Source organism: Mesorhizobium sp. B2-5-4 (assembly GCF_006441095.1).
Lineage (GTDB): Bacteria > Pseudomonadota > Alphaproteobacteria > Rhizobiales > Rhizobiaceae > Mesorhizobium > Mesorhizobium salmacidum.
This window is the reverse complement of sequence record NZ_VFUR01000002.1, coordinates 1-110,545: the sequence shown is the minus strand read 5'-3', so window position 1 is coordinate 110,545 and position 110,545 is coordinate 1. Positions and strand designations below refer to the sequence as shown.

The following is a 110,545-nucleotide window of genomic DNA, read 5'->3' as shown; positions in this document are numbered from 1 at the left end:
ATCTCATCAACAACACCTCGTCCATCGGCCAGCAACTGACCGAACGCTTGGCGCAGCTGCGGCGGCCGGTCGAGAGGATCATGGATATTGCGCACCAGATCGAAGGGCTGACCGAGACATCGCAGGAACCGGGCGTGCAAAAGGTCGCGGTTGCGCAGTCAGGCTTCCTCTCATCGGCGGCGAGCAACATTCTGTCGGCCGGGACAAGCCTGACCATCATCTTCGTGTTGTCGCTGTTCCTGCTCGCCTCGGGCACGATGTTCTACGAAAAGATCATCCAGTCCTTCGCCAGCCTCACCGAGAAGAAGCGGGCGCTGCGCGTCGTCTACGATGTCGAGCGGGAAATCTCGCACTACCTGCTCACCGTCACCATCATCAACACCGGCCTCGGCACGGTCATCGGCCTAGGCCTGTGGGCGCTCGGCATGCCCAATCCGCTGGTCTGGGGCGCGGCGGCCGCCCTGCTCAATTTCCTGCCCTATGTCGGGGCCATGATCACGTTTGTCCTAGTCACGGTCATCGCGCTGATCAGCTTCGACACGATCGCCTATGCGTTATTGGCGCCTGCCTTCCTGGTATTGTGTGACATCATCGAAGGCCAGTTCGTGACGCCGATGGTGGTCGGGCGGCGGCTCGAGATCAACGCCGTGGCGATCTTCATCGCCATCGCATTCTGGTCATGGCTGTGGGGCTTCGTCGGCGCGCTGATGGCGGTGCCACTGCTGGTCGTCGTCAAGGTGTTCTGCGACCATTTCGAGAGCCTTAGCCATGTCGGCAATTTTCTCGCCGCCCAACATACGGCGGTCATCGAGGAGGAAGCCGAGGAGCAGGACGGCACGGCCGCCGGCTAACCGGCGTACGGTTTGCGGCGGCGGGTTCGAATGCCTATATCCGCCCGATCAGTGCCTGGTGCCCTTCCGATGAACGACGCTCCCTTCGATCTCGACGCCTATTTCGCCCGGATCGGCCATGCCGGGTCCAGGGATGTTTCGCTCGACACGCTGAAGACGCTCCATTTCCTGCATCCGCAGGCGATCCCCTTCGAGAACATGGATCCGTTTCTGGGGCGGCCGGTCCGATTGGACGCCGCATCGCTGCAGGACAAGATCGTCCTTGCCGGGCGTGGCGGCTATTGCTTCGAGCACAATCTCCTCTTCATGCATGCGCTGAAGGCGCTTGGCTTCGAGGTCGGCGGCCTTGCCGCGCGTGTGCTCTGGGGTCAGAGCGAGGACGCGATCACTGCGCGCAGCCACATGCTTTTGCGCGTCGAGCTCGATGGCCGGACCTATATAGCCGATATCGGCTTCGGCGGCCTGACCCTGACCGCCCCGCTGCTGTTCGAGCCTGGCCTCGAACAGACGACCCCGCACGAAACGTTCCGCATCGCCGAAACCGGCGATCACTTCCGCCTGCAGGCCGCCATCGGCGGCGACTGGCGCTCGCTGTATCGCTTCGACCTGCAGCCGCAATATGAGGTCGACTATTCCATCGCCAATTATTTCCTGTCGACCAATCCGGCATCGCATTTCCTGACCTCGGTTTTGGCGGCGCGCGCCGCGCCCGACCGGCGCTATGGCCTGCGCGGCGATCGCCTGGCCATCCATCACATCGATGGCCGCACCGAGCAGAAGCATATCGCCACTGCCGCCGAGCTTGCCGACACGCTGGAAGGCCAGCTCGGCGTCACCATCCCCGACCGCACGGCCTTCGAGGCCCGGGTGCGCGAGAAGAAGATCGTGGAGACCAGCATATGACCGAACTTTCCGTTCTCGACCTGTCGCCGATCGTCGAAGGCAGCGATGCCTCGCGCTCGCTTGCCAATTCGCTCGATCTCGCTCGCCACGCCGAGCGGCTCGGCTACAAGCGCTACTGGCTGGCCGAGCACCACAACATGCCAGGCATCGCCAGTGCGGCAACGGCTGTCGTCATCGCCCACGTCGCCGGCGGCACCAAGTCCATTCGTGTCGGCGCCGGCGGCATCATGCTGCCCAATCATGCGCCGCTGGTGATCGCCGAGCAGTTCGGCACGCTGGCCGCCTTGTTTCCCGGCCGGATCGATCTTGGCCTCGGCCGGGCGCCCGGCACCGACATGAACACGGCGCGGGCGCTACGCCGCAACCTCGAGGCCGGGGTCGACAATTTCCCGCAGGATGTCGTCGAGCTGATGGGCTATTTCCTGCCCGCCGAGGAGGGCCAGCGCCTGCGCGCCGTGCCCGGCGAAGGCCGGACGGTGCCGATCTGGATTCTTGGGTCGAGCCTCTACGGCGCGCAGCTCGCCGCCATGCTCGGCCTGCCCTACGCCTTCGCCTCGCATTTCGCGCCGGCGGAACTGGATCACGCGCTGGACATCTACCGTTCGCGCTTCCAGCCGTCCGAGCAACTCGACAAGCCACATGTCATGCTCGGCCTCAACGTCTTTGCAGCACGCACCGACGCCGAGGCACGGCTGCTGTTCACCTCGCTGCAGCAGGCCTTCGTGAATCTGCGCACCGGCAGGCCCGGACGATTGCCGCCGCCCGTCGAGAATTATGATCGCGATCTCGACCCGATGGCCAAAACCATGCTCGGCCAGGCGCTGTCCTGCGCCGTCGTCGGCTCGCCGGAAACGGTCCGCCAGGGCATCGATGCCTTCGTGCGCCGTACCAGTGCCGACGAGCTGATGGTCACCGCGCAGATCTTCGATCATGCCGCCCGTGTGCGGTCGTTCGAGATTTTAGCCGAGGCTCACAAATCTCTGTCACAGGCCGCCTGAAGCGAATAAGCGGCCAGCCGCTTTTGCCGACGTCGATGCTCTGCTAAATGCGGGTATCCTTCGCAACAGCGAGCCTTGCCTTGCCCCATGATCTCGATAGACGCGAGCAGTTTGCCATTGATCTGGCGCGGCGTGCCGGCGAACTCGGCCTGAAATATTTCCGCGATCTCGACAGCCTGACCATCGAAAGCAAGGGCCACCAGGACCTGGTCTCGCAGGCCGATCGCGAGGTCGAGCTGTTCATCCGCGCGGCAATCGCGGCCGACTATCCGCAGGACGGCATCGTCGGCGAGGAGCACGCCTCGGTCGCCGGCTCGACAGGCCATGTCTGGGTGATCGACCCGATCGACGGCACCGCCAATTTCGTCCGTGGCATTCCGGCCTGGTGCGTGGTGATCGCCTGCGCCCGTGATGGAGAGACGATCGTCGGCGTCATCCACGAACCGTCGACCGGCGAGACCTTCCACGGGAGGCTGGGCGGCGGCGCTTTCGTCAACGGCAGGCCGGTCAAGACAAGTGCGGCGGCCAGCCTGGAAGAGGGCTCGGTGGGCACCGGCTTCTCAAACCGGGCCGAGGCCGAAAACATCGCCGTGCTGATCAAAAAGATCCTGGCCGAGGGCGGCGTCTTCTTCCGCAACGCGTCCGGCGCGCTGATGCTTGCCTATGTCGCCTCGGGGCGGCTGCTCGGCTATGTGGAAGAACACATGAACCCGTGGGACTGCGTGGCCGGCATGCTGCTGATCGAGGAAGCCGGCGGCACAATCCTGAAGGCGGATCCGAAGACGGTGCTGCAGAGCGGCACACAGGTCATCACGGGCGGCAAGGGCGTCTTTTCGAAACTGCAAGAACTGTGTTCTGGTGTTTTCACGTCCTGATCAATTTCAGGAAGCACAACGTTATCCGAAAACCGCTTCACACTTTCGGCATTTAGGCACTCACGCTGTGCACCACCGCGCCCAGCGGCCGGCATGAATTGCGGATCATCAGCCGGCCCTTGAGGACGAGCTTGCGCGGTGGCGCATCCCGGTTGCCGGCGAGACGGTCTAGCAGCAGATTGGCCGCCTGTTCGCCGATCGCCTGCACCGGCTGCGCCACCGTGGTCAGTTGAGGCTGGAACACGTCGGACCAGGGAAAATCGTCGAAGCAGGCTACCGAAATATCCTCCGGACAGGACAGCCCGATGTCGCGGATCGCCTTCATGGTTCCGATCACCATCGGGTTGTTGGCCGAGAAGATCGCGCTTGGCCGGTCATGCAGCGACAGCAGCTGCATGGTTGCGTTGTAGCCGTCGATCTCGTGGAAATTGCCGGAGCGAACCAGCTCTTCGGCCACCGGCAAGCCGGCGGCCTGGAGCGCCTCGCGATATCCGGTCATGCGGTCATGCATGGGTGAAATGTCCGAGGTGCCGGTAATGTAACCGATGCGGCGGTGGCCGAGATTGATCAAATAGCTCATGGCGTCGAACACCGCGCGCTGGTTGTCGAGAACCACGGCGTCGGTGTCGACGCCCTCGCACAGACGATCCATCAGCACGACCGGCACATTGGCGTCGGCGACGATCCGCTTGAGGATCGCGCCATCCCCGACGCGCGCCACGATCAGCCCGTCGACCATACGGTCGAGCAGCAGCCTGATCTGGTCGTCCTGGGTGTTCAAATCCTCGTCGGTGCAGCACAGCATGACGGCGTAGCCGGCGCGGTCGAAGGCCTGCTGGATCACCGAAACGACATCGGTGAAGAAGGGGTTGGTGATGTGCGGAACGGTCAGGCCGATGGTGCGCGTCGTGCCCATCTTCAGGCTGCGGGCGATGGCGTTCCGCTTGTAGCCGATATCGCGGATCGCCTGCTCGATGCGGGCGCTGAGCTCGGGGCTGACAGTCGCCGTGCCGTTGATCAGCGCCGATACGGTGGCGATCGAGACACGCGCCGCTTCAGCCACGTGAAGCATGGTGGGTGCGGTGGATTTGCGCTGTTTTTTTCGCCCTGACGCTGTCATTTTCGAAACGTTTCACCACCCCTTGCCGCCAATACCTACGGAATCTTGCCGTTTTAGGCAAGAATCGAAATGCATCAAAGTTGCACTACCCCCATATCGGCTTGACATGATCGAAACGTTTAGATTAGCGTTCAAGTAGCTGACGAGGACGGAAGGGAGGCCGCTATTGTCATGGAACAGAACAATTCCCTTTCCTCGACGCGCAGTGCGGCGTCGGATCGCTCGGACATCGTTCTGAGTGCCGAGCATATTTCCAAGAGTTTTGGCGGCATCGCCGCCCTGGTCGACGTCGGCTTCGAATTGCGGCGCGGCGAAGTCCATGCCTTGATGGGCGAGAACGGCGCCGGCAAGTCGACGCTGATGAAGATCCTGTCCGGCGTCTACACCGGCTACGAAGGCACGGTCAGTATCGACGGCCGGCCGGTCAGCTTCGCCGGCGTGCGCGATGCCGAGGACGCGGGCATCGCCATCATCCACCAGGAACTCAATCTGGTGCCGGAGCTGAGCGTCGCCGACAACATCTTTCTCGGCCGCGAGAAGCTGATTGCAGGACTGATCGTCGACCGCAAGGCGAGCAGCCGCGCGGCAAGCGCCCTGCTGCAGCGGCTCGGCATCGAACTCGATCCGGACGCACGCGTCGGCGCCTTGCGCGTCGGCGAACAGCAACTGGTCGAGATCGCCAAGGCGCTGTCGATGTCGGCGCGCATCCTGATCATGGACGAGCCGACCTCGGCGCTGTCGCCGGCCGAATGTCAGCGGCTGTTCCGCATCATCGGCCAGCTTGCCGATAGCGGCGTCGCCATCGTCTACATCTCGCACCGCATCGACGAGGTCATGCATCTGGCCGGCCGCGTCACCGTTTTCCGCGACGGACGCCATGTGCTGACGCGGCCGATGGCCGAGCTTGACGAGAATGCCATCATTTCGGCGATGGTCGGACGGGACCTGCTCGCATCCTCTCAAGGTGAGCGGGATCCCGGCGGCAGAACCGTGCTTTCGGTCAGCGACCTGTCGCTGTCGAAGCCCGACCGCCAGGGCTGGCGGCAGGTGATTAGCGGCGTCAGCTTCGATCTCGCCGCCGGAGAGATTCTGGGCATTGGCGGCCTGCTGGGCTCCGGCCGCACCGAGATCATGGAAGCGATCTTCGGCGCGAGCGATGGCCGTGCCGGCGGCGAGATCAGGCTCGACGGCCAGCCGGTGGATATCCGCTCACCACGCGATGCGCGGCGGCTGGGCATCGCGCTGGTCACCGAGGACCGCAAGACGCAAGGCCTGCACCTGCAGGCCTCGATATCGGACAATGTGGCGCTGCCGCTGGTCGGCGCGCTGGCCCGCTTCGGCATCCGCTCGCTGGCGGGCGAACAGGGGCTGGCGCGGCAGGCGGTCAAGGCGCTCGGCATCCGCTGCCGGGATATCGACCAGCCCGCCGGCACGCTGTCGGGTGGCAACCAGCAGAAGGTCGTCATCGGCAAATGGCTGGCGACGAGGCCGAGGGTGCTGTTGCTCGACGAGCCGACGCGCGGCATCGATGTCGGCGCCAAGCGCGAGATCTACGACCTCATCTTCCGGCTGGCGCGCGATGGCCTCGCCATCGCCGTCATCAGCTCCGAGCTGCCGGAATTGCTGCATCTTTCCGACCGCATCCTGGTGATGGCCGATGGCCGCCAGACAGGCATCCTTTCCCGCGACGCGGCGAGCGAGGAGGCCATCATGCGCCTCGCGGCGCCGCGCCGGACCCTATCGAGACCCGCCGCATGACCGCACTGAAACTCCTGTCCCGCACCAAGCTCTATTGGGGCCTGATCGCCATCTTCCTGATTGGCGTGCTCGGCTCGCCGGTGAGTTCCAAGGGCAACAACATCTTCCTCTCCTACGGCAATCTGCTCGACGTGCTGCGCCAGGTGTCGACCACCGGGCTGATCGCGACCGGCATGACGGCGGTTATCATCACCGGCGGCATTGACCTTTCCGTCGGCTCGCTGATGGCCATCTGCTCTGTGGTGTGCGCCATGCTGCTGACGGTTCCCGGCGTGACGCCGGGCGTCGTGCTGGGCGTGCCTACCGTTGCCCTGGTTGCGCTGTGCCTCGGCATCGTCGTCACGCGCTTCATCCTCCTCAATTTGCAGAAATCCCGCGCCGGCTCGGATGCCGCCGCGCGCGACGTCAGGCTGGACACCATTCGCGGCCTGGTCACGCCGGCGATCGTCGGCGTCGTCCTGTGCTGCCTTTCGCTCTGGTACCTGCTGCCGCAGATCGAGCCCAAATTCGGTGTTCTCGGTGTGCTGCTGGTGGCGCCCTGCGTCGGCCTGCTGTTCGGCGCCATCAATGGCTTCATCATCGTCGGCGGACGGCTGCAACCCTTCATCGTCACGCTGGCGATGATGGTGACGGCGCTCGGCATCGCCCGACTCACCGCCGGCCAGAACAATGCCGTGCTGCCGGTCTATACCGGTTCCAACGCCACCGCCGACTTCGAGCTGCTGCGCTCGCTGGTGTTCGGCGTCATCCCCATGCCCGGCCTGTTCTTCCTCGGCGCCATCGTCATCTATGGCGCGGTGCTGCGCTTCACGCCGTTCGGCCGCTATGTCTATGCCATCGGCGGCAATGAGGAGGCGGCCCGGCTTTCCGGCATCGCCGCCGGGCGCGTCAAGATCGCCACCTACGCCATATCAGGCCTGCTCGCCGGTATTGCCGCCGTGCTCTACGTGGCGCAATACCGGCAAGGCAAGCCGGACGCCGGCGCCGGGCTGGAGCTCGACGCCATCGCCGCCGTGGTCATTGGCGGCACCAGCCTGATGGGCGGGCGCGGCAGCCTGATAGGGACCTTCTGCGGGGTGCTGATCTTCGGGCTGCTCTCCAACATATTGCAACTCCACAACATCAATTCGAACCTTCAGCTGGTGCTGAAGGGGATGATCATCATCGGCACCGTGCTCGTGCAGGAGCGCAATGCCGGTGATCTGCTGGCCTATCTGCGCCTGCCTGGAGCGGCGCACAAGGAAACGGCCGCCGCAAAACGGCCGTCGCAAGAGACACCGTCTCTCAATCTCGGAGGAAACAAGAAATGAAACGACGTGACATGCTGAAGCTTGCCGCACTCGGCGCGGCATTGCTGACCACCACGGCACTGCTCTCCACCGGCCATGCCTTCGCCCAGGATAAGAAGTGGAAGATCGGCTTCTCGCAGGTGACCACCATCGAGCCCTGGCGCGCCCAGTTCAACAAGGACATCATTGCCGAGGCCGCCAAGCATCCGGAGGTCGAGCTGATCATCACCGATGGCGAGGACAAGACCGAGAAGCAGGTCGCCGACGTCGAAAACCTGATCCGCCAGGAGGTCGACGCGCTGCTGGTATCGCCGAAGGAATCGGCTGGCCTGACCGGCGTCGTGCAGCAGGCGATCGACGCCAAGATCCCGGTCTTCGTGCTCGATCGCAATGTCGACACCAAGGATTACACGCAGTTCGTCGGCGGTGATAACAAGCTGATCGGCCGTGCGGCCGGTGAATATGCCGTCGAACTGCTCGGCGGCAAGGGCAAGGCGGCAGGCAATGTGGTCGAGATCTGGGGCGGCATGGGCACCCAGCCGGCGCATGACCGTCATGACGGCTTCCATGAATTCACCGACAAGGAGCCGGGCATCAAATATCTGCTCGACCAGCAGTCGGGCGACTGGAAGCAGGACCAGGCCTACAATTTGATGGCCAACGCGCTGAAGACCAACGAGAAGATCGATCTCGTCTACGGCCATAACGACCCAATGGCCTACGGCGCCTATCTCGCCGCCAAGGATGTCGGCCGCGAGAAGGACATCAAGTTCATCGGCATCGACGGCCTGCCCAACGAAGGCGTGCAAATGGTGAACAAGGGTGAGCTGACGGCGACGTTCACCTATGTCACTCCAGGTGCGGAAGGCTTGCGCCAGGCGATCAAGTTCCTCAACGGCGAGAAGGTCGAGAAGACCATCACCTTGCCGACCGAGAAGATCACCAAGGAAAACGCCGCCCAGGTGCTGAAGGACAACGGCCTCTGAGGCGATGCTCTTCTGCCGGGCGCTGATGGCGCCCGGCAGAATCAATCTACGCCAGCTTCGCCAGCAGCTTCATGAAAGTGGCGGCCTCCTTGACCGTGAGCGGCGCCAGCGTTTCCTGCGTGATCTCCCTTGCAAGCGGGATCAGGCGCTCGATCGCGTCGCGGCCCTCGGTCGTCAGGTTGACCAGCAGCCGCCTTTTGTCGACTTCATGCCTGGAAAGCTCGACAAAGCCACGCGCCTTCAGCCGGTCGATGACGCCCTTCACCGTCGCCGCATCCATGGCAATCAGCGTGCCGAGCTGGTTCTGCGAGGTCTCGCCGACATCGCGCAGCTTGGCCAGGGCCGTGAATTGCGGCGGCGTCAGATCGGCGATACGGGCGGCGAAGATCGAGACATGGCGCTGGTGCGCCTTGCGCAGGATGAAGCCGACCTGTTCCTGCAGCAGGTAGTCGTGGTCGTCGGCCTCTTCGGCCTCGACCAACTTGAGCAGGTTGTCCCCGCCGCTCACCGCAACCCGTCCCAGGCTTTTATGTCGTCCGCCGCGAGGCCACCCATGCGGTTATGGACGCGAGGGCCGCAGGTCATGACGAGGCAGAACAGGATCTCGTCAGGACGCGGGCCGTCGCTGATGCCGACTTCCATGGCGTCGAAATGGCTCCGCACATAGGCGGCGTTGATATGGCCGAGCGGCACGTCGAGCTTTGAGCCGAAGGCGCCGACCTTTTTGGCCGAGGGCACGATCGCCTTGGCATCGCCCAGCCGCTCGCGCATCGCATAACCGCCCGGCACGTGCCACAGCGCACCATGTTCCAGTTCGCCAGCCGTGCCGACGATGGCGCCCTTGCCGTAGCCATCGATCTGCTTCACGTCGCCGCCGAGTGCGGCGATCAGCCGGTCGGCGAGCAGCAGGCCGAGCGGCTTCAGATCGTCCATGGCGCTTTGCAGATCTTCGGCATAGCGCCCCGCGAACGGATTCCTGACCACGGCCATGGCGGCGGCACGCCGGCGCGGCACTTCCGCGACCGGGCCGCCTTCGTGAAAGATCTCTTCGCTCAGCACCGCGATCTTGCGGATCGGAAATTCAGGCATGGGCAACTTCCTCCGGTTCATGCTTGTTGGACGCGGCCAGTGCAACGGAGCCGCTGATACGGGCTTCCCCGCCAAGAAACAGCGCCGATGCGGCAATCAGGCCGCGGCGGCGAAAATCTTCGGCGACGGCAAGGCCATTGTCCAGCGCCCGCGCCACCTCATCAGGTGCAAGCGTGCCGACGCCTTGTGTCACCAGCCGCGCGCCAAGATCGCTGTCGGGCGACAGCTCGTGTGCGGGAATGCGCCTGATGGCGGCATTGCCGGGCAGGTCCACCGCGTTGGCGATGAGCGTCGCCGCCGCATCGGCCTCGGCGCCAGTCCGCGCGAGCACGGTGACGGCGTCGGCAATGCCAAGCGAGAAGGAGCGGCCACGCCAGCCGCTGGTTGCGACGCCACGCACGCCATCTTGCGCGCGGATCGTGATCCGGTCGGCCATGCCGTTGCCGGTGCCGGCGACCGCCAATCCCATCGACCGGCCGTTGTCGATGTGGAGGGCGCTGTCGCCGCCATTGTTGACATAGGCGCGGTCGAGCTTGCGGCCGGCAAGCAGCGCGGCGATCATTTCGTCGGCTACCGATCCGGCAACGGCGGCCATCGGGGTGATGAAGCATTCCGCCAGGGGCATGACGGCTGCTTCCATGCGGCGCGCGGTTGGACCGGCGAAGGCGCGCGGCGCCAGGAAGAATGCAGGAAGGCGCAGTTCGGGAAGCTCCTCGACCAACTCGATCAGGATCGTCTGGAAGCGCGCGACGGCTTGGGCGTAGGCCGCGCGACACTCATCGGCATCACCGAAAGCCTCGACGATCAGGTCGATCGGCCCATGGTTGAGATGCAGCCGCTTGCCGTCCTGCAGCCAATGCGCTTGCGGACCTTGCATCAGCCGGCCCCGTCCGAGCCCGTGCGGCGCAACTGCGCCAGTGGCGGCCATGGATTTTGGGTTGCAGCACCCGTGCCGCGCCGGGGATTGAGATACTCGCCGCCCTTGGCGACGATGTCCGCGACGCTGCGGATTTCGGCCTCGTAGCCGCCGAGCCTGACGTAATCGTCGCGACGCAGGGTGAATTCGATCGGCGCCACCAGTGCCGGCGTCGGCACATAGCCGAAGGCGCCTTCCGGAACCCTGGTGACATCGACCATCAGCGTGATGCCGCCGCCCGGCCAGACATAGACCGGCGCGCCGCCCACGGTGACATAGGTTTTCAGGCCTTGCACGGAGCGCGTGAGATTGACCGGGTTTTCGGTGACGCCGGCACGCAGCGAGCCACCGGCACCGCCGATGAACAGCACGGTGCACAAGGCCGGCTCGCAATTGTCCTCGATCAGGTTGACCGATTTCCGCAGCCGATCGGGAAACGGCTTCTGCATCGGTTTCAGCTCGTCGTCGAGCTCGTAATAGGCGAACTGCTCGCCGGTGGTCGAAACCATCAGCAGCGACAGGCCCGGGCGCGCGCCCTTCTTGGCATTCCACTCGCCGAGGATCGACAGCGGATCGGAAATACTGGTGCCGCCCCAGCCCAATCCTGGCTCCGAGACCTTGAAATAGCGGCCTGGTGTCGAGCGGCGGCCGATGATCTTGATGCCGGTATCCTGCCAGCCCAGCACCTTTCCCGCCTGGTGTTCGGAGACGACGCCGGTGATGTGGTCGTCGACCACCACCACCTCGTCGACCAGCCCGCGCCATTGCGTGGCGAACATGCCGATGGTTGCCGAGCCGCAGCCGACGCGCATGCGATGTTCCTGCTTGCCGTCGATGACGGGCGGTTTGCCGGCTTCGACAACGACCGTGGCGCCGCCGGCTATGCTGAGCTCCACCGGTTTGCGGTTGCACAGATTGAGCAGCGCGTCGCAGGTAGCGCGGCCTTCCGCCTTGGAGCCGCCGGTCAGATGATGCACGCCGCCCAGCGACAGCATCTGCGAGCCGTATTCTCCCGTCGTGACATGGCCGATCGCCTCACCCTCGGCCCGCACAATAGCCGTTTCGGGTCCGATATGGCGGTCGGTGTCGATCTTCACCTTGACGCCGCAATAGGAGAAGATGCCTTCGGTGACCACGGTGACGAGATCGACGCCCTCGACTTCCTGGCTGACGATGAAGGGAGCGGGCTTGTAGTCGGGATAGGTGGTGCCGGCGCCGATTGCCGTGACGAAGCGGCGGCCGGTGTTGACCAGCTCGCCGTCCCACTGCTCGCCCTCGGCGACAAAGGGCACCATGGCGGCGCCGGTCTCGGCCGCATGGTCCAGGATGGTCAGCGGGTCCATGCGCACGATCCGGCCCGCGACATTGCCATAGCGATCGCAGGCGCCGGTGCGGCCGTCAGCGATGTAGCACATGACGGGACAGGCATCGCAGCGGATCTTTTCCGCCACCAGCTTCTCGCCGGGATCATGGGTTTCGAAGCGTTCGGCAAGCTCGCTCATGTGCGTGCCTCCTTCTCGCGGATGGCCGCCAGGATGCGGCTTGGCGTTGCCGGCACCTTGGTGACCAGCACGCCGGTGGCGTGACGGATGGCGTTGAGGATCGCCGGCGCCGTCGGGATCAGCACGTGCTCGCCCAGGCCCTTGGCGCCGAATGGCCCTTCAGGATCGGGGACCTCGATAAGGATGGTCTCGATCGGCGGCACGTCGCCAATGGTCGGGATGAGATAGTCGTGCAGGTTCTCGGTGCGGCCGGGTATGTATTCTTCCATCAATGCCATGCCTATGCCTTGCGCGATGCCGCCTTCGATCTGGCCCTCGACCAGCAGCGGATTGATCGCCTTGCCGACGTCATGCGCGGCGATGATCCTGATCAGCTTGACCGTGCCGAGCTTGAGGTCGACCTCGAGTTCGGCGATCTGCGCGCCATAGCCATAGACCGCGTAGGGCTTGCCCTGGCCCTTGGCATCGAGGGGCAGCGTCGGCGGGTCATAGGTCTCCTCGGCACGGAAGACGAAGCCGTCGGCATCCATCTCGAGCGAGGCAAGATCGATACGGCGTGTCGCCTCGCCTTCGCGGATGACGATCGCCGGGCCATCCAGTTGAAGGGAAGCCTTGTCCGAGACATTAGCAAAGCGCAGGATTGTTTCGCGCAGGGCGCGGCCCGCCTTCTCGGCCGCCTTGCCGGTGACGAAAGTCTGTCGCGAGGCCGAAGTCTTGCCGGCGTCGGGGCTGATCGCCGTATCGGCGCTCTTCAACTGGAATTTTTCCAGAGGCAGGCCGAGCGCGTCGGCGCAAATCTGCGTGATGACGGTGTTGGAGCCCTGGCCGATATCGACCGCGCCCTGGTGCAGGATGACCGCGCCGTCAGCCACGATGCCGACCCGGATGGTCGACGGATTGGGCAGCGATGTGTTGCCGCAGCCATACCAGCACGAAGCGATGCCGACGCCACGCTTTCTGTCGATACTGGCACTGTTGAAAGCATCCGCATCGGCCGTCGCCCGCGCCCAATGCGGCCGCAGGGCTTGAAGGCATTCGGCGATGCCGACGCCAGACTCCAGAAGCTGCCCGGTAACCGTTTCGGAGCCGTTCCGAAGACAGTTCTTCAGGCGAAAGTCGAGCCGGTCCATGCCGAGCTTGCCGGCGAGTTCGTCATACAGCGTCTCTTGCATGATCGTCGCCTGCGGCACGCCGAAGCCACGGAAGGCCCCGGCAATCGGGCCATGGGTGTGGATTGCGCGGCCCTCGGCGCGGTAGTTCGGCGTCGCATAGGGGCCGGAGGCGTGCACCGGCACGCGGTTGGCGACCGTTGGCCCCCAGCTGGCATAGGCACCGGTGTTGAAATCGCCTTCGAAGACCATGCCGGTGACGTAACCGTCGGCGTCGGCGCCGATGGTGGCCTTCATCCGCGCCGGATGGCGCTTGGTGGTCGACATCATGGATTCGTTGCGGGTGTACGCGAGCGCCGCCGCCCGCCCGGTCTTCAGCGCCACAAGGCCGATGAGAGGTTGCAGGGAAACGTCGAGCTTGGAGCCAAAGCCGCCGCCGGTCGCGGTCGGCACGATGCGCACCTTGTCTACGGCAAGGCCAAGCACCTTCGCCGTCTCGTCGCGGTCCATATAAGGCGCCTGTGTGCAGGCGACGACGACCAGCGTGTCGCCGTCGAGATAGGCATAGCCGGCTTCCGGTTCGATATAGGCGTGCTCGACATAGGAGGTGTCGATCGTGCCGCTCGCGGTGAAGGCCGCACTGGCAAGTGCTAACTCGGGATCGCCGCGTTCGACGAAGCCCTTGGTCAACAAATTGGCCGGGCGGCTTTCGTGGATCAGCGCCGCACCTGTGGCCTGCGCGTCGCAAGGGTGGAGAACATGTGGGAGCTCGGTCCAGCGGACCGGGAAATCCGACAGATCGAGATCCAGCATCGCCTCGCGCTCGCCGGCGACCAGGGCGACCGCCTCGCCGCGAAGCCGGGCAACGCCCTCGGCCAGCGCCGGCTGGTCGGCGAACGGGCCGATAACGCCAAAGCAGTTCTTGCCCGGGATATCGGCGGCCGTGAAGACGCCCGCAATACCGGGATGGCGGCTTGCCCAGCCATCGATGTCGCCGAAGGCGAAGCCGGCATGATAATGCGGCGAGCGGATCACCAGCACGGCAAGCGCATCGGCCGGGAAAGAATCGCCACCGAATTTCTCGGCCCCGGTCACTTTTGGTACACCGTCGAGCCTGACCGGTGACGCGCCGATGGCGTGACCGGACCGAGGCAGACGGAAATCCAGGCTCGCGGCCTGGTGGGAAGCCTCCATCACCGCCGCGATGATCTTCCGGTAGCCTGTGCAGCGGCAGAGGATCCCGCCCAGCGCATCCTGCACCTCGGTCTCGGTCGGCCTGGGTTTCGTGTCCAGCAGCGCGGTTGCCGCGACCAGCAGTGCCGGCGTGCAGATGCCGCATTGCGCGGCGCCATGCGCCAGGAACGAGGCTTGCAGCGCCGACAGCCGGCCATTGGCGAGGCCCTCGACCGTCGTCACCGCGGTGCCGGCAGCCGAGGCCGCCGGCGTCAGGCAGGCGCAGACGGGGTCGCCGTCGACCAGCACCGTGCAGGCGCCGCAGTCGCCGGCGTCGCAGCCGACCTTTGTTCCCGTCAGCCGCAATTCATCGCGCAGCACCGAGGACAGCCGGCGCAGCGGCGGCACGTTGACCGAGACGGCGGCGCCGTTGACCGTGAAGGCGATATCAGCGCGATCCATGCTCATGCGGCCACCTTGTCGCCTGCCGGCTTTCCAGCGGCCTCGAGCACGGCGCGGGCAACGATCTCGCGCACCGCGTCCAGCCTGTATTCGGCGCTGCCGCGCACATCGGCGATCGGCGACAGCTCAGCCATCGGCGCCGAACGAACCGCGGCAACAAGCCCGGCATCCAGGGGAAGCCCGCGCAACGCCGCCTCGATACCGGCAAGCCGCCTGGCAACGGCGGAACAGGAGCCGACGGCGACGGCCGCATCCGCGACAGTGGCATTCTCGACAACCAGACGCACCGCCACCATGGCGATGGAGATGACGAGATAGCGCCGGGCGCCAAGCTTGACGAAGGCCGATGTGCCGGTGGGTTTCGGCACGCGGATGGCCGTCACCATCTCGCCAGGCTGCAAGGCCGTACGGCGGTTGCCCAGGATGAACTCCGCCAAGGGCAGATGGCGTGTCGCCGCCGCCGAGCGCAGCTCGACCTCGGCGTCGAGCACGAGCAATCCCGGCACGCCGTCGGCGGCCGGCGAAGCGTTGCAGAGATTGCCAGCGACCGAGGCAACGTTCTGGATCTGCGCCGAGCCGACCTCGCGCGCGGCCTGTTTCAGCGCATCGAAGGCCGGGGGCAAGGGATGGCGGATGATGTCGGTCCAGGTCGCGCGCGCGCCGATGATCCAGTGACTGCCGGTCTCGGCGATGCCGCGCAGCGCTGCCAGGCCGTTGATGTCGAGCACATTGTCGCGAAACGGCTTGCTGCCTTGCACCGGATAGAAATCCGTGCCGCCCGCAAGGATACGCCAGGCGCCCTCGCCAAGCAGGGCGAGCGCCTCGTCGACCGTGGTGGGTTTCGCGTAACGGATCACGCTTTGCCTTCCAACAAGATTGGCCTTCCCAATAAGATGGGCCTTTCCCGAAACCGGCCCTCCCAAGGAGCTTACCCCCGGGAATATCTTGCCGGTTTCAATCCGACAAATTCATTCGTATGCAAATGATATCAAGACGGCGGAAATTGTCAAAGCCAGAGTTTACGCCGATGCCAATGTGGCTGGCATCGCCACGCATTTGTTATGCCGCTGGAGGTTGACGCGGCCCGCCATCTGGTCAAGTTTCTCCCTCCGGTCGCGCCAGCGGCTTTTTCTTTCGCCGAGCCCCTCGTTCGGAGCCCGAGCCCTAGCCTGACAGGAAGGAAGCCCCATGGCCGACGAAGCGCTCGTTGTCATCGACCTGCAGAACGATTTTTGCCCGGGCGGCGCGCTGGCGGTGGCCGGCGGCGACGAGATCGTGCCGCTGGTCAATGACATGATCCGGCGAACCGACAACGTCGTGCTGACGCAGGACTGGCACCCCGCCGGCCATTCCAGCTTTGCCTCCAGCCATCCCGGCGCGCAGCCCTTTTCGATGATTGAGATGCCCTATGGCCCACAGACTTTGTGGCCGGACCATTGCATTCAGGGCAGTCTCGGCTCGGATTTCCATTCCGGCCTTGCGTGGACAAAGGCCGAGCTCGTCATCCGCAAGGGTTTTCGGTCCGCCATCGACAGCTACTCCGCCTTCTTCGAGAACGATCACGCGACGCCCACCGGGCTCGCCGGCTATCTCCGGGAGCGCGGTATCGACACGCTGACCCTGGTCGGCCTGGCGACCGATTTCTGTGTCGCCTTCTCGGCGCTGGATGCGGTCAAACAGGGTTTTAGAACCACGGTCAGGCTCGATGCCTGCCGTGGCATCGATCTCAACGGATCGCTCGAGACAATGCTGGCGAGAATGCGCGATGCCGGCGTGACGCTCGAAGATCACACGTCCGGCTGACCGCACCGTGGGGGGCAGAAGGGGATCTTTGCCGATGGCGATCGGGACGGCCGGTGCGATCGTCGTCGCGATGCTGTTTCCGGTATCGGCATTCGCGGCTGAAGAACACGGCCTGCCTGGCGCCACGATGTCGCTCTGGTGGGCGCTGCCTTTTGCCGGGCTGCTCCTGTCGATCGCCACCGGGCCCCTGCTGTTCCACCATGTCTGGGAACACCACTACGGCAAGATCACCGCCTTGTGGGCGGCGCTGGTGATCGTGCCGCTCGCGGTCGCCTTCGGTGCCCCGGCGGCAACCGAGGCGGTGCTGCACGCGCTGCTCACCGAATACATGTCGTTCATTGTCCTGCTGTTTGCGCTCTACACGATTTCGGGCGGCATCCTGCTTGCCGGCAATATTCACGGCACACCGCTGGTCAATGCCGGACTGCTGATCGTCGGGGCGCTGCTTGCCTCGGTGATCGGCACGACCGGCGCCTCGATGATCCTGATCCGGCCGATCCTGCGCGCCAACGACAACAGGCGTTTCAATGCCCATGTCGTCATCTTCTTCATTTTCCTGGTGTCCAACATTGGCGGCTCGCTGACGCCGCTCGGCGACCCGCCGCTGTTCGTCGGCTTCCTGCGCGGCGTCGATTTCTTCTGGACGACCACCAACCTCTACCGGGAGACGCTGTTCGTCGGCGTCGTCGTGCTGGCGGCGTTCCTGGCGATCGACCTCATCCTGCACCGGCGCGAGGCCGGCGCGCCGAAGATCAAGGATCCGACCCCGGATACGAAGGTGCGCCTGCGCGGCCTGGCCAACCTTCCGCTGTTGGCCGGTGTGATCGGCGCCATCCTGCTGTCGGCAGCCTGGAAACCGGGCGTGAGCTTTTTGATGTTCGGCGTCAGTCTCGAGCTGCAGAACCTGATACGCGACGCGATCATCCTCGTGCTGGCCCTGCTATCGCTTCCCCTCTCGTATAAGAGCCACCGCGAAGCGAACGGCTTCAACTGGGGTCCGATCGCGGAAGTGGCCAAATTGTTCGCCGGCATCTTCACCTGCATCGTTCCGGTCGTCGCCATTTTGAGGGCCGGCCATGACGGCGCGCTGGCGCCGCTTGTCGCGCTCGTCACCTCGGCACAAGGCGCGCCAAACGACCTTGCCTATTTCTGGCTGACCGGGGCGCTGTCGTCCTTCCTCGACAATGCGCCGACTTATCTGGTGTTCTTCGAGTTGGCGGGCGGCGACCCTCAGCACCTGATGACCGAGTTCGCCTCGACGCTTGCCGCGATCTCAGCGGGTGCCGTGTTCATGGGGGCCAACACCTATATCGGCAACGCACCCAATTTCATGGTCTATGCCATTGCCAGGCATCGCGGCGTCAAGATGCCGGGCTTCTTCGGGTATATGCTGTGGTCCGGGCTGGTGCTGATCCCGACCTTTTTGATCGCGGGGTTTCTGTTCTTTGGCTAGATCCATTCGACGCAATTCCCAAGCGAAAGCGCTACACGCTTTTCCCGGAAAAACCGCTGCACTTTTCCTGGAATTGCTCCCGTCAGCCGACACCGACATAGCGCCTGACCGCCGACGGGTCGGCGCGCAAGGTCTCGACATCGACCGTCTCGCGGTTGCGGCCGTTCTCGATAAAGCAAACGCGATCGGCGACCGACAGCACGGCATCGACCCGCTGCTCGACCAGGACGGTGGAGACACCCATCTCGCGCAGCTTTGACACCGTCTCGCGGATCTTGGCGATCATCGACGGCATCAACCCTTCGGTCGGCTCGTCGAGCAAAAGCACCTGCGGCTCGAGGCAGAGCGCACGCGCCATGGCCAGCATCTGCTGCTCGCCACCGGACAAGGTGCCGGAGCGCTGCCGCAGCCGTTGACGCAGCAGCGGGAAGAGGTCGAGAACGTTCTCGCGCGTCGCATTGCCCTTGCCGCGCGCCATCAGCCCGATCGCGATGTTCTCGGCCACAGTCATCTCGGCGAACAGCCGCCTTCCCTGCGGCACATAGGCGACGCCTGCCTTCGGCACGTCATGCGCCGGCAGGCCGGTCAATTCTTGCCCGGCGAGCCTGATCGAGCCGGCACTCGCTGGAACCAGGCCCATGATCGCCTTCAGCGTCGTCGTCTTGCCGGCGCCGTTGCGGCCGAACAGGCAAAGCACCTCGCCCTTGTTCAGCACGAGATCGAGCCCGTAGAGCACCTGGACCTCGCCATAGAAGCAGTCCAGCCCGGAGATCACCAGTGCATCGGTCTTGCTCGTCTCCCTCATGGGGCCGTCCCCAGATAGGCGTCCTGCACCGCGGCGTTGTCGCGGATCGCTTCCGGGGTGCCCTCGGCCAGGATCCTGCCGGCGTTGAAGACGGTGATGCGGTCGGCGAGTTGCATGACGACCGGCATGTTGTGCTCGATCAGCAGCACGGTGGCGTTCTTGGCGATGTCGCGCACGAGTTCGATGAAATTATCGATCTCGCTGTCGGCCAGGCCTTGCGTCGGCTCGTCGAGGATCAGCAGGCGCGGCTTCAGCGCCAGGCCCATCGCCACTTCAAGCAATCGTTGATGCCCGTAAGACAATTGCCCGGCCGGCATATGGGCGCGGCCGGCCAGCCCGGTGCGTTCGAGCGCCGACATGACGCCGGCCCGTACCGCACCCTTCGAGCGGCCGTCGCTCAGCGTGCGCTGCACCGGCAGCGCGACATTGTCATAGGCGCTGAGGTTGGCGAAGACGCTGGTGATCTGGAATGTGTAGGCGATGCCCTGGCGGACCCTGACATAGGCCGGCAGGCCGGTGATGTCGGCGCCGTCGAAGAGGATCGCCCCCGAAGAGGGCTGGATGCGGCCGCTGACAAGGCTGACGAAGGTGGTCTTGCCCGCGCCGTTGGGGCCGATGACGGCGCGGATTTCTCCGGGCATCAAGGTGAAGTCGACGCTGTCGACGGCGCGCAGGCCGCCGAAATTGCGCGACAGACCCTTGGTGGTCAAAAGCGGCGTCATGGCAACCACCCGAGCCAGCGCTGGCGGATGCTGCCGAGAATGCCCTTCGGGAAGAACAGCACAAGCAGGATCAACGCGATGCCGACGATGAGCAGATAGGCCGATGTGTAGCCGCTGGTGACGTCGATGACATAGTACATGAACAGCGTGCCGATCAGCGGTCCAAGCGTTGTGGCAGCACCCCCGAGCAGCACCCACAGCAGCGGCAGGATCGAATACTGCACCGAGGCGAAGCTCGAGCCGACATAGCCGAACAGCAGCGCGTAGGCGGCGCCGGACGCCGCGCAGATCGTGCCGGAGACGACGACGGCTGCGAGCTTGTTGGAGAAGGTGTCGTAGCCCAGCATCTTCGTGCGCTCTTCGTTTTCACGGATGGCGACCAGCACGCGGCCAAAGCGGGAGCGGACGATGGCGAGCATCATCAGAAGCACGAGCGAGAACAGCGCCAGCGCGCTCATGTAGCGCACGGTCGGATCGGTGAGGTCGAGCGAGGTTCCGCCGAAAGTGAGGACACGCGCCGGCTGCGGCACGACCATGCCCTGGTCGCCCCCGGTCCAGGCCGCGAAATAGAGGATGGCGAGATAAAACACCTGGGCGAACATCATGGTGACGATCATGAAGGCGACGCCCGTGGTGCGCAGCGCCAAGAGGCCGATGATCAGGGAGAGAACGGCCCCACAGCCGAGACCCGCGGCGAATGCCGCCGGCACGCTCCAGCCGAGCTGGATGACCGCAAGGCCGGCGCCATAAAGCCCGGCGCCAAAGAACATGGCATGGCCGAGGCTGAGCAGGCCGACATAGCCGAACAGCATGTTGTAGCCCATCGCGAAGACCGCCAGCACCATGATGCGGGCGAGCAGGCCGTGATAATACTCCGGCAGCAGGAAGCTCAGCACGAAGAGCAGGGCAATCACACCGAGGTGCAGCGCGTACGCCTTTGCCGGCGAAGCTTCGCTCATCGCGATGCCGTCCCAAACAGGCCTTGCGGCCGGAACACCAGCACCATGGCGACCAGCAGCGTGGCGATGATCTTGGCCAACGTCGGCGAGAAGAACATCGAGATGATGCCGTCGGACAGGCCGATCAGTACGGCGGCGACGACGGTGCCGCGCAGCGAGCCGAGACCGCCGATGATGACCACGATGAAGGACAGCAGCAGTGGGTCCTGCCCCATCAGGTAGTGCGCCTGGCTGATCGGCACGATCAGCACCGCGGCGATCGCCGCCAGCATGGCGCCGAGCGCGAAGACGCCGCCATAGACACGGCCGACAGGGATGCCGAAGGCCTGCGCCGTTTCGCTGTCATATTGCGTGGCACGCATGATCAGGCCGATTTTCGTGCGCGTCAGCACAAGCCATGTCGCTATCAACAAGAGAGCGGATGCGGCGATAACAGACAACTTGTAGCCGGAATAGCCGAACCACGGCAAAAGGATGCGGTAGCTGAAAGGCGGCTCGACGGGTCGCGCTTCGGGACCATAGAAAGTCAGCGCCAGCTGCTGGATGATGTAGAGCATGCCGATGGTGGCGACGATGGTGGCTTCCGGATTGTAATTGAGCCGGCGCAGCACCAGCCGTTCGGCAATCAGCGCGATGGCGCCGACGATCAGCGGCGCAATCACCAGCGCCGCCAGGAAGCCGAGGGCCGGATGGCCGCCGATTGCCGATGTGATCGCCCATGCAAGCACGGCGCCGAGCATGAAGAACTCGCCATGGGCGACGTTGACGACACGCATGACGCCGAACACCAGCGACAAGCCAAGCGCGGTCAGCGCCAGCACGGCCGAGGTGACGAGGCCTTCGAGGGTTGCGAGGAGGAGGTGGGGGCCGAAGTGCATCGATTACACGTCCGATAGGGTGGCGCGAAGCGCCCCCCTCTGACCTGCCGCCCATCTCCCCCTCAAGGGGGGAGATGGGCAACGTTTGCGAAGGCGGCGATCTATCGGCTTTGGAGATTGGCGAAAGTGGTCATTACCGCCGATCTCCCCCCTTGAGGGGGGTGAGAAGTGGTCCGCGCAGCGGACGGAAAGCCAATTGCGTGGCTTTCCGAACGACGAACGCCCGGAGCGATAGCGCAGGGCCGGGTCCGGCAGGACAGAGGGGGGTGGCTTGGCGCTCACGCTTGCTGGAATGAGCCTAGAGCGCCTGCGTCGTGTAATCCCCTTCGGCTTCGTAAAGCCCGTCCTCGATCTTGGTCTTGTGGACGACCTTCAGCTTGCCGCCTTCGACCTTGGAGATGTTCTGGATGCCAAAGCACTGGTGGATCTTGCCGTTGAAGGTTTTTGGTCCTTGCGGATGCTCCGGCCCTTCGGCGAATTCCTTCAGCGCTTCGGTCGCCTCGACCAGCTTGGCGCGGTCTTCCGGTCCCTTGTAGCCGGCGTCTTCCATCGCCTTCTTGACGACATAGAGCGTTTCCCAGCAACCGAACATGTGCGCGGCGGTGGAGACGTCCTTGGGGTCGCCGACGGCGGCGCCATTGTCGTCGATGCCGACGGCGGCGCGATAGGCCTTCTGCGCTTCGGTGTCATCCGGCTGGGCGTAGCGCGGCGAGCCTTCCCAGAAATGGCTGCCGTCGAGGAACTCGAGGCCGGGGCTGTTGATGTCGACGGCTTCGAGCGAATCGATGAAGCCGAACAGCTGCGGCCGGTTCGAACCGTAGAACTCGCCGAGCTCCTTGACGAAGGTGAGCACCGCCGGACCGACCATGACGTGGTAAATCACCTCGGTTTCGGCCGGTATCTGCGGGAAGTATTTGGTGAAGGAACTCTCCGTCGGCGGAATGGCGATCTGCGCGATCACCTCGGCGCCTTGCGCCTTCAGCGCCGGCGGCAGGTAGTCGCGATGGTCGTAGCCGAAGGCGAAATCGGGGAATATCTGCGTCACCTTCTTGCCGGCATTAGCCGCGATCCATGGCGCCATCGACTGGATCTGGCTCTTCACGTCGGTGATGCCGGGCTGGAAGACATAGCGGTTGAGCTTGGTCGAGGCGACGTGGTGGCCTTCGCTGACGACGAAGTAGGGCATCTTGTTTTCGCCGGCGGCAGGCGCCGATCCAATGACGACATGCGAGAACAGCGTGCCGAAGACGATGTCGGTCTTGTGCTGGGTGGCGAACTTGCCGACCACTTCGGCGCCGCGGCCTGGATCGGTACCGTCATCCTCGATGATCACCTCGACCTGGCGGCCATTGATGCCGCCGGCGGCATTGATCGCCTTGATCGCGGCGGCGGTCGTCTTCTCGTACCAGCGGCCATAGGCGGCACCAATGCCGGTGCGGTGCGACTGAAAGCCGATCTTGATCGGCGCCGAACTCTGTGCCTGGGAGTAGCGGACAAAGCCGGGCGCCATGGCGAGGCCAGCGCCGGCGGCGAGACCCTTCAGCGCGGTACGGCGGGTGAGTGTGGTTTTGGAGAGATCGAAAAATCCGTTCTTGTCAGTCACGTTCGTTCCCCTGTTTTTGTGTTTTGACCAACGATAAGGCGGCTCGAACATCCTCGGCAAGAGGATGCAAAATTGCATGTGTACAAACTAAATCACCAAAGGCTTGGCCTGGCAAGCGAGCTTTCCGTCAGGGCATGACCCATAGGAAATGGCTTGTCTCATCCGACCGTCGGCGTGGCAAGCAGCCAGAGACCGAAAATGGTGTAGGCGATCATCAAAACGGTGAGCGGAAACTGGCTGAGCGCGGCGCGGGCAGGTTGCGGATGCAGGCGCCAGGCAAGGCCGTGGGCGACGAGAACCGCGAGCACATGGCCAAGGATGATGGCGCCGGCCTGGACATTCCACAGCCACCACGCTGACGCTGCGCCGGCAACGACGCCGGCTTCGACCTGCATGTCGGCGGTGCCGAACAGATTCCAGCGCAGCGCGAACGGATCGGACAGGGAGGCCAATGCATACTGGCCGTCGACCAGCAGCACCGTCAGATAGTGCGCGACATGGTAGGCGAGCGCGATCGGCACGATCGACCACACCAGCAGGCCCGCCGCCTGGGCGAGCGGTTTATCGCTGCCGGCAAGGCACTGACCGAGGATTACCGCAACCAGGAACACTCCCGCGAGCAGCACGAATGCCAGGACAAGGCCAAGGCTGCCGCTGCCGATCACCGCCGTACGGCCTGGAAATTCGAGCGGGTTGATGCCGAACAGGCCGAGCCAGAAGAAGGTCTTCGACAGGCCGTCGAAGGAGACCGAGGACAAAGCGAGCAGCAGGAAGGCGATGCCGCTGGCGGGCAATGGCTCGGCCGTGAGCAGCCTGGCGCCCGGCCAGCACAGCGCAAGACGGCCTTTGTCATCGCGCTCGACCGGCGCGAAGCGGGCAACCATCGAGAAGAAGATGCCGAGGAATTCACCGCTGCGGCTCCACTTGTCGTAGCCGAACACCCGCATGGCGATGAAGGTGAGCAGCCAATAGAGGCCGGCTGCCCATGCCAGCCGCGCCGGATCGTCAGGGGATGGATAGACGAGTTCGAACCAGGCAAAGGCGAAGAACAGGATGACGGCCGGCCAGCAGCCATGCCACTGCGGAAGTTGCGCGTCATCGCTTCTGCCGCGCGACAGCAGCCGCCACGGGCCGCACCAGGGGTTGAGCCACGACCAGAGATCGCCGAGCACGCCTTGCAGCAGGGTCAGACCGGCCCATAGCAGCGTCCAGATCACCAATGGCAGCGGGTTGGAGAGGGGGTCGCGGCTGCCGAGCAAGCCGGCGGCGATGAAAATTGCAAAGCCGGCAAAGGAGATCAGGCTGATGGTGGCGCGGGTGCTGTCGCCGAAGGCGAATAGCGGCAGCCGCCGGCGCCAAAGGAGGCCGAGGGTGTCGGGTGGGAGCAATGCCAGGACGAGGAAACTGGCTGCTACGGCGAAGGCGCCGCCGATCAGGTAATAGCCGGTGGGGAGAAGCAGGACGTGGCCGCGTTCGGAGGCGTGGGCGAAGGCGGTGGTGGGGGAGACGAGCCACAAGGCGGCAAGCAAGAGGGCCCGTGACGGACAGTGGCGTTCTACGGCGGAACTCGACCTATCCAGGTTTTCCATCCCGCGCGAGCCTTCAACCTCAAACCTTGACCAGTTGCTCCACGCGATCCTTCTGCCCAAAAATCCTCAAATACCGCTCGATCTCCTTGAGATCGCCGGTCGCCTTGGCTGGATTGTCGGAAAGCTTCACCGCGAGCCGGCCATTGGCCTCGGTGACCTTGCAGACCAGCGATATGGCGTCGAGGTTCTTGGTTTCGGTCGGCGCGCAGCCTTCGAAATCATTGGTCAAATTGGTGCCCCAGCCGAAGGACATGCGCACCTTGCCCTTGAAGTGGCGGTAGGTCTCCTCGATGGTTTCGACCTCGAGCCCGTCGGAGAAGATCAGCAGCTTCTGCCTGGGGTCCTTGCCCTTTTCGCGCCACCATGACAGGATTTTTTCGCCGCCCTCGATCGGCGGCGCGCTGTCGGGGCGAAAGCCCGTCCAGTCGGCGACCCAGTCCGGCGCGTCGCGCAGGAAGGAGGCGGTGCCGAAGGCGTCGGGCAGCACGATCAGCAGATTGCCGCCATAGTAGCGCTGCCAGTCCTGCAGCACCTTATAGGGCGACTGCTTCAGCTCTTTTTCCGAATTGGCGAGTGCCGCGAACACCATCGGCAGTTCATGCGCGTTGGTGCCGAGCGCTTCGAGGTCGTTGTCCATGGCCAGCAGCACGTTGGAGGTGCCGGTGAACGCTTCGCCGATGCCTTCCTTCAGCGCCTCCACGCACCAGCGTTGCCACAGGAAGGAATGGCGCCGGCGCGTGCCGAAGTCGGAAATGCGGATGCCGGGCAGCGCCTTCAGCCGTTCGGTCTTGGCCCACATCTTGGCCTTGGCGCGGGCGTAGAGCACATCGAGCGCGAAGGGCCCATAGGCCCGCATGGCCGCGCGAGATCGGAGTTCGTTGATGATGGCGAGCGCCGGGATTTCCCACAGCGTCGTGTACATCCAGGGGCCGGAGAAAGTTAGTTCGTATTGTCCGTCGTGCTTGGAAAGCTCATAGTCGGGCAGCCGAAAACCTTCCAGCCAGGCGAGGAATTCCGGATCGAAAATCTGCTTGCGGCCGTAGAAATTGTTGCCACCCAGCCAGATCATCTCCTTCTTGGAGAAGCGCAGCGTGCGGGCATGGTCGAGCTGTTCGCGCAATTCGCCCTCGTCGATCTCGTCGGCGAGCCGCACCGAGGTGGTGCGGTTGATCAGGGAGAAGGTGGCGTCGACCTTGGGATACATTCCCCAGATCATCTGCAGCATCAAAAGCTTGTAGAAGTCGGTGTCGAGCAGGCTGCGCACGATCGGGTCGAGCTTCCAGGTGTGGTTGTAGACGCGCCGCGCAATATCGGTCTTGGCCATGTCTCGTTACCGCCTTCGCTGCCCTGCCACCACAATAGCGACAGGCCTCATAGCATCGAATTGACCAAAACGCTGCCCGCTTTCAGGCTGGCCCGACAAAAAGAAAGTCCTGCGTGCGGCTACGAAGATTTACCGCCCATCACCTTGAGCGCGGGACGTTTGCGGCGGGTGACGAGGCGGCCCGCCACCGGGGCGTCGGCGCGGCCATCATCCCCGGCCTTCTCGGCGAACAGCCAGTCCATGAACACCTGCACGATCGGCGTCGCCCGCATCTCGTTGCGGCAAACGACATAGAAGTCGTCGACCGCCGGCACCGACAGGCTGAACGGCGCGACCAGCATGCCCCTGGCGAGCAGCGCGCTTGCCGTCACCGAGTCGCCCAACGCCACGCCATGGCCGTGCACGGCGGCTTCCGCCGTCATGCGCGCATCGCCGAGATGATGGCGCCGGCCGCGCTCGAGGTCCAGCGCGTCGGCGGCGGCCAGCCAGGTGTGCCACTCGCGGCCGTCGTCACCATGCAGCAAGACATGGTCGGCAAGGTCGCGAACATTGCGGATCGGCCGGTTGTTGATCAGCGTCGGGCTGACCACGGGAAACAGTTCGAGGCCCGACCATTTGCGCATCCAGCAATCGGCCCAGCTTCCATCGCCATAGTGCACGCAGACATCGATATGCGGCGCCCGGATATCCCTGGGATCGTTGGAGGGAATGAGCGTCAGCTGGATGTCGGGGTATTGCGCGGTGAAGCTGCCCAGCCTCGGCGTCATCCACAAGAGCAGCAGCGCCGGCACGCAGGACACCGACAGCGCGCCGCTGCTTGCCGGTCGGGTCAGCCGTTGCGTGGCGGCAGCGATGCCGTCGAACGCAACCGATACCGCAGGCAAGAGCTCGGCGCCGTGCGGGGTCAATTTGACCCGCTGGCCGACGCGTTCGAAAAGCTTGACGCCAAGCGATTGCTCCAGCGCCTTGATTTGGTGGCTGACGGCGCCATGGGTGACATTCAGTTCGCTCGCAGCCTTGGTCAACGAGGCATGGCGCGCCGTTGCCTCGAAGGCGCGCAGCGGGTTGAGAGGTGGCAAGCGCTTGGCCATGGATGCTCGGCTTCATTGTGAGATTTTCTCACAGAAAACACCCTAACAATATCAATTGCTTTTTCAAAGCGGCTGCCGGACACTTTGCCCCAAGACAACATCAAGACGTGAAATCTGCGGACAGCCAGCGGGACAGCGGCCCGGTCGGATGACGGTCGGTTCGCCCGAAGTCACCGACGGCAACACCGCATCGGCTGAGGAGGAGCGGATATGGGATACGATCGCGGCAAGCTCGACGCGCTGCGTCGCAAATATGGCGAGAGCCATGGCGGCGAGATGTTCGACCCGAAATTCCGCAAGGTCGCGGACAAGATTTTTTCCAAGAGCGGTACGCGGCTGGCGCCCTATTCCGGCATCCCGACCTTCCTCACCGCGCCCTATCGTGAAATCGCCGCCGAAAATCCGGACTTCGGCGACCTGCAGGTGGCGATCATTGGCGTGCCGATGGATCTTGGTGTCACCAATCGGCCGGGCTCGCGCTTCGGGCCGCGCGCATTGCGGGCCATCGAGCGCATCGGCCCCTACAACCATGTGCTGGAATGCGCGCCGACGCATGAGCTCAGGGTGGCCGACATCGGCGACGTTCCGTTCCAGAGCCGCTACCGGCTGGAGACCAGCCATGAGGATATCGAGCGGCGCATCAACCAGATCGTCGACGCCGGTGTCATTCCGCTGTCGGTCGGCGGCGACCACTCGATCACGCACCCGATCCTGAAGGCGGTCGGCAAGAAGGCGCCGGTCGGCCTGATTCACATCGACGCCCATTGCGACACCAGCGGCCTGTTCGACCTGACCAAATTCCACCATGGCGGCCCCTTCCGCAACGCTGTGCTCGATGGCGTGCTCGATCCGACGCGCACCATCCAGATCGGCATCCGCGGCTCGGCCGAATATTTGTGGGAGTTCACCTACGAATCCGGCATGACCGTGGTCCATGCCGAGGAGGTGACCGGACTCGGCATTCCAGCCATCATCGAGAAGGCGCGCAGAATAGTCGGCGATGGCCCGACCTATGTGTCTTTCGACATCGACAGCGTCGACCCGGCCTTCGCGCCGGGCACGGGCACGCCGGAAGTCGGCGGGCTGACGACACGCGAAGTGCTTGAACTGCTGCGCGGCCTCAAGGGCCTCAACATCGTCGGCGGCGACGTCGTCGAGGTGGCGCCGCAATATGACGCGACCACCAACACCGCGCATGCCGGCGCCCAGGTGCTGTTCGAGATCCTGAGCCTGATGGTGTTCAGCCCGGCCCTCAGAAGCAAGGGCGCCTGACGATCAAAGCAAGGCGGCCGCCGCGCTGGAGCCGGCGGCCGGCCCAAACAATCAAAAAGCTTCCAGAAGGGGAATGACAATGACAATCCGCTCGACATTCAAATCATCCATCGCCGCCGTCCTGGTCCTGGGCGCGGCAGGTTTCAGCCTTGGCACACAGGCGGCCAAGGCTGACGCGCTGGCCGATATCACCAAGGCCGGCACCATCAATGTCGGCGTCTTCGCCGATTTCCCGCCCTTCTCCTCGGCCAGCGCAGACATGAGCCTCAAGGGCTATGACATGGACGTCGCGCAGTACATCGCCGACACGCTCAAGGTGAAGCTCAATCCGATCGCCGTCACCGGCCAGAACCGCATCCCCTATTTGAACGATCATCGCGTCGATATCCTGATGAGCGTCGGCTACTCGAAGGAGCGCGAGCAGGTCATCGACTTCGCCGCCGCCTACGCGCCCTATTACATCGCGGTGATCGGTCCGGCGGCGATGTCGGTCAAAGGCAAGGAAGATCTTGCCGGCAAGTCGATCGCCGTCAATCGCGGCACGCTGGAAGATACCTCGCTCACCGAGGCAGCACCCGGATCGGCCGACATCAAGCGCTTCGACAACTACAATTCGGTGATCCAGGCCTTCATCTCCGGCCAGACCCAGCTGATGGTCGTCGGCAACGACGTCGGCGCGCAGGTGCTGGCCAAGCAGGACGTGCTCAAGCCCGAGCAGAAGTTCCAGCTTCTGACCTCGCCCTCGCATATCGGCCTCAACAAGAACGAGGACGCCCTCAAGAAGGCGGTCAACGACGCCGTCGCCAAAATGTTGGCCGACGGCAAGCTGGACGAAAGCTCGAAGGCCTGGCTGAAGACGCCGCTCAACCCCGACAACCTCAAGGATTGAGTTTTCCGTGGCCTTCGGCTGGCTTCCAGGTGCCGTGGGCGACATCGCGCACGGCGCGGCGACGACGATCCTTTTGATCGCCGTCACCACGCTGGCGGGAACGCTGCTCAGCATCCTCGGTGCTGCCGGGCGGCGAAACGGCCCCGCGCTGCTGCGCCGGGCCATCGCCTGGTATGTCGAGGTGATGCGCAACACGCCGTTCCTTGTGCAGCTGTTCTTCATCTTCTTCGGCCTGCCGAGCCTCGGCATCAGGCTTGACCCGATCCTGGCCGCCATGCTGGCGATGACGCTCAACATGGCGGCCTACACGATCGAGATCGTCGGCGCCGGGCTCGACGCGGTGCCGAACGGGCAGACGGAAGCGGCGCTGGCGCTCGGGCTGAGGCCGCGCCAGGTATTCATCAAGATCGTGCTGCCGCAGGCGCTCAAAATCATCTATCCCGCACTGACCAGCCAGATCGTCATCATGATGCTGGAATCCGCCGTGGTGTCGCAGATCGCGGTGCGCGAGCTGACCTATGAGGCCGACATGCTGCAGGCGCGCACTTTTCGCTCGTTCGAGACCTATTTCGTCGTGACGCTGGTCTATCTCTTGATGTCAATGGCCTTGCGGCGGCTGCTGGTGTCAGGCGGACGCCGCGCGCTCGGAGCGGGCGTGTCATGATCGAGTTCACGCTCTGGGACATCGTGCGCAACCTTCTGCTTGCCGCGCGCTGGACGGTGCTTTTGTCGCTGGCCGCCTTCGTCGGCGGCGCGGTGGTCGGAATGGCGGTGCTGTTCTTCAGGATCGCCAAGAACAAATGGAGCCGGCGCCTTGCCTCCGGCTACATCGCCCTGTTCCAGGGAACGCCGCTTCTGATGCAGCTGTTCCTGATGTTCTTCGGCCTGCCGATGCTCGGCCTGCGCATCGAGCCCTGGACCGCGGCGGTGCTCGGCCTGACCTTCTTCGCCAGCGCCTATCTCGCCGAAATCTGGCGCTCCGGTGTCGATGCGCTGCCATTGGGCCAGTGGGACGCCGGCGCCAGCCTCGGCCTGCACTATCTGCAGGAACTCAGGCTGATCATCCTGCCCCAGGCGTTCTCGATCACACGCGCGCCGACGGTCGGCTTCCTGGTGCAGCTGATCAAATCGACCGCGCTGACCTCGATCATCGGCTTCGAGGAATTGGTGCGGACTTCGAATGCCATCAACAACGCCACCTTCGAGCCATTCAAGGTCTATGGGCTGGTGGCGCTGATCTTCTTCGTCATGTGCTTCCCGCTGACGCAATATGCGCGGTCGCTAGAGAAGCAGACATTGACGCGCTGAACCGCGAGCATGTTGTGTTGACCAACATCGACGCGACCGCAAGCTGGGAAGCTGTGTGCTGTTAGAGCGCTTGGATGCTCCATTTGGGCACGGATGACAGCTTTGCGCCGCATCCCAGCCGTTCAGACGACATCTGCGAGTTCCTTAGAGCGGACGGTCAACTAGGCGGGAGATTACGACGGCATCGGGGTGGCCTTCGAGCTCGGCCAATTATTCGCGTTGGCAGTGGAGTTGGATCCAGGGCGATACCACCACAATCGGTCCTGTCACATTGTTGGCGATGTGACGGACATGTTGGCTTCGATGAGTCTGTTAGGTAAGTAGCCATCCTAATTTTCAGCATGGCTGAAGACGACAGTGCCATTGTCCTTGCGAACTTCAACGCAAATGATCCCCTCGTCACCCCTTCGGGTCTGAAACATGGAGATTGCGTGATCTTTGCCACCTTTTCGGCGTCAAAGATCACCTTGTCGATGATGCCCTGTCTTCCATACCAAATAACGGTGAACGCCATTCGCCGCCTCCATTCGAGGCACCATAGGCGCTCTTACCGGTACCTTCAAACGGCGTCTGTGGCCAAAAGGCGGCGCGAAACGGCCGCCTTTCCCCCAAATTCAGCCACCCATCTTCTTGGCCATCGCGCAGAAATCCGCATGCGACTTGTTGATCGTGGCGTCGCCGCAGTCTTTCAACACCGCCTTCTGTTCATCTGGCTTCATGGACATCCATGCGGTCTTGAAATCCGCTTCCGACCTTAGTGTTTTCATGCCGGCATCGGTGAAGAACGGCGACATCTTTGCCGGGTCGTCGAGCGCGGAGGTCCCGCCGCTGGAAGCGGCCAGAGCCGATCCAGTTATCATTGCGATCGCCATCGCGCTCATAGTGAGCATTTTGAAGTTCATTTCTCATCTCCTCACGCTTTACGTCGATCGTATGCAACGATCATCCCTCGAAACGTCATCGTGCAGGAAAGGTTGCCCGCCTGCGTCGAAAGATGGAATTCTATTCCGGGAATGCAGTTTGGACGCCAAGGGCGCGGAGACTCAGCCTGAACCGAAGTCCTGCCGTTGCTCGTCCAGCCGCCGACCTGACCTTCGTGCCCAGCGGTCGTTTCGCGGCAGTTCTAAAGGCGCCATTTGATGCGCCACAATGTTGGGACGAGCGACCGCCGAACCGACGGCCGTCTTGCGTTCAGTGCCCGAGCGCCAGCGACGGCGCGATGCGGTCGCGCCGTAGCCAGCGTGCCAGGAGCAGGGCCGCCACCACGGCCAGTCCCGACGACAGGCCGATCCAGATGCCGACGCCGTGGAAGCCGAAATGGAAGGCCAGCAGCACGCCAAGCGGCAGGCCGACGCCCCAGTAACCAATCGCGGCATAGATCATCGGCACCTTGGTGTCGTGCAGGCCGCGCAGCATGCCGGCGGCAACCGCCTGCGCGCCGTCGAAGACCTGGAACAGGGCAGCAAACACCAGGAACGACACGGCAAGCGCGATCACCCTGGCATTGGCCGGATTGCCGAGGTCGATGAAGGCGCTGATCAGGAGATGCGGCCAAAGCACCATCACCAGTCCCATCAGCGCCATGAACGAGACGCCGATGACGAAGGCGGTCCAGCCGGCGCGCGACACGCCCTCGGGATTGCCGGCGCCATGCGCGAGCCCGACCCGCACGGTCACCGCCTGGTTGAGGCCGAGCGGCACCATGAACGAGATCGAGGCGATCTGGATGGCGATCGCGTGCGCGGCCAGAGAATCCGCGTCGATCAGGCCCATCAGCAGGGCTGCCGCGTTGAAGATCGTCACCTCGAAGGCAAGGATGCCGGCGATCGGCAATCCGAGCCGCAGCAGGCCCTTGAAGCGCGGCCAGTCGGACCGCCAGAAACGGCCGAACAGATGGTAGCGCCGGAACTTCTTCTCCAGCATCACCACGACAGCCATGCCGACGAACATCAGCGTGCTGGACAGCGAGGTGGCAAGACCGGAGCCGGCGATGCCCATGGCCGGCACACCGAGATTGCCGAACATGAACAGCCAGTTAAAGAAGGCGTTGCAGGCGACGGCGACGAAAACGATGATCAGCGCCCAACCCGGCCGCTCCAGCGCCGAGATGAACGAACGCAGCACGATATAGCCGTAGAAGGGCAGCACCGCCCACTCCAGCCAGCGCAGATAGATGCCGGCCTGATGCGCCAGCGCGGGCTCCTGCCCCATGGCCAGCAGAATGGCCTCGCCGTGCCAAAGCACAAGCCAGATCGGGATCGCGATCAGGATCGCCAGCCACAGGCCCTGGCGCACGGTGCGGCGCAGATCGCGCACTGAGTGGCGGCGGCGGCCAAGCTCGGTGGCGATCATCGGCGAGGTCGCCAGCATCAGGCCGAGGCCGAAGATCAGCGGCATGAAATAGAGGTTGGCGCCAAGCGCGCCGCTGGCCAGCGTGTCCGCGCCGATGCGCCCCATCATCATGACGTCGGTGGCGGTCATCGCCGTCTGGCCGAGATTGGTCAGCACCATCGGCCAGGCCAGCGCCAGCGTCGCCCTGATTTCCCGACGCCAAAGATTTTCCGGCGCGCGAGCGCCGGCTTCGATCGCAGACATTGTCCTGCTCTTTCAGAACACGGCGCGTCGGGCCACGCCCGGAAGCCGCACAGCAACGGCACGAAATGGCACCGTTTGCGCCGTCTATTGAACGAAATGCGACATGAAGGCAAGGGAGGAGGCGTCAGAACAGATTGAGCCAGCGCCTTGCCCGGGAACCGCCGCCTCGTTCCCTTGCCGGCCAGGGACTGCTACGGATCAGACATCGGCAACCGACGAATTGTGGGAGGCAGGATGGCGTTCAGACGCAGAAAGAACACGGCAGCGATCCCGCGCACGGCGCCTTCCTTCGAGTATATCGTCACCGAGGCGAACGACAGTTTCCTGTGGCGGCTGGACGACTATCCCTGGGAGCGCAATGTCTGGAACTTCCACCCGGAGTACGAGATCCATCTGCTGCGGAAATCCTCCGGCGTGGTCCTCGTCGGTGACCATATCGGCGAGTTCGGGCCGGGCTACCTCACCATCGTCGGCGGCGGCCTGCCGCATGACTGGGTCACCGCGGTGCAGCCGGGCGAATTGATCGATGGCCGCGACATCGTGCTGCAATTCGATCCCGAGCGGCTGCGCGGGTCGGCTGACATGCTGCCCGAACTGCGCGAACTGGAGCCGTTCCTGGAACGGTCTCTGCGCGGCATCGTCTTCCACGGCGGGACCGCGCTTGAAGGCGCCGCGCTCATGGAGCGGATGGGCACGGTGCATGGGTTGGCCCGGTTCTGCCTGTTCCTCGAACTGGTCGATCTTCTGGCCAGGACCGACGAGTATGAGCTGTTGTCGTCGCCGGACTTCCAGCCGGTCCTCGACGCCGCGTCGCTCGACATCGTCCAGCGCACGCTGACCTATCTGTTCCAGCATTTCGCCGAAGATCTGAAGCTGCCTGAGGTGGCCGAGCTGGCCGGCATGAGCGAAAGCACCTTCTCGCGCTTCTTCCAGAAGAACACCGGCAACTCCTTCAGCGACCATCTTGCCAAGCTCAGGCTGTGGCAGGCGTGCAAGCTCCTGGCCGACACCGATATTCCGATCACCGACATCTGTTTCCAGGTCGGCTACATGAACATCTCCAACTTCAACCGCGCCTTCCTGCGCAAGCACAAGATAACGCCGTCATCCTATCGCAAGCTGTCGCGGCAGCGTCTGGCGATGCGCGCATAAGCGCATCTTGAATCATCGTTTTGGACCAGATCGATACTCATGTGACGCGCTCCGTACTTGGGCGCAGTTTTTTGCGCTGCACAATGCATAAAAGTACAGGTCAGCTGCAACGGGGCTTCTAGCGTCGCCCAACGCAACTGCGCATTTTGGCGATGGGTGGCATGTCGTTCGGGCGATGGTGAGGATCGCGTAACCCGAGGACCTGCGCTTCCTGCGACGTATTCCTGGAGGAGAAAAGATCATGAAACCAGTTCGGCTCGCTGCCAGCCTTGGCGCAGCTTTCGTGCTTTCCACTACCGTTTCAACCCTAGCCTTGGCGCAGGCGCCGGTCTGCTCGGCACCGGTCAAGGTGCTGGCGCAGCCCCGCGATGGCCTGACGCTTCTGGAGGACTCCAAGGCCGAGTTCGAGAAGCTCTCCGGCGCGAGCTTCAAGATCGATTACCTGAACGAAAACGACCGCCGCGCCAAGTCGCGCGCGGACGCGTCCACCGTCGGCAACTACAACGTCTACTATGTCGATGAAGCCAATGTGGCGCTTTTCGCCTCGTCGAAGTGGATCGTGCCGCTGACCGATTATTATCCGGCTGATTACGACTATGCCGACTTCGATCCGGGCCGCCAGAAGGTCGCCACCTATGACGGCAAGGTCTGGTTCGCGCCGCTGACCGGCGGCGGCGACCTGATGGTCTACCGCAAGGACGTGCTGGAAGCCGCCGGCATCCAGCCGCCCAAGACGCTGGACGAGCTGATCGCCGACGTGCCGAAGCTGACCAATGCCGACAAGGGCATGTACGGCATCGCGCTGCGCGGCGCGCGCGGGTCGGGCGCCAATGTCTGGCGCTGGATGCCGTTCTTCAAGGCCTATGGCGGCAAGTGGTTCGACGGCGACAAGCCGGCCTTCAATTCGGACGCAGCCGTCAAGGCGACCGAGGCCTATCTGAAGCTGTTCAGGGATTCGGCACCGGGGACCCAGACCGGCAGCTGGGACGAATCGACCGGCGCCTTCCTGTCGGGCCAGGTCGCGATCCTCGTCGAATCGACGCCGCTTTCGGGCATGGCGGTCGACCCGAAGACCTCGCAAGTGGTCGGCAAGATCGGCTTCCTGCCGCCGCCCTCGCCGCTTCCCGGCGGCGGTTACGGCCACGGCCTCGCCATCGCGGCGAAGGCCAATGCCGACGACGCTTCGAAGAAATGCGCCGGCCTGTTCATCGCCTGGGCAACCTCGAAGGAAAATGAGAAGCGCCGGCTCGACGCCCACCAGTTCGGTGAGCTGAACCGCACCAGCATCCTGTCCAGCAAGGAGTTCGCCGACATCTACGGCGCCGATCTCGGCCAGGCGCTTGCCGAAACCGGCAAAGTCACGGCGGTGAGCTTCTGGCAGGATCCGCGCTGGCCGGATCTCGGCGACCGCTGGGGCATCATCCTCGAGGAATTGATTGCCGGCACACGCACCGACGTCAAGGGCAGCCTCAACGAGCTCGAGGCCTACGCCAATGAGCTGGTGAAGAAATAGGCCCCTCCCTCTTGCGGCGCGCGGTTCGCGGCATTCCCTGGGAATGCCGGGACCTGTGTGTCGCAGGAGGGCCTGCCCTGTCCCGCGCGCGGGTTCCGCCATGTCCAGATATCAGAGACACAGCAAGGCCTGAGACCAATGCCTCGACGTTCATCCCTGCCGGTCACCTTTGTCGTGCCGACACTGGTCATTCTGCTGATCCTGTCGATGGTGCCGACGCTCTACGCGATCATCATCGCGCTGCAGAACCGCGAGCTGAGCTCGGCTGCCTATTCCTGGGTCTGGTTGTCGAATTTTGTCGACCTGTTCTCCGACCGCCGCTTCCTCAACGCTGTCTGGGTGTCGGTAAAGTGGGAGGTTGTCACTGTCGTCGCGACGATGGTGGTGGCGATCGGGCTCGGCGTGCTGATGTTCGAGGTCGCCTCGCCGCGCCTGCGCAACCTCTACTGTCTGCTGTTCATCATTCCGGTGCTGTTGCCGCGCGTGTCGGCGGCCTTCGTGTGGAAGTTCGCCTATCATCCGCTCTATGGCATCGCCACTTATCCCTACCGGCTGATGACCGGCGGGCTGATCTTCGACCCGCTGTCCAAGCCGTCGACGGCGCTGTTCGCCGTCGCTTCGGTCGATGTCTGGCAGTGGGGCCTGTTCTTCGCGGTCATCGTGCTGAAGCTCTTGGAAACCTTGCCGCCGCAGCCGATCGAGGCGGCCCGGCTCGACCATGCCCGGCGCTGGCAGATCCATGCCTATGTCACCTTGCCGATGCTGAAGGCGCCGCTGATCAGCCTGATGTTCGTCAAGATGATCGAATCGCTGCGCTCCTTCGACCTGATTTATGTGATGACCCGCGGCGGGCCGGGGGTCGCGACCGAAACGCTCGACATGTACGCCTTCTCGCAAGGCTTCATCGAATCCGGCAAGGTTTCCTATGCCTCGGCGATGGCCGTGCTGATGATGATCGCCACCGTCATCACCTTCACCATGCTGTGGAAGCGGGTGCAGGCATGAGGCTCGGCCGCATCATCGCCAAGGCCGCCCTGGCCTTCGCCGGCTTCCTCGCGGTGTTTCCGCTGCTGTGGACAGCGCTCAATTCGCTGAAGAACAGCGTGGATATCATCACCCGCGTTCCCCGCCTGGTGTTCACACCAACGCTTGCCAACATCAGCTACATACTTGGCCGCGACAGCGTCGTCACCGGCCTCTACAATTCGGTCGTCGCTTGCGGCACAGCCGTACTGATCGGCGTCGTGCTCGGTTTGCCCGCGGCTTACGCGGTGGCGCGTTATCCCAACCGCTGGGCCGGCGACATCCAGTTCTTCGTGCTGTCGCTGCGCTTCCTGCCGCCGGTGGCGGTGGCGATCCCGCTTATGGTGATCTGGCTGCAACTCGGTCTCTACGATACGCTGCCGGCGCTGATCGTCACCTATTCACTGCTCACCATCTCGGTGATCATGTGGCTCGCCATTCCAGCCTTCCAAGGCGTGCCGAAGGAGATCGAGGAAGCCGCCTTCGTCGACGGCTACGGCGCCTATTCGGTGTTCTGGCGGATCGCGCTGCCCGTGGCTGCGCGCTCGCTGATCGGCGCGGTCGCCTTCAGCTTCGTGCTGGTCTGGAACGAATTCCTGATCGCGCTGATGCTGTCGAGTTCCAACGCCAAGACCTTGCCGATCGTCGCCTCCGAACTCTCCCAGCAAGGCATGAACGTGCCGTGGGGCATTCTCAACGCCTCGGTCGTGCTCCTGTCGCTGCCGCCGCTGCTGTTCCTCGGCGTGCTCAGCGGCTTCCTGAATTCTGTTTTCCGGCAAAAAAAGACTTGAAGTGAGGACTTACCCGATGCGGGCTTTGGTGCTTGAGAAAAAAGGTGAATTGTCGCTGCGCGAGATCGCGTTGCCGCTCGATGTCGGCCCCGACGATGTCAGGATCGCCATCCACACGGTCGGCGTCTGCGGCAGCGACGTGCATTATTACACGCATGGCGCCATCGGCAGCTATGTCGTGCGGGCGCCGATGGTGCTCGGCCACGAGGCTGCGGGCACAATCGTCGAGGTCGGCGCCAATGTCAGGAGTCTGAAGGTCGGCGACCGCGTCTGCATGGAGCCGGGTGTACCGAATCTGTCATCGCGCGCGACAAAGCTCGGCATCTACAATGTCGACCCCGACGTCACTTTTTGGGCGACCCCGCCGGTGCATGGCATCCTTGCTCCCTATGCCGTGCACCCGGCCGCCTTTACCTACAAGCTGCCGGACAATGTCTCCTTCGCCGAGGGCGCGATGGTCGAGCCCTTCGCCATCGGGATGCAGGCGGCTAGCCGCGCCCGCATCGTCCCGGGCGATGTCGCCGTCGTCGTCGGCTGCGGCCCGATCGGCATCATGGTCGCCCTTGCAGCCCTTGCTGGCGGTTGTTCGAAAGTGCTGATTTCCGATTTTTCCGCGCCCAAGCTGGGGATTGCCGCGCAATATGCCGGCATCGTGCCGGTCAATGTCGGCGAGCAGTCGCTGGTCGATGCCGTCGCGGCAACTACCGACAATTGGGGTGCCGACATCGTCTTCGAGGCGAGCGGCAGCGCCAAGGCTTTCGCCGATCTGTTCGACGTCGTGCGGCCAGGTGGCGCGGTGGTGCTGGTCGGGCTGCCGGTGGAACCGGTGGCCCTCGATGTGCCGGCGGCGATCTCGAAGGAAGTGCGCATCGAGACGGTGTTCCGCTATGCCAACATCTTCGACCGCGCCCTGCAGCTCATCGCCTCCGGCAAGGTCGACCTCAAGCCGCTGATCACCGGAACCTATGATTTCGCCGACAGCATCAAGGCGTTCGAACGGGCCGCCGAAGGCAACCCGCAGGATGTCAAGCTGCAGATCCTGCTTACCGGCGAAAAGGGCTGACCATGTGCGCGATCGTTTGCTCCCATGTCGACAAGGCTTATGGCGCCACCACAGTGATCCGCGATCTCAATCTCTCGATCGAGGAGCACGAATTCGTCGTGTTCCTCGGCCCGTCCGGCTGCGGCAAGTCGACCTTGCTGCGCATGCTGGCGGGGCTGGAGGACATCAGCGGCGGCGAGGTATCGATCGGCGGCAAGGTGGTCAACGACCTCAATCCGGGCGACCGCGGTATCGCCATGGTGTTCCAGAACTACGCGCTCTACCCGCACATGAGCATTTTCGACAACATCGCCTTCGGGCTGCGGCGCCAGAAGGTCCCGGCGCCCGAGATCCGCAAGCGGGTCGAAGCGGTGTCGAGGACGCTTGGGCTCGACCCCTATCTCGGCCGTAAGCCAGCCGAACTCTCCGGCGGCCAGCAGCAGCGCGTGGCGATCGCGCGGGCCATGATCAAGACGCCCAAGGTGTTCCTGTTCGACGAGCCGTTGTCCAATCTCGACGCCAAATTGCGCAACCATATGCGCGTCGAGATCGCGCGGCTGCACCAGTCGCTGAAGACCACCACCGTCTATGTCACGCACGACCAGCTGGAGGCGATGACGCTCGCCGACCGTATCGTGCTGCTCAAGGATGGCATCATCGAGCAGATCGGCTCGCCGGCGGAAATCTACGGGCGGCCGGGCAATATTTTCGTGGCCGGTTTCATCGGCACGCCGAACATGAATTTTATCGATGTGACGGTCGGCCGGGCAGGGAACGGCTGGACGCTGACCGGCGCCGGGACGGTGCTTTCGATAGATGGGGCGGGCTTTCATCTCCAGCCGGGCGATCGCGCTGTGCTGGGCATCCGGCCCCCGGACCTGAAGACGGCCGGTGTCGGCGCCGCCAGGCTATTGCAAGGCACCGCCGATCTCATCGAATTCCACGGTAATGACGCGCTGGTGACATTCGGCTCCGGCGGCAAGGAAATCAGCGCGCTCGTTCCGGCACGCGACTGCCCGGTAGTGCGTGCTCCCGTCCGCTATACATTCGAGCAGAATGACATTCACCTGTTCGACGCGACATCGGGCGCGTCCCTGCGCAGGCAATAGCGTAAAAGCCTACCGGATCGCGTCAAGCATCTGCCGCTGCCGGTGCATTTCCAGGAAAATCCGGTAGTCGCGATCGAAGCGGACGCCGGCCGCCGGATTGGCGGCGCGTGTCTTGCCACCCTGCTGCATGGCAAGGCAGGCGGCGTTGAGATCGGGGAAAAGCCCGGCGGCGGTCGCCGCCACCATGCCGGTGCCGAGCAGCACCGCCTCGTCGGCCAGCGGCTCGACCACCGTGCAGCCGGTGGCGTCGGCATAGAGCTCCATCAAAAGCGGGTTCTTGGTGTGGCCGCCGGTGACATGCAGCGTGTCGATCAGATAGCCGTTCTCGTTCAGCGCCTCCAGCACATGGCGCACGCCGAGCGCGATGCCGACGGCGGTGCGCCAGTAAAGCTTGCACAGGCTGTCGAAGGACGAATCCAGCGTCAGCCCGCTGACGACGCCAACGGCATGTGGGTCGGCAAGCGGCGAGCGGTTGCCGTGGAAATCCGGCAGCACATGCAGCCGGTCGGCAAGGCTCTCGCCCTCGGCGGCGCGCAGTTCGGCGACGCGCGCGGCGATCCTGGCATGCATGGCCGCATTCGGCTCGCCCCCGGCGCCGTGCCAGCGGATGATGTGGTCGAGCAGCGCCCCCGTCGCCGACTGACCGCCTTCCGACAGCCACAGCTTCGGCAGTGCGGCGCCGTAATAGGGGCCCCAGACACCGGCGAAAGGCTGCGGATCGGGCGACATTGCCATGACGCAGGATGAGGTGCCGGCGATCAGCGCCAGATGGCGACCGATATTCTGGTCGTCGCCGGCAAAGCCACCGAGCACGCCAAGCGCCCCGGCATAGGCATCGATGACGCCCGCGCCGACGCGGCAGTTTTCGGTCAGACCGAGTTCTGCCGCTGCCTGCGCCGTCAACGGACCGATATCGGCGCCGACCGGACTGGCCCGTTCGGGCAGATTGCCGTGCTCAAAAAGATCGTCGAGGCCGACGAGTTCGAAGAAATCGCGCTGCCACGCGGTGTCCTGGTGCGCCAGATAAGTCCACTTCGCTGTCAGCGTGCATTGCGAGCGGGCCAGCGAGCCCGTCGCCTGCCAGGTCAGGAAATCGGTCAGGTCGAATAAATAGCCGGCTTCGTTCCACGTCTTCGGCAGATTGCGCTTCAACCACATCAGCTTCGGCGTCGCCATCTCGGGCGACATAACGCCGCCGATGTAGTTCAGCACCTCGTGGCCGCTCGCGGTGCATTCGTCGGCTTCGGCGATGGCACGGTGGTCGAGCCAGACAATGGTGTCCCAGCGCTTGTCGCCGCTGGTCGACACACTGAGCTGGCCGCCCTGCCTGTCACGCACGACCAGCGAGCAGGTGGCATCGAAGGAGATACCGGCAATATGCTCGGCGGCGACGCCGGCCTTTTCCCGCGCGGCACGCACGGCGGTGCAGACGGCGGCCCAGATATCGCGTGAATCATGCTCGGCATGATCTGGCTTTGGCTGGTTCATGGCGATCGGCCGCTCGGCGCGGCCAAGCAAGGTACCACTGGCGTCGAGAATGCCCGCGCGAGCGCTCCCGGTGCCGACATCGACCGCGCAGACAAACTGTTTCGTCAAGATGCTCTAACTCTCGCTTCCAGGCCTGCAATCAAATCGGGCAATTGCAGCATGTCAGCGAATATAAAGTCCGGTTCGGTCGACGCAAGCCGCGCTTTCAATCCCGGATTGCCGGCGTGTGCGCCGCCGGTGAAGGCGAAGACGCGCATATCCGCCGCGAGCGCGGCCGCGACGCCGGCCGGGCTGTCCTCGATGACCAGGCAATTTCTCGGTTGCGCCCGCATGGCGGCGGCCGCATGGAGGAAAAGGTCCGGTGCCGGCTTGCCCCTGGCAACCATGGCAGCGCTGAACAGATGCGGCTCCATCAGCGTGAGCAGGCCGGTGACGTCGAGCGCGTAACGAATACGTTCCAGCGTGCCGGAGGAAGCGACGCAGTACGGCAGGCCGAGCTTCGGCAGCATCGCCTTGACGCCGGCGATCGGCTTCAGCTCCTCACGGAACTTTCGCATGAGGTCGACGCGCATGGCGGTGAGATGCTGATCGGTGATCTCCAGGCCGAAGTCGCGGCCGAGGATTTCGCGCACGCTCTTCATGCTCTTGCCGAGGAAATGCTCGTAGGCGGCGTCTTCGCCGACGCTGCCGCCGGCAAGTTCGATCATGCCGAGCAGCGCCGAGACGGAGAGCGCCTCGCTGTCGACCAGCACGCCGTCGCAGTCGAAGATGACCAGTTCAGGCGTCATGATGCCGGCTGGCTCTCAGAGCTTGCCGGCGAAGTAGCGCGTCAGCGTGGCGCGCGTGCCATTGGCCCAGAGCACGTTGAGCGCGTGGACGAAGGCGTCGACGAAGGCCGTGGCGCGGCCGACATCGCCATAGATATCGTCCATGGCAAGCCAGGCGGCGGGCGCGTCCTTTGCCGCCTTTGCCGTTGCCTGCAGCCGGTCCCAGCTCGGGTCGTTGGGCTCGATGACCGCCCCGCTGTCCGTCGTGCCGAAGCAGTAGCGGCACCACAGCGCCGATTCCAGCGCCAGACCGGCAACGCCTTTGCCGGCCTTCAGCCGGTCGGCGATGGTCGGGATGATGAATTTCGGCTGGCGGTTGGAGCCGTCGAGGCAGAGGCGGCGCACCGTGTCGCCGATCTTGGGATTGGAGAAGCGCTTCTCGATGAGCTGGTAATAATCTTCCAGCACCGTGTCCGGCACCGGCGGCACTGTCGGGATGATCTCGTCATGCTCGAGCTTGTCGAGGAAACCGAGCACCAGCGGCTCCTGCATCGCCTCATGGACGAAGTGGATGTCCATCAGCCCGGCCGGATAGGCGATGGTGGCGTGGCCGCCATTGAGGATGCGGATCTTCATCAGCTCGTAAGGGGCGACGTCCCTGACGAACTGCACGCCGACCTTTTCCAGCGGCGGGCGGCCATCGGTGAAATGGTCTTCCAGTACCCATTGCCGGAACGGCTCGCAGAACACCGGCCAATTGTCCTCGAGGCCGAAATCATCGGCAAGGATCTTGCGCTCACGGTCGCTGGTTGCCGGTGTGATGCGGTCGACCATGGCGTTCGGGAAGGCGACGTGGTCGCTGACCCAGCTCGCCAAATCCTCGTCGATCAGGCGGGCGAGGCCGATAACGCCATCCGACGTGACATGGCCGTTGTGGGGGATGTTGTCGCAGGACATGACCGTGAACGGCACGATGCCATCCTGGCGGCGTCGCGCCAGCCCGGCCAGGATGATGCCGAATACGGTTTTCGGTGTGGCGCCCGGCTGGGCGTCGGCGACGATATCGGGATGGGTCGGATTGAACACGCCGGAGGCCGGATCGATGAAATAGCCGCCTTCGGTGATGGTCAGCGATACGATCCTGATGGCCGGGTCGGCAAGGCGATCGATGATACCGGCCGCATCGCCCGGCATCAGGAAATCGATCATCGCGCCGGTGACGCGGGCACTCATATGGCCCTCGTCCTGCTCGACAACCGTGGTCAGCCAGTCCTGCTCTTCGAGCTTGCCGCGGCCGATCTTCTCGCCGTCGAACACGCCGGCGCCGACCAGCGCCCAATCATGACCGACGCCTTGACCGAACAGGTCGTCGAGATAGACGGCCTGATGTGACCGGTGAAAATTGCCGACACCGAAATGCACGATGCCGGCTTTCAACGCCGACCGGTCATAGTTCGGACCTGCGACCTTGGACGGAAGCGTGGCGAGGCTCGAGGAAGAGAGTTTCACGGTCATCTGCTTTACCCTTTGGCCGATTTGCAGCCCGACTGTTTCGCCTCCTTCGGGAGGGCGAGGATGAGGGGCCGCACCTGGTTTTCCAGTATGCCGCCCCTCATCCGCCCCCGTGGCGTCTTCTCCGGAGGAAATGAGAGAAGCGCCTTCCCCCTCAACTCGTCCTTTTCAACTCATCCATTGGCCGCCATCGACGTTGTAGGTCTGGGCGACGATGTATTCGGCCTCGTCACTGGCGAGAAACACGGCCATGCCGGCGAGGTCTTCCGGCTTGCCCATGCGGCCATACGGCACGCCCTCGCCGACCAGCCGTTTCTTTTCGCCTTTCGGCCGGTTCTCGTATTTGGCGAACAGGGCATCGACCTCGTCCCACATGTCGCTGTCGACGACGCCGGGCGCGATGCCGTTGACATTGATGCGGTGCTTGATCAGGTCGAGCCCGGCCGACTGCGTCAGCGAGATGACCGCGGCTTTGGTGGCGCAGTAGACCGCGACCAGCGGCTCGCCGCGACGCCCGGCCTGGCTCGCCATGTTGATGATCCTGCCGCCCTTGCCCCGCGCGATCATCGAGCGGGCGGCTGCCTGCAGCACGAACAACGTGCCGGCGACATTGACGGAGAAAAGCTTTTCGTAGCTCGCCCGAGAGATCTCCACGATCGGCGCCAGGTCAAACAGAGCGGCGTTGTTGATCAGGATGTCCAGACCGCCGGTTTTGCTCTCCACCGCTTTGACCGCGGCCTCGATGGATGCCTGGTCGGTGACGTCGAGCTTGACGGCATAGGCGTTGTCGCCGATCGCGGCCGCCGTTTTCTCGGCGGCTTCAAGGTTGATATCGGCAATCGCCACCGTGGCGCCTTCGCGCACATAGGCTTCGGCGAAGGCTCTGCCGATGCCGCGCGCCGACCCGGTGATCAGCGCCGATTTGCCTTTCAGCCTCACTACCCCACCCTCACTGGGCCATCGCCTTGCCGTCAGCGCCGAAGCGATGCAGCTTGGCCTTTTCGGGTGTAAGATAGATCGTGTCGCCATGATGCACGGCCAGTTCGCCGTCGGCGCGCACCGTCAGCGGTCCGACGCCATCGGCCTGGACATGCAGAAACGTGTCGGAGCCCAGATGCTCGGCAACGCCGACCGTCGCCTTCCAGTCGCCCGCCGTGGTCGAGATCTGCATATGTTCGGGCCGGATGCCGATCGTCTTGGCGCGGTATTTGTCAGCCGGCGCGCCCTCGATCAGGTTCATCTTCGGCGAGCCGATGAAGCCGGCGACGAACAGGTTGCGCGGCGTCTTGTAGAGCTCCATCGGCGAGCCGACCTGCTCGATGTTGCCGGCGTTCAAGACGACGATCTTGTCGGCCATGGTCATGGCCTCGACCTGGTCGTGGGTGACGTAGATCATCGTCGTCTTGAGCTGGTGGTGCAGCTCGCTGATCTCGAGCCGCATGGTGCCGCGCAGTGCCGCGTCGAGGTTGGACAGCGGTTCGTCGAACAGGAAGGCCGAGGGCTGGCGCACGATGGCGCGGCCGATGGCGACGCGCTGGCGCTGGCCGCCGGAGAGCTGGCCGGGACGGCGTTCGAGATAGTTGGTGAGATTGAGCACGCGCGCCGCGTCCTTCACCTTCCTGTCGATGGTCGCCTGGTCCTCGCCTGCCATCTTCAGCGGAAAGGCGATGTTCTTGGCAACCGTCATGTGCGGATAAAGCGCATAGGACTGGAACACCATGGCGAGCTTGCGCTTGGCCGGCGCCTCGCCGGTGACGTCACGGCCATCGATGTTGATGGTGCCACCGCTGGTGTCTTCGAGGCCGGCGATCAGCCGCAGCAATGTCGACTTGCCGCAGCCCGACGGGCCGACGAAGACGACGAACTCGCCATTCTCGATCACCAGGTCGAGACCGGGGATGATGGACGTCGATCCAAACGATTTGGAGACGTTCTTGAGCGTGATGTTTCCCATGGTTTCCTCCCCGAGAGCTATTTTTCGCCGATTGCTTAAGGCAATTTCCGTTACTTCACCGCACCAAAGGTCAGGCCGCGCACCAGCTGCTTCTGGCTGAACCAGCCCATGATCAGGATCGGCGCGATGGCCAGCGTCGAGGCCGCCGAAAGCTTGGCCCAGAACAGGCCTTGCGGGCTGGAGAAGGAGCTGATGAAGGCAGTCAGCGGAGCAGCGTCCGTGGTGGTCAGCCGGATGGTCCAGAATGCCTCGTTCCAGGCCAGGATGATGTTGAGCAGCATGGTCGAGGCGATGCCCGGCACCGCCATCGGCGTCAGCACGTAGATGATCTCGTTCCACAGCGACGCGCCGTCCATGCGAGCCGCTTCCAGGATCTCGCCGGGGATCTCGCGGAAGTAGGTGTAGAGCATCCACACCACGATCGGCAGGTTGATCAGCATCAGCATGACCATCAGGCCGAGGCGCGAGTCCAGCAGGCCGAGATTGCGGAAGATCAGGTAGATCGGAAACAGCACGGCAACCGCCGGCATCATCTTGGTGGACAGCATCCACATGAGGATGTCCTTGGTCCGCTTGGTCGGCGAAAACGCCATCGACCAAGCCGCCGGAATCGCGACCAGCAGCGCCAGGATGGTCGAGCCGACGGAGAGCAGCACCGAGTTCAGGAAGAACTTGAAATAGCCGCTCTGCGCCTGGACTTCGGCATAGCTTTCGAAGGTCCCCGACGGGATCAGGTTGAAGCCCTGGATCGCCTCCTGTTCCGACTTGAACGAGGTGATGATCGTATAGAGGATCGGGAAGAAAATCAGCAGGGCGACGATCCAGGCGGCGACGGTCGCGATTGTCTTGTGCTGGGTGGTGACTGCGCGTGCCATGATCAGGTTCTCCCGTATCGGCGATGGTGGCGGCAGGGTCGACCCCCACTCCGGTTTGCTGCACAAACCACCTCTTCCCCGATCGACGGGGTAGAGGAAGGGCGCAGCTTCGATGCAGGCATTTCCTCTCCCCCGGGCCGGGGGAGAGGTGTCCCGCGCAGCGGGACGAAGTGGGGGTGGTTCAGCGCACGCGCCATCTTGACCTCCCTTACTTGTCCAGGTTCTTGCCGACGGCGCGCATGGCGAAGAAGGCGACGATGTTGGCGAGAATGACGGCGATCACACCGCCCGCGGATGCCTGGCCGATTTTGAACTCCAGCAACGCCTTCTGGTAGACAAGGAAGGGCAGATTGGTGGAGGCATAGCCCGGGCCGCCATTGGTGGTGACCAGGATCTCGGCATAGACGGAAAGCAGGAAGATCGTCTGGATCAGGATGACCACGGTAATCGCCCGCGACATGTGCGGCAGCGTCAGATAGATGAAGCGGCTGATGAAGCCGGCGCCATCCATCTCGGCGGCCTCCTTCTGCTCGCCGTCGAGCGACTGCAGCGAGGTCAGGAGGATCAAAGTCGCGAAAGGCAGCCACTGCCAGGCGACGATGATGATGATCGCCGTCATCGGATGCTGCCCGAACCAGTCGATCGGTTGCGCGCCGAAGAAGCGGGCTATGTCGGCGAAGACGCCATATTGCGGGTGCATGATCATGTTCTTCCACACCAGCGCTGCCACCGGCGGCATGACGAAGAACGGCGAAATGACGAGAATGCGCACGATCCCCTGGCCCCACATCGGCTGATCGATGAGCAGCGCCAGCAGGATGCCGCCGATCACCGTGATCAGCAGCACGCTGACCACCAGGACAAGCGTGTTGAGGATCGACTGCAGGAAAGCCGGGTTGGAATAGAACAGCGCGTAGTTCGAGAGGCCGACGAAGCCATCGCGCATCGGATTAAGCGGATTGTACTGCTGGAAGGAGAACCACAGCGTGAGAGCGAGCGGAACAACCATCCAGACCAGCAGCAGCACCACGGATGGCGCCATCATGAATCGGGCAAGCGAACGGGTCTGCTGAGTAGCCATGACGGTCACCCTTCAAGGATCAAACTGAATTATCAGAGGCGTTGAAGGCGGCCGCCCGAACTGGGTTTCGGGCGGCCGTTGCCGGTCATGATCGTCGGCCGGCATTCGGCACCGGGAGGAGCCTTACTTGATATAACCGCCCTCGGTCATCGCCGCGGTCGCGGCGTCCTGGGCCTGCTTCAGCGCATCGTCGACGCTCGACTGACCGGCAAGAGCCGCCGAGAAGAGCTGGCCGACAGTGGTGCCAAGGCCCTGGAATTCAGGGATGGCGACGAACTGCACGCCGACATAGGGCACCGGCTTGACGGTCGGATGCGTCGGGTCGGCGGCGTTGATGGAGTCCAGCGTCATCTTGGCGAACGGAGCCGCCTTCTGGTACTCGGGATTGGCATAGAGCGAGGAGCGCGTGCCCGGAGGTACGTTGGCCCAGCCTTCCTTCGACGCGACGAGCTCGGCATAGTGCTTGCTGGTGGCCCAGGAGACGAACTTCTCGGCGGCGTCGGCCTTCTGCGTGCCGGCCGGGATCGCGAGCGACCACGCCCACAGCCAGTTGCCGCGCTTGCCGAGGCCGTTATCGGGCGCCAGGGCGTAGCCGACCTTGTCGGCGACGGTCGAGTTCTTCGGGTCGGAGACGAAGGACGCCGCCACGGTGGCGTCGATCCACATGCCGCACTTGCCCTGCTGGAAGAGCGCCAGGTTCTCGTTGAAGCCGTTGGACGAGGCGCCCTCGGGACCGTCGGCCTTCATCAGGTCGACATAGAACTGCAGCGTCTTCTTCCACTCGGGCTGATCGAACTGCGGCTTCCAGTTCTCGTCGAACCAGCGGGCGCCGAACGAGTTCGACATGGCGGTCAGGAAGGCCATGTTCTCGCCCCAGCCGGCCTTGCCGCGCAGGCAGACGCCGTTCACGCCACTGGCGCGATCGGTCATCTTATCGGCGGCCTGCTTTACAAAGTCCCAGGTCGGCGCGTCGGGCATCTTGAGGCCGGCCTTCTCCATCAGGTCCTTGCGGTACATGACGAAGGAGCTTTCGCCGTAGAAGGGCGCGGCATAGAGCTTGCCATCGACCGAGAGGCCGCCGGCGATGGCCGGGATGATGTCCTTGGCGTCGTAGTCGTCGCCGAGCTTGTCGAGCGGCAAGAGCCAGCTCTGCTTGGCCCAGATCGGAACCTCGTAGGTGCCGATGGTCATCACGTCATACTGGCCGCCCTTGGTGGCAATGTCGGTGGTGACGCGCTCGCGCAGCACGTTCTCTTCGAGCGTGACCCAGTTGAGCTGAATGTCGGGGTTGGCCTTGGTAAAGTCATCGGTCAGCTTCTGCATGCGGACCATATCGCCATTGTTGACTGTGGCGATGGTGATGGATTCGGCGTGTGCGGCGAACGCAAGCGCGCTGGCGGACAACAAGCCCAGGGTGAGCGTGCGAAGTTTCATCAAATTCCTCCCATAAACCAAGATGAGCATTTGCCTTGGTTATGAGCAATTACTCACTTGGTGTGAATTATGTCAAGCCGGATTCGATGCTGCAGCGCAGCACGCAACCCGGCGCATGGCGGCGGACGATCCGGCAACAGGGCTCGGATTGCCACCGCCTGGGATCCGGGCGGCAGGGCCGAAAGCCTCCTGAACGAGATGTGGTTTTCTTGCCCGGTCTGCCGGTCAGCTTGTCTGCCAGTCAACTTGTCCGCCGGTCAGCAGGCGATCTCGGCCAGCAGCCAGTCACGGAAGGCGCGGATCTTGGGCACGTTGCGGCGCGCCTCGGGGTAGACCAGCCAGTAGGCGTGCCCGTCGTCGCCGACCAGGTCGAAAGGCTGGATCAGCCGGCCGTCCGCGAGTTCGGACTTGAACAGCGCCCGGGTCAGGATCGCCACCCCATGGCCCGATATGGCCGCGTTGGCTTCGTAGGCCTGCGCGCCCATGCTGCTGCCGGGACGCCTGGCAAGGTCATGGCTGTGCACGCCGGCGGCCTCGAACCATTGTGTCCACCAGATATCGCTGGGATCGAGGATCGGCAGCTTGAGCAGATCGGCCGGTTCGTTGATGCCGCCGATGCTCGCCGCGAGCTTCGGGCTCAGCATCGGCGTGAAATCGGCATCGAGCAGCTTGTGGGCTTCCAGCCCCGGCCATTTGCCACCGCCCGAACGGATGGCAAGGTCGACATCCTCGCGGGCGAAATCCGTCAGCCGGCTCGACGTCTCGAGCCGCACGGCAAGCGACGGGTGCGCGATCTGGAACGCGCCGAGGTGGTGCGCCAGCCAGTTGGAGGCAAAGGTCAGCACCGTGGTGACACATAGCAGCCCGTCCGCGCCGCCGCGCGCGGCGGCATAGGCCTGGCTAAGAATGGCGAAGGCCTCGCTGACGGCCGGCGCCAGGCGTTGGCCGGCTTCCGTGAGTTCGATCTGTCGCGGCCGGCGCAGGAACAGCGGCGCGCCGACGCGCTCTTCCAGCACCTTGATCTGATAGCTGACCGCCGCTTGCGTCATGGCGAGTTCACCAGCGGCCTTGGTGAAGGAAAGATGCCGCGCCACCGCCTCGAACACCCGGATCGCCTGCAGCGGCGGGAGTTGCGAAAGCTGTGGCGCGCCGAGGTCAGGCATAAGGCGTCCTTATGGGTCGTTATCGACGTTCGATTGGCAAAGGCGGCCGGCAAGGCCGACATTGATGCTCAACCCGTCATTCGGGTTCAGGATAACGAAGGTTGACGATCATGACCATGGCGCAGCAAAAATGCACTCCCGCTCCCGATCATCGCTGGATTTCGTGGCTTGTGGACGGATTCGGCTGGTTCGCGACCCGAAAAAAGGCACATCTTGATATCAGGGACCTGTCGCCGCATCTGCTGCGCGACCTCGGTTTTCTCGACGGCAACGACCCTTTCGGCCGGCACCAATAGCCTTGCTGGCTTTATCGCAGGAGTCAGATGCTGGCCAGCAGGGCGGCGGCCGTCCGCTCGTCGGTGATGAGCCCGTTGACCAGCCGGCGGTTGACGGCCGCCATGATACCCGGCAGCTTGCGCTCGCCCATGGCAAGCGCAATGACCAGCGACTTCTCACGCGACGGCAGCGCCGCCGACGATACCCGGTCATTGGTGATGCCCTCGATCATGCGGCCCTCGCGATCGAACACCCAGCCGACGATTTCGGCGACGCCGCCGGCCTTCTGCAGGGCTTTCAGCTCGCTTTCGGAAATGAAGCCATCCTCGTAGAGCGGCGCCTTCGGCCCAAGGTCGCCAATGCCGATGAAGGTGACATCGGCCTCGGCGGCAAGCGCCAGCGTCGGCTGGATCATCGGCTGATTGAGCAGCATCTCGCGCTCCTGCGGCGAGGAGGCGATGACCGGCAGCGGCATCGGGAAGGACCGCGCCTTGACCCTGTCGGCCATGGTGAAGATGACGTTGTAGAAGGCGGCCGAACCGTCCGGCGAGATGTTGCCGGTCAAGGACACCACCTTGTGCTGCGGGCATTCCATCGGCGGCAATTGTTCGATCGCCGCCTTCAGCGTGCGTCCGGTGCCGATGCCCATGACGAGCGGTGTCGGCGACCGAAGCCGCCGCTCGATCTCGGCGGCTGCCGCTTCGGCGATGCCGATGGTCGTGGAGGATGAACTGGGGTCACTCGGCACCACCTCGACAAGGTCGAGCGCGAAGCGCGATTTCAGCCGCGCGGCAAGGTCCAGGCAGTTGGCGATCGGATGATCGACGCGGACCTTGATCAGGCCTTCCGACACCGCCAGCGACACCAGCCGCTGCGCCGTCTGCCTCGATATGCCGAGCGTGGCGGCGATCTGGTCCTGTGTGTTGCCGGCAACATAGTAGAGCCAGCCGGCGCGCGCCGCGTCGTCCAGCCTGTTGGTGCCGCCATCCTGCCGGGTATTCACGTCCTGCCTCCCGAAAACCGCCGATCATCAGGCGGTCATATCAGTTTCGCAGGGAATGGCCGCCTGCGCAATTGTCAATCTCAAGAGCAAATGCTTACACCGATACAGCGGAGTTTTCTTCACTATCATCCGGCTGGAGAAAGCGCGGCGGGTTCCGTTTTTATCGGAAGGGATGTTCTGCGGCCGCTAAAGGTTTATCTCCCGTCGCAAACCCTTTAAGGGATCGCAAAAAGGAGCGCTGCATGACACCGAAGGCGGTTTTCTGGGACATGGACGGCACGCTGGTCGACAGCGAACCGCTGCACGAGGCAGCCCTCATTGCAGCGATGCGCAATGCCGGCCTCACGCCGCCTGACGATCTGCATGAGCGCGTGCTCGGCGTCGCCGCCTGGCCGGTCTACGAAATGATGCGCGACGAGTTCGGGCTGCAACTGCCCTTCGACGAATGGATCGTTCACAAATATGAGCATTACCTGCCGCTGGTCGAGGGGCTGAAGCCGCGCCCAGGCGCGATCGAGGTCTTCAACGAACTGCGCGCGCTCGGTGTGCAGCAGGCGGTGGTCTCCAATTCGGACCGGATGATCGTCGACGCCAACCTGCACATGGTGGGGCTGACTTACCCCGGCATGAAGACGATCAGCCGCAACGACGTGCGCGAAGGCAAGCCGCACGCCGAGCCTTTCCTGCGCGCCGCCTATCTGGCGGAGGTCGATCCTGCGCACGCCGTCGCGGTCGACGACAGCTGGCCGGGCGCCATGGCGGGCCTGGCGGCGGGAATGAAGACCATCTTCTGGCCTGAAAAGCCGATGGAAGGACCGCCCGGCGCAGTCGTCATCAACAGCGCCGCGGAATTGCGGGCTCAGCTCGGACTGTAGCCCTCAGTTCCGGTACGCCGGCTCCTGTTCGTCGAGGATCGCCTTCAACTCGGCGAGATGGCGTTCGGCCTGGCCTGGATAGTCGTCCATCTCGCTCGCCGCCTTCTCGGCGATCGCGTCGGAGAGCGTGCGCAGCGGCCGGCCGGTCCACAACGCCTTGATGTAGGTCTCGGCGGCGCGCTCGAAATAGAACATGCGGTTGAAAGCATCGGCGACGGTGTCGCCGATAACCAGCACGCCATGGTTGCCCATCACCATCACCTTGACCTTGGGGTCGGCGAGAAGCTGCGAGCAGCGTTCGCCCTCTTCCTCGAAGGCCAGCCCGCCATAATGCGCGTCGACGATGTGACGGTTGAAGAACATCGCCGAATTCTGGTCGATCGGCGGCAACGTCGAGTCGGCAAGCGAGGCCAGCACGGTGGCATGGATCGAATGGACGTGCATGACGCAGCGCGCGTGCGGCACGTTGCGATGGACGGCTCCGTGCAGCCCCCATGCCGTCGGGTCGGGTGCATTCGGCCCTGAAAGCGTGTCGGGGCCGTTGGCGTCGATCTCGATCAGGTCACTCGCCTTGATGCGCGAGAAATGCACCTGGTTCGGGTTCATCAGGAACCTGGTGCCGTTGTCGTTGACGGCCAGCGAGAAATGGTTGGCCACCGCTTCGTGCATGTTGAGCCGCGCCGTCCAACGGAAGGCGCATGCAAGATCGACGCGCTCTTCGTAGAAGGGCAGGTTGGTCAGCGTTTCCTTCTGCAGGCGGGCAATGCTCATCCTAGAAATCCTCCGGTTTCGGCAAGAATGCCGCGCTCCGCTGGTGCCCGCAACCGCTTTCGCTTGGTGCAGACCGCCAGCTATGCCGCCGTGCTTGCGGCGCCAACAGTCCGCAGTCCGCCGTGTTCGACGATGAAATCGATCACCTCCTGCAGGCCCTTGCCGCGCGAAAGATCGGTGAAGCCGAACGGCCGCTTGCCGCGCATGCGGCCGGCGTCGCTCTCCATGACATCGAGATTGACGTTCACATAGGGCGCCAGGTCGCTCTTGTTGATGATGAGGAAATCGGAACGCGTGATCGCCGGGCCGCCCTTTCTCGGAATCTCTTCGCCCTGGCAGACCGAGATGACATAGAGCGTCAGGTCGGCAAGGTCCGGCGAGAAGGTGGCGGCCAGGTTGTCGCCGCCGGATTCGATGAAGATGATGTCGAGATCGGGAAATTTGCGGTTCAGCTCGGCGATAGCCTGCAAATTGATCGAGGCGTCCTCGCGGATGGCGGTGTGCGGGCAGCCGCCGGTCTCGACGCCGACGATGCGGTCCTCCGGCAGCGCCTGCAGCCGGGCCAACATCATGGCGTCTTCCCGGGTGTAGATGTCGTTGGTGACGACGGCGATGGAAAACTCGTCGCGCAGCGCCTTGCAGAGTTTTTCGGTGAGCGTCGTCTTGCCGGAACCGACGGGGCCGCCGATGCCGATACGAAGAGGACCGTTCGCTTGTGTCATGTCGGAAACTCCATAATGGCAAGAACCGCGAAGCCGAGCCCGATCAGCAGGCACAGCGGCGAATAGAGATTGGTATCGAGCCGCGCAAAAGGCTGTTCGGGTGCCAGCCGGCGCCACCAGGGCATGAAACCGGCGATACCGCGCCCCAGGAACACCAGACCGATCAGCATCGACGTGGCGGCAAGCCCCTCCCTTGGAAACGGCGAGGCAAAGAAACCGATGAGCGCCAGCGGCCACAGCGTTGCCAGGCCAAGGCAAGCGGCAACGGCGAAACTGGCGAATGGCGTCGGCATTTCGTCGACGCCGCGAAAACCGACGACGGCGTGGGCGCAGGACGCCGCATCCCTGCCCGGCCAGATGCCGCCTATGCCCCAATAGACGTGCAGGGCCGTGATCAGCAGCAGGACGAATGAGAGGACGAAGGCGAGGAGGATCATGAGCGGAACAGTCGTGAGTACTGGGTTTCGTGCTTCATCGCCACGATGTCGGAGATGAAGGCGCAGCCGCCGAGATCGTCCGGTATCGAGCGGGACGCGCGGGCAGCGGTCGAGAGCGCCAGCGGCTCGAACCCTGCCAGCAGCGTCGTGGCCTCGTTCTGGCCGATGACGCCGAGCCGGATCGCGGCCTGGACGAGGTTGGAGAAGAAGGCTTGCAGGAAGGCGGACAGCGCGTCCTGCAGCGCAATGCCGTTGCCGCCGGCGACAGTGCCGACAGCGACGCAATAGGCGCACTCGGCCGGCAAGCGCTCCAGCACTGGATTGGGCCAGGCGGCGGCGGCCTTAAGAAAGGCCGCACCTTGCAGCATGGTCTCGGTGTGGCGCTCGCGCGAGCCTGCCAATGCCTCGGCCAGTGCTGCGACTTCGGCCAGATCGCCGCCTTCGCGGGCGCGGCGCCAGCTCTCGGCGAACAGCACGGCATCGTTCCAGCCCGAACCCACCTCAACCAGCGTCTCCAGCCAGCCGGCAAGGCCAGCGGCATCGGTCACCAACCCATCATGCACCGCCCGCTCAAGGCCATGGCTATAGGCAAAGCCGCCGACCGGAAAGGCCGGCGACAGCCAAGCCATCAGCCGCAGCAGGGCGATGCCGGAGGGCTGGTCAGTCATGATGATGATCGTGATGCGAATGCGCATGGCTGTGCGAATGGGATTCGCCGTGGCCATGGCTGTGCGCCTCGGCGTGGGCGTGGCCATGCCCACCGGAGTAGGCGCCGCGGACCGGCTTGAACGGTTCCGAGACGTCGCGCACCGTGGCGCCGAGCCCCTCCAGCATCGCCTTGATGACGTGGTCGCGAAGGATGAGGATGCGGTTCGCCTCGATGCCGGCGGCGAGATGGCGGTTGCCAATATGCCAGGCGAGTTCGGTCAGATGCACGGCGTCGCGGGCGCGGATGTCATAGACCGCTTCGGGCGCCGCGACGATCTCGATATGGCCGCCATCCTCCAGCACGAGCCGGTCGCCATCGTTGAGGGCAATAGGCTCGCGCAAGTCGACCAGCACCTTGCTGCCGTCGGCAAGTTCGATGGCGCGGCGGCGCAGATGCCGCTCGTCATGGGCGAGAACCGCACGGCCGGATGGCGCGGTGGCTCCAACACTGCCCGCAGGCAGCACCGAGACGGCGCGCGGAAATTTGGTGAAGTCGGTGTTGAGGTTGAGCTTCATTTCATGGAGCCTCCGTTAGCTTGCGCCCGCGCACGGGCAGGCCGCGACAACACGCGGTCGAAATAGGCGTTGACGCGGTCGGAGTCGATCGGGAACCGGCCGGCACGCGCCCAGCCGCCCATGTCGCCGAGCAGCACGTCGACAGCCGAGAACCGGCCCAGCGCGAACAGCCTGTCGCCGAGCCGGCGGTCCAGCGCCTTGACCTCCGTGGCGAAGTCATAGGCCGCGGCAGGACCGACATCGACCCGAACTTCCCTGGGTAGGAGGAAGCGGTGGCGCAATTTGTTCCACAGCGGCGCTTCGAACTCCGACTGGGCGAAGTGCATCCAGGAATCGATTTCGGCACGGCCGGCGAGACCGGGATTGGCGCCCATCCCCTTGTCGGCGTGCTTCTCCGCCAGATAGACGCAGATCGCCGCCGAATCCGTCACCGTCAGCTCACGGTCGATGAGGATCGGCACCTTGCCCGACGGGTTGAGCGCATAGGCTTCCGGCGAGCGGAGCTTGACCTCGACGAATTCATAGGGCTCCCCGAGTTCCTCGAGCATCCAGAGGACGCGGCTGACCCGGGATCCGCGCGATCCGACGGCCTTGTACATCGTTGAACCTGCCTTTCCCCGGAACTCTAGATCATCGGGAGGTGTCATACGATCGTGTCGAAGAGCCGCAGGATGAACGATATCTGGTAGATGAGCGCGGCCGCGACGAAGGCGATGTGGAAGCGGCGGTCGGGCACCAGGATCGCGGCGATGCAGAGCGCGACGAAGACCGGCGTGCGGAACAGATATTCGTTGCCGAAGCGGGCGAAATGCTCCGGACCTTTCAACAGGGTGTCGATGACGTCGAGCAGGTAGCTCCCCGCCAGCAGTCCAAAGAACCAGGCCCGGCGCGAATAGAAGAAATCCTCGTAGCTGGTGTAGTCCAGCATCGAATCCGGAAACAGCAGCGCGCACAGCAGGAACAGCGTGATGGCGTAGAAAATGATGAAAAGGTATTTGCCAAAAGTCCACGTTTCGATGGCGTAGAGGTCGAACTCCCACCACCAGAAATGCACCAGCATCAGCAGGACCGAGGCGACCCAGGCCAGATGCACGGGATAGAGCCGATACTGGCCGGGATGCTGGACGATGCGCGCTACCCCCGACAGCAGGCGGGCGACGCCAAGTCCGATCACCATGCCCATGACGATGCGGATATGCGGGAAGATGTCGTGGGCGGAGGCTATTTCGGTGGCCATGGATCTTGGGAGAAACGCTGGTGGGGAAAAAGAGGCAGCTAGCCTCGCAGGAAATCATCCATTGAAAGAGGGCCGCCAGGCCAAAATCTCCCATCGAGCGCCTGCTTGGCATTGAACGGTGGCTCACTTGGAAATTGCGATTTCCGCAGGCCGGTCTCCTGAATGGCAATGGGCAACGCGTCTTTGTAGGACTGATCGAAGATTTGAGCGGGATAGCGACGAAGACTCGAACTATCCTTGAGGATACCTTCGATCCAGACACGCTGCTCGGAAATCGACGATTGCCAGCTGTGGCATCTGTGGCCCGGCTGGAATTCCCATTTCAGGAGGTGTGCAATCAACACCCGCATCCGACTGCGAATTTCTCTCCGGTCACTTCTCCCCAAGCTTTCTATCTCCTCGGCAAGGTTCTCGCGGTCGAGATCGGAGAGACGACCCTCGCGCAGCAACGCAGCCTGCTCGGCGCACCACTGGGCGTAGTCTGTTTCATAGGGTGTCATGGCCCTGAGACGGTCAATCCTGTTCATATGCGCATAATGCCCTAAAGCGCGCCGCGTTTAAACGGCTTCTTGGCGCAGGCACCGGTGAGGCTCAAAACAGAAAATACCGTTGCGTCATCGGCAGCACCGTCGCCGGTTCGCAGGTCAGCAACTCGCCGTCGGCGCGAACTTCATAGGTTTCCGGATCAACCTCGATATGGGGCGTGGCGTAGTTGAGTACCATCGAGTGCTTGCCGATGCCGCCGCGCGTGTTCTCGACGGCGACGAACTGCTTGTCGACGCCAAGCCTGCCGTGCAAACCTGATTCGAGCGCGGCCTTCGAAACGAAGGTCACCGACGAATTGGTCCGGGCTTTGCCATAGGCGCCGAACATCGGCCGGTAGTGCATCGGCTGCGGCGTCGGGATCGAGGCGTTGGGGTCGCCCATCGGGGCGGCGGCGATCATGCCGCCGATCAGCACCATGTCCGGCTTGACGCCGAAGAAGGCCGGGTTCCACAGCACCAGGTCGGCGCGTTTGCCGACCGCGATCGAGCCGATCTCCTTCGAGAGGCCGTGGGCGATGGCCGGATTGATGGTGTATTTGGCGATATAGCGGCGGACGCGGAAATTGTCGTTGTCGCCGGTCTCCTGCGGCAGTGACCCGCGCTGGCGCTTCATCTTGTCGGCGGTCTGCCAGGTCCGGATCGCCACCTCGCCGACGCGGCCCATGGCCTGGCTGTCGGACGAGATGATCGAGAAGGCGCCGATGTCGTGCAGGATGTCCTCCGCAGCGATGGTTTCCTTGCGGATGCGGCTTTCGGCGAAAGCGATGTCCTCGGGGATCGACGGCGACAGATGATGGCAGACCATCAGCATGTCGAGATGCTCGGCCAGCGTGTTGGCGGTGTAGGGCCGCGTCGGGTTGGTCGAGGACGGGATGACGTTGGGAAGGCCGCAGACCTTGATGATATCCGGCGCATGGCCACCACCCGCACCTTCGGTGTGGAAGGCATGGATGGTGCGGCCCTTGATCGCCGCCACCGTGTTCTCGACAAAGCCGCTCTCGTTGAGCGTGTCGGTGTGGATCATCACCTGCACGTCGTAGTCGTCGGCGACCGACAGGCAGCAGTCGATCGCGGCCGGCGTCGTGCCCCAGTCCTCGTGCAGTTTGAGCGAGCAAGCGCCGCCCAGCACCATTTCCTCGAGTGCGGCGGGCAGCGAGGCGTTGCCTTTACCCGACAGGCCGATATTCATCGGGAAAGCGTCGAAGGACTGGATCATGCGCGCCATGTGCCATGGCCCCGGCGTGCAGGTGGTCGCCAGCGTGCCATGCGCCGGGCCGGTGCCGCCGCCGAGCATGGTGGTGATGCCCGACATCAGCGCTTCCTCGATCTGCTGTGGGCAGATGAAGTGGATATGCGCGTCGAAGCCGCCGGCGGTGAGTATTTTGCCCTCGCCGGCGATGATTTCGGTGCCGGGACCGATGACGATAGTGACGCCATCCTGCGTATCAGGATTGCCGGCCTTGCCTATTGCGGTGATTCGGCCATCCCTGAGGCCGATATCGGCCTTGAAGATGCCGGCACTGGCATCGATCACCAGCGCGTTGGTGATGACGGTGTCGACCGCGCCCTGGGCACGGGAAACCTGGCTCTGGCCCATGCCGTCGCGAATGACCTTGCCGCCGCCGAATTTCACCTCCTCGCCATGAATGGTGAAATCCTTCTCGACCTCGATGATCAGCTCGGTATCGGCAAGCCGCACTCTGTCGCCAACGGTCGGGCCGTACATCTGGGCGTAGGCGGCACGGGTTAGTCTGGCCATCAGCGATTGCTCCCGAAATGCGGTATGGTCGAAGCCCGTCTGCACATTGTCGCCTTCCAATGGTCACGCAATGACCCGCTGGGCGACACCTTCTGATCCCATTTGGCAGTTGAGGTTGGGACGCCACCCCAAAGCGACCGTTTGCCAAATCGATGGAAGGAAAATCCATGCGCAAAACGATAGTTCTTGCAACCGCCGCCAGCCTGATGCTGGCTGGTGCCGCCAGTGCCCAGCAGCAGCCCGCGCAACAGCCCGCTCCGACCACGCCGGCCCCAGCCGCCCCTGGCGGTCAGCAGGCCGCGCCAGCGATCCAGAGCGTCAACATCATCGACATCAGCGAGCTGCCGAAGGACACGCAGACGCAGGTCAACCAGGTGATCGCGCAGCGTGGCGACGCCGGCCTGCAGAAACTGCGCAGTTCGATCGACGCCACCCCCAAGGTGAAATCCGCTCTCCAGGCCAAGGGAATGACCTCGGCTCAGGTGGTCGCGGCCAGCATGGAGCCGAATGGCGCGCTGACCCTGATCACCAAGAAAGCGAGTTAAGGACCCAGCGTGGCGGGCCGGTATCCGGTCCGCCCGCCGAATCATGACGGGAACCGTGGCAGGGCCGGAGTCGTTTCGTTTCCTGAGCGTCGAAACAAACCGCGAAAGTGGACGATGACCGACACCACCTTGCCCGATGCCCGTTGGCTGCACGCCGTTGCCGCGGCTGCGTTTGTCGCGGCGAGCGTTCCCCAGGCAGCGCTGAACGCGCAGGGCCTTCAAAGCCCGGAGACTGTCGACCGGATTGTCGGCTCGCAGGTCAACCAGGAAGAGGCCAAGACGACCGCTGAGATCGGAAAGGTCAATTCGGCGATCGACCGCACGCGCGAAAACATCAGCACGGTGCGCAAGACGTCCAAGCTCGACAAGGTCGATATCGTGTTCCTGACCGACGCGGCGCGCAGCGAGGGCGGCCCGCCGCCGGCCATCGAGAACAAGGTTAGGCAGCATCAGGACGATGTCGCGGAACTGCGCAAGGAGATCGAGGCCAACGCCCTGCTCTACAATGCCATCGAGTCGCGGCGCGTGCTTGCCGATGATGTGCTCGCCGTGGAGTTCGATGATCCCGGAAAGATCGTGATCTATGCGGCCGCCAAGCCGTCGGGCTGAGCCGAAGGCATCGCCTGTGTGCAGGCTTGCCCCGAAGCCATTCGCCGGCCTTGCGCGCCACGCATGAGACACCCTCACAGCTTGCCCATCACCTTCTGCTGGAATCCATAGACCTCGCGCTTGCCGCCGAGCGGCACCAGGGTGACGTCGCGTTCCTGCCCCGGTTCGAAGCGCGTGGCGGTGCCGGCGGCGATGTCGAGGCGCATGCCGCGCGCGCGCGCGCGGTCGAATTTCAGCGCCTCATTGGTTTCGTAGAAATGGTAGTGGCTGCCGACCTGGACCGGCCGGTCGCCGCCGTTGGCCACTTTCAGGATGACGGTCGGCAGACCCTTGTTGAGTTCGATGTCGCCTTGCGCGGGAATGATTTCGCCGGGGATCATGGGACCTCACACCACGCCGAAGGCGAGGCCGACGCCGATCGCCGCGCAGGCTGCACCCGCGATACGGGCCATACCGCGGAACCTGAGGCCGAGGCTCAGACCAGCGGCGATGCCGATTGCATGAAGCAGCACGGTGGCAACGGCAAAGCCGGCCATATATTCGAGGCCGCCGGCATTTTCCGGCACTTCCATACCATGGGCATGGCCGTGAAACAGCGCGAACAGGCCGATGATGGCGACACCGGCCGAAACGGGGAGATCGACCGCCAGCGCCACCAGCAGCCCAAGCGCCACGACGGAGGCCAGTATGCCCGGCTCAACGAAGGGCAGCGGCACGTGCAGCATGCCAAATGCGCCGCCGGCCAGCATGACGCCGACGAACGCCGCCGGCCAAACCCAGATCGCCTTGCCGCCCTTGAGGGCCGCCCACAGGCCAACAGCGAGCATCACTGTCATATGGTCGAGACCCGACAGCGGATGCGTGAAGCCGACTATAAAGGAGGAGGTCGTGCCGATGCCGGCATGGGCGTAGGCGGGCATGGCTGCCGCGACGAGCAGGATCGCCGAGAGGCACAGGCGTTTGACAGGGACCATTTTATTTTGCCTTTCGTTTTGCGGTGTCAGGCGGCCTTGCGCGGACCGCAGCCCTCGGCCTTGAGCACGCGCTTGGTCGAAGCCGGATATTTCTTCAGCATCGCGGCGGGACGGATCGGCCGGGCGGTAAAATCGCCGCCGCAGTTCGGGCAGACGCCGCCAAGCACGTTTTCGACACAGCGCGCGCAGAAGGTGCACTCGAAGGTGCAGATCAACGCATCCTTCGCTTCGGGCGGCAGATCCTTGTCGCAGCATTCGCAGTTCGGGCGCAGCTCCAGCATTTTTCTCTCTCCTCACCGGATCGGTTCGTGCACGGTCACCAGCTTGGTGCCGTCGGGAAAGGTCGCTTCCACCTGCACGTCATGGATCATTTCGGCGATGCCTTCCATCACCTGCGCGCGACTGACGACATGGGCGCCGGCCTCCATCAGCTCGGCGACCGGGCGGCCATCGCGGGCGCCTTCGACGACGAAATCGGTGATCAGCGCGATGGCTTCCGGATGGTTGAGCTTGACGCCGCGCTCGAGCCGCTTACGCGCCACGATCGCCGCCATGGCGATCAGCAGCTTGTCCTTTTCCCTTGGCGTCAGGTTCATGCGTCTTCCTGAAATGATGCGGACACAGTCACAGTGACCATAATTTGGGCAACCCCGCCCTTCCGTTGAGCAATTCGACGAGCGGGACCAGCCGCTGGCGCAGGTGGTAGCCGTCCCCGGCGTAAAGCCTCGCAAGAAGCTTGCCAGATGTCTTCACGGTCCAGAGGCTGACGCCACCCCGGTCGCCAATGATCTCCCGAACCGGATCGAGCAAGGCTTCCGCGCGCGGCGACACCAGCAGCAGCGTAGCCACGGCGATCGCGCCACCTGATATCGCCGGACGGGACAAGGTGTCGGCGATGGCAGGTCCGATGCGGAAATCCTCGGCATGGATGAGGGTTCCTTCCCTGCGAACACGCCAGCGGTCGCGAAAAGTGCCCTGTGCGGCACGTTCGCCCATGGCCAGGCGGCCGAAGACAGTGGCTTCCAGCACCAGCGCCTCGGCTCCGGCCGCGAGTTCGACATCCAATGTGCGGGCAAAGGCGGCGCGGTCGAAGACGATGGTTTCCTGCGGCAGCCAGGCGATGCTGCCGTTCGTACCCACGGTCAGCTTGACCCGCACTTCGGCATGGTCCGACGCGGCGCGATAGACTTTTTCGCAGGCCTGGGTCGTTATCGCGGCACTGGCATCCACGCCGATATCGACATCCCAACCGAGGCGGTCGCCGCCGGTCAGCCCGCCGGCGGTGTTGATCAGGACTGCCTCCAGCGGGCCGGCTGGAACGGCCGGCAGCCTTATCTTGGCGGAGCCGTCCTGATAGAGGCGCCGCAGCCGCGTGCGTCCGCCGATGCTGGCGCAACCAAGCTGCGCCTTGCCCGCCGCGCGCTGGGGCAGTTGACCTGAGAACTTCGTATTTTCGATCGTATCCACGCCATCAGGTTAAGCACTGTGGCGCTTTTGTCGACATATAGCTTGTTGCTTGATGACGTTTCCGTTTCTATAGAGGGAACCACCTTGGTACGGTCAGGCAACGCTTGGCGGGGGTAGAAGGCGAAGATCGCGACCTGATATCGAGGACAAGAAGGCGCTGTTCAGCGTCGGAACCGACAAGTGGGGAAGAAACCGAATGGCTGACCAGCTGGCAACGGACATCATCGAGAAGATCAAGGCCCATGCCGAGCCGGGCGGCGAGGAAATCACCACCACGACCGAATTGACGGCGCTCGGCATCCATTCGCTGGAGCTGACCGAGATCATCTTCGACCTCGAGGAGCAATATGGCATCGAGATCGAGATGAACACGGTCGATGCCTGGAGCAATCTGAAGAATGTCGGCGACATGGTCGAGGCCGTTCGCGCGCTGATCGCGAAAAAAGCCTGACCGAATGCTGAAGCGCGTCGTCATTACCGGCATCGGCGGGTTGTGCGGATTGGGCACCAATGCGCAGGCAATCTGGGCCGAGATGCGGGCCGGCCGGTCAGCGATCGGCCCGATCGACAATCCCTTCCTGCACGACCTGAAGGTCAAGACCGGCTGCGAGATCAAAGCGCTGCCGGATCACGGCATCGAGCGCAAGCAACTGGTGTCGATGGATCGCTTCAGCCTCTTGGCGGTGATCGCGGCGAAAGAAGCCATGCGGCAGTCCGGATTGATCCCGCATGCGGACAATACCTATCGGATGGGAACCATTGTCGGTGTTGGCGTCTGCGGGTTCGAGACGGTCGAGGAGAACTATCGCGCCATCCTGATCGAGGGCAAGAATCGCGCCGGCATCTTCACCGTTCCCAGGGTCATGCCGGGCGCCGCTGCCGGCCAGGTCAGCATGCATCTGGGTTTGCGCGGACCGGTGTTCGGCGTCACTTCGGCCTGTTCGTCGGCCAATCATGCCATCGCCTCGGCGGTCGACCAGATCAGGCTCGGCCGCGCCGACGTGATGGTGGCCGGCGGCACCGATGCGCCGCTGGTGTGGGGCGTGCTGAAGGGCTGGGAGGCGCTGCGCGTGCTTTCGCCCGACACGTGCAGGCCGTTCTCGGCCGACCGCCAGGGACTGGTGCTGGGCGAAGGCGCCGGCATGGCGGTTCTGGAAAGCTACGAACACGCGATGGCGCGCGGCGCCACCATTTTGGCCGAGATCGCCGGCGCGGGCCTTTCGGCCGATGCCTCCGATATCGTCGCGCCGACCGTCGAGGGGCCGGAAGCCGCTATGCGCTTCTGCCTGGCCGATGCCGGGCTCAATCCCGAGGATGTCGATTACCTCAACGCGCACGGCACCGGCACCAAGGCCAACGACCAGATCGAAACCCTCGCGATCAAGCGCGTCTTCGGCGATCATGCGCGGGCGCTCTCCGTGTCCTCGACCAAGTCGATGCACGCGCATTGCCTCGGCGCCTCGGGCGGGCTGGAGATGATCGCCTGCGTCATGGCGATCCGCGAAGGCGTCGTGCCGCCGACGGCGAATTACCGCGAGGCCGATCCCGACTGCGATCTCGACGTGACGCCGAATGTCGCGCGCGAGCGCAAGGTGCGCGCCGCCATCAGCAACGGCTTTGCCTTCGGCGGCACCAATGCGGTGCTGGCCTTCAAGGCCATCTAATCCGGGCGGTCACTACCTGCTACCTGCCCAGGGCGGTCACTACCTGCCCCGGGCGGTTACTACCTGCCCAGGGCGGTCACTACCTGCCCGGGCGGTTCGGATCGATTGACCGTCGGTGCATGGTGAAGCGTCGCCGCATATTGATCCGGCCGCGCCGCAGCCCTAATTCTTGGCCGACCCCGCCGACATCGCGCCGCTTGGCGCAAATCCCCCTCAGGAGTTCTCGATGGCCGACTTGTCCGCCTTTCCGATCGCAACCCGTTGGCCGGCCAAGCATCCGGACCAGATCCAGCTCTATTCGGCAACGACGCCGAACGGAGTGAAGATATCGATCGCGCTGGAGGAGATCGGCCTGCCCTATGAGCCGCATCTGATCAACATCGGCAAGAACGAGAGCTGGACGCCTGAATTCCTGTCGCTCAATCCCAACGGCAAGATCCCGGCGATCATCGATCCCAACGGCCCGGACGGCAAGCCGATCGGCCTGTTCGAATCCGGTGCGATCCTGCTCTACCTCGCTGAAAAGACCGGCCTGCTCATCCCAGCGGATGCAGCGCGGCGCTACGAGACGATCCAGTGGGTCTTCTTCCAGATGGCGGCGATCGGGCCGATGTTCGGCCAAGTCGGTTTCTTCCACAAATTCGCCGGCCGAGAGATCGCCGACAAGCGGCCGCTGGAGCGCTACCGCGACGAATCACGGCGCCTGCTCGGCGTTCTCGACGTCAGGCTGAAGGGCCGCAAGTGGATCATGGACAATGACTATACCATCGCCGACATCTCGCTGCTCGGCTGGGTGCGCAACCTGATCGGCTTCTACGAGGCGCGCGATCTGGTCGGCTTCGATGATTTCGCCAATCTGGCAGCGTGGCTTGAGCGCGGCCTGGCGCGCCCAGCGGTACAGAAGGGCCTGACCATTCCGGCGCGGAGCTGAACCTCCGGCCCCTGGGAAGCGCCTCCCTACTTTGCTTTCGCCTTGGGTCCGCCCCTGCCGACCACGGAGGCGGCAAGAGACGCCACACCCCGCGCCGTGGCCACCACCGCTCCGGCGGCAACATTGGCTGCGGCGCGAACCTTCGAGCCGCCGCTGGCGGCCGGCTTCTTCGCGTGGGCGGACTTGGCGGCCGCTTTCGACGCGCTACCTGGCACGACTTTTTTCGGCGGCGCCTTGCCGAAGGCCTTTGTATCCTTGGAGCGCTGGGCGACCGCCGGGCCGGCCCCGGCCGTAGACTGCGGCGCCTTCGGTTGGGCTGACTTGCCCCTGGGCTTTTTTGCCTTGGTTGCCATCGGACGGAATCCCTCTTCTGGCATGATTGCCTGATCGGGATAACGTCTTGTAAGTCTTAAAGTTCCCGCCGAAAAATACTGAAAATTAAACAGGTTAATCGACCTTAACCGGGTTCACCAATGACCAGGTCGGCCGCCCGGCGCCGTGCCAGCACCCGTTCGATGTTGGGCATGTCGTTGGAGGCGATCCAGGCGCGCGCATCCGCCTCGGAACGGCCATGCTCGTGCCAGCGTTCCATCAGGCGGCGTTCGAGCTCATTGCGCGGCACGTCGACGAAGATCGAGAAATCGAACAGCGGTGCCAGGCGCGACCACGGCTCCTCGTCGAGCAGCAGGTAATTGCCTTCGACCAGGATGAACTTGGTCTCGGCACCGATGATCGCCGCGGCAGCGCGCGACAATTCCATGCCGCGGTCGAAGACCGGAATGGCGATCTCGGCCTCGCCGGCGCGGATGCGCTTCAAAAGCGTCTCGAAGCCGCCGAAGTCGAACGTGTCGGGCGCGCCCTTTCGCGCGCGCAGGCCGCGCGCGTTGAGCACGATGTCGTCATAGTGGAAGCCGTCCATGGGCACGACTTCCACCGCGCCTTCCGGCAAAAGGTCATGCAGGGTTGCCGATAGTGTCGACTTGCCGGCGCCCGGCGGTCCGGCAATGGCGACGATGAAGCGCTTCGCCTTGCCGGCGCGCTTGAAGATGGTGGCGGCGAGGTGGGCGATTTCGGACATTGTGTTGGCTCCTTCCGCAGGATTTTGGACGCATCTTGTCGGCAGTCGCAGGAGATTTCAAACCGCGATTTGCACGATTTAGAGCGAACGATTGTGGAAGTCAGCGCTGGCGAGTGCGATTAATCCCTTACGGCTTTGCCCTTCAGCTTGCCGGTGGCAGGCCGATACGCAGGAATTCGCTGTCGAACGGGACCTCCGATGCCGCGGCGCCAGCCAGCCGCAGGCGGCCATCCGCCGTGGTGATCTCCCGCGGGGGCTCGCCGCCCGACAGCGGCAACGCACCGATGACATGGCGGAACGAGACGCCGCGGCGCTCGCCGAGCGCGAATGCCGTCGCCACGCCCTCGCGCTTCAGCCAGTTGTCGCCGAGCGAGGCGGCGTGGCCAATCGCGGTGCGCCCATCCTCGATGCCGAGCACGCCGAGATGGCGGCCGCTCCACGGCGCGTAGTCGCGCCCGCCATTGCTGAACCACAGCATGGTGACCGGCAGTTCGGCCGGGTTCTTGAGCACCAGCACCAGATCGTCTTCGGCGTGGCGCGCAAGCGCGGTCCAGCCCGGGCCGCCATGGTCGGCCTCGACCAAGGTGAGGAAATCCTCGCGCCGATCCTCCATGCGGTAGTCCGTGAGATCGAGCGTACCGCCGCCGGCAGCAGGAAAATTCGCGAGGTCGGACGACCGACCGGGATAGGCCAGCATGAAGCGGCCGCGCGTGGGGTCCGGCTCCAGCGGATCGGCTGGCGTGGCGGCAAACCGCTTCGGCGAGAAAGCCAGCCTGCCGCCGCCTTTCATCACCGTCATCGGGTGGTGGGCGACCGAGATCGCGCCGGATCCGCCGGAAAATACATGTTCCTGATAGAGGAAAGGATGGTCGTCGCGCAGCGTGAGAATCTTGTCGACGCTGGCGCCCATCACCTTGTGCCGCAGGCGGAAGATGGCGCGCCAGCCGCCACCCGTGGCGCCGCTGTCCACCACATCCCAGGCGCTGTTGGCCGGCCAGCCATGCAGCGGCGCCTCCTCGACATCGCTGCGCGAAAACGGCGCGCAGAGAAAGTCGCCAGAGAGCCGGACGGTGCCCTGCGGCAGGTCTGGAGGCAGCGTCTCGCTTGCGTCGACCCAGGGTGCGCGGTGCAGTGGCCGCAATTGGCACCCGCCGCTCTCGATTGTCATGTCGGCGATGTGGCCGACCATGAGGTCGAGCGAAACCGAAATGCCCCTGGCCTTGATCGTGACTGTATCCATGGCGTTCTCACCCGAATCTGACGGGTGCCAAGAAGAACCCGTTCGGCGCGCAGCGCAAGCGCGCGGGCGCGCATTTTGCATCAGATTTGCGTCCTCTCTACACGCCGAAGGTGCCAGCCCTATTGCCGCTTGTAGTCCCGTACCGGCGATTTTGTCCCGTCGGTATAGGTCACCTGCACCGACATCGACTTCACGCTGTCGGCGACCTTGAAATAGGGCTGGAAATCACTGGGGATGGCGTAGGGATCCTTGGCATTGCAAGGCGGCATGGGAAGCGCCTTGTCGAGCGTGGCGCCGTTCAGGCTGTAATGCACCTCCTTGATGGCGCAGCGGTAGGACAGCATCTGCGTGAAATAGACCAGCCCATGATTGCCGCTGGCGTCGAAGGCGATCCACGACGTCCAGAACTGGTCGAGGATCTGCTTGTTGCCCTGTTGCAGGGCGGCATCCGGATCGAAGCGGATGTCGAACGGGCCGGTCTCGCGTCCCCTGATGTCGAGATATTTGATCCCGATCGTGGTCGCCGCCGTGCTGTCGGGCAATTCAAAACTCGGATTGGGTATCGGCTTGCCGGTGCGCTGGTCGTTGAGCGCCAGCAGGCCGGTGTCGGTGAAGGGGCCGGTGCCGCCAAGACGCCAGGATATCGCGGTCGCCGGCTCGGGCAGCGAAATGGTCATCGACCAGCCCTGGTTGGAGCGCATCGGCGTCAGCGAAGGCGCGAAGCGGGCAGGGTTGAGCACGTCGCCAAGGGCCGCCAACCGGCTGCGGCTGCGGTCCAGCCAGTCGGCAAGCTGGGTCTGGTCGACGAAATATTTGAGCAGCCCGCCTTCTTTTTCGTAGGAGACGAATTTGGTCAGCGCCTGGGCTTCGCTGCGCTTGTCGGCCAGCGTCTGGCTGCCGAGACGATCTTCCGAAAACTCCTGCGCCTGGAGGTAATAGGCCGGCGCGAAGTCCGGATTGGCCGATATGAAGGCGCTGAGCTTGTCGAGCCGCTGCGCATCGTCGAACTGCATGACATGCACCAGCTTGATCGACAGCGCCTTGCCCTTGTCGGCCAGTTGACCGAACACTTCGCGGGCCCCGGCCTTGCCGTCCTGGACCCTGAGCAGCGTGGCAAAGCGTGTGTAGGGATCGATGGCATCGACATCGAAGCCGGCAAAAGCGAGGTAGGAGCGCCGCGCGTTGAGCATGTCGCCCGACAACTCGTAGACGCGGGCATTGTGGTAGAACTCGTCCGGCCGCTTCGGCTCGGCGATGGCGCCGCCTTGCGCGGCCAAGGTCGCAAACCCCTTGGCTATCGTGTCGATCGAGGCGGCGATCTGCTCGGTCGTCGCCTGCAGCTTTTCGGACTGGGCCACTTGCTGTTTTTGGCCGGCTGCGAGCGTTTCCGTGGTCTGCTTGACCGCTTCGACGGCCTTTTGCGTCTCGACCCCTTGCGCGGTTTGCTGCTGCTGGGCGGACGCGATCTGATCGGTTTTCTGGGCAACCGTGTCGGTCGATTTCTTGACCTGCTCGACCGTCTTTTGCGTTTCGGTGACGGTCTGCACGATCCTGGCGACCTTGGCCGAGACGATGCCCATCGACTGCTGCAGCCCGGCAACAACAGGCACCAGGCCGGCGATCAGCCCGTTCTGCGAATTAGTTTCCTTCTGCATGGCATAGACGCCGCCGGCGACGGCCGCCGCACTGGTGGCGAACACCAGCGCCGGCAGCGCCTTGGCCGCCAGCACCAGCCGCAGCACGATGGCGATGGCGATGATGACCGCCGCGATCGAGGCGGCCAGTGCGATATAGGCCGCGAACGGCGCCAGCGGGTTGAGGATGTCGGACACGGCACCGCCGATGAAGGCGATGCTGCCTGCCCATTTGCCGGTGCGGCTGAGCGATGCCCTGATAAGCGACGGCGCAGCGCCGCCAGCCCCGATATTCGTCATGCCAAGCCCCCCAAGCCGCCCCTTGCCGTTTCCTTCCCACGGGAAACGCCGCATTGGCAAGCAAGGACAGGAAAAGGTAGTGTCCCGGTTTGAAAATTTAGTCGTTGAGCAACCCGCGTCTGCCGGGTTTGGGGGCTGCGGCGTCCATCTTCTCGCAAAGATCATCCAGGAGGGTCTTCCTCCTCGACTGTCGAAATGCGCATGACGCGTACGGCATTGCCGATTACATCGGCGGGGCGCTTCGGACCTTAGGTCCGGTGGGCACGAATCTTCCTGAGCGAGCAAACCTTCTACTGCCCAACTACGGTCGCTGCCGGCCGCGCTGAGGTTATCGGATCGGCGTGGCGAAGGACGATCTTCCACGCGCCATCCTCCTGTCGGAAGATGGTGGTGACCCGAAGCGCAATCGGCACCAGTTTGTCCGCGCCGCCGACTTTGGATTGAAGCCGCTCGATTTCGATGATGTAGCCTAGGTCCGCTGTCGCGTACTCGGCGATTCGTTCAAAGCCGATGACCTCGCCGTCTCGGTAGTTGGTAGCAGCCCGATCCATGGTCTCGGCCGCCTTTATCCACCCCTTGGCCGGTGGACCGAACGGGTTGGCGATTATCACGTCATCCCGCCGCGAGTAGAGGTTTTTCAGAGGCTCAGGGTCGCCCTTCACAAAAGCACCCAAAGCCAGATGATCCTGCTCGATAAATTTCGCTAGGTCGGAAGCCAACATCCTACCGTCCTCGTCTGATCTGAAAAGCGAACTCTACACCAAAATCCTGTGCTATCGAATACGCTCGATCTGTCTCACGAGACATGACGCCAGACACCGCGACCCAAACGGGCGATTTCACGGCGGCTTGTAAGCTTTGGTTCGTCGCGGGGTCGGGAAACCCAAGCTCACAAACCTGGGGCTAACCGCCATTAACCAAATGGACGCCACTGACGCGTTAGTTTAGCTTCGCCTTAACCCAAGCAGAACAGACTTGCCCTTGCCCCCCTTGCGCCCCCTTCCGCTCCTCCAGAAGTTGTTTGCAGCCCTGGCATTTGCTGTGTTGTTCGCCGGCTGCACGACGGCCGCGCCGCCCGACAGCGTGCTGGCCGTGCCGGCGCCGCCGCAGAAATACGCGGCCATCGTCGTCGATGGACGGAGCGGCAAGCAGCTGTTCGAGGTTAACTCGACGGCGCAGCGCTATCCGGCCTCGCTGACCAAGATGATGACGCTCTATCTGCTGTTCGAGGCGATGGAGACCGGCCGCGTCACCAAGGAGACGCAGATCCCGGTTTCCGACCACGCAGCCTCGCAGCCGCCGACCAAGATGCGTTTCCGGCGCGGCGAGACGATCGACGTCGATTCCGCCATCCGCGCCATCGTCGTCAAATCGGCTAATGACGTGGCGGTGGCGGTGGGCGAATATCTTGGCGGCTCGGAAGACCAGTTCGCCGCCATGATGACATCCAAGGCGCGCCAACTCGGCATGAGCAGCACCACCTTCCGCAACGCATCCGGCCTGCCCGACGACAGCCAGATGACGACCGCGCACGACATGGCTGTGCTCGGCATGTCGTTGCAGCGGCGCTTCCCGCAGCATTTCCACTATTTCTCCGAAAGCGACTTCATGTTCCGCGGAAGGCTGGTGCGCGGCCACAACGACATGCTCGGCCGCGTGCGCGGCGTCAACGGCATCAAGACCGGCTACATCAGGGCTTCCGGCTTCAACATCGTCACCTCCTACGATGCCGACGGCCGCCAGCTGATCGTGGTGGTGATGGGCGCCGACAGCGCCCGCCAGCGCAACGACCATGTCGAAGCGCTGATCCAGCGCAGCCTGTCGCCTACCATGGCCGACACCAAGACCAGGCTGATGTTCGCCGAACAGCAGTGAGGTGAGGGGGGCCTCCCCATCTCTTCGTCATCCAAAGACTCGCAGCCGGCTATCGTCTTGCGACTGTCACGCAATCGTGCGGAAGACGTGGCATAGGCTGAGAAATCCGACAGTGGATATGCCCCGCCGCCATGGCGTATTCTAAACCAAGCACGACAGCAGGAGCCCATCATGAGCACCGTTCCCAAGGCATCCGAGCAGAAGTCGGCCGACAATGAGAACGACAGCGGCGGCGAGTATTTCGAGGCGCCGACCACGCAGGAGGATTTGCACGAGGTTTCCGACGAGCATTTCGACACGCCAGAAGTGCCGGACTCCGAACCATCAGGCCCCGGCGCATCGCGGCTGAAGCCGAAGAAAAAGCCATCGGCGATCTCAGGCCGCAAGTTCCGCAAGCGCGACCTTGTGCGCATCGACACGCTGCGCCCGAGCCTCGCCGACCGCATCCATGCAGACCACCCGGACCTGCCCAAGGGCGCGCGCATCAGCCGCGAGGAGCTCGGCCGCTATCGCATGCGCTACATGGAGGAGCTGCTGCAGCAGGAGCACGGCGAGTTCTCCGAGCTCGACCGCCAGGTGGTGGAATCGATCGCCCGGCAAGACACGATTTCGGAAAACAGTGAAGAAGAATTCGAGGAGCACCGGACGTTCGCCGACCGCGTCTCCGACGGCATGGCCGCCTTTGGCGGCAGCTGGTGGTTCTTGATCTCGTTCGGCAGCGTGCTTCTGGTGTGGATCGGCATCAACCTGTTCGAGGGCACGACCGGCGCCTTCGACCCCTACCCCTTCATCCTGCTCAACCTGCTGCTCTCCTGCATCGCCGCCATCCAGGCGCCGATCATCATGATGAGCCAGAAGCGCCAGGAGGTGAAAGACCGCCTGCGCTCCTTCAACGACTACCGCGTCAACCTCAAGGCCGAGCTCGAAGTGCGCCACCTGCACGAAAAACTCGACTACCTCATCTCGCGCCAATGGACGCGGCTGGCCGAGATGCAGCAGATGCAGCTCGATGCGATGCATGAGCTGGCGAGTGCGAAGAAGGCAAAGCGGGCGACGCGCGCACGGCGGCCGGTGAAGAGCCCGGCGGGAGCGTGAGGGTGGTGCGCAGCGGAGGAGGCCTCTGCTACCAAGCCAAGTTCGCAACGCAGCCAATTGCCCGTGAAGCCGCGCCCGCTTCCGCTAAGAAGCCGTGACTTGCCGGTTCACCGGCTGGTCGTTTTCCGGACTCTTGTCCTGAAAGCAGCCGTAGCTCAGCTGGATAGGGCGCTGCCCTTCGAAGCCCAAAGTCACAGGTTCGATGGCCGCCCTTTTAGGGGCGGACAGGATGCTTCGGCTCATGAAGGTAGTCGCCGACGCACTCTTTGCGTTACGCAAACGCACTTTTCCTGGAATTTGCCTTAGTACTCAATCGAGCTCGATCCAAGCTGGCGCATGGTCGCTTGGCTTCTCCCAGCCGCGCAATTCGACGTCCACGCCGGCATCGCGGAGTTTGTCCGAAAGGGAAGGGCTCACGAGCAGATGGTCCATTCGGAGGCCGGAGCTTCGATCGTAGCCGCCCCGGTATGAGAAGTTCCAGTAGGTGTAGATGCCCTTCTCGGGGTGGATGCGCCGGACGGCATCGATCCAACCATTCCCGAGCATTTCGGCGTAGGCTTGCCGGCTCTCCGGAAAGTACACCGCGTCCCCTAGCCACCGTCGGGGCACCACGGCGTCGATTTCGGTTGGAACGACGTTGTAGTCGCCGCAGAGAATGCTCATGGCGCCGTCTCCAAGCAACAGCTGGCCGTAGCTGATCAGGCGATCGAACCAGCGGAGCTTGTAGTCGAATTTTGGACCTGGCGCCGGGTTGCCGTTGGGCAAATAGAGACAACCCACGACAAGCCCATTCACCTCGGCCTCGATGTAGCGGCTGTGCGTGTCGTCTGGATCCCCGGGCAGCCCGCGCCGACGTTCCAGTGGTTCTGCTCCCCGAGCGAGAATAGCTACCCCGTTGTAAGATTTCTGGCCGTGCCAGATTGCGCCGTAACCGACGCTCCTGATCGCGTCGGCAGGGAACTTGTCGTCGGATGTCTTGAGCTCTTGAAGGCAGACGATGTCGTACACGGTTTCATCCAGCCATTTGAGCAGCACGGGCAGGCGGCCGTTGACGCCGTTCACGTTGAAGGTTGCGATGCGGGTCATTTTAACTTTCCGTAGGCCAGGCCGCGCCTCTCAACGCCGGGCGGGTTACTACGATCCCGGTCTAAGTGCAAAATCGGGAGGTTCAACGGAACCGGATGCAGTTGTTTCTTGGCCTTTGACGAATCGGCCCAGGAAGCGCCGTGAGCAACTCGCAAAGGGCGTCCACCGAAGCAGCCGGAGAGCCAATGGGCCGCTCCGCGTCGGCCACCATGGAAAAGGCCGCCCAACCGAATGCAAATGGAACAGCCTTCTCATGGCATAGCGGTGTTAATAGGCTTTTTTAGACGCCGCGGTCTTCGCGGTGTGCTTCTTGTGCTTCACCGGGCACTTGTGCTTCTTGGTCGGCTTGCAAGCCTTCCTGGCCACAGCGCTGTTCTGGTGCGGCTTCGCAGCCGTTGCCGTCTTGGTCATCGTGGTCGTTGCGGTCGCAGCTGGAGCGGTCGCCTTGGTGGCGGCGGCGGTGCCGGGAACTGGCATCGACAAGGCCAGGGCAACGGCGAGACCGAGGGCGGAGAGAAGGGACTTTTTCATGGTTTTTTCTCCTTGCTATGCAGGTCGGTTTTCGCTGCATCGGGATCGATCGGCGTCACGCCAAGCAGCTTCACAGCATTTGCGAGCATTCGGATTCCCTGTGCCTGCTTCATGTTGGCGCAGAACCGGTTTCCCCTTCTTTGCAGTGCCTTCGCCGCGGTGACCTGCCTTGACGCGGCATGGGTTTCGAGGGCTTCGTCAACTTGGCGGCTGAGATTGGTGCAGCGCTCGGTTCGGGTCGCCGCAACGTTTGCCTCGCCAGCTTCGACCGGGCCGGTGGCGAGCGAAACGCCGAGCAACGCACTCATCAAGCTGGTCGAGAACCTTTGCATCGCTTGTCGCCAATCCGAACAAGTGCCGCGGTGCGGCAGCCGATGAAACCCTCTCCAGCCAATTCTACGCCCGAACGATTTCTGGAATTTTTCTGGTTTATTTCTGAATTGTGTCTGAGGCTGCGCGCGCGCTTCGCCCGCGTAAGAACGGTATATTGGGGGCCTAGGGGAGTTGCGCAGCCTTTCGGGCGGGTCCGCCCTGATCGCCTCGGGTGCGGCAACTTTCGCATGACTCTGGCATGAATTCGCCCGGCTCGGCAGCATCACCCGCCTCCGAGTCCAGCAAAGGCTCAGGCATCCCAGTTCCGCCGGGCCCGCCCTCTACTGCTTGGCGGCGGCTTCCAGGTAGGCGATCACATTGGCGATGTCGGCATCGTTCGGGAGCCCGGCGAAGGGCATCTTGTTGCCGGGCACCTTTGTCTTCGGCGACTTGATGTATTCAGCGATATTGGCCTCGTCCCAGACCAGGCCGCCTGCACCCGCCTTCTTCATCGCGTCGGAATATTTGGCCTGGAAGCTCGGCAGCGAACCTGCCTTTCGGCCGATGACGCCGTGCAAGGAGGGACCGATCTTGTCCTTGTCGGTCGCCGCTTCATGGCAGACCATGCATTTGGTGAAGATCTTCTTGCCGGCATCGGCATCGCCCGCTGCAAAGGCCGGAGTGGTCGCGATAAATGAAATTGCAAGAAGGGCCGCTGTCAGTCTCATGGCATTCTCCTCCCTCAAATCGGCACTGTCGGCGCCGTGGATGCTATCGCATGTCGCCCGAAAGTACCTTGGTTTTGGGACAGCGACATGCATAAGGCCAAAATTAGCGGGTTGCATGGCTCCTTTTCGACGCCACGCGCTACAATGCCGCGCAAGGTAACGCATCACGCCGTATTTAGGTTGCAGACCGGGTCGCCGAACGCGACAAGGCCTGGGAACAATGCTATGATCCCGGCGGTGCAGGTCGCGGTTTCGCGTGGCCAGTCACGCAGACGGCAGCACCGAAAGCCGCGACCGAACCGGGCCCGATCCTGGAGGAATGGTCATGGCAAATTTCCATGTCTACGCAGCAGGCACCGGCAGCAAGCTCGAACATCCCGCTATCCGCCGGATAGGGGTAGCGGATGTTTTTGACGCGCTTCGCCGGGGATTTGACGATTTTTGGGAAAAACCCTCGCACTACGTCTTTTTATGCCTGATCTATCCGGTTGCCGGTATCGTGCTGATCACCTGGAGCTCCGGCGGCAACGCGCTTCAGCTCGTCTACCCACTGATGACCGGCTTCGCGCTTCTGGGCCCCTTCGCCGCGCTTGGCCTCTACGAGATCAGCCGCCGGCGCGAACAGCAACTCGACGCGTCGTGGCGACATGCCTTTGACGTCCGAAAATCGCCCGCCATGCCGGCTATCGCCGCTCTCGGGGTCATGCTGGTGGTGCTGTTCATCGCCTGGCTGGTAACCGCGCGCGCGCTCTACGGGTATCTCTATGGCGACGCCGCGCCGGCATCGTTCTTCGGCTTTATCGCAGATGTGCTGACCACGCAGCGCGGCTGGACGCTGATCATTCTGGGCAACCTCATCGGCTTTCTGTTTGCCCTTGTCGTGCTCAGCACCACGGTCGTCGCCTTCCCGCTGCTGCTCGACCGCGACATCGGCGCCTACGCGGCTGTCGAGACTTCGGCGCGAGCGGTCATGACGAACCCCGTGCCGCTGCTGCTGTGGGGCCTGATCGTCGCGGTTGCGCTGGGTCTCGGCTCGCTGCCGCTGCTCGTCGGGCTGGCCGTGGTCCTGCCCGTGCTCGGCCATTCGACCTGGCACCTTTACCGCAAGCTGATCGAACCGGCGCCAGCCCCTGCTCCTGCTCCTGCCCCAGCCAAGACAAAAACACGCAAAGGGAGCTGATCCGACTTGCCCAATGCATGCGCGCAAGGGTGACGCGGCAATGACATGCACAAAATAGAGGCGGCGTCGCTTTGCCGCCGATTGCTCGACGAAGGCGGGCGCCCACCCTGTAAAGAGGCGGTCGCTTCTGGTTCACGCCGGATGGCTGAAGCGAGCGACCCGCGCATCCCTCAGCAGATTGCGGAAGTCGCCGCCCGTGACATGCACCAGCGTCTTGTGATCGCCGGCTTCGAAATAGACGTCGTCTTCCGCGCCAAAGCTTTCGTCGAGAATGACCGGCACGCCATAGGCGGCGCCCAAGGGCGGCACGGCGCCAATGTCGCAGTCGCTGAACACCTCGCCGATTTCATCTTCGGAAGCGAGGCCAAGCCGCCTGTCGACCACGTCCTGCAACGTATTGAACTCGACCCGGTGGCTGCTCGGAACCACCGCCAGCGCATAGCCCATCTCGTGATGGACCAGCACCGATTTGGCGAGTCGTCGGCCCGGAACATGCGCTGCCTGCGCCGTCTGGCTGCTGGTCGAGGTTCGGTGGTGGGCAACGGTATCGTAGGCGATGCCCTTGCCGGCCATATAGTCCTGGAGTTTCCTTGCGATCGTCATCGTAGGCGCCTTTCTGTTGGAGGTGGGGACGCGTCAGAGAACGTGGCAACCATTGTCCTCCCGTCATTTTTCCTGTCAACAAAGAAACGCGATCCGGCGAGCGTCTATGGCCCCATGCCGAATGACAGGACACGGGTCAGCTCGGTGTAGCCGGACTCGAGAACCATGATCCACACGAACACCAGGATCAGCAGCGGCGGCACCAGGATCGCATAGGCAAGCGCCAGCCGTTCCCAGGCCATGTGCATGAATACGGCGACGATCAGCCCTGCCTTGAGCATCATGAAGGTGAGGATCAGCCCCCATCTGAGATAGCCCTGGAGGCCGAAATAGTCGATGCTGTAGGAGCCGGCGCTGAGGACGAACAGCCAGCCCCAGACGACGAGATAAAGCCTGATCGGGTGCTGCTGGCCTTCCGCGTGCCCCACCGCCTGGGCGGGAGCAGCGTGTCCATGCAGCCCGTGTTCGCGCGCTTCTGCCTGTGCCATCGCTCCACCTCACCAAAGATAGAAGAATGCGAAGATGAATACCCACACCAGGTCGACGAAGTGCCAGTAGAGCCCCATGATCTCGACGCTCTCGTACTGGCCGCGCCGGCTGGTGAAGAACCCGCGCGCGCCGGCTTCGAAGTCGCCGCGCCACACCTTGCGCGCGGTGATCAAAAGGAAGATCACTCCGATGGTGACATGGGTGCCGTGGAACCCGGTGATCATGAAGAAGGATGAACCGAATTGCACGGCGCCCCAGGGATTTCCCCAGGGCCGCACGCCCTCGGTGATGAGCTTCGTCCATTCGAACGCCTGCATGCCGACGAAGGTCGCGCCGAGCGCGGCGGTGACGAGCATCAGCACCGCCGTCTTCCTGCGATCGTGCCGGTAGCCGAAATTGACCGCCATCGCCATCGTGCCGCTCGACGAGATCAGCACGAAGGTCATGATCGCGATCAGGATCAGCGGAATGTCGCTGCCGAACAGATGCAGCGCGAAAACCTCGCTCGGGTTGGGCCAAGGCACCGTCGTCGACATGCGCGCGGTCATGTAGGACAACAGGAAGCAGCCAAAGATGAAAGTGTCGCTGAGCAGGAATATCCACATCATCGCCTTGCCCCAGGAGACGTTCTTGAACGCCCTCTGGTCGGACGACCAGTCGGCCGCGATGCCGCGCAGGCCCGGCGGCCGCGGAGCGACCGGTGCGGCGTGTTCCAGCGTGGTCTCGGCCATGAGCATTTCCTCCTTCGGTACGGCCCGTCGCGCGGCCGTCTAGGTCAAGAGCCCCCGGCAGATGTCGATCACGTTATCCGCCCAGCCCATGAGCACGCAGAAAAGCACCAGCCAGACGGCAAGCAGGATGTGCCAGTATATCGCGCAGAGCTCGGTCGACAGAACGAGGCTTCCGGACCGGGCACCTTGCCATGCGCGCACATTGACCCGGCCGAGCGCCACCAATCCGCCGATGATGTGAAGGCCGTGCATCGCGGTCAGCAGATAGAAGAAGCTGGCGGCCGGGTTCTCTGTCGCGAAATAGCCTTCGGCGGCGAAATCGCGCCAGGCGAGCAATTGCCCAGCCAGGAAAGTCACCGATGCCAGGGCGCCGGCGAGAAGGGCGAGCCGGAGATTGTCCAGTCGGGCTTTGTGCGCGGCAGACACCGCGCCTTGCAGCGCCGAGCTCGCCAGCACCAGCATGGCGGTGTTGAGCCACAGCAGCGTCGGGGCTGGAGCGGCCTGCCAGTCGGCATAGTCCATGCGCATGACATAGGCGCTGATCATGAGCGCGAAGAGCGCGCCGACCACGGCAAGGAACACGCCGAGCCCGATCTTAGCCGGATGCATGAGCGACGCTTCCGTCTGCGGAAACGCCGTGACCGGCCCGGCCTCGAGCCACGGCTTGGACATCAGCCGCTGGCGCGACAGCCACCAGCCGACAACGCCGGTTACGGCGGACAGCAAGATCAGGATCACGATCATGCGGGGCCGCCTTGCGTCAATGGGCGCGGATCGTTCTGTGCAATGAAGTCTTCCGGCGCGCCGGGCACGCTATAGTCATAGGCCCAGCGGTAGACCACCGGCAGCTCCTTGCCGAAATTGCCGTGTGGCGGCGGCGTGCCGGCCGTCTGCCACTCGAGCGTCGTCGCCCGCCACGGATTGCCGCCTGCCGGCCGCCCATGGCGAATGCTCCACAGCAGGTTGAACAGGAACACCATCTGGGCGAAGCCGACGACCAGCGCGGCCACGGTGATGAACGCGTTCAGCGTATGCACCGAAGGCGGGACGAAGGCCGTATCGCCGAGTTCGGGATAGCGGCGCGGCACGCCGACCAGCCCGACATAGTGCATCGGGAAGAAGATCATGTAGGTACCGATGAAGGTCACCCAGAAGTGGAAGCGGCCCATCGCCTCGTTGAGCATCCGGCCGGTGATCTTGGGGTACCAATGATAGATCGCACCGAATACCACCATGATGGGCGCCACGCCCATCACCATATGAAAATGCGCGACGACGAACATCGTATCCGACAGCGGCACGTCGACCACCACGTTGCCGAGGAACAGCCCGGTCAGCCCGCCATTGACGAAGGTGACGATGAAAGAGAGCGCAAACAGCATCGGGATGGTCAGGTGGATGTCGCCGCGCCACAATGTCAGCACCCAATTGTAGACCTTGATGGCGGTGGGGATGGCGATGATCAGCGTGGTGGTGGCGAAGAAGAAGCCGAAATAGGGATGCATGCCCGAGACATACATGTGGTGCGCCCAGACGACGAAGGAGAGCGCGCCGATACTGACGATCGCCCACACCATCATGCGATAGCCGAAGATGTTCTTGCGCGCATGCGTGCTGATGAGGTCGGAGACGATGCCGAAGGCGGGCAGCGCCACGATGTAGACTTCAGGATGGCCGAAGAACCAGAACAGATGCTGGAACATAATCGGGCTGCCGCCATCGTGCGGTAGTGGGTTGGCGCCCATTTCCACGATCGCCGGCATGAAGAAACTCGAACCGATCGCGCGGTCGAACAGCATCATGACGCAGGCGACGAAGAGCGCCGGGAAGGCCAGCAGCGCCATGACCGTGGCGGTGAAAATACCCCAGACGGTCAGCGGCAGGCGCATCAGCGTCATGCCGCGCGTGCGACCCTGAAGCACGGTCACCACATAGTTGAGGCCGCCCATGGTGAAACCGATGATGAACAGGATCAGCGACACGAGCATCAGGATGATGCCCCAATCCTGTCCGCCGGGCGTGCCTGAGGTAATGGCTTGCGGCGGATAGAGCGTCCAACCGGCGCCTGTCGGTCCCCCCGGCGCGAAGAAGCTGCCGACGAGCACCAAAACGGCAAGCAGATAGATCCAGTAGCTCAGCATGTTGACATAGGGAAACACCATGTCGCGTGCGCCGACCATCAACGGAATGAGGTAATTGCCGAAGCCGCCAAGGAACAGCGCGGTCAAGAGGTAGATCACCATGATCATGCCGTGCATGGTCATGAATTGATAATACATGTCCGGCGAGATGGACGCGAAAGTGTCGGGAAAACCAAGCTTCAGGCGCATCAGCCAGGACAGCACCAGCGCGACCAGCCCGATGGACAGCGCGGTGCCGGCATATTGGATGGCGATGACCTTGGCGTCTTGTGAAAAGACGTATCTCGTCCACCAGCTGTGCGGGTGATAGAGTTCCACCTCCGCCACTTCCGCGGCCGGAATGAAGTCTGCTCCATGAGGCGTGACGTCAACCATCCCTGAACCTCTCCGCTCTTTCCGGTCCTCCTCGGGGCCGGTTTCATCAATGCCTTACTCTGCCTTGGCCTGCGCCGTCGCCGGTGCGGCAAGCACGCCCACCTTGGCGGGTGCCGACATCTGGGCAAAGGTCGACTGCTGCTGCAGCCAAGCCAGATAATCCTCTGGGGTGTCGACCTTCACGACGCCACGCATGAAAGCGTGACCGACGCCGCAAAGCTCGGCGCAAAGAACTTCGAAACTCCCTGTCTTGGTGGGGGTAAACCAGAAATACGTGACGGTGCCCGGAACCATGTCCATCTTGGCGCGGAACTCCGGCACGTAAAAATCGTGCAGCACGTCGATCGAGCGCAGCAACACCTTGACCGGCTTGCCGATCGGCAGATGCAGATCGGTCGCCACGACGACGACATCGTCCTGACCGTTGGGGTCCTGCGGGTTGATGCCAAGCGGGTTCTCGGAACCGATGAGCCGGGCGTTCGAGGTGCCAAGCTTGCCGTCCGCGCCAGGCAAGCGGAAGCTCCATTGCCATTGCTGCGCAACGACCTCGATCTCGGTCGCGTCCTTGGGAACGGTGACGAACTGGCTCCACACGAACAGCCCAGGCGCCAGCAATGCCGCGACGCCGACAGCGGTGACCGCGGTCAGCCAGGATTCGAGCTTCCTGCTTTCGGGCTCGTAGTGCGCCCTCTGCCCTTCCTTGTGCCGGAAGCGGTACACGCAATATGCCATGAACAGCACGACAGCGGAGAAGACCGTCCCGGTGATCCAGAACGTGATGACGAGAGTGCTGTCGATATAGCCCCAGTTGGAGGCTATCGGCGTCCACCACCAAGGGCTCAGCACATGGAACAGCACCGAGCCGACGACAATCAGAACGAGTACGAGCACAACGGCCATCCTCGGTTCCTCCCGGCGTTCCGAGGGACTCTGTCCCGCAGGAAGGCCGCGCCCATTATGCGCGACTTACTTCGGAAATACTAGGGGAGGTGGCTGGCGGGGGGAACGTCATACTTCGCAGGGGCGAGGCGCGCGCGGCGGATGGTGAAGAGCGAGGCGGGGCAGCGAGGGACAGCGCGGATTGACCGGAAGAAGCGGGCCGCGGCGCCCCGGAAAGGCTGTGGTTGCGCACCCGCGGAGCGGGGTTCCGAAGGACGGGCGAGACCCGTGGCTTGCCGGCAGGTGGCTCGGCGAAGCGGACACGGAGAGGCGAGCGCCATACGCGGCAAGGTCCTCGCCTTACGAGGGGAAATCTCCAATCCTCAATTGCCCGTTGAAGCCCGCGCCCGCTTCCGCTAAGAAGCCGTGACTTGCCGGTTCACCGGCTGGTTCGTTTTCCGGACCTTCGTCCTGAAAGCACCCGTAGCTCAGCTGGATAGAGCGCTGCCCTCCGAAGGCAGAGGTCACAAGTTCGAATCTTGTCGGGTGCGCCACGATTTTCGTGTACGGCCCGGAGACATGGGTTACGGTTTATACCGGAGACTTCGGTAACCCTTTGGCCCGAACGGGCTTTGGAGCCTCACTTGGCCACAACCACCCCCAAAACCAGGCGCGTCCTGATCACCGGCGCCGGCGCTGTTGACGGCATCGGCTTTGCCATTGCGCGCCGGTTTGGCCGGGCCGGGCATGCGGTTTTCCTGACCGGCGCCAGCGCGCGGGTGATGGAGCGCGCTGGCGAGCTTCGCGGCGAGGGCATCGATGCCACGGCCGCGGTCGCCGATCTCACCATTGCCGCTGAGGTGGAGCGGCTGCGGGCCGAGATCGGCGCTGTCGATATCCTGGTCAACAATGCCGGCATGGGATCGCTGGCCTCGCCATCCGTCGACAGGACCTTCCTGACGATGAGCGAGGCCGAGTGGGACCAGGGCATCGAGACCAGCCTGAAGACCGCGTTTCTCGTCACCAGGGCGTTTCTGCCGGCGATGGTCGAAGCGGGGTATGGCCGCATCGTCAATGTCGCATCGGTGACCGGGCCGCTGGTCTCCTACCAGGGCACCGCCGCCTATTCCGCGGCGAAGGCCGGGATGGTCGGCCTGACCCGTACATTGGCGCTGGAAGTGGCGCGCCACGGCGTCACCGCCAATGCCGTGGCGCCTGGCTGGATCGAGACAGGCGCGTCGAGCCAGGCGGAGCAGATAGCGGCCCTGCATGCGCCGCCGGGCCGCGCCGGCCGGCCCGATGAGGTCGCGGCGGCGGTCGTGTTCCTGGCCTCCGAGAGCGCCAGCTATATCAACGGCGCCTTGCTGGTGGTCGACGGCGGCAACAGCCTTGAAGAACGCAAGGGATAGCCGCGCGGCCAGCCTTATGCCCGGGTGGATTTCGACCTTCGTAATTCCTTCCACCCGGACTGACCCGTGATCTCTCTCGGCAGAAATCTCCTCGCCGCCACACTGGGCCCGCCAGACATTGACTCAATCATCAGTCTGCGCTAATCATAAGTCATGACTGTTGATAGCGCACAGCTTGCCGCCCTGGGTGATCCGACCCGAAGGCAGATTTTCGAGCTGATCGCGGAGCGGCCGCGCACGGTGGCGGAGGTCACGCGGCAGGTCAGCGTGTCGCAGTCCGCGGTGTCGCAGCATCTCAAGGTGCTTCGGGATTCGCGGCTGGTGCGCGCGGAGCCGAAGGGCGCCAGCAACGTCTACCACATCGATCCGCACGGGCTTGGCCAGATGCGCGCCTGGCTCGACCGGTTCTGGAGCAAGACGCTCGCGGCCTACAAGCTGGCCGTCGAGACCCCACCAGAGGAGTGACCATGAACACGCAAGTCCCCATCGCCTCCGTAAAACAATCCGTGGTGGTCGAGGCGCCGATCGCGCGCGCCTTCAAGGTTTTCACCGAGGATTTCGGCCGTTTCAAACCGCCAGAGCACAATCTGCTTGCAGCCCAAATCGCCGAGACGGTGTTCGAGCCTCGGGTCGGCGGCCACGTCTATGACCGCGGCGTCGACGGCAGCGAGTGCCGCTGGGCGCGCGTGCTGGCTTACGAGCCGCCCAACCGCGTGCTCCTGAGCTGGGACATCAGCCCGCAATGGCGCATCGAGACCGACCCGGCCAAGACCAGCGAGTGGGAGGTGCGGTTCACAGCCGAAACGGCTGAGCGCACTCGCGTCGAGATCGAGCATCGCAACCTGGAGCGCCATGGCCAGGGCTGGGAAGGCGTCCGCGACGCCGTCGCCGGCGATCAGGGCTGGCCGCTCTACCTGCAGCGCTATGTCGATCTGGTCGCTCGGCAGGCCTGACCGCAGTTTTTATAGGCGCTTCGCCGCATGGGCGGTCAGGGCACCACGCCCCTGCACGCCCAGGCGACATTGGCGAACGACCTCGGCCCGTCCGGTCGCCCGGCCTGATAGGCATCGCGTACGGCAGCCTCGGTGCGCACCCGCTCGGCCGGCTCCAGCGTGGTCATGTATTTGCCGAGTGAGCCTTCGCCGGCCGATATCGGCGCCCAATAGTCGGCGAAGTCCTGGTAATCCATGCGGATCATCAGCTCGGTTTCGGTCATTTCGGCCAGCCCCTGCTCCACGAAGGTCCGTTTCATTTCACCGGGCTGCATCATCGGCTGGAAGCAATAGCGGCTGCGCATCTGGCGGCCGCCTTCGCTGAGCGCGGCCACCGTGTCGATCATCATGCGCATGCCCGCCATTCCGCCGAGATGGTCCCACACCACGGCCGCGACCACGCCGCCCGGCCGCGTTACCCGGCGCATCTCGGCAACCGCTTTGCCGGCTTCCGGCACGAAGTGAAGCACCAGCAGCGCCAGCGCGCGGTCGAACGCATTGTCGGCGAACGGCAAGGCGGTGGCGTCCGCCTGCTTGATCTCGATGCGCGGATCGGTGTTGCGCCGCTTTGCCGCCTCGACGAAAACAGGCGAAAAGTCGATTGCCGTGATCGCCGCGAGCCCGGCGGATTTCGCCAGCTCGAAGGTCAGGCTGCCGGTGCCGCAGCCGACGTCGAGGATCTGTTCGCCGGGGGCGAGCCCGGCGAAATCGATGAATTTGGGCGCGAGCTTTCGGCTCCAGCGGCCCATGAGCTGCTCATAGCCGGATGCGTCATGAACGGTGAAACTCGACGTCATATGCCCCTCTCCTGGCTGTGGGCGCAGGCTAGACTGCAATCAGGATGAAGCCAAGGCGCGGGGAGCACGGTGGGACGGAGAAAACGCCGGCGTTCATGCGGCGCCCTTGAACGTCGCCACGCTCTCCCGCTCCACCAGCGGGCACTCCAGCTTGGTGATGGGATAGCGCCCCCTGCCCACCTGCGCCGGCGCTTCCAGCTGCTCGATCGCCCACTGGCCCATCGCCATATGCGGCAGGATCGAGGTGGTCAGCGGCGGGAACAAATGCCGGGCGATTTCCTCGTCGTCGTAGCCGACGACCGAAATGTCGGCGGGAATGTGCAGGCCGGCTTCCTTCAGCGCTTCGTAGCAGCCGATCGCGGTGCGGTCGTTCTGACAGAAGATGGCGGTCGGGCGGTCCTTCAGGGCCAAGAGCTTCACCGTCGCGGCGTAACCGGCGCTGGCCGACCAGTCGCCCTCGACCACCAGTTCGGGGTCGAACGGGATGTCGGCGGTGGCGAGCGCGCGGCGGTAACCTTTCAGCCGGTCCTGCGCGGCCTGCATCCAGGGTTCGCCCGTGATGGTGGCGATGCGGCGGTGGCCGTGACCGATCAGGTGCCGCGTCGAGCTCTGGCCGCCGGCGATCTCGGAGGGCACCACGGCGGGGAAGGCATAGTCCGACGTGTAGCAGTTGAGCAGGATGACTGGGATGTCGAGGCCGTAGAGGAAGTCCGGCGCCGTGATCTCGCGGGTGAAGATGGTCATGTAGATCAGCGCCGAAATGCCCCGCCTGGTCAGCGCCTGTATGGCGCGCGGCTCCATCACGGCGTCGCCCATGGTCTGCGCCACCAAAAGCACGTTGCCGGCATTCCACGAGGCCTGCCGCGCGCCCTCGATGGCCACGACCGCCTCCGGGCTGGTGGCGAGCTGGTCGACGGCAAAGCCGATCACGCCGTCGAGCCCATCAAAGGCGGGTCCATCAAAGGCGGCGCCCTCGAAAGCTGCAACCGGCTGCTTCAGCGCCGAAAAGGCGGGGGCGCTGTAGCCGAGCGCCCGCGCCGCCTCGATCACCCGCTCCCGGGTCTGCTGCGACAGGCGAATGCCCGGCGAATTGTTGAGCACGAAGGAGACCGTCGCCTGCGAGCAGCCGGCGGCGCGCGCAATGTCGGTCATGGTGACGCGGCCCTTGGGCTTTGCCGCCGCCTTGCGGCGCTTCCCAATGGCCCGGTCCATCGTCTCGCTCATGCCGCCCCCAAATCCCCAGCCTGTCTAGCCGCGGCCCGCCGGGCCGACAAGATGAGGCGATGCTTCCAGTCCAAGGGGACATCGACCGAACTAATAACTATTATCATCCTCGCGACCTCATCCCCTCTGCAAGCTCAAGCGTCGCAAAATCCCAAGATCGTGCGGCTTCAGCTTCGTGCGGCCACGGGATCGACGCGTCGGCAAATCGGTCCTTGCTAATAGTGTTTACTAATACAAGAATGCGCTGTACCGTCAATCCATCGCATCCGGCCCGGTCCAGGTGTGGTGGGAGTGTGGTGGGAGCGTCTGTGAATGGCCCGATGGCGAGCGGTATTTGCCCCCGCCAACTTTGTCTCGCATATGTGATATGTCAGACAAATCGGACTATTTACGAATGAAGAATGGTTGTCTAAAGTCCGTGGCCGTGGCTGGGAACGACGCCAGTCTTCTCAGTGCCGGGAACCCTTGGGGAGGAGGGGCGTCCAAGCCGCAAACGGCAATTCCAGTGTGCAAGACAATCCAGTGAGCAAGACATTCCAGTGAGCTAGTCCGGTCAGTCCTACCACTGACCAAAACGGGAGGTTGAACATGAAATCCTTGATACGCAATGCATCCGTGGCCGCCGCGGCCCTGGCTGTCGGCCTGACGGCGACGGCTATCGCGCGCGCCGACGACAAGCCGACGCTGGCCTTCGTCGTCAACGGCGCTTCCGATTTCTGGAAAGCGGCCGAAGCCGGCGTCAAGAAGGCGCAGGGCGAACTGCCCGACTACACGCTCGAACTCAAATATCCCGAACAATCCTCGGTCGCCATCCAGCAGCGGCTGATGGACGATCTGGTGACCGCCGGCGTCAAGGGCATCATGGTCTCGGCCGTGGATCCCAAGACCTCGACCGATGGCCTGAACAAGATCGCTTCGCAAACGGCGCTGTTCACCACCGACAGCGATGCTCCGCAGACCAAGCGCGTCGCCTATATCGGCTCGTCCAACGTCGACGCCGGCAAGCAGGCGGCTGAAATCGCCAAGAAGGCGATGCCTAACGGCGGCAAATGCCTCGGCTTCGTCGGCCTGCTCGGCGCCGACAATGCCAAGGAGCGCATCCAGGGCATGAAGGATGGCCTCGCCGGCACCAAGATCGAGCTCGTCGACGTGCGCGGCGACGACATCGACCAGGCGCGCGCCAAGAAGAATGTCGAGGACGCGCTTGTCGCCAGCCCCGACGTCACCTGCATGGTCGGCTTCTACTCCTACAACACGCCACGCATCTATGAGGCGCTGCGCGATGCCGGCAAGCTCGGCTCGATCACCGTCGTCGGCTTCGATGACGATCCGATCACGCTGGGCGGCGTCAAGGAAGGAACCATTGCCGCCACCGTCGTGCAGCAGCCCTTCGAATGGGCCTATCAGGGCATGAAGCTGATGGCCGCCTATCTCAAGGGCGACAAATCGGGCATCCCGGCCAACGGCCTGATCATCATCCCGACCAAGATCATCGGCAAGGATGACGTTGACGCCTATGCCGCCAATCTCAAGGCGATGTCTGGAAACTAACACTACACCCGGTTCAGCCGGCTCAACTCGCTTGAGCCGGCTGTTCGCATTGACGAACCCTGCCGGGATCGTCAGTCTGCAGATCGGGCCGTTTTGGCCCACCGGCTGCTGTCAGGCATGATGAATTATTCCGACACATCCATCGCGGCGACCACTCCGTTCCTCAGCCTGGAGAACGTGCGCAAGACCTATCCGGGCGTCGTGGCGCTCGACGGGTTTTCCATGGAGGTCAGGCCGGGCGAGGTCATCGGCCTAGTCGGCGAGAACGGCGCGGGCAAGTCGACGCTGATGAAGATCCTCGGCGGCGTCACCACGCCGGATACCGGCACCATCACCGTCGACGGCACCGCCCATAAGGACCTGACGGTCGAAGGCAGCCTTGGTTCCGGCATCGCCTTCGTCCACCAGGAACTCAACCTGTTCGAAAACCTCGATGTCGCCGCCAACATCTTCTTCGGCCGCGAACCGCTGCGCGCCGGGCCGCTGAGGCTGGTCGACCGCGCGAAACTGCGCGAAATGGTGGCGCCGCTGCTGAAGCGCGTCGGCGCCAATTTCTCAGCCGACACACAGGTCGCGGACCTGTCGCTGGCGCAGCAGCAGATGGTCGAGATCGCCAAGGCGCTGTCGATCAAGGCCAGGCTGGTCATCCTCGACGAGCCGACATCGAGCCTGCCGCTCGCCGAAACCGACAAGCTGCTCGACGTCATCAAGGCGCTGAAGGCCGACGGCATCAGCGTCATCTTCATTTCGCACCGCCTGCACGAGATCGAGCGCGTCGCCGACCGGGTCGTCGTGCTGCGCGACGGCATGCTGGCCGGCACGCTAGGCAAGCGCGACATCAACCACGACCAGATGGTCAAGCTGATGATCGGCCGCATGCTGAAGGAACGTGAAAAGGCCTCCGAGGCGGGGCGGGCGCCGGGCGCCGTGGCGCTCTCGGCCAAGGCCATCCGCACCCCCACCTATCCCAGCCGGCCGGTCGATCTCGACGTCAGGCGCGGCGAAATCCTCGGCCTTGCCGGCCTCGTCGGCTCCGGCCGCACCGAACTGGCGCGGGTGTTCTTCGGCATCGAAGCCAGCCTTGGCGGCACGCTGGAACTCAACGGCAAGCCGCTGGCGCTGGCGAGTGCCGCCGATGCCGTCGCGCAAGGCATTTTCCTCGTGCCGGAAGACCGCAAGCTGACCGGCATCCTGCTCGACCTGTCGATCGCCCAGAATATTTCACTCCCCAATTTGCCGGCGCATGCCAGGCGCTCGCTGGTCTCCAACAGCGCGGAAGTCGCTACCGCCGAGAAGCAAAAGAAGAATCTCGGCATCAAGGCGCCTTCGGTGCAGACGCGCACCGGTACGCTGTCGGGCGGCAACCAGCAAAAAGTCGTGCTCGGCAAATGGCTCGCCATGAACCCGAAGGTGATGATCCTCGACGAGCCGACGCGCGGCATCGACATCGGCGCCAAGGCGGAGATTTACGGGCTGATGCGGGCGCTGGCGGACGCCGGCGTCGCCGTGCTGATGATCTCCAGCGACATGGAAGAGGTGATCGGCGTCTCCGATCGCATTGCCGTCATGCATGAGGGCCAGATCTCGGGCATTCTCGACAAGGATCAGTTCAGCCAGGAAAACGTGCTGCTGCTGGCGGTTGGCAAGCCGGCAAACTAATGCATGCCGCGCAAAAGTGACCCTCGGTTTTGCGGCAACGGCATGCATAAACAAAGAGCTGAAGCGCGCGACGCGCTTTAGCTAAGCGGAGACGACGATGACAAAGAAAGATCTTGGGCTGCTGATCCTGATCCTGGTGGTCGGAGCGATCGTTGCCATCATCAATCCGCGCTTCCTCCTGCCGATCAATCTCGCCAACACCTCGAACCTCATCGGTCTGTTTGGTATCCTGTCGATAGGGCAGGCCTTCGTCATCATCACCGGCGGCATCGAGCTGTCCGTTGGCTCCGTCGTCGCGTTGCTCGGGACGCTGTTCATCGACTTCATCGCCGTACGCGGCATGGGATGGCCGATCGCCTTCGTGCTGATCCTGGTGCTCGGCGCCATCATCGGGCTGGCGCATGGCTGGCTGATCACGCGGCTCAAGCTGCAGCCCTTCGTCGTCACCTTGTGCGGCCTGTTGATCTATCGCGGCGTCGCGCGCTTCTACACCGCCGACGGCACGGCGGGCTTCGCCTTCGGCCAGAATTTCCCAACGCTCGAATTCCTGACCGCCGGCCGCTCGTATGGCGTGCCGAACTCCTTCTTCGCGCTGATCGTCATCGCCATCGTCATGTGGGTGGTGCTGCACCGCTCGGTGTTCGGGCGCTATCTCTACGCCATCGGCAAGAACGAGGAGGCGGCGAAATATTCCGGCATTCGCACCGGGCGCGTCGTCATGGCGGCTTACGTCATCTGCGGCGTGCTCACCGCGCTGTCGGCGATTTATTTCGCCATGTATACGCGCTCGATCTCGCCGGCCAGCCATGGCCAGTTCTACGAGCTCTACGCCATTGCGGCCGCCGTGCTAGGCGGCTTCTCGCTGCGCGGCGGCGAGGGCTCGCTGATCGGCGTCATCCTCGGCACGGTGCTGCTGCAGGAATTGCAGAACCTGGTCAACCTGCTCGGCATTCCCTCCTCGCTCAACTTCGCGGTGATGGGTGGCGTCATCCTCATCGGCGTGCTGGTCGACCAGCAATGGGGCGTGTTCCGGGCGCGGCGGCGGATGGTCGATGCCGCCCGCAAGGGCGCGGTCGGCGCGGCGGCGGAATAACGCCAGCCAGCGTGGTGCTTGTCCCTGTGGAGGAAGTAGCATACCCGCGCTGCGGGGAGCCGCGGGGCTGGCGTGCCTTCATGGCCACCGTCGGGTCATCCCGTCCATGCGGCCTTGACTTAACTACCTGCTGCCCTCGCGCGCGGCGCGGCGAACGCTTTGCAAAAGGATGGCAAGGCAGCCGACCAGCAGCAGCCCACCGCCAAGCAGCGGTGGCAGTGCGAGCAGCTTCACCCCCGCGGTAACGGCGGCCACCAGGACCAGCGCCAGCAGCGCCAGATTGCCGTCATCGACGAACATGCCGAAGAATTCCCTGGCGACGAGACGAAGGACGTTCATCGGGCGAGCCCTCCGGCTGCTGTCGGACGGGTGCCGCGCAGCCAGCGCACCATGGCGAAGGACGCCAGAGCGACGATGGCGAAGATGGCGAGCAGGGCAAGATCGGCGCCCGGCCAGTCGGCGCCGATCCCCTCGCCAGTCCAGAAGATGCCAAAGCTGGTCAGCATCAGGCCGACCACGAATTTCAGCGCATTCTCGGGCACGCGCGCCAGCGGCCGGTGAACCGCCAGGCCGACAAGCATCACCAGGATGAAAGCGGCCAGCGCGCCCATGCTGGCGTAAAATGTCTGTCCATGCGCGGCGCCGACGGCGATGACGATGAACACCACCTCGACGCCCTCGAGCAGCACCGCCTTGAAGGAGGCCAGTCCGGCGAGGTAGTCGGCGCGCCGGTCGTCGGCCTGCCGGTGCAGCGCCGCGGTTTCCTTGGCGAAGGCCGCCTCCTCGTCATGCAGGGCGATGACGCCGACGCTGCGCAGGATGGCCTTTCGCAGCCAGCGCATGCCGAACAGGATCAGCAGCACCCCGACAGCGAACTGCAGCGTCGTGACCGGCACCAGCGCCAGCAGCGGCCCGAACGCCAGCACCAGGGCCGCCAGCAGCGCCAGCGCCAGCGCGGCGCCCGTCAGTGCCGGACGCCAGCTGCGTGTCACCCCGACCGCAAGCACGATGGTGAAAGCTTCGACAACTTCGACCAAGGAGGCGAGAAATGCCGCCGTGATTGTCGAGAGGACGGGTGTCAATGTCTGCATCAAGGCTTCCTGTCTGGCTCGACCCTGATTCCCGGGGCGAATTCCGGATCGTAATCCAGAATCACCCTAGGCGGCCAGCATCCCCAAGCGTTCCGGCGGCAGCGCAAGCAAACGGGTGAAGCGGGCCCGGCTCTAGATCAGGCCCGACATGTCGGAAAAGGCCATCGCCTTGCGCAGCAGCTCGGCGAAGCGCTCGCCGGCCACCTCGCGCGGGCCGCTATTGTCGATCGACGTGACGCCCGGACCGGACAAGGTCACATTGGCGCTGCGCGCCAGCCGCGCCAGCACTTCGCCGCGCGACTCGCGGCCGCGCATCGCCAGCCGTTCCGCCAGCACCTCGGGCGAAGCGGTGATCTCGACGATTGCCAGATTGGCATAGCGTTCGCGCAAGGTGGGGATGATCGCGCGCGACACGTTGGCCACGGCGACGTGGCCATTGGAGACGGACCAGTCGACATCGGCAGGCAGGCCATAGCGCAGGCCATGCGCTTCCCAGGAGATGGCGAAGGCGCCGTCGGCATCGGCCTCGGCGAAGGCGGCGTCGGCCAGCGTGTCGTGATCCTCGCTCGCCGCGTCGCTCGGCCTGGTGATGACGCGGCGCACGAACTCCAGTTGCGTCTCGTCGGCGAAAAGCGCCTTGGCATAACCGATCACCGTGTCCTTGCCGGCACCGCTCGGGCCCACGACAGCGACAAAGACGCCGTGACGGATCGGAAAGGTTTCGGCGGACAGTTCGCGCTCGATCAAGGCCGACACCATCATGCCACCCGGCGTCCCTGCCGCCATACGGTGCGTACGACCGGAACGTGATCGTCGACGCGCACGCGCACCAGATCGGCGCGGCGTCCCTGCTCGATGACACCGCGGTCGTCAAGGCCGACGGCCTGCGCCGGGTTCTTCGAAACCATGGCGACGGCCTGCGGCAGCGAAATGCCTTCGACCATGTCACCGAGGAAGAAGGCCGACTGGATCAGGCTGAAGGGGATGTAATCGGAGGACAGGATGTCGAGCAGGCCGTCGCTGGCCAAGGTGCGGGCCGAGACATTGCCCGAATGCGAGGCGCCGCGCATGACATTGGGCGCGCCCATCAGCACGCCGAGCCCGGCGGCCTTCGAGGCCCGCGCCGCTTCCTCGGTGGTCGGGAACTCGGCCACCCGCACGCCCTGCTCAATGGCCTCGTCGACATGGGCCGACGTGGCGTCGTCGTGGCTGGCGAGCACGATACCGCGCTCCTGGCAGGCGGCGGCGATGAAGACGCGGTTCGGTCCGGAGTTGCGTGCCGATTCGTCCATCCGCTTCTCGCAGAATTTCTGGAAGTCGCGATCCGAGAGTTTCAGCTTGCGCTGGTAGTAGTAGGCATAGGTTTCCAGATTGACGAACTGGCGCTGGCCCGGCGCATGGTCCATCAGCGATGCCAGCCTGACCCGCTCGTCGCCGTCGAAATTGGCGAATGCCTTGAGGCAATCCGGCGCTGAAACCTCGCAGCGAAGATGCAGGAAATGATCGGCCCGCAGACGGTCCTGCGCAACGCTGTCCTCGATCGCATCGGCCAGCTTGCGGATGTCGTCCAATGTCAGGTCGGCGTCTTCGTCCATGCCGACGCGGAGCGCGTCGAGCACGGTGGTGATGCCGGCGGTCGCGACCTGCGCGTCATGGGCAAGCACCGCGGCGATCGGGTTCCAGCGCACTTTCGGCCGCGGCGCGTAATGGCCTTCGAGATGATCGGTGTGGAGTTCGACCAGCCCGGGAATGATATAGTCGCCGCCCATGTCCTCGCCGATGCGGCCAGTGCCAGCATCGATGCCGGCGATAAAGCCGTCGCGCAGCACCAGTGAACCCTCGACGATCTCGTCGGCAAGAACGATGCGGGCGTTGGAAAGGACAGTTTCGACGGTCATTGCGGGTAGTCCTTGATTCTTGCAGTCGGGTTCGTTCAGGCGATTTTCCGGGCCGGGCGGCGTCCGAGGCCGTGCTGGGAAAGCGCCATGAACGGCGCACCGGGTTCGGGTTCGACAAACAATGTCAGCGCATCCACCAGCACGGGCTGGCGCAACACATCGGCGAAAAGGCTGTCGATCGCCGCGCGCAGCCGGGGGCTTTCCTGCGGTCCGGCTCGGCCGGACAGGGTCATGTGGAAGCGGAAGGTGTCGAAGACATAGGGGTAACCCCATTGGCAGAGATTGCGAAACTCGGCCGGCTTCAGCGAATCCGGACTGCGCCGCTCGATCTCGGCCTCGCTCAACGGAGCGCGAAACCGGTCGAAATCGCGCACGACGTCGTCGGCGAAGCGGTTGAGCGGAGGCAGCGGACCATCCGGCACAAGCGCGAAGAAGCCGTCGATCTGGCTGACGACAAGGCGCGGGACCGTCACGACAGGCGTTGCTTCGGCAAAACGGTCGAGCGCCGCGCGCAGCGAAGCCTCGGTCTCTGTGGCAGCCAGGTGGAAGGGCGCTTTCAGCGTGGCATGAAAGCCATAGCGGCGCGCCGAAGCGGTGTGGAAGGCCACTTCCGCCGCAGACAAGTCGGCAACAGCCTCAACAGGCCTGGTCGCGGCACCAAACGGGTCGCGGCCCAGCCAGTTGGCGGCGATTCGCGCCAGCGGCTCGTCCTGCCGGGGAGTGAAATAAATGGCATAACGCATGGGAAGTCCTCGTTAAAGCGCGCCGCGTTTGAAGTGAGGGTGCGACGCGCTTTAAGTCTTCATTTGGTGCATGTCGTCGTCCCAAAACCGCTACGCACTTTTGGGCGACATGCACTGGAACCGTTGCCATAGGTGATTTCCATGACGGATTGACGAAGCTTTGAAGGGTTTTCGAAGGCAAATCGACCCTCAGGGTCGTTAGCCGACGATTTTTCAAAGCTGGACCAATAGGTTCAGCCGGAAACGCAGAGCGGTCAGGCCTTCATCAACCATTCGTGCTCGGGCGCATTGTGGAATTTCCACGTCCGCTTCGGCCCGGCCATCACATTGAGATAATAGAGGTCATAGCCGTGGCAGGCGGCACAGGGATGATAGCCCCTGGGCACCAGCACCACGTCGCCGTCCTCGATCGCCATGGCTTCGTCCAGCGCGCGCCGGCCATCCTTGTCGGCGTCGGTATAGACGCGCTGGAAGGCAAAGCCCTGCGGCGGGTTGAGGCGGTGGTAGTAGGTCTCCTCGAGATAGGATTCAGCGGGCAGGTTGTCCTGGTCATGCTTGTGCGGCGGGTAGCTCGACGTGTGGCCGCCGGGCGTGATGACCTCGACCACCAGCAATGAGTCGGCGGGCTGGCCTTCCGGCAGGATGTTGGTGACGTAGCGCGTGTTGGTGCCCTTGCCCCGCACCTCCTGGCCGAGATCGTCCGGTCCGATCACCCGGACCGGCAGGCCGCCGCCAAGGCCGGGCGCCGAGCACACGCCAAGTTCCAGCTCGGTATCGGCCGTCACCGACCAGTCCGATCCCTGCGGCACGTAGACGGACCACGGCTTGCCCTCGAAAGGCGACATGCGCTCGCCGAGCAGGCCGAGGTCCTTGCCGGCGGCTGTCGCGGTACCCTTGCCGGTCACGAACACCAGGCAGACTTCACGGTCGCCCGTCTTTCCCGAGGCGCTTTCGCCTGGTTTCAGCCGATGCAGGTCGAAACCGACATAAGTCCAGCCGGCGCTTTTCGGCGTCACATGCGCGACGCGGCCATGGCCCTTGTCGGCTTTGACGAGCAGTTTGGACATTTTGTCTCTCCTGTTCCAGTGGCTTGACGGGTTGCAGCTTGTCCAGGCCGACGATTTCACCGGTTGTTCAAAACGATCATCGCAGACGCCTCAGATTGGCCGAGGCGCTGCAAGCTAATCGCCTACGCGACCAGTCACTCCTTCGGTTCGGGCTCGGCCTCTTTTTCTTCAGCCGGCTTGTAGAGATAAAAAAACTGCCAGGCGCCGTAGCCGGCGAAACCGAGCGCGATCACGCCCCAGAACGGCGTGCCGGAAGCGAATTCGATCACCGACCAGATCAGGCAGACCGCGACGACGGCGATGCGCCGCCAAAGCGGGCGGAAGAACGGGTGTTCATAATCTTTCATCGCGCCATCCGTAACTCAGCAATCTGCCTCAGATAGACCGCGCGGCACCGTGAATCCAGCCTTCAGGCACTCGGAAAGCCTTGTGTCTCGACGGTGTAGCCGGCATCCGTCATCACCCGCATCAGCTCCTTGTAGCCGACCTCAGCCATCTTGAGCGGCGGGTTCTTCCTGGGATCCTGCTCGGCCTCGACCACGAACCAGCCTTCATAGCCATGATCCGCGAAGCGCTGCACGATGGCGCCAAAATCGAGCGAACCGTCGCCCGGCACGGTGAAGGCGCCGAGCGCCACGGCGTCGAGGAAGGACTGCTTCGTACGGTCGAGCTTGTCGATCACATCCATGCGCACATCCTTCACATGGACATGGCTGATGCGCTTGTGATGGTTGTCGATGGCGCGCAGCACGTCGCCGCCGGCAAACGCGAGGTGTCCGGCATCGAGCAGCAGCGGGATGCCTTCGCCGGAATGGCGCATGAAGGCATCGAGCTCCGGCTCGGTCTCGACCACGGCCGCCATGTGATGGTGATAGGAAAGCGGCATGCCTTGCTCGGCGCACCATTCTCCGAATTCCGTCAAGCGCCGCGCGTAGGCTTTCATCTCATCACTGGTGAGCTTCGGCTTGGTGGCGAGCGGCTTGGATCGGTCGCCCTGGATCGAGCGGCCGACCTCGCCATAGACGATGCAAGGCGCGTCAACCGCCTTGAACAGGTCGATCATCGGCTGGATGCGGTCCTTGTTGGCAGCCATTTCCTCGTCGACCAGCGTGCCCGAGAACCAGCCGCCGCAGAGCGTCACGTCGGCGGCCTTCAGGATCGGCAGCATGACGGCGGGATCGTTGGGGAAGCGGCGGCCCATCTCCATGCCTGTAAAGCCGGCCGAGCGCGATTGGCGCAAGCATTCCTCCAGCGACACGTCATCGCTGAGTTCGGCAAGATCGTCGTTCCACCATGCAATGGGGGACATGCCCAGTTTGGCTTTCAAGTCGTCACTCCGGTGCTAAAACAGTTTCTTGTTCGTTGGAGCCGCCCTCATCCGCCTGCCGGCACCTTCTCCCGGTAAACGGGAGAAGGGAGGAGCCTCGGCGCCGACATCAATCGCCGATGGTCTGCATCTGCCGTTTCTCATCATAGACCTTGCGCGCCGCGTTGACCTGGCTGCGGGCGGACACTTCCGGCACCGCCACGTCCCACCAATGGCCGCCGGCGTCGGTGGAAACCAGCGGATCGGTGTCGATGACCAGCACGGTGGTGCGGTCGTTCTTCTTGGCCTTCTGCAGCGCGTTTTCCAGCTCGGCGATGGACGGCACCTTCTCGGCGATCGCCCCCATGCTCGCCGCATGCGCGGCGAAGTCGATGTCGGGCAAAATATCGTGGCGCGAGTCCTTCAGGAGATTGTTGAAGTTGGCGCCGCCGGTCGCCATCTGCAGCCGGTTGATGCAGCCAAAACCCCTGTTGTCGAGCAGCACGATGGTGAGCTTGAGGCCAAGCATCACCGAGGTGGCGATCTCGGAATTCAGCATCAGATAGGAGCCGTCGCCGATCATGACCACGACCTCATCGTCGGGCTTGGCCATCTTGGTGCCGAGCCCGCCGGCGATTTCGTAGCCCATGGTCGAGAAGCCGTATTCGGCATGGTAGGAGCCGGGCGCGCCCGCTTGCCAGAGCTTGTGCAATTCGCCGGGAAGGCCGCCTGCGGCATGCAGCAGCGTCACGCCGGAGCCCATGGCGCGCTGCACGGCGCCGATCACCTGCGCGTCTGAGGGGAAAGCGGCATTGGTCGAGGCCGTCACCTTGGCCGCGTCGGCCTGCCAGGCTTTCTTGCCGGTGACCGCATTGTCGGTCCAGGCCTCAGGCGCCTTCCAGCCTTGCAGCGCGGCGGCGAGTTCGGCGAGCCCTTCGGCCGCGTCGGCGACCAGCGGCAGCGCCCGGTGTTTGCCGGCATCGAAAGGCTGCACGTTGAGCCCGATGATGGTCTTGCCGGACTTCTTGAACAGCGCCCACGAGCCGGTGGTGAAGTCCTGCAGCCGCGTGCCGATGGCAAGCACCACATCGGCCTCTTCCGCCAGCCGGTTGGCGGCCGAGGTGCCGGTGACGCCAACCGCCGCCATGTTGAGCTTGTGATCGTCCGGCAGCGAGGACTTGCCGCCTTGCGTCTCGCAGACCGGAATGCCCGCGCCTTGCGCGAATTTGGCCAGTTCATCGGAAGCCTGCGAATAGAGAACGCCGCCGCCGGCGATGATCAATGGCTTCCTGGCGCCCTTGAGTGCCGCGACCGCGGCCGCCAGTTCGCCACGGTCCGGACGCGGCCGCCGCTGGCGCCAGATCCGCTCGGCAAAGAAGCTCTCGGGATAGTCATAGGCCTCGGCCTGTACATCCTGGCAGAGCGAAAGCGTCACCGGGCCGCAATCGGCCGGGTCGGTCAGCACCTGCATGGCGCGATTGAGCGCCGGGATGATCTGTTCCGGCCGCGTGATGCGGTCGAAATAGCGCGACACCGGCCGGAAGCAGTCGTTGACCGTCGCCGTGCCGTCGGAAAAATCCTCGGCCTGCTGCAGCACGGGGTCGGGAATGCGGTTGGCGAAGACATCGCCCGGCAAAAACAGGACGGGCAACCTGTTTACGTGGGCAAGTGCTGCCGCCGTCACCATGTTCAGCGCGCCGGGGCCGATCGAAGAGGTCGCAGCCATGAAGCGACGGCGGAAGTTGGCCTTGCCATAGGCGATCGCCGCATGCGCCATCGCCTGTTCGTTATGGGCGCGAAAGGTCGGCAGTTGGTCGCGCACCTGGTAGAGCGCTTCGCCGATGCCGGCGACATTGCCATGGCCGAAGATCGCCCAGACGCCACCAAAAATCGGCACCTTTTTGCGGTCGATGTCGGTCATCTGGTGGGACAGGAAGCGGGTCAGCGCCTGCGCCATCGTCAGGCGGATTGTCTTGGTCATATCGGTTTTTCCTCCGCAGTCCTTATGCAGCGCCTTGTTATGCCGCCTTGCGGCCGCGCGCGGCAAGCCACGCTTCGGTCAGTTGTTCGAAGCGCGACGCCATGTCGGCGACAGCCTCCTCATCCGACATCTTGCTGGCCAGCCATTGTTCGGCGGCGTGGACGAAGATGGTGCGGCCGACGGCAAAGCCTTTCACGATGGGCGCCTTGGCGGTGGCGGCGAACGCCGCTTCCAGTTCGTCCTGCGGCGCTTCCAGGCCAAGCAGTACGATGCCTCGGCACCGGGGATCGTGCTTCAGGATCACCGCCTCGATCCTGGCCCAGGCGCCGCTCGACGCCTGCGGTTCGAGCTTCCACCAGTCCGGCTTGATGCCGAGCGCATAGAGTTCCTCCAGCGCGCGCGGGATCGTCGTATCGTCGAGCTTGCCATGCTTGCCGGCGATGATCTCGATCAGAAGTTCCCGGCCGACTTTGCGTGCGGCCTCGAACAGCGCGCGCAGCTTCTGCTGCTGTTCTTCCTTCAAGGCCGCCGGATCGTCCGGATGGTAGAAGCACAGGCACTTGATGCAGTGATCGACCGGCCATTCGGTGAGTTGCGAGCCGATGTCCTGGGAGAATTCGAAGCGCAGCGGCCGCGAGCCCGGCAGTTCCACCGGGCGTCCAAGCCAGGCGAAGGAATGCCGGGCGAACTCGAACATCGCCTCGCGGCCGTGTTTCTCGTCGATCAGCATGCCATAGCCGTCGCGGCCGGCGGCGACCTTGGCCGCTGCCTTGACCGCCAGCACCTTGAAGTCGCGTATGCGCGCCGGATCGGCGCCGGTCTTGGCCGCTACATCCTCGAGTTGCACACGGTGATCGCAGGCAAGCGCCATCAGCGACGGGATGCCGCGCCGGCGTGTCGTCGCCCAATGGATGTGGTTGATCGCCTCGTCCTTGCGCAGCGCGCGATGCTTGCTGCCGTTCCTGAGGAAGAACTGCAGCTCCTCGAAGGTCGGATATTCCGGCGCGCAGAGCAGCCGCGACACGGCGAAGGCGCCGCACGCATTGGCCCAGGTCGCCGCGGTGGCGAAGCTTTCGCCGCCGAGCCAGCCACGCAGCAAGCCCGACATGAAGGCGTCACCGGCGCCCAGCACGTTGTAGATCTCGATCGGGAAACCCTCGCCGACGATGCCGTCCTCGAGATCGTCGCTGATCGGCCCGTCATAGACGATGCAGCCCATGGCGCCGCGCTTCAAGACGATGGTGGCCGAGGACAGGGCGCGGATCGCCTTCAGCGCGCTCAGGCAGTCGTCGGCGCTGGACGCGATCATGATCTCTTCCTCGGTGCCGACGATGAGATCGCAATCGGGCAGCACCGTCTTCAACTGGGCCGAGACCCGGTCCGATTTGACATAACGCTCAAAGCCCTCGGCGTGGCCGGCGAGACCCCACAGGTTCGGCCGGTAGTCGATGTCGAAGACCACCTTGCCGCCCCTGGCCTTCATGATGCGGATGGCCTTGCGCTGGGCGGCGTCACTGTTGGGGCGGGAAAAGTGCGTTCCGGTGACGACGATCGCGCGGGCCGAGGAAATAAACGCCTCGTCGATGTCCTCTTCGGCCAGCGCCATGTCGGCGCAGTCGGAACGGTAGAAGATCATCGGCGAAACGCCTTCGCTCTCGACCGAAAGCAGCACCAGCGCGGTCAGCCGCTCCTTGTCGGTCTTCAGCCCGTCGACATTGACGCCTTCGCGCTTCAGCTGTTCGCGGATGAAGCGGCCCATCTGCTCGTCGCCGACACGCGTCAGCAGTGCCGAGCGCAACCCGAGGCGCGCCGTGCCGACCGAGATGTTGGCCGGGCAGCCGCCGACCGACTTGGCGAAAGAGGTGATGTCCTCAAGCCGCGAGCCGATCTGCTGGCCATAGAGGTCGACGGACGCGCGGCCGATGGTGATGACGTCGAGCGGCGCCTGTCTTGCGTCCACGGCTTCGCTCATTGGAACCTCCCGTCGGTCTTGTCGTCATGGACAACATTGTTTGGGTAACACGCGCGAGCGGCAGCGTGGCGCCGACAATATGAAATAATAATTCCAATCCATAGTCAATATGGAATGAGCATTCCCTGGGCTAAAATTGCCTTGATGGGATGCTCGATCAAGCCTTGCGCTTGCGCGTCGCGTCGCGCCGCTTCTCGCCGACGCCGACGGTCAGCGCCATGGCCAGCGCCATTGTCGCCGACAGCGAGCGGAAGCCGGCGAAATCCGCCTCGGCAACCTCGAACCAGACCCTGGCGAACTGGGCGAGCGGCGAGAATGAGCTGTCGGTGATGGCAACGATCGGCACCCCTTGCTCGGCAATGGCGCGCGCCTCCTCGATCGTGGCCGGCGCGTAGGGCGAGAAGCTGATGGCGATGACGGCGTCCGCCGGCGTGGCGAAGCCGACCATCTCGGCATTCAGGCCGGCGGCCGATTCGATCAGCTGGTTGCGGATCTTCAGCTTACCGAGCGCATAGGCGATATAACTCGCCACGGGATAGGAGCGCCGCTTGGCCAAGACATAGATGGTCTGCGCCTTTGCCAGCAGCGAAATCGCGTCTTCAAGATGCGTGTCATCCAGCGTGCGGGAAATATCGTTGAGCGAGGTGCTGGCGGCGGCGATGAAGCCGTCGAAGATCGCCCGGTGACCGGCGCCGCCCTCGGCCTTGGCGCGCAGCGCTTGCAGCCGCTCGTCATAGGAGGAGTTGCGCTCGCGCAGCCGCTCGCGGAACACCTGCTGCAGGCTGGTAAAACCGTCGAAACCGAGTTGCTGGGCAAAGCGGATCAGGGTCGAGGGCTGCACGCCGGCCGAAGCGGCGATGCTGGCGGCGGTGCCGAAGGCGATATCGTCGGGATTGTCGAGCGCATAGGCGGCGATCTGGGCGATGCGCTTGGGCAAGCTCTCGCGCCGATCCAGAATGGTGGCGCGCAGCGTCTCGAAGTCGCGAGGTACCTGTTCGTCCATCGTCGCTCTGTTCAGGCTGTCTGGAAGCTCTCTCTGCCCCATCATAGCGGGCCTGCGCAAGAACGCCATAAAAAATGAGGCAGACATTCCATTCCTGGAGAAAATGGACTAATTCATCCGCGCAGCATTCATGGCAGCGGAGGAACGAAAAATGGTCGGCGTAGGTCTTATCGGCACGGGCTTCATGGGCAAATGCCACGCCATCGCGTGGAGTGCGGTCGGTGCGGTCTTTCCCGACGCGACCAAGCCAAGGCTCGTCCATCTCGGCGAGATCAACGAGGATCTCGCTAGGTGCAAGGCCGGCGAGTTCGGCTTCGCCAAGGCCTCCGGCGACTGGCGCGCCGTGATCAATGATCCCGAAGTCGATATCGTCTCGCTCACCACGCCCAACCAGTTTCATCCGGAGATGGCCATCGCCGTCCTCGAAGCCGGCAAGCATCTGTGGTGCGAAAAGCCGATGGCCCCGAGCTTTGCCGAAGCCGAGGCGATGGCAGCCGCGGCCAAGAAATCAGGCAAGGTCGCGGCGCTTGGCTACAACTACATTCAGAGCCCGGCCATCCGTCACATCGGCGCGCTGCTCGACGAGAAGATCATCGGCGAGGTCAACCATCTGCGCATCGAGATGGATGAGGATTTCATGGCCGATCCCGAGGCGCTGTTCTTCTGGAAGCACGAGGCGTCTTCCGGCTACGGTGCGCTCGACGATTTCGCCGTGCATCCGCTGTCGCTGGTCACGGCGCTGTTCGGCCGCGTCGCCAGCGTCATCTGCGACATGGCCAAGCCCTATGCCGACCGTAAGCTGGCGGCCGGCGGGCGCCGCGCGGTCGAGACCTACGATATCGCCAGCGTGCTGATGCATCTGGAAAACGGCGTTGCCGGCACGCTGCAGGTCAACCGCTCGGCCTGGGGCCGCAAGGGCCGCATCGCCATCCAGATCTTCGGCTCCAAGGGATCGATCCTGTTCGACCAGGAGCGGATGAACGAATTCCAGCTCTACCTCACATCGGACCGGCCGACCGAACAGGGCTATCGCACCATATTGGTGGCGCCGCAGCACAGGCCCTACGACCTTTTCGTACCGGCGCCCGGCCACAGCCTCGGCTTCAACGACCTCAAGATCATCGAATGCCATGAATTGCTGACGCGGCTTGCCGGCAAGCCGGCCCGGCTCATCGAGTTCGCCGAAGGGCTGGAGATCGAGCGCACCGTGCATGCGATGGCGCGTTCTTATGAGGAAAAGCGCTGGGTGGATGTAAGGTAGGGTTCACTGCGCTGGTCGCCTTAGCCGGCGGCCGCTGCATTGACTTCCCACCCATTGATCCACACCTGCCGCAACCTATCGCCTTCGCCCTTGAAGCGTAGGCCGGTCGGCTGGCAATCCTCGATGCGGTCGCTGCGGAAATTGCGGATTGCCTGGCGCAGTTCGCACCAAGCTACGATGTTGGCGGTCTCGGCGTAATAGATCAGCGCGATCGGACGAATCAGGCGCTCGGAGGCACGGCCGAGTTCGTCGCGGTAGGAAAGATCGAGCTTTTCCTCGTCGCGGATGGCGCGGCGCACCAGCGCAAGGTCGATCGTGCCGGCGGACGGTGCGGCGAAGCCCCAGGCGTGCAATGCATTGGCCTCGAGCGTCTGACGCAAGGGCGGCGGCACCGCGCCGGCGATCTTGGCGCTGACGCGCTTGGCCGCCTGCTTGAGTTCGTCGTCTCCGGTGCGCTCCAGCAGCGCCAGCGACAGCACGATCGCCTCCATCTCCTCGATCGAGAACATCAGCGGCGGCAGGTCGAAACCGGGGCGCAGTATGTAGCCGACGCCACGGCCGCCCTCGATCGGGACACGCATGGCCTGCAGTGCCGCGATGTCGCGGTAGATCGAGCGTATCGTCACTTCCAGCTGCCCGGCAATCATTGCCGCCGTCACCGGCCGGCTGGCCAGCCGCAGGATCTGAATGATCTCGAACAGGCGCGATGCCTTGCGCATTTTTTTCACCGGCTGCGATCACAACTGACACACCATCGTCAGTTGGCTCGATCTATAGGATCGCCCATCGGCTTGAAAATCAACAAATTCCTTGGCGGCGCGCCGGCGGGAGGCGACAGGCAACTGACATGAGCTATGCGGAAAATCTCTGGCTTTTCTTTCTTCTCCTGTTCGGCATCATCGCCGTTCCAGGCATGGACATGCTGTTCGTGCTTGCCAATGCGCTGACCGGTGGGCGCGACAGGGGCCTGGCGGCGACCGGCGGCATCATGGTCGGCGGCATGGTGCACACGCTGAACGGCGCTATCGGCGTCGGCCTGCTCATGCATTTCGTGCCGATCCTGTTCAAGCCACTGCTGCTTGCCGGCGCCGCCTACATGGCATTCATCGGCCTCACGCTGATGCGCAGCTCGATCACCGTCGGCCATGACGGGCCAGCCGGCAGCCGTTCCGCATGGAAGGCGTTTCGCCAAGGTTTCGTGACCTGCCTGATCAATCCCAAGGCCTATCTCTTCGTCTTGGCTGTCTACCCGCAGTTCCTGAAACCGCACTACGGTCCGATCTGGATGCAGGCGACGACCATGGGCCTGCTGACCGTGCTGACGCAGGCCGCGATCTATGGCGGGCTCGCAATATCAGCCGGCCGCAGCCGCAAGCTGTTGGTCGCCAATCCGCGAGCGACAGCATTCGCCGGCCGGGCGGCCGGGCTGCTGCTGTTTGCGGTCTCCGTGTTCACTGCATGGGAAGGCTTGAGGGCGGCGTAATTCCGGTTGGCGCCGCCCTTATCACCGTCGTATCAGGCTGCCCCTTGCCGGCTGACCAGCATGGCGCGGCGGGCCGAGCGGCGCCATTCGACGGCACCGGCAAGACCGTGCAGCACAGTCTCGGTTGTCGCCCAGTCGATGCAGCCATCAGTGATGCTCTGGCCGTAGACCAGCGGCTTGCCGGCCACGACATCCTGCCGGCCGGCGACGAGATTGCTCTCGATCATGACGCCGATGATGCGCTCGTCGCCCGCCGCCACCTGGCCCGCGACATCGGCCGCCACTTTCGGCTGATTCTCGGGCTTCTTGGCTGAATTGGCGTGGCTGACGTCGATCATCAGACGGGGCGCGATGCCGATGCGGGCGAGTTCCAAGGATGCGGCCTCGACGCTTGCCGCGTCATAGTTGGGCTGAACACCGCCGCGCAGGATGACATGGCAATCCTCGTTGCCCGTCGTCGCCGCGATGGCGCTGCGTCCGCCCTTGGTCACAGCCATGAAATGATGCGGCTGGGCGGCCGACTTCACCGCCTCGCCGGCGATCCTGAGATTGCCGTCGGTGCCGTTCTTGAAGCCGACCGGGCAGGAGAGGCCGGAGGCCAGCTCACGATGGATCTGGCTCTCGGTCGTGCGCGCGCCGACGGCGCCCCAGGCGACGAGGTCGGCAATGTATTGCGGCGTCGTCATGTCGAGGAATTCGGTCGCCGCCGGCAGGCCGAGATTGTTGACGGCCGAAAGCACGTTGCGCGCCATCCGCAGCCCCTTGTCGATGTTGAAGCTGCCGTCGAGGTCGGGATCGTTGATCAGGCCTTTCCAGCCGATCGTCGTGCGCGGCTTTTCGAAATAGACGCGCATCACGATCTCGAGCCGGTCGGCCAGGGCCTCACGCAGCGCCGCCAGACGGCTGGCATAGTCAACGGCCGCGACCGGATCGTGGATGGAACAGGGGCCGACGATGACAATAAGTCGATCGTCGGCCCCTGTCAGGATGGAATGGATGGCGTTGCGCGAGGCGGCAACGGTGCGTGTCGCCGTCAGTGAGCGCGGTATCTCGCGCATCACCTCTTCCGGCGTGCTCAGCAGTCTAAGTTCCTTGACCCGAAGGTCGTCTGTGGTAGTCAACACGGCTTTCTGCTCCTGTTAGAGCAATTCCAGGAAAAGTGCGTAGCGGTTTTCCGTCCGGAATTGCGTAAAACTACGTTTGGGAACCTGCCGGCTGAAACAAAAAAGCCGCCAGGTCTGGCGGCTGTTCGGATCTTGTTGCTGCAATCTTCAGATCGAGCGCAATCCTCCCGCCGCCAGCGAGCTCCTAAAGTACCAGTACGTGGCGGTCAGGTTGATCATGCGGCTCATATAGTGGAAGCGAGGGCGTTTGTCACGCGGCTTGATGAGGCAACGCATTGCTTCAGTTTGCGATGTGCTCCTGGCCCTGGGGGAACCAGATGCCGCGCCGGAGCCAGTTGGTGCTGCCCAAATTTGGCAGGACGTGATTTTGGTCGAGATCGTTCATGTCCTTGATAATCTCGATGCTGGCTCATGCGGTCCAGGGATCGAAGAGTTCAATTCCAAAGCCTTCGAAGTCCCTGGTGTTGCGCGTTGCCAAAGTCAGCTCCTGCGCAACCGCGGTGGCTGCGATCAGTCCCTCCATCGACGACAGACCGCGACCCCGACGTTTCGCAAGGCCCATCAGGTCGCCCCAAGCCAAGGCAACCAGTTCGTCCACCGGAAGAACCCTCTGCTCGAAGCGCTGCGGCAAGTCCCGAGCGAGCCATTCGGCCAACGCCTCGCGTTTGCGGCCCTCATCCATGAGGGCGACGCCGCGCCGGATCTCGGCGATCGACACGACGCTGATGAACGAGCGGTCCTCATCAAGCCCGTCCAGCCAATCCAAAACGCGTGCGTCCGGCGACGGCCTTGTCACCTCGGACAGGACCTTCGTGTCGAGCAGCAATCTCACAACGGCAGATCACGCGGTTCGTCGCGTTGACGTTCAAGGTCGAGATCGGCGCCGCGCAGCGGCGACTCCAGCAGAAACTCCGCAAGCGTACCCTTGCGCGCGGTCTTCCGCTGCCATTCCTCGGCCGAGACCACAACCACGCTTGGTTTGCCGTTTCTGGTGATTGTCTGAGGCGACGACTGCGCGCGCTCGATAACCTCCGAGAGCCGGGCTTTTGCACCCGCGACTGTCCAGTTGGTGCTTTCTTTGGAAGCAGACAGCATTTCGATCCCCGTGACCATTCTGACTACCTTGACTATATGGGAATAGCGACGCGCCGGCAACAGGGGCCGGCGCTTGGCAGAACTGCTTCTGGACGTGGACTACTCGGTTGTCGCTATTCCGGCGACGATCCCGCGACGCTCTGGTCGTAGTCGACCAGCGATCCGGTCATGACGCCCGATTGCGGGCTGACCATGTAGCTGATCAGCCGCGCGAGCTGGTCCGGCTTGACCAACTGGCCCATCGGCTGCGCCGCTTCGGCCTTCTCCAGCCAGTCGTCGGCTGCTCCGTGCCATTTCTTCTGAACGATGTCCTCGCCCTCGGTGTCCATCCAGCCGGGCAGCACGGCGTTGCAGCGGATGCGGTTGAAGCGATAGGCGTTGGCGACGTTCTTGGTCAGCGTCATCAGTGCGCCCTTGCTGGTCGAATAGGGCGTGAGGAAGGACTGGCCGGTATGCGCCGACATCGACAGCACATTGACGATCGAGCCGGGCGCCTTTTTCTCCAGGAGATGCGCCACCACGCCCTGCATCAGGAAGAAGGGGCCGCGCACATTGGTGTCGAATATCTGGTCGAAGAGCTCTTCCGATGTCTCGACCAGCGAGCCACGCGCGGAGGTGGCCGCGGCGTTGACCAGCGCGTTGATGCCGCCGAAATGGGAGAGCGCGGTGGCGACCGCGCGCTTGCAGTCGGCAACCTTCGAAACGTCGGCGCTGATGAAAATGGCGTCGACGCCTGATTTCTTGAAATGGGCGACTGCCTTGTCACCCTTTTCCTGCGAGCGGCCGATGAGCGCCAGCGCCCGGCAGCCCTCGTCGGCCAGGGCTTCGGCGACGGCAAAGCCGATGCCTTGCGCACCGCCGGTGACGATGACGCGTGTGTTCGAATTGCGATCGGCGGATGCGCTCATCGCTCTGCTCCTGTGCGTTGGGTCCGGATGCGTTCTTACTTGTCCAAGCGGACGGTCTTGCCCGTGGTCGCAGACTTCAGCGCCGCATCGGCCAGCCTGAGCGCCACGAGGCCGTCCGCGCCACTCGGCGCCGCCTTCTTGCCTGAAGTCGCCGCGGTTATGAAGGCGGCGATCTCGTTGGCGTAGGCGTCGAGGTAGCGGGTCATGAAGAAATCGTGCAGCGGCGGGCGCGTATAGCCCTTCTCGTTGGCCAGCTCGATCGACACCGGCCGCTGATTCTCGGCCGCCACCATGCCCTTGGAGCCATGCACCTCGATGCGCTGGTCGTAGCCATAGGTGGCGCGGCGCGAATTGGAGATGACGGCCTGCTTGCCCGATGCGGTTTCAAGGATGACGCTGACCGAGTCGAAATCGCCGGCCTCGCCGATTTTTTTGTCCACAAGCACCGAAGCGTGGGCGCTGACAGCGACCGGCTCCTCGCCGAGCAGGAAGCGCGCCATGTCGAAATCATGGATGGTCATGTCGCGGAAAATGCCGCCGGAGCGGGCGATGTAGTCGAGCGGCGGGGCGCCGGGATCGCGCGACGTGATGGTGACCATCTCGACCGTGCCGATGGCGCCGTCGTCGATCGCCTTGCGCACGGCGGCGAAATGCGGGTCGAAGCGCCTGTTGAAGCCGACCATCAGCGTCGCCTTGGCCTTGTCGACCACGGCCAGGCACTCCTCGACCCGCTTGACGTCGAGATCGATCGGCTTCTCGCAGAAGATGGCCTTGCCGGCCTTGGCGAAGCGCTCGATCAGATCGGCATGCGTGTCGGTCGGCGTGCAGATGACGACCGCGTCAATATCTTTCGATTTTTCGATGGCGTCGATGGTCCGCACCTCGGCGCCATAGGCAACAGCCAATTCGCTCGCCGCCTTCTCGAAGGCGTCGGCAACGGCGACCAGTTTTGCCTGGGGGTTGGAACCGACGGCGCGGGCGTGGACCTTGCCGATGCGGCCGGCACCAAGGAGGGCGAAGCGAACAGTCATGGAAATTTCCTCTGGGGATGGTTCGAAGCGGGACGCCGGTCATGGGCGCTAGATGATTTTCCGGTCAAGTCAGATCGACGGGAAGGCGATGACCGTCGCCTCCGAGCCCGGCCTCAGGCCGCGAGTTCCGCCTCGCCGGTCTTGGCGCCGGTGATGTACGATACGATGTCCTGCCCGTCGGTATTCTCCTTGCGCAGATTGGCGACGATACGGCCGCGCCGGAACACCACGATGCGGTCGCAAAGGTCGAACACCTGACGCATGTTGTGGCTGATCAGGATCAGCGGCTCGCCATTGTCCTTCAGCGTGCGGATGATGTTTTCGACCTGCGCGGTCTCCTGCACGCCAAGCGCTGCCGTCGGCTCGTCCATGATGATCAGCTTGGAGGCGAAGGTCGCCGTCCTGGCGATCGCCACGCACTGGCGCTGGCCGCCCGACATATGGCGGATGGTGTTGGACAGATTGGGGATCTTCACCGCCGTGCGCACCAGCGCCGCCTCGGTCGCCTTGCGCATGTATTTGCGGTCGAGGATGGAGAACGGCCCGAGATTGAACAGTACTTTTTCGCGGCCGAGAAACAGGTTCGACGGCACGTCGAGATCGTCGGCCAGCGCCAGATTCTGGAACACCGTCTCGATGCCCGCCTCGCGCGCCTCGATCGGGCCGGCGAAATTCACTTCCTTGCCGTCGAACCAGACCTGGCCGCTGGTCCGCTGCTCGACGGCGGTGATCTGGCGCACGAAGGTCGACTTGCCGGCGCCGTTGTCGCCCATGATGGCGACATGCTCGCCCTTGCGCAGCTCGAAGTTGGCGCCTTCGAGCGCATGCACGCCGCCATAGCGCTTGGTCAGGTTTTCGGTCTTCAGGACGATATCTGACATGGTCAAGCCCTCAATGCCCGCATGCGCTGGCGCCACTGATCGAGAACGACCGCGCCGACGATGATCACGCCCTTGACCATCTCCTGGTAGTAGGCGTCGAGGCGCAGGAAGGTGAAGCCGGAGATGATGACGCCGAAGATCAGCGCGCCGATGATGGAGCCACGGCCGCCCGACAGCGAGACGCCGCCGATGACCGCCATGGCGATGGCGTCGAGTTCATACATCACGCCCATGCCGGCCTGGGCGGTAAGGTTCTTGGAGGACAGCACCACGGCGGCGAGCGCGGCAAGAATGCCGGCGATGACGTAGACAAGGATCTTGTGGTTGGCGATCTTGATGCCCGACATGCGCGCGGCATCCTCATTGGAGCCGATCGCGTAGCAATGCTTTCCATACCTGGTGTAGGTCATGATCAGCTGGAACAGCACCGCCAGCGACAGGAAGATGATGACGGGCATCAGGCCCTTGCCGATCGCGGCGAAACTGTCCGTCGGGAACGAGATCGGCTGGCCCTTGGACCACCATTTGGCGATGCCGCGCGCGGTCACCATCATGCCGAGCGTGGCGATGAAGGGCGGAATGCGCGTGTAGGCGATCAGCGCGCCGTTGACGAAGCCGGCGAGCAGGCCGCAGCCGATCGCCACCAGCACCGGGACGATCACCGGCAGGTCGGTCCAGCCCTGCGCCAGGAACATCGCCTTGGGATTCGGGTTGCCGTTGACGGTCGCGACCTGGGCGAAGCTCATGGCGATCATGGCGGTCGCGCCGACGATCGAGCCCGAGGACAGGTCGATGCCGCCCGTGATGATCACCTGCGTCACGCCGATGGCGATGATGCCGACGATCGCCACCTGCAGGATGATGATCTGCAGGCGGGCCTCGTTGAAGATGCCGGAGACGTCGCTGCGGGTGTTGAACAGGAAGCTGTCGCCGAGAAAGATGCGGCCGATCAGTTCGAAGACGACGACGAGGATGACAAGCGCCAGGAAGACGTTGAACTCAGCCGGCCATGTGCGCTTCTTGGCATCATAGCTGACCCCGCCGACGCCGTGAGATGTCTGTGCCAATCTTCTATCCTCCGTCAGCCGCGGCCGTTCCTCGAGCAGCTGTCAGGCGCCGAGGGAAAGAGGAGCGGCGCTGTCTTTGCGCGAGAGCGCCGCTCCGTATGTCCGCGGCTCAGTTCTTCTTCAGGAACTTGTCGATGTTTGCCGGGGTGACGAGCTGGAACGGGACATAGACCTTGTGTTCGACCTTCTCGCCCTTGGCCAGCTTGAGCGCCGCATCCAGCGCACCGGCGCCCTGGCCGGCCGCATCCTGGAACACGGTTACGTCGAGGTCGCCGGCCTGCATGGCGGCAAGCGCGTCCTGAGTGGCGTCGACGCCGCCGACGACGACTGCCTTCATGTCGATGTTGGCGGCCTTCATCGCCTGGAT

The 110,545-nt window shown here is 63.8% G+C and carries 115 protein-coding genes and 1 tRNA gene (1 of these 116 cut by a window edge); 38 read left to right on the top strand and 78 right to left on the bottom strand.

What is annotated here, in order from left to right:
* The 4 genes from FJ492_RS03070 to FJ492_RS03055 form a co-directional block, all read left to right on the top strand.
* On the top strand, positions 1 to 851 hold the 3' portion of the coding sequence (locus FJ492_RS03070; protein WP_140508354.1) for an AI-2E family transporter. The gene continues 319 nt to the left of window position 1, outside the view; only the last 851 of its 1,170 coding nucleotides appear in the window; its start codon lies beyond the left edge, outside the window; the stop codon is at positions 849 to 851.
* Between the two features lie 69 nt (positions 852 to 920).
* Positions 921 to 1,754 carry an arylamine N-acetyltransferase gene (locus FJ492_RS03065; protein ID WP_140768438.1) on the top strand — a complete coding sequence of 278 codons (834 nt, stop codon included), beginning with the start codon at positions 921 to 923 and terminating at the stop codon, positions 1,752 to 1,754.
* Positions 1,751 to 2,752, top strand: coding sequence for an LLM class flavin-dependent oxidoreductase (locus FJ492_RS03060; protein ID WP_140768435.1), 1,002 nt, complete (start codon positions 1,751 to 1,753; stop codon positions 2,750 to 2,752). Before FJ492_RS03065 ends, FJ492_RS03060 begins: the two co-directional genes overlap by 4 nt.
* Positions 2,753 to 2,832: 80 nt before the next feature.
* Positions 2,833 to 3,627, top strand: a complete 795-nt coding sequence (locus FJ492_RS03055; RefSeq protein ID WP_140715474.1) for an inositol monophosphatase family protein — start codon at positions 2,833 to 2,835, stop codon at positions 3,625 to 3,627.
* Between the two features lie 52 nt (positions 3,628 to 3,679).
* Here FJ492_RS03055 and FJ492_RS03050 read toward each other — a convergent pair whose 3' ends face one another.
* Positions 3,680 to 4,699, bottom strand: a complete 1,020-nt coding sequence (locus tag FJ492_RS03050; protein WP_140768433.1) for a LacI family DNA-binding transcriptional regulator — start codon at positions 4,697 to 4,699, stop codon at positions 3,680 to 3,682.
* Between the two features lie 219 nt (positions 4,700 to 4,918).
* Between FJ492_RS03050 and FJ492_RS03045 the strand changes: the two genes are divergently transcribed.
* From FJ492_RS03045 to FJ492_RS03035, 3 genes are read left to right on the top strand one after another with little or no spacing between them, the layout of a single operon-like run.
* Positions 4,919 to 6,505: a sugar ABC transporter ATP-binding protein gene (locus tag FJ492_RS03045; protein WP_140508345.1), complete on the top strand. Its 1,587-nt coding sequence runs from the start codon at positions 4,919 to 4,921 to the stop codon at positions 6,503 to 6,505.
* Entirely contained in the window at positions 6,502 to 7,815 is a 1,314-nt protein-coding gene (locus FJ492_RS03040; RefSeq protein WP_140508343.1) for an ABC transporter permease, read from the top strand. Before FJ492_RS03045 ends, FJ492_RS03040 begins: the two co-directional genes overlap by 4 nt.
* Complete coding sequence (locus tag FJ492_RS03035) at positions 7,812 to 8,780, top strand: substrate-binding domain-containing protein (protein WP_140508341.1); 969 nt, start codon at positions 7,812 to 7,814, stop codon at positions 8,778 to 8,780. The genes FJ492_RS03040 and FJ492_RS03035 overlap by 4 nt, the downstream gene beginning before the upstream one ends.
* Before the next feature lie 46 nt (positions 8,781 to 8,826).
* Here FJ492_RS03035 and FJ492_RS03030 read toward each other — a convergent pair whose 3' ends face one another.
* Genes FJ492_RS03030 through FJ492_RS03005 form a run of 6 tightly spaced genes read right to left on the bottom strand, consistent with a single transcriptional unit; the run spans position 8,827 to position 15,888 of the window.
* On the bottom strand, positions 8,827 to 9,288 hold the full coding sequence (locus tag FJ492_RS03030) for a MarR family transcriptional regulator (protein WP_140768431.1): 462 nt from the start codon (positions 9,286 to 9,288) through the stop codon (positions 8,827 to 8,829).
* Positions 9,285 to 9,869 (bottom strand): amino acid synthesis family protein, encoded by a 585-nt coding sequence (locus FJ492_RS03025; protein ID WP_140768429.1) that lies wholly within the window; start codon positions 9,867 to 9,869, stop codon positions 9,285 to 9,287. The genes FJ492_RS03030 and FJ492_RS03025 overlap by 4 nt, the downstream gene beginning before the upstream one ends.
* Positions 9,862 to 10,746 carry a UPF0280 family protein gene (locus FJ492_RS03020; protein WP_140508335.1) on the bottom strand — a complete coding sequence of 295 codons (885 nt, stop codon included), beginning with the start codon at positions 10,744 to 10,746 and terminating at the stop codon, positions 9,862 to 9,864. The genes FJ492_RS03025 and FJ492_RS03020 overlap by 8 nt, the downstream gene beginning before the upstream one ends.
* The gene (locus tag FJ492_RS03015; protein ID WP_140768427.1) at positions 10,746 to 12,287 is read right to left on the bottom strand and encodes a 6-hydroxynicotinate reductase; all 1,542 of its coding nucleotides are present in this window, start codon (positions 12,285 to 12,287) and stop codon (positions 10,746 to 10,748) included. Before FJ492_RS03015 ends, FJ492_RS03020 begins: the two co-directional genes overlap by 1 nt.
* Positions 12,284 to 15,037, bottom strand: a complete 2,754-nt coding sequence (locus tag FJ492_RS03010) for a molybdopterin-dependent oxidoreductase (protein WP_140768425.1) — start codon at positions 15,035 to 15,037, stop codon at positions 12,284 to 12,286. The genes FJ492_RS03015 and FJ492_RS03010 overlap by 4 nt, the downstream gene beginning before the upstream one ends.
* Positions 15,034 to 15,888 (bottom strand): xanthine dehydrogenase family protein subunit M, encoded by an 855-nt coding sequence (locus FJ492_RS03005; protein WP_140768423.1) that lies wholly within the window; start codon positions 15,886 to 15,888, stop codon positions 15,034 to 15,036. The genes FJ492_RS03010 and FJ492_RS03005 overlap by 4 nt, the downstream gene beginning before the upstream one ends.
* Before the next feature lie 331 nt (positions 15,889 to 16,219).
* Here FJ492_RS03005 and pncA point away from each other — a divergent pair, with 331 nt between their 5' ends.
* Positions 16,220 to 16,834 (top strand): bifunctional nicotinamidase/pyrazinamidase, encoded by a 615-nt coding sequence (gene pncA / locus FJ492_RS03000; protein WP_140715458.1) that lies wholly within the window; start codon positions 16,220 to 16,222, stop codon positions 16,832 to 16,834.
* A 34-nt stretch (positions 16,835 to 16,868) separates the two neighbouring features.
* Positions 16,869 to 18,287, top strand: a complete 1,419-nt coding sequence (locus tag FJ492_RS02995; RefSeq protein WP_140768421.1) for a sodium:proton antiporter — start codon at positions 16,869 to 16,871, stop codon at positions 18,285 to 18,287.
* 82 nt (positions 18,288 to 18,369) lie between these two features.
* Here FJ492_RS02995 and FJ492_RS02990 read toward each other — a convergent pair whose 3' ends face one another.
* The 8 genes from FJ492_RS02990 to gcvA (FJ492_RS02955) all read right to left on the bottom strand — a co-directional run bounded on the left by FJ492_RS02990 (position 18,370) and on the right by gcvA (FJ492_RS02955) (position 27,258).
* Entirely contained in the window at positions 18,370 to 19,092 is a 723-nt protein-coding gene (locus FJ492_RS02990; RefSeq protein WP_140768419.1) for an ABC transporter ATP-binding protein, read from the bottom strand.
* Positions 19,089 to 19,814: an ABC transporter ATP-binding protein gene (locus FJ492_RS02985; RefSeq protein ID WP_140508321.1), complete on the bottom strand. Its 726-nt coding sequence runs from the start codon at positions 19,812 to 19,814 to the stop codon at positions 19,089 to 19,091. The genes FJ492_RS02990 and FJ492_RS02985 overlap by 4 nt, the downstream gene beginning before the upstream one ends.
* Positions 19,811 to 20,773 carry a branched-chain amino acid ABC transporter permease gene (locus FJ492_RS02980; RefSeq protein ID WP_140748782.1) on the bottom strand — a complete coding sequence of 321 codons (963 nt, stop codon included), beginning with the start codon at positions 20,771 to 20,773 and terminating at the stop codon, positions 19,811 to 19,813. Before FJ492_RS02980 ends, FJ492_RS02985 begins: the two co-directional genes overlap by 4 nt.
* Positions 20,770 to 21,651 (bottom strand): branched-chain amino acid ABC transporter permease, encoded by an 882-nt coding sequence (locus FJ492_RS02975; RefSeq protein ID WP_140748779.1) that lies wholly within the window; start codon positions 21,649 to 21,651, stop codon positions 20,770 to 20,772. Before FJ492_RS02975 ends, FJ492_RS02980 begins: the two co-directional genes overlap by 4 nt.
* 298 nt (positions 21,652 to 21,949) lie before the next feature.
* A complete protein-coding gene (locus FJ492_RS02970) occupies positions 21,950 to 23,254 on the bottom strand; it encodes an ABC transporter substrate-binding protein (RefSeq protein WP_140768417.1) in 1,305 nt (434 codons plus the stop codon).
* Positions 23,255 to 23,412: 158 nt separating this feature from the next.
* The gene (locus tag FJ492_RS02965; RefSeq protein WP_140768415.1) at positions 23,413 to 24,843 is read right to left on the bottom strand and encodes a hypothetical protein; all 1,431 of its coding nucleotides are present in this window, start codon (positions 24,841 to 24,843) and stop codon (positions 23,413 to 23,415) included.
* Between the two features lie 19 nt (positions 24,844 to 24,862).
* Entirely contained in the window at positions 24,863 to 26,167 is a 1,305-nt protein-coding gene (gene pncB, locus FJ492_RS02960; RefSeq protein ID WP_140748774.1) for a nicotinate phosphoribosyltransferase, read from the bottom strand.
* Between the two features lie 119 nt (positions 26,168 to 26,286).
* On the bottom strand, positions 26,287 to 27,258 hold the full coding sequence (gcvA, locus tag FJ492_RS02955; RefSeq protein WP_140508309.1) for a transcriptional regulator GcvA: 972 nt from the start codon (positions 27,256 to 27,258) through the stop codon (positions 26,287 to 26,289).
* Between the two features lie 210 nt (positions 27,259 to 27,468).
* Between gcvA (FJ492_RS02955) and speB the strand changes: the two genes are divergently transcribed.
* The 4 genes from speB (at position 27,469) to FJ492_RS02935 (ending at position 30,727) form a co-directional block, all read left to right on the top strand.
* Entirely contained in the window at positions 27,469 to 28,530 is a 1,062-nt protein-coding gene (gene speB / locus FJ492_RS02950) for an agmatinase (RefSeq protein WP_140508307.1), read from the top strand.
* A 79-nt stretch (positions 28,531 to 28,609) separates the two neighbouring features.
* Positions 28,610 to 29,419 (top strand): transporter substrate-binding domain-containing protein, encoded by an 810-nt coding sequence (locus FJ492_RS02945; RefSeq protein WP_140508305.1) that lies wholly within the window; start codon positions 28,610 to 28,612, stop codon positions 29,417 to 29,419.
* On the top strand, positions 29,415 to 30,083 hold the full coding sequence (locus FJ492_RS02940; protein ID WP_181166576.1) for an amino acid ABC transporter permease: 669 nt from the start codon (positions 29,415 to 29,417) through the stop codon (positions 30,081 to 30,083). Before FJ492_RS02945 ends, FJ492_RS02940 begins: the two co-directional genes overlap by 5 nt.
* Positions 30,080 to 30,727: an amino acid ABC transporter permease gene (locus FJ492_RS02935; protein ID WP_140768413.1), complete on the top strand. Its 648-nt coding sequence runs from the start codon at positions 30,080 to 30,082 to the stop codon at positions 30,725 to 30,727. Before FJ492_RS02940 ends, FJ492_RS02935 begins: the two co-directional genes overlap by 4 nt.
* A gap of 614 nt (positions 30,728 to 31,341) precedes the next feature.
* Here the strand turns inward: FJ492_RS02935 and FJ492_RS02930 are convergent.
* Together FJ492_RS02930 and FJ492_RS02925 are read right to left on the bottom strand one after the other, a co-directional pair.
* The gene (locus tag FJ492_RS02930; RefSeq protein WP_140508299.1) at positions 31,342 to 31,629 is read right to left on the bottom strand and encodes a hypothetical protein; all 288 of its coding nucleotides are present in this window, start codon (positions 31,627 to 31,629) and stop codon (positions 31,342 to 31,344) included.
* Positions 31,630 to 31,918: 289 nt separating this feature from the next.
* Entirely contained in the window at positions 31,919 to 33,322 is a 1,404-nt protein-coding gene (locus tag FJ492_RS02925) for an MATE family efflux transporter (protein WP_140768411.1), read from the bottom strand.
* A 234-nt stretch (positions 33,323 to 33,556) separates the two neighbouring features.
* Between FJ492_RS02925 and FJ492_RS02920 the strand changes: the two genes are divergently transcribed.
* The 6 genes from FJ492_RS02920 (at position 33,557) to ugpC (ending at position 39,952) form a co-directional block, all read left to right on the top strand.
* A complete protein-coding gene (locus FJ492_RS02920; protein ID WP_140768409.1) occupies positions 33,557 to 34,474 on the top strand; it encodes an AraC family transcriptional regulator in 918 nt (305 codons plus the stop codon).
* Positions 34,475 to 34,715: 241 nt separating this feature from the next.
* Positions 34,716 to 35,987: an extracellular solute-binding protein gene (locus tag FJ492_RS02915; protein ID WP_140768407.1), complete on the top strand. Its 1,272-nt coding sequence runs from the start codon at positions 34,716 to 34,718 to the stop codon at positions 35,985 to 35,987.
* A 138-nt stretch (positions 35,988 to 36,125) separates the two neighbouring features.
* Complete coding sequence (locus tag FJ492_RS02910) at positions 36,126 to 36,992, top strand: sugar ABC transporter permease (RefSeq protein WP_140768405.1); 867 nt, start codon at positions 36,126 to 36,128, stop codon at positions 36,990 to 36,992.
* Entirely contained in the window at positions 36,989 to 37,801 is an 813-nt protein-coding gene (locus tag FJ492_RS02905) for a carbohydrate ABC transporter permease (protein WP_140768403.1), read from the top strand. The genes FJ492_RS02910 and FJ492_RS02905 overlap by 4 nt, the downstream gene beginning before the upstream one ends.
* A gap of 16 nt (positions 37,802 to 37,817) precedes the next feature.
* Positions 37,818 to 38,864, top strand: coding sequence for an NAD(P)-dependent alcohol dehydrogenase (locus FJ492_RS02900; protein WP_140768401.1), 1,047 nt, complete (start codon positions 37,818 to 37,820; stop codon positions 38,862 to 38,864).
* A 2-nt stretch (positions 38,865 to 38,866) separates the two neighbouring features.
* Positions 38,867 to 39,952: a sn-glycerol-3-phosphate ABC transporter ATP-binding protein UgpC gene (ugpC, locus tag FJ492_RS02895; RefSeq protein ID WP_140768399.1), complete on the top strand. Its 1,086-nt coding sequence runs from the start codon at positions 38,867 to 38,869 to the stop codon at positions 39,950 to 39,952.
* 9 nt (positions 39,953 to 39,961) lie between these two features.
* On the opposite strand, the gene FJ492_RS02890 is transcribed toward ugpC, so the two are convergent.
* From FJ492_RS02890 to gcvA (FJ492_RS02850), 9 genes are all read right to left on the bottom strand, one after another.
* Complete coding sequence (locus tag FJ492_RS02890) at positions 39,962 to 41,548, bottom strand: FGGY-family carbohydrate kinase (RefSeq protein WP_140715428.1); 1,587 nt, start codon at positions 41,546 to 41,548, stop codon at positions 39,962 to 39,964.
* Positions 41,545 to 42,228 carry an HAD family hydrolase gene (locus tag FJ492_RS02885; protein ID WP_140508281.1) on the bottom strand — a complete coding sequence of 228 codons (684 nt, stop codon included), beginning with the start codon at positions 42,226 to 42,228 and terminating at the stop codon, positions 41,545 to 41,547. The genes FJ492_RS02890 and FJ492_RS02885 overlap by 4 nt, the downstream gene beginning before the upstream one ends.
* A 15-nt stretch (positions 42,229 to 42,243) precedes the next feature.
* Positions 42,244 to 43,722, bottom strand: coding sequence for a mannitol dehydrogenase family protein (locus FJ492_RS02880; protein WP_140768397.1), 1,479 nt, complete (start codon positions 43,720 to 43,722; stop codon positions 42,244 to 42,246).
* A gap of 165 nt (positions 43,723 to 43,887) precedes the next feature.
* Positions 43,888 to 44,658, bottom strand: a complete 771-nt coding sequence (locus tag FJ492_RS02875) for an L-iditol 2-dehydrogenase (RefSeq protein ID WP_140768395.1) — start codon at positions 44,656 to 44,658, stop codon at positions 43,888 to 43,890.
* Positions 44,659 to 44,668: 10 nt separating this feature from the next.
* Positions 44,669 to 45,673 (bottom strand): ABC transporter ATP-binding protein, encoded by a 1,005-nt coding sequence (locus FJ492_RS02870; protein WP_140715420.1) that lies wholly within the window; start codon positions 45,671 to 45,673, stop codon positions 44,669 to 44,671.
* A gap of 50 nt (positions 45,674 to 45,723) precedes the next feature.
* Positions 45,724 to 46,548: a carbohydrate ABC transporter permease gene (locus FJ492_RS02865; protein WP_140508275.1), complete on the bottom strand. Its 825-nt coding sequence runs from the start codon at positions 46,546 to 46,548 to the stop codon at positions 45,724 to 45,726.
* 208 nt (positions 46,549 to 46,756) lie between these two features.
* Positions 46,757 to 47,629, bottom strand: coding sequence for a sugar ABC transporter permease (locus FJ492_RS02860; protein ID WP_027145411.1), 873 nt, complete (start codon positions 47,627 to 47,629; stop codon positions 46,757 to 46,759).
* Positions 47,630 to 47,752: 123 nt separating this feature from the next.
* Entirely contained in the window at positions 47,753 to 49,063 is a 1,311-nt protein-coding gene (locus tag FJ492_RS02855; protein WP_140508273.1) for a sugar ABC transporter substrate-binding protein, read from the bottom strand.
* 257 nt (positions 49,064 to 49,320) lie between these two features.
* Positions 49,321 to 50,226: a transcriptional regulator GcvA gene (gene gcvA, locus FJ492_RS02850; protein WP_140508271.1), complete on the bottom strand. Its 906-nt coding sequence runs from the start codon at positions 50,224 to 50,226 to the stop codon at positions 49,321 to 49,323.
* A gap of 110 nt (positions 50,227 to 50,336) precedes the next feature.
* Between gcvA (FJ492_RS02850) and FJ492_RS02845 the strand changes: the two genes are divergently transcribed.
* A complete protein-coding gene (locus tag FJ492_RS02845) occupies positions 50,337 to 50,522 on the top strand; it encodes a hypothetical protein (RefSeq protein WP_027145414.1) in 186 nt (61 codons plus the stop codon).
* Between the two features lie 23 nt (positions 50,523 to 50,545).
* Here FJ492_RS02845 and FJ492_RS02840 read toward each other — a convergent pair whose 3' ends face one another.
* Positions 50,546 to 51,505, bottom strand: a complete 960-nt coding sequence (locus FJ492_RS02840) for a sugar-binding transcriptional regulator (protein ID WP_140508269.1) — start codon at positions 51,503 to 51,505, stop codon at positions 50,546 to 50,548.
* Between the two features lie 242 nt (positions 51,506 to 51,747).
* Between FJ492_RS02840 and FJ492_RS02835 the strand changes: the two genes are divergently transcribed.
* Complete coding sequence (locus tag FJ492_RS02835) at positions 51,748 to 52,380, top strand: HAD family phosphatase (protein WP_140715416.1); 633 nt, start codon at positions 51,748 to 51,750, stop codon at positions 52,378 to 52,380.
* A 3-nt stretch (positions 52,381 to 52,383) separates the two neighbouring features.
* Here FJ492_RS02835 and FJ492_RS02830 read toward each other — a convergent pair whose 3' ends face one another.
* The 9 genes from FJ492_RS02830 to ureC form a co-directional block, all read right to left on the bottom strand.
* Complete coding sequence (locus FJ492_RS02830; protein WP_140768393.1) at positions 52,384 to 53,151, bottom strand: class II aldolase and adducin N-terminal domain-containing protein; 768 nt, start codon at positions 53,149 to 53,151, stop codon at positions 52,384 to 52,386.
* A gap of 80 nt (positions 53,152 to 53,231) precedes the next feature.
* Positions 53,232 to 53,873, bottom strand: a complete 642-nt coding sequence (gene ureG / locus FJ492_RS02825) for an urease accessory protein UreG (RefSeq protein ID WP_140768391.1) — start codon at positions 53,871 to 53,873, stop codon at positions 53,232 to 53,234.
* Positions 53,870 to 54,310: a DUF3995 domain-containing protein gene (locus tag FJ492_RS02820; protein ID WP_140715410.1), complete on the bottom strand. Its 441-nt coding sequence runs from the start codon at positions 54,308 to 54,310 to the stop codon at positions 53,870 to 53,872. The genes ureG and FJ492_RS02820 overlap by 4 nt, the downstream gene beginning before the upstream one ends.
* Positions 54,307 to 54,978: an urease accessory protein UreF gene (locus FJ492_RS02815; RefSeq protein WP_140768389.1), complete on the bottom strand. Its 672-nt coding sequence runs from the start codon at positions 54,976 to 54,978 to the stop codon at positions 54,307 to 54,309. The genes FJ492_RS02820 and FJ492_RS02815 overlap by 4 nt, the downstream gene beginning before the upstream one ends.
* A complete protein-coding gene (locus tag FJ492_RS02810; RefSeq protein ID WP_140508257.1) occupies positions 54,971 to 55,534 on the bottom strand; it encodes an urease accessory protein UreE in 564 nt (187 codons plus the stop codon). The genes FJ492_RS02815 and FJ492_RS02810 overlap by 8 nt, the downstream gene beginning before the upstream one ends.
* The gene (locus FJ492_RS02805; protein WP_140508255.1) at positions 55,531 to 56,133 is read right to left on the bottom strand and encodes a glutathione S-transferase family protein; all 603 of its coding nucleotides are present in this window, start codon (positions 56,131 to 56,133) and stop codon (positions 55,531 to 55,533) included. Before FJ492_RS02805 ends, FJ492_RS02810 begins: the two co-directional genes overlap by 4 nt.
* A 44-nt stretch (positions 56,134 to 56,177) precedes the next feature.
* On the bottom strand, positions 56,178 to 56,771 hold the full coding sequence (locus tag FJ492_RS02800) for a hypothetical protein (RefSeq protein ID WP_140768387.1): 594 nt from the start codon (positions 56,769 to 56,771) through the stop codon (positions 56,178 to 56,180).
* 38 nt (positions 56,772 to 56,809) lie between these two features.
* Positions 56,810 to 57,298, bottom strand: coding sequence for a DUF29 domain-containing protein (locus FJ492_RS02795; RefSeq protein WP_140768385.1), 489 nt, complete (start codon positions 57,296 to 57,298; stop codon positions 56,810 to 56,812).
* A gap of 64 nt (positions 57,299 to 57,362) precedes the next feature.
* Positions 57,363 to 59,078, bottom strand: coding sequence for an urease subunit alpha (gene ureC / locus FJ492_RS02790; protein WP_181166575.1), 1,716 nt, complete (start codon positions 59,076 to 59,078; stop codon positions 57,363 to 57,365).
* Positions 59,079 to 59,242: 164 nt separating this feature from the next.
* Between ureC and FJ492_RS02785 the strand changes: the two genes are divergently transcribed.
* Entirely contained in the window at positions 59,243 to 59,620 is a 378-nt protein-coding gene (locus FJ492_RS02785; RefSeq protein WP_140768382.1) for a hypothetical protein, read from the top strand.
* Between the two features lie 114 nt (positions 59,621 to 59,734).
* Positions 59,735 to 60,229, top strand: a complete 495-nt coding sequence (locus tag FJ492_RS02780) for a hypothetical protein (protein WP_027145427.1) — start codon at positions 59,735 to 59,737, stop codon at positions 60,227 to 60,229.
* A gap of 74 nt (positions 60,230 to 60,303) precedes the next feature.
* Here FJ492_RS02780 and FJ492_RS02775 read toward each other — a convergent pair whose 3' ends face one another.
* Genes FJ492_RS02775 through FJ492_RS02755 form a run of 5 tightly spaced genes read right to left on the bottom strand, consistent with a single transcriptional unit; the run spans position 60,304 to position 62,670 of the window.
* The gene (locus FJ492_RS02775) at positions 60,304 to 60,609 is read right to left on the bottom strand and encodes an urease subunit beta (RefSeq protein ID WP_140508243.1); all 306 of its coding nucleotides are present in this window, start codon (positions 60,607 to 60,609) and stop codon (positions 60,304 to 60,306) included.
* Positions 60,610 to 60,615: 6 nt separating this feature from the next.
* Positions 60,616 to 61,203, bottom strand: a complete 588-nt coding sequence (locus FJ492_RS02770) for a HupE/UreJ family protein (protein ID WP_140768380.1) — start codon at positions 61,201 to 61,203, stop codon at positions 60,616 to 60,618.
* A gap of 26 nt (positions 61,204 to 61,229) precedes the next feature.
* The gene (locus FJ492_RS02765; protein WP_140768378.1) at positions 61,230 to 61,484 is read right to left on the bottom strand and encodes a DUF1272 domain-containing protein; all 255 of its coding nucleotides are present in this window, start codon (positions 61,482 to 61,484) and stop codon (positions 61,230 to 61,232) included.
* A gap of 12 nt (positions 61,485 to 61,496) precedes the next feature.
* On the bottom strand, positions 61,497 to 61,799 hold the full coding sequence (locus tag FJ492_RS02760; protein ID WP_015314510.1) for an urease subunit gamma: 303 nt from the start codon (positions 61,797 to 61,799) through the stop codon (positions 61,497 to 61,499).
* 28 nt (positions 61,800 to 61,827) lie between these two features.
* Positions 61,828 to 62,670, bottom strand: coding sequence for an urease accessory protein UreD (locus tag FJ492_RS02755; RefSeq protein ID WP_140768376.1), 843 nt, complete (start codon positions 62,668 to 62,670; stop codon positions 61,828 to 61,830).
* 196 nt (positions 62,671 to 62,866) lie between these two features.
* Here FJ492_RS02755 and FJ492_RS02750 point away from each other — a divergent pair, with 196 nt between their 5' ends.
* The 3 genes from FJ492_RS02750 to FJ492_RS02740 all read left to right on the top strand — a co-directional run bounded on the left by FJ492_RS02750 (position 62,867) and on the right by FJ492_RS02740 (position 65,265).
* A complete protein-coding gene (locus FJ492_RS02750; protein ID WP_027145432.1) occupies positions 62,867 to 63,121 on the top strand; it encodes an acyl carrier protein in 255 nt (84 codons plus the stop codon).
* Positions 63,122 to 63,125: 4 nt separating this feature from the next.
* The gene (locus FJ492_RS02745) at positions 63,126 to 64,334 is read left to right on the top strand and encodes a beta-ketoacyl-[acyl-carrier-protein] synthase family protein (RefSeq protein WP_140715392.1); all 1,209 of its coding nucleotides are present in this window, start codon (positions 63,126 to 63,128) and stop codon (positions 64,332 to 64,334) included.
* Between the two features lie 226 nt (positions 64,335 to 64,560).
* Positions 64,561 to 65,265: a glutathione S-transferase N-terminal domain-containing protein gene (locus FJ492_RS02740; RefSeq protein ID WP_140768374.1), complete on the top strand. Its 705-nt coding sequence runs from the start codon at positions 64,561 to 64,563 to the stop codon at positions 65,263 to 65,265.
* 26 nt (positions 65,266 to 65,291) lie between these two features.
* On the opposite strand, the gene FJ492_RS02735 is transcribed toward FJ492_RS02740, so the two are convergent.
* The 5 genes from FJ492_RS02735 to FJ492_RS02715 form a co-directional block, all read right to left on the bottom strand.
* A complete protein-coding gene (locus FJ492_RS02735) occupies positions 65,292 to 65,618 on the bottom strand; it encodes a hypothetical protein (protein WP_140768372.1) in 327 nt (108 codons plus the stop codon).
* A 104-nt stretch (positions 65,619 to 65,722) separates the two neighbouring features.
* Positions 65,723 to 66,343, bottom strand: coding sequence for a nucleoside triphosphate hydrolase (locus FJ492_RS02730; RefSeq protein ID WP_140508233.1), 621 nt, complete (start codon positions 66,341 to 66,343; stop codon positions 65,723 to 65,725).
* A 142-nt stretch (positions 66,344 to 66,485) separates the two neighbouring features.
* On the bottom strand, positions 66,486 to 67,583 hold the full coding sequence (locus FJ492_RS02725) for a hypothetical protein (protein WP_140768370.1): 1,098 nt from the start codon (positions 67,581 to 67,583) through the stop codon (positions 66,486 to 66,488).
* 119 nt (positions 67,584 to 67,702) lie between these two features.
* Positions 67,703 to 69,517 (bottom strand): methyl-accepting chemotaxis protein, encoded by a 1,815-nt coding sequence (locus FJ492_RS02720; RefSeq protein WP_140768368.1) that lies wholly within the window; start codon positions 69,515 to 69,517, stop codon positions 67,703 to 67,705.
* A gap of 290 nt (positions 69,518 to 69,807) precedes the next feature.
* The gene (locus tag FJ492_RS02715; protein ID WP_140748604.1) at positions 69,808 to 70,239 is read right to left on the bottom strand and encodes a nuclear transport factor 2 family protein; all 432 of its coding nucleotides are present in this window, start codon (positions 70,237 to 70,239) and stop codon (positions 69,808 to 69,810) included.
* Between the two features lie 259 nt (positions 70,240 to 70,498).
* Here FJ492_RS02715 and FJ492_RS02710 point away from each other — a divergent pair, with 259 nt between their 5' ends.
* Both FJ492_RS02710 and FJ492_RS02705 read left to right on the top strand, forming a co-directional pair.
* On the top strand, positions 70,499 to 71,392 hold the full coding sequence (locus FJ492_RS02710; protein ID WP_140715514.1) for a D-alanyl-D-alanine carboxypeptidase family protein: 894 nt from the start codon (positions 70,499 to 70,501) through the stop codon (positions 71,390 to 71,392).
* 171 nt (positions 71,393 to 71,563) lie between these two features.
* Complete coding sequence (locus FJ492_RS02705; RefSeq protein ID WP_140508227.1) at positions 71,564 to 72,487, top strand: DUF1003 domain-containing protein; 924 nt, start codon at positions 71,564 to 71,566, stop codon at positions 72,485 to 72,487.
* A gap of 309 nt (positions 72,488 to 72,796) precedes the next feature.
* Here FJ492_RS02705 and xth read toward each other — a convergent pair whose 3' ends face one another.
* From xth to FJ492_RS02685, 4 genes are all read right to left on the bottom strand, one after another.
* Positions 72,797 to 73,573: an exodeoxyribonuclease III gene (gene xth, locus FJ492_RS02700; protein WP_140768366.1), complete on the bottom strand. Its 777-nt coding sequence runs from the start codon at positions 73,571 to 73,573 to the stop codon at positions 72,797 to 72,799.
* A gap of 267 nt (positions 73,574 to 73,840) precedes the next feature.
* Positions 73,841 to 74,104 (bottom strand): hypothetical protein, encoded by a 264-nt coding sequence (locus FJ492_RS02695; protein WP_140768364.1) that lies wholly within the window; start codon positions 74,102 to 74,104, stop codon positions 73,841 to 73,843.
* Positions 74,101 to 74,436 carry a hypothetical protein gene (locus tag FJ492_RS02690; RefSeq protein ID WP_140715378.1) on the bottom strand — a complete coding sequence of 112 codons (336 nt, stop codon included), beginning with the start codon at positions 74,434 to 74,436 and terminating at the stop codon, positions 74,101 to 74,103. Before FJ492_RS02690 ends, FJ492_RS02695 begins: the two co-directional genes overlap by 4 nt.
* 321 nt (positions 74,437 to 74,757) lie before the next feature.
* On the bottom strand, positions 74,758 to 75,144 hold the full coding sequence (locus FJ492_RS02685) for a cytochrome c family protein (RefSeq protein WP_140508222.1): 387 nt from the start codon (positions 75,142 to 75,144) through the stop codon (positions 74,758 to 74,760).
* A 325-nt stretch (positions 75,145 to 75,469) separates the two neighbouring features.
* Here FJ492_RS02685 and FJ492_RS02680 point away from each other — a divergent pair, with 325 nt between their 5' ends.
* Positions 75,470 to 76,324 carry a DUF2189 domain-containing protein gene (locus FJ492_RS02680; RefSeq protein ID WP_140508220.1) on the top strand — a complete coding sequence of 285 codons (855 nt, stop codon included), beginning with the start codon at positions 75,470 to 75,472 and terminating at the stop codon, positions 76,322 to 76,324.
* Positions 76,325 to 76,456: 132 nt separating this feature from the next.
* On the opposite strand, the gene FJ492_RS02675 is transcribed toward FJ492_RS02680, so the two are convergent.
* The 6 genes from FJ492_RS02675 to FJ492_RS02650 form a co-directional block, all read right to left on the bottom strand.
* Entirely contained in the window at positions 76,457 to 76,927 is a 471-nt protein-coding gene (locus tag FJ492_RS02675) for an aminoacyl-tRNA deacylase (RefSeq protein ID WP_140508218.1), read from the bottom strand.
* A gap of 104 nt (positions 76,928 to 77,031) precedes the next feature.
* Complete coding sequence (locus FJ492_RS02670; RefSeq protein WP_140508216.1) at positions 77,032 to 77,415, bottom strand: cytochrome C oxidase subunit IV family protein; 384 nt, start codon at positions 77,413 to 77,415, stop codon at positions 77,032 to 77,034.
* 9 nt (positions 77,416 to 77,424) lie between these two features.
* On the bottom strand, positions 77,425 to 78,147 hold the full coding sequence (locus FJ492_RS02665; protein ID WP_027145445.1) for a heme-copper oxidase subunit III family protein: 723 nt from the start codon (positions 78,145 to 78,147) through the stop codon (positions 77,425 to 77,427).
* Between the two features lie 39 nt (positions 78,148 to 78,186).
* Positions 78,187 to 78,891, bottom strand: coding sequence for a cytochrome c oxidase subunit 3 (locus FJ492_RS02660; RefSeq protein WP_140768362.1), 705 nt, complete (start codon positions 78,889 to 78,891; stop codon positions 78,187 to 78,189).
* Positions 78,888 to 80,663, bottom strand: a complete 1,776-nt coding sequence (locus FJ492_RS02655; protein ID WP_140508212.1) for a cbb3-type cytochrome c oxidase subunit I — start codon at positions 80,661 to 80,663, stop codon at positions 78,888 to 78,890. The genes FJ492_RS02660 and FJ492_RS02655 overlap by 4 nt, the downstream gene beginning before the upstream one ends.
* Before the next feature lie 54 nt (positions 80,664 to 80,717).
* On the bottom strand, positions 80,718 to 81,563 hold the full coding sequence (locus FJ492_RS02650; RefSeq protein ID WP_140508210.1) for a cytochrome c oxidase subunit II: 846 nt from the start codon (positions 81,561 to 81,563) through the stop codon (positions 80,718 to 80,720).
* A 456-nt stretch (positions 81,564 to 82,019) separates the two neighbouring features.
* On the opposite strand from FJ492_RS02650, the gene FJ492_RS02645 reads away from it, so the two are divergent.
* The 4 genes from FJ492_RS02645 to FJ492_RS02630 all read left to right on the top strand — a co-directional run bounded on the left by FJ492_RS02645 (position 82,020) and on the right by FJ492_RS02630 (position 83,904).
* Positions 82,020 to 82,096 (top strand) — tRNA-Arg (locus FJ492_RS02645).
* 90 nt (positions 82,097 to 82,186) lie between these two features.
* A complete protein-coding gene (locus FJ492_RS02640; protein WP_140768360.1) occupies positions 82,187 to 82,951 on the top strand; it encodes an SDR family NAD(P)-dependent oxidoreductase in 765 nt (254 codons plus the stop codon).
* 153 nt (positions 82,952 to 83,104) lie between these two features.
* Positions 83,105 to 83,416, top strand: a complete 312-nt coding sequence (locus FJ492_RS02635) for a metalloregulator ArsR/SmtB family transcription factor (protein ID WP_140509564.1) — start codon at positions 83,105 to 83,107, stop codon at positions 83,414 to 83,416.
* Positions 83,417 to 83,418: 2 nt separating this feature from the next.
* On the top strand, positions 83,419 to 83,904 hold the full coding sequence (locus FJ492_RS02630) for an SRPBCC family protein (RefSeq protein WP_140509566.1): 486 nt from the start codon (positions 83,419 to 83,421) through the stop codon (positions 83,902 to 83,904).
* 35 nt (positions 83,905 to 83,939) lie between these two features.
* Here the strand turns inward: FJ492_RS02630 and FJ492_RS02625 are convergent, their stop codons facing one another.
* Together FJ492_RS02625 and FJ492_RS02620 are read right to left on the bottom strand one after the other, a co-directional pair.
* A complete protein-coding gene (locus tag FJ492_RS02625) occupies positions 83,940 to 84,740 on the bottom strand; it encodes a class I SAM-dependent methyltransferase (RefSeq protein WP_140509568.1) in 801 nt (266 codons plus the stop codon).
* A 93-nt stretch (positions 84,741 to 84,833) separates the two neighbouring features.
* A complete protein-coding gene (locus tag FJ492_RS02620) occupies positions 84,834 to 85,964 on the bottom strand; it encodes a LacI family DNA-binding transcriptional regulator (RefSeq protein ID WP_181166566.1) in 1,131 nt (376 codons plus the stop codon).
* A 588-nt stretch (positions 85,965 to 86,552) separates the two neighbouring features.
* On the opposite strand from FJ492_RS02620, the gene FJ492_RS02615 reads away from it, so the two are divergent.
* The 3 genes from FJ492_RS02615 (at position 86,553) to FJ492_RS02605 (ending at position 90,267) form a co-directional block, all read left to right on the top strand.
* Entirely contained in the window at positions 86,553 to 87,515 is a 963-nt protein-coding gene (locus tag FJ492_RS02615; RefSeq protein ID WP_140509570.1) for a sugar-binding protein, read from the top strand.
* A 120-nt stretch (positions 87,516 to 87,635) separates the two neighbouring features.
* Positions 87,636 to 89,174, top strand: a complete 1,539-nt coding sequence (locus FJ492_RS02610; RefSeq protein ID WP_140509684.1) for a sugar ABC transporter ATP-binding protein — start codon at positions 87,636 to 87,638, stop codon at positions 89,172 to 89,174.
* 97 nt (positions 89,175 to 89,271) lie between these two features.
* Positions 89,272 to 90,267 (top strand): ABC transporter permease, encoded by a 996-nt coding sequence (locus FJ492_RS02605; RefSeq protein ID WP_140509571.1) that lies wholly within the window; start codon positions 89,272 to 89,274, stop codon positions 90,265 to 90,267.
* A gap of 123 nt (positions 90,268 to 90,390) precedes the next feature.
* Here the strand turns inward: FJ492_RS02605 and FJ492_RS02600 are convergent, their stop codons facing one another.
* The 11 genes from FJ492_RS02600 to FJ492_RS02550 form a co-directional block, all read right to left on the bottom strand.
* On the bottom strand, positions 90,391 to 90,606 hold the full coding sequence (locus FJ492_RS02600; RefSeq protein ID WP_140509573.1) for a hypothetical protein: 216 nt from the start codon (positions 90,604 to 90,606) through the stop codon (positions 90,391 to 90,393).
* Positions 90,603 to 91,358: a COG4280 domain-containing protein gene (locus FJ492_RS02595; RefSeq protein WP_140768359.1), complete on the bottom strand. Its 756-nt coding sequence runs from the start codon at positions 91,356 to 91,358 to the stop codon at positions 90,603 to 90,605. Before FJ492_RS02595 ends, FJ492_RS02600 begins: the two co-directional genes overlap by 4 nt.
* 132 nt (positions 91,359 to 91,490) lie before the next feature.
* Complete coding sequence (gene phnN, locus FJ492_RS02590; protein ID WP_181166159.1) at positions 91,491 to 92,120, bottom strand: phosphonate metabolism protein/1,5-bisphosphokinase (PRPP-forming) PhnN; 630 nt, start codon at positions 92,118 to 92,120, stop codon at positions 91,491 to 91,493.
* Complete coding sequence (locus tag FJ492_RS02585) at positions 92,117 to 93,256, bottom strand: alpha-D-ribose 1-methylphosphonate 5-triphosphate diphosphatase (RefSeq protein WP_140509577.1); 1,140 nt, start codon at positions 93,254 to 93,256, stop codon at positions 92,117 to 92,119. Before FJ492_RS02585 ends, phnN begins: the two co-directional genes overlap by 4 nt.
* 35 nt (positions 93,257 to 93,291) lie before the next feature.
* Positions 93,292 to 93,999, bottom strand: coding sequence for a DUF1045 domain-containing protein (locus tag FJ492_RS02580; protein WP_140509578.1), 708 nt, complete (start codon positions 93,997 to 93,999; stop codon positions 93,292 to 93,294).
* A gap of 254 nt (positions 94,000 to 94,253) precedes the next feature.
* Positions 94,254 to 95,066: a 5-deoxy-glucuronate isomerase gene (gene iolB / locus FJ492_RS02575; protein ID WP_140768357.1), complete on the bottom strand. Its 813-nt coding sequence runs from the start codon at positions 95,064 to 95,066 to the stop codon at positions 94,254 to 94,256.
* A gap of 134 nt (positions 95,067 to 95,200) precedes the next feature.
* Complete coding sequence (locus tag FJ492_RS02570) at positions 95,201 to 95,413, bottom strand: DUF3329 domain-containing protein (protein ID WP_140509582.1); 213 nt, start codon at positions 95,411 to 95,413, stop codon at positions 95,201 to 95,203.
* Between the two features lie 62 nt (positions 95,414 to 95,475).
* The gene (gene iolE / locus FJ492_RS02565) at positions 95,476 to 96,393 is read right to left on the bottom strand and encodes a myo-inosose-2 dehydratase (protein WP_140509584.1); all 918 of its coding nucleotides are present in this window, start codon (positions 96,391 to 96,393) and stop codon (positions 95,476 to 95,478) included.
* Between the two features lie 109 nt (positions 96,394 to 96,502).
* Positions 96,503 to 98,353: a 3D-(3,5/4)-trihydroxycyclohexane-1,2-dione acylhydrolase (decyclizing) gene (gene iolD, locus FJ492_RS02560; protein ID WP_140768355.1), complete on the bottom strand. Its 1,851-nt coding sequence runs from the start codon at positions 98,351 to 98,353 to the stop codon at positions 96,503 to 96,505.
* A gap of 37 nt (positions 98,354 to 98,390) precedes the next feature.
* The gene (iolC, locus tag FJ492_RS02555) at positions 98,391 to 100,325 is read right to left on the bottom strand and encodes a 5-dehydro-2-deoxygluconokinase (protein ID WP_140768353.1); all 1,935 of its coding nucleotides are present in this window, start codon (positions 100,323 to 100,325) and stop codon (positions 98,391 to 98,393) included.
* Between the two features lie 157 nt (positions 100,326 to 100,482).
* On the bottom strand, positions 100,483 to 101,328 hold the full coding sequence (locus tag FJ492_RS02550) for a MurR/RpiR family transcriptional regulator (RefSeq protein WP_140509589.1): 846 nt from the start codon (positions 101,326 to 101,328) through the stop codon (positions 100,483 to 100,485).
* Between the two features lie 151 nt (positions 101,329 to 101,479).
* Between FJ492_RS02550 and FJ492_RS02545 the strand changes: the two genes are divergently transcribed.
* A complete protein-coding gene (locus FJ492_RS02545; RefSeq protein WP_140768351.1) occupies positions 101,480 to 102,589 on the top strand; it encodes a Gfo/Idh/MocA family oxidoreductase in 1,110 nt (369 codons plus the stop codon).
* 20 nt (positions 102,590 to 102,609) lie between these two features.
* Here FJ492_RS02545 and FJ492_RS02540 read toward each other — a convergent pair whose 3' ends face one another.
* Entirely contained in the window at positions 102,610 to 103,308 is a 699-nt protein-coding gene (locus tag FJ492_RS02540; RefSeq protein ID WP_140768349.1) for a YafY family protein, read from the bottom strand.
* Positions 103,309 to 103,436: 128 nt separating this feature from the next.
* On the opposite strand from FJ492_RS02540, the gene FJ492_RS02535 reads away from it, so the two are divergent.
* Positions 103,437 to 104,072, top strand: coding sequence for a LysE family translocator (locus FJ492_RS02535; RefSeq protein ID WP_140768347.1), 636 nt, complete (start codon positions 103,437 to 103,439; stop codon positions 104,070 to 104,072).
* Between the two features lie 32 nt (positions 104,073 to 104,104).
* On the opposite strand, the gene FJ492_RS02530 is transcribed toward FJ492_RS02535, so the two are convergent.
* From FJ492_RS02530 to FJ492_RS02495, 8 genes are all read right to left on the bottom strand, one after another.
* Positions 104,105 to 105,196, bottom strand: coding sequence for a 3-deoxy-7-phosphoheptulonate synthase (locus tag FJ492_RS02530; RefSeq protein WP_140768345.1), 1,092 nt, complete (start codon positions 105,194 to 105,196; stop codon positions 104,105 to 104,107).
* 409 nt (positions 105,197 to 105,605) lie between these two features.
* Positions 105,606 to 106,028 carry a type II toxin-antitoxin system VapC family toxin gene (locus FJ492_RS02525; protein ID WP_140768344.1) on the bottom strand — a complete coding sequence of 141 codons (423 nt, stop codon included), beginning with the start codon at positions 106,026 to 106,028 and terminating at the stop codon, positions 105,606 to 105,608.
* On the bottom strand, positions 106,025 to 106,309 hold the full coding sequence (locus FJ492_RS02520) for a type II toxin-antitoxin system prevent-host-death family antitoxin (protein WP_246673974.1): 285 nt from the start codon (positions 106,307 to 106,309) through the stop codon (positions 106,025 to 106,027). The genes FJ492_RS02525 and FJ492_RS02520 overlap by 4 nt, the downstream gene beginning before the upstream one ends.
* A 95-nt stretch (positions 106,310 to 106,404) precedes the next feature.
* A complete protein-coding gene (locus FJ492_RS02515; protein ID WP_140768342.1) occupies positions 106,405 to 107,199 on the bottom strand; it encodes an SDR family oxidoreductase in 795 nt (264 codons plus the stop codon).
* A 35-nt stretch (positions 107,200 to 107,234) separates the two neighbouring features.
* Positions 107,235 to 108,230 (bottom strand): inositol 2-dehydrogenase, encoded by a 996-nt coding sequence (iolG, locus tag FJ492_RS02510; RefSeq protein WP_140752790.1) that lies wholly within the window; start codon positions 108,228 to 108,230, stop codon positions 107,235 to 107,237.
* A gap of 113 nt (positions 108,231 to 108,343) precedes the next feature.
* On the bottom strand, positions 108,344 to 109,111 hold the full coding sequence (locus FJ492_RS02505; protein WP_023772158.1) for an ATP-binding cassette domain-containing protein: 768 nt from the start codon (positions 109,109 to 109,111) through the stop codon (positions 108,344 to 108,346).
* Positions 109,112 to 109,113: 2 nt separating this feature from the next.
* Entirely contained in the window at positions 109,114 to 110,178 is a 1,065-nt protein-coding gene (locus tag FJ492_RS02500) for an ABC transporter permease (RefSeq protein WP_140768340.1), read from the bottom strand.
* A gap of 109 nt (positions 110,179 to 110,287) precedes the next feature.
* Positions 110,288 to 110,545: substrate-binding domain-containing protein (locus FJ492_RS02495; RefSeq protein ID WP_140768338.1), on the bottom strand; the 258-nt coding region annotated here is incomplete at its 5' end.

Excerpts from the sequence above, each read along its gene's own strand:
- FJ492_RS03065 (WP_140768438.1), top strand. The coding sequence starts at position 921 with ATGAACGACGCTCCCTTCGATCTCGACGCCTATTTCGCCCGGATCGGC.
- FJ492_RS03060 (WP_140768435.1), top strand. The coding sequence starts at position 1,751 with ATGACCGAACTTTCCGTTCTCGACCTGTCGCCGATCGTCGAAGGCAGC.
- FJ492_RS03050 (WP_140768433.1), bottom strand. The coding sequence starts at position 4,699 with ATGCTTCACGTGGCTGAAGCGGCGCGTGTCTCGATCGCCACCGTATCG.
- FJ492_RS03045 (WP_140508345.1), top strand. The coding sequence starts at position 4,919 with ATGGAACAGAACAATTCCCTTTCCTCGACGCGCAGTGCGGCGTCGGAT.
- FJ492_RS03040 (WP_140508343.1), top strand. The coding sequence starts at position 6,502 with ATGACCGCACTGAAACTCCTGTCCCGCACCAAGCTCTATTGGGGCCTG.
- FJ492_RS03035 (WP_140508341.1), top strand. The coding sequence starts at position 7,812 with ATGAAACGACGTGACATGCTGAAGCTTGCCGCACTCGGCGCGGCATTG.
- FJ492_RS03025 (WP_140768429.1), bottom strand. The coding sequence starts at position 9,869 with ATGCCTGAATTTCCGATCCGCAAGATCGCGGTGCTGAGCGAAGAGATC.
- FJ492_RS03020 (WP_140508335.1), bottom strand. The coding sequence starts at position 10,746 with ATGCAAGGTCCGCAAGCGCATTGGCTGCAGGACGGCAAGCGGCTGCAT.
- FJ492_RS03015 (WP_140768427.1), bottom strand. The coding sequence starts at position 12,287 with ATGAGCGAGCTTGCCGAACGCTTCGAAACCCATGATCCCGGCGAGAAG.
- FJ492_RS03010 (WP_140768425.1), bottom strand. The coding sequence starts at position 15,037 with ATGAGCATGGATCGCGCTGATATCGCCTTCACGGTCAACGGCGCCGCC.
- pncA (WP_140715458.1), top strand. The coding sequence starts at position 16,220 with ATGGCCGACGAAGCGCTCGTTGTCATCGACCTGCAGAACGATTTTTGC.
- FJ492_RS02995 (WP_140768421.1), top strand. The coding sequence starts at position 16,869 with ATGGCGATCGGGACGGCCGGTGCGATCGTCGTCGCGATGCTGTTTCCG.
- FJ492_RS02990 (WP_140768419.1), bottom strand. The coding sequence starts at position 19,092 with ATGAGGGAGACGAGCAAGACCGATGCACTGGTGATCTCCGGGCTGGAC.
- FJ492_RS02985 (WP_140508321.1), bottom strand. The coding sequence starts at position 19,814 with ATGACGCCGCTTTTGACCACCAAGGGTCTGTCGCGCAATTTCGGCGGC.
- FJ492_RS02980 (WP_140748782.1), bottom strand. The coding sequence starts at position 20,773 with ATGAGCGAAGCTTCGCCGGCAAAGGCGTACGCGCTGCACCTCGGTGTG.
- FJ492_RS02975 (WP_140748779.1), bottom strand. The coding sequence starts at position 21,651 with ATGCACTTCGGCCCCCACCTCCTCCTCGCAACCCTCGAAGGCCTCGTC.
- FJ492_RS02965 (WP_140768415.1), bottom strand. The coding sequence starts at position 24,843 with ATGGAAAACCTGGATAGGTCGAGTTCCGCCGTAGAACGCCACTGTCCG.
- pncB (WP_140748774.1), bottom strand. The coding sequence starts at position 26,167 with ATGGCCAAGACCGATATTGCGCGGCGCGTCTACAACCACACCTGGAAG.
- gcvA (WP_140508309.1), bottom strand. The coding sequence starts at position 27,258 with ATGGCCAAGCGCTTGCCACCTCTCAACCCGCTGCGCGCCTTCGAGGCA.
- speB (WP_140508307.1), top strand. The coding sequence starts at position 27,469 with ATGGGATACGATCGCGGCAAGCTCGACGCGCTGCGTCGCAAATATGGC.
- FJ492_RS02945 (WP_140508305.1), top strand. The coding sequence starts at position 28,610 with ATGACAATCCGCTCGACATTCAAATCATCCATCGCCGCCGTCCTGGTC.
- FJ492_RS02935 (WP_140768413.1), top strand. The coding sequence starts at position 30,080 with ATGATCGAGTTCACGCTCTGGGACATCGTGCGCAACCTTCTGCTTGCC.
- FJ492_RS02930 (WP_140508299.1), bottom strand. The coding sequence starts at position 31,629 with ATGAACTTCAAAATGCTCACTATGAGCGCGATGGCGATCGCAATGATA.
- FJ492_RS02925 (WP_140768411.1), bottom strand. The coding sequence starts at position 33,322 with ATGTCTGCGATCGAAGCCGGCGCTCGCGCGCCGGAAAATCTTTGGCGT.
- FJ492_RS02920 (WP_140768409.1), top strand. The coding sequence starts at position 33,557 with ATGGCGTTCAGACGCAGAAAGAACACGGCAGCGATCCCGCGCACGGCG.
- FJ492_RS02915 (WP_140768407.1), top strand. The coding sequence starts at position 34,716 with ATGAAACCAGTTCGGCTCGCTGCCAGCCTTGGCGCAGCTTTCGTGCTT.
- FJ492_RS02910 (WP_140768405.1), top strand. The coding sequence starts at position 36,126 with ATGCCTCGACGTTCATCCCTGCCGGTCACCTTTGTCGTGCCGACACTG.
- FJ492_RS02905 (WP_140768403.1), top strand. The coding sequence starts at position 36,989 with ATGAGGCTCGGCCGCATCATCGCCAAGGCCGCCCTGGCCTTCGCCGGC.
- FJ492_RS02900 (WP_140768401.1), top strand. The coding sequence starts at position 37,818 with ATGCGGGCTTTGGTGCTTGAGAAAAAAGGTGAATTGTCGCTGCGCGAG.
- ugpC (WP_140768399.1), top strand. The coding sequence starts at position 38,867 with ATGTGCGCGATCGTTTGCTCCCATGTCGACAAGGCTTATGGCGCCACC.
- FJ492_RS02885 (WP_140508281.1), bottom strand. The coding sequence starts at position 42,228 with ATGACGCCTGAACTGGTCATCTTCGACTGCGACGGCGTGCTGGTCGAC.
- FJ492_RS02880 (WP_140768397.1), bottom strand. The coding sequence starts at position 43,722 with ATGACCGTGAAACTCTCTTCCTCGAGCCTCGCCACGCTTCCGTCCAAG.
- FJ492_RS02870 (WP_140715420.1), bottom strand. The coding sequence starts at position 45,673 with ATGGGAAACATCACGCTCAAGAACGTCTCCAAATCGTTTGGATCGACG.
- FJ492_RS02865 (WP_140508275.1), bottom strand. The coding sequence starts at position 46,548 with ATGGCACGCGCAGTCACCACCCAGCACAAGACAATCGCGACCGTCGCC.
- FJ492_RS02860 (WP_027145411.1), bottom strand. The coding sequence starts at position 47,629 with ATGGCTACTCAGCAGACCCGTTCGCTTGCCCGATTCATGATGGCGCCA.
- FJ492_RS02855 (WP_140508273.1), bottom strand. The coding sequence starts at position 49,063 with ATGAAACTTCGCACGCTCACCCTGGGCTTGTTGTCCGCCAGCGCGCTT.
- gcvA (WP_140508271.1), bottom strand. The coding sequence starts at position 50,226 with ATGCCTGACCTCGGCGCGCCACAGCTTTCGCAACTCCCGCCGCTGCAG.
- FJ492_RS02845 (WP_027145414.1), top strand. The coding sequence starts at position 50,337 with ATGACCATGGCGCAGCAAAAATGCACTCCCGCTCCCGATCATCGCTGG.
- FJ492_RS02835 (WP_140715416.1), top strand. The coding sequence starts at position 51,748 with ATGACACCGAAGGCGGTTTTCTGGGACATGGACGGCACGCTGGTCGAC.
- FJ492_RS02830 (WP_140768393.1), bottom strand. The coding sequence starts at position 53,151 with ATGAGCATTGCCCGCCTGCAGAAGGAAACGCTGACCAACCTGCCCTTC.
- ureG (WP_140768391.1), bottom strand. The coding sequence starts at position 53,873 with ATGACACAAGCGAACGGTCCTCTTCGTATCGGCATCGGCGGCCCCGTC.
- FJ492_RS02820 (WP_140715410.1), bottom strand. The coding sequence starts at position 54,310 with ATGATCCTCCTCGCCTTCGTCCTCTCATTCGTCCTGCTGCTGATCACG.
- FJ492_RS02815 (WP_140768389.1), bottom strand. The coding sequence starts at position 54,978 with ATGACTGACCAGCCCTCCGGCATCGCCCTGCTGCGGCTGATGGCTTGG.
- FJ492_RS02810 (WP_140508257.1), bottom strand. The coding sequence starts at position 55,534 with ATGAAGCTCAACCTCAACACCGACTTCACCAAATTTCCGCGCGCCGTC.
- FJ492_RS02805 (WP_140508255.1), bottom strand. The coding sequence starts at position 56,133 with ATGTACAAGGCCGTCGGATCGCGCGGATCCCGGGTCAGCCGCGTCCTC.
- FJ492_RS02800 (WP_140768387.1), bottom strand. The coding sequence starts at position 56,771 with ATGGCCACCGAAATAGCCTCCGCCCACGACATCTTCCCGCATATCCGC.
- FJ492_RS02795 (WP_140768385.1), bottom strand. The coding sequence starts at position 57,298 with ATGAACAGGATTGACCGTCTCAGGGCCATGACACCCTATGAAACAGAC.
- FJ492_RS02785 (WP_140768382.1), top strand. The coding sequence starts at position 59,243 with ATGCGCAAAACGATAGTTCTTGCAACCGCCGCCAGCCTGATGCTGGCT.
- FJ492_RS02780 (WP_027145427.1), top strand. The coding sequence starts at position 59,735 with ATGACCGACACCACCTTGCCCGATGCCCGTTGGCTGCACGCCGTTGCC.
- FJ492_RS02775 (WP_140508243.1), bottom strand. The coding sequence starts at position 60,609 with ATGATCCCCGGCGAAATCATTCCCGCGCAAGGCGACATCGAACTCAAC.
- FJ492_RS02770 (WP_140768380.1), bottom strand. The coding sequence starts at position 61,203 with ATGGTCCCTGTCAAACGCCTGTGCCTCTCGGCGATCCTGCTCGTCGCG.
- FJ492_RS02765 (WP_140768378.1), bottom strand. The coding sequence starts at position 61,484 with ATGCTGGAGCTGCGCCCGAACTGCGAATGCTGCGACAAGGATCTGCCG.
- FJ492_RS02760 (WP_015314510.1), bottom strand. The coding sequence starts at position 61,799 with ATGAACCTGACGCCAAGGGAAAAGGACAAGCTGCTGATCGCCATGGCG.
- FJ492_RS02750 (WP_027145432.1), top strand. The coding sequence starts at position 62,867 with ATGGCTGACCAGCTGGCAACGGACATCATCGAGAAGATCAAGGCCCAT.
- FJ492_RS02745 (WP_140715392.1), top strand. The coding sequence starts at position 63,126 with ATGCTGAAGCGCGTCGTCATTACCGGCATCGGCGGGTTGTGCGGATTG.
- FJ492_RS02740 (WP_140768374.1), top strand. The coding sequence starts at position 64,561 with ATGGCCGACTTGTCCGCCTTTCCGATCGCAACCCGTTGGCCGGCCAAG.
- FJ492_RS02735 (WP_140768372.1), bottom strand. The coding sequence starts at position 65,618 with ATGGCAACCAAGGCAAAAAAGCCCAGGGGCAAGTCAGCCCAACCGAAG.
- FJ492_RS02730 (WP_140508233.1), bottom strand. The coding sequence starts at position 66,343 with ATGTCCGAAATCGCCCACCTCGCCGCCACCATCTTCAAGCGCGCCGGC.
- FJ492_RS02725 (WP_140768370.1), bottom strand. The coding sequence starts at position 67,583 with ATGGATACAGTCACGATCAAGGCCAGGGGCATTTCGGTTTCGCTCGAC.
- FJ492_RS02720 (WP_140768368.1), bottom strand. The coding sequence starts at position 69,517 with ATGACGAATATCGGGGCTGGCGGCGCTGCGCCGTCGCTTATCAGGGCA.
- FJ492_RS02715 (WP_140748604.1), bottom strand. The coding sequence starts at position 70,239 with ATGTTGGCTTCCGACCTAGCGAAATTTATCGAGCAGGATCATCTGGCT.
- FJ492_RS02705 (WP_140508227.1), top strand. The coding sequence starts at position 71,564 with ATGAGCACCGTTCCCAAGGCATCCGAGCAGAAGTCGGCCGACAATGAG.
- xth (WP_140768366.1), bottom strand. The coding sequence starts at position 73,573 with ATGACCCGCATCGCAACCTTCAACGTGAACGGCGTCAACGGCCGCCTG.
- FJ492_RS02695 (WP_140768364.1), bottom strand. The coding sequence starts at position 74,104 with ATGAAAAAGTCCCTTCTCTCCGCCCTCGGTCTCGCCGTTGCCCTGGCC.
- FJ492_RS02690 (WP_140715378.1), bottom strand. The coding sequence starts at position 74,436 with ATGCAAAGGTTCTCGACCAGCTTGATGAGTGCGTTGCTCGGCGTTTCG.
- FJ492_RS02685 (WP_140508222.1), bottom strand. The coding sequence starts at position 75,144 with ATGAGACTGACAGCGGCCCTTCTTGCAATTTCATTTATCGCGACCACT.
- FJ492_RS02680 (WP_140508220.1), top strand. The coding sequence starts at position 75,470 with ATGGCAAATTTCCATGTCTACGCAGCAGGCACCGGCAGCAAGCTCGAA.
- FJ492_RS02675 (WP_140508218.1), bottom strand. The coding sequence starts at position 76,927 with ATGACGATCGCAAGGAAACTCCAGGACTATATGGCCGGCAAGGGCATC.
- FJ492_RS02670 (WP_140508216.1), bottom strand. The coding sequence starts at position 77,415 with ATGGCACAGGCAGAAGCGCGCGAACACGGGCTGCATGGACACGCTGCT.
- FJ492_RS02665 (WP_027145445.1), bottom strand. The coding sequence starts at position 78,147 with ATGGCCGAGACCACGCTGGAACACGCCGCACCGGTCGCTCCGCGGCCG.
- FJ492_RS02660 (WP_140768362.1), bottom strand. The coding sequence starts at position 78,891 with ATGATCGTGATCCTGATCTTGCTGTCCGCCGTAACCGGCGTTGTCGGC.
- FJ492_RS02655 (WP_140508212.1), bottom strand. The coding sequence starts at position 80,663 with ATGGTTGACGTCACGCCTCATGGAGCAGACTTCATTCCGGCCGCGGAA.
- FJ492_RS02650 (WP_140508210.1), bottom strand. The coding sequence starts at position 81,563 with ATGGCCGTTGTGCTCGTACTCGTTCTGATTGTCGTCGGCTCGGTGCTG.
- FJ492_RS02635 (WP_140509564.1), top strand. The coding sequence starts at position 83,105 with ATGACTGTTGATAGCGCACAGCTTGCCGCCCTGGGTGATCCGACCCGA.
- FJ492_RS02630 (WP_140509566.1), top strand. The coding sequence starts at position 83,419 with ATGAACACGCAAGTCCCCATCGCCTCCGTAAAACAATCCGTGGTGGTC.
- FJ492_RS02625 (WP_140509568.1), bottom strand. The coding sequence starts at position 84,740 with ATGACGTCGAGTTTCACCGTTCATGACGCATCCGGCTATGAGCAGCTC.
- FJ492_RS02620 (WP_181166566.1), bottom strand. The coding sequence starts at position 85,964 with ATGAGCGAGACGATGGACCGGGCCATTGGGAAGCGCCGCAAGGCGGCG.
- FJ492_RS02615 (WP_140509570.1), top strand. The coding sequence starts at position 86,553 with ATGAAATCCTTGATACGCAATGCATCCGTGGCCGCCGCGGCCCTGGCT.
- FJ492_RS02610 (WP_140509684.1), top strand. The coding sequence starts at position 87,636 with ATGAATTATTCCGACACATCCATCGCGGCGACCACTCCGTTCCTCAGC.
- FJ492_RS02605 (WP_140509571.1), top strand. The coding sequence starts at position 89,272 with ATGACAAAGAAAGATCTTGGGCTGCTGATCCTGATCCTGGTGGTCGGA.
- FJ492_RS02600 (WP_140509573.1), bottom strand. The coding sequence starts at position 90,606 with ATGAACGTCCTTCGTCTCGTCGCCAGGGAATTCTTCGGCATGTTCGTC.
- FJ492_RS02595 (WP_140768359.1), bottom strand. The coding sequence starts at position 91,358 with ATGCAGACATTGACACCCGTCCTCTCGACAATCACGGCGGCATTTCTC.
- phnN (WP_181166159.1), bottom strand. The coding sequence starts at position 92,120 with ATGATGGTGTCGGCCTTGATCGAGCGCGAACTGTCCGCCGAAACCTTT.
- FJ492_RS02585 (WP_140509577.1), bottom strand. The coding sequence starts at position 93,256 with ATGACCGTCGAAACTGTCCTTTCCAACGCCCGCATCGTTCTTGCCGAC.
- FJ492_RS02580 (WP_140509578.1), bottom strand. The coding sequence starts at position 93,999 with ATGCGTTATGCCATTTATTTCACTCCCCGGCAGGACGAGCCGCTGGCG.
- iolB (WP_140768357.1), bottom strand. The coding sequence starts at position 95,066 with ATGTCCAAACTGCTCGTCAAAGCCGACAAGGGCCATGGCCGCGTCGCG.
- FJ492_RS02570 (WP_140509582.1), bottom strand. The coding sequence starts at position 95,413 with ATGAAAGATTATGAACACCCGTTCTTCCGCCCGCTTTGGCGGCGCATC.
- iolD (WP_140768355.1), bottom strand. The coding sequence starts at position 98,353 with ATGACCAAGACAATCCGCCTGACGATGGCGCAGGCGCTGACCCGCTTC.
- iolC (WP_140768353.1), bottom strand. The coding sequence starts at position 100,325 with ATGAGCGAAGCCGTGGACGCAAGACAGGCGCCGCTCGACGTCATCACC.
- FJ492_RS02550 (WP_140509589.1), bottom strand. The coding sequence starts at position 101,328 with ATGGACGAACAGGTACCTCGCGACTTCGAGACGCTGCGCGCCACCATT.
- FJ492_RS02545 (WP_140768351.1), top strand. The coding sequence starts at position 101,480 with ATGGTCGGCGTAGGTCTTATCGGCACGGGCTTCATGGGCAAATGCCAC.
- FJ492_RS02540 (WP_140768349.1), bottom strand. The coding sequence starts at position 103,308 with ATGCGCAAGGCATCGCGCCTGTTCGAGATCATTCAGATCCTGCGGCTG.
- FJ492_RS02535 (WP_140768347.1), top strand. The coding sequence starts at position 103,437 with ATGAGCTATGCGGAAAATCTCTGGCTTTTCTTTCTTCTCCTGTTCGGC.
- FJ492_RS02520 (WP_246673974.1), bottom strand. The coding sequence starts at position 106,309 with ATGGTCACGGGGATCGAAATGCTGTCTGCTTCCAAAGAAAGCACCAAC.
- FJ492_RS02515 (WP_140768342.1), bottom strand. The coding sequence starts at position 107,199 with ATGAGCGCATCCGCCGATCGCAATTCGAACACACGCGTCATCGTCACC.
- iolG (WP_140752790.1), bottom strand. The coding sequence starts at position 108,230 with ATGACTGTTCGCTTCGCCCTCCTTGGTGCCGGCCGCATCGGCAAGGTC.
- FJ492_RS02505 (WP_023772158.1), bottom strand. The coding sequence starts at position 109,111 with ATGTCAGATATCGTCCTGAAGACCGAAAACCTGACCAAGCGCTATGGC.